This window comes from Catellatospora sichuanensis (assembly GCF_007483665.1).
GTDB classification, from domain to species: Bacteria; Actinomycetota; Actinomycetes; order Mycobacteriales; family Micromonosporaceae; genus Catellatospora; species Catellatospora sichuanensis.
This window is the reverse complement of record NZ_ML660189.1, coordinates 1-114,753: the sequence shown is the minus strand read 5'-3', so window position 1 is coordinate 114,753 and position 114,753 is coordinate 1. Positions and strand designations below refer to the sequence as shown.

96 protein-coding genes, 1 tRNA gene and 1 pseudogene (1 of these 98 only partly in view) are annotated in these 114,753 nt (G+C 71.3%); 44 read left to right on the top strand and 54 right to left on the bottom strand.

Translation table 11 applies throughout. From position 1 onward, the window contains the following. The 5 genes from FLL47_RS10860 to argS all read right to left on the bottom strand — a co-directional run. Positions 1-340 carry the 5' end (the start) of an MFS transporter gene (locus tag FLL47_RS10860; RefSeq protein ID WP_144120348.1) on the bottom strand. 878 nt of this gene lie to the left of the window's left edge, so 340 of the gene's 1,218 nt are visible here — the first part of the coding sequence; its start codon is at positions 338-340; the stop codon falls past the left edge of the window. A gap of 158 nt (positions 341-498) precedes the next feature. Next, positions 499-1,548 carry a threonine synthase gene (thrC, locus tag FLL47_RS10855; RefSeq protein WP_144120347.1) on the bottom strand — a complete coding sequence of 350 codons (1,050 nt, stop codon included), beginning with the start codon at positions 1,546-1,548 and terminating at the stop codon, positions 499-501. Positions 1,549-1,779: 231 nt separating this feature from the next. Then, complete coding sequence (locus FLL47_RS10850) at positions 1,780-3,066, bottom strand: homoserine dehydrogenase (RefSeq protein ID WP_144120346.1); 1,287 nt, start codon at positions 3,064-3,066, stop codon at positions 1,780-1,782. Positions 3,067-3,111: 45 nt separating this feature from the next. Next, positions 3,112-4,497: a diaminopimelate decarboxylase gene (gene lysA / locus FLL47_RS10845; RefSeq protein ID WP_144120345.1), complete on the bottom strand. Its 1,386-nt coding sequence runs from the start codon at positions 4,495-4,497 to the stop codon at positions 3,112-3,114. A 9-nt stretch (positions 4,498-4,506) separates the two neighbouring features. Then, entirely contained in the window at positions 4,507-6,156 is a 1,650-nt protein-coding gene (gene argS / locus FLL47_RS10840) for an arginine--tRNA ligase (protein WP_144120344.1), read from the bottom strand. Between the two features lie 86 nt (positions 6,157-6,242). On the opposite strand from argS, the gene FLL47_RS10835 reads away from it, so the two are divergent. Next, on the top strand, positions 6,243-7,052 hold the full coding sequence (locus FLL47_RS10835; protein ID WP_144120343.1) for a thioredoxin-like domain-containing protein: 810 nt from the start codon (positions 6,243-6,245) through the stop codon (positions 7,050-7,052). Positions 7,053-7,062: 10 nt separating this feature from the next. Continuing rightward, positions 7,063-7,692 (top strand): DUF305 domain-containing protein, encoded by a 630-nt coding sequence (locus tag FLL47_RS10830; protein WP_144120342.1) that lies wholly within the window; start codon positions 7,063-7,065, stop codon positions 7,690-7,692. 81 nt (positions 7,693-7,773) lie between these two features. Here FLL47_RS10830 and FLL47_RS10825 read toward each other — a convergent pair whose 3' ends face one another. Next, positions 7,774-8,463, bottom strand: a complete 690-nt coding sequence (locus FLL47_RS10825; protein ID WP_144120341.1) for an LPXTG cell wall anchor domain-containing protein — start codon at positions 8,461-8,463, stop codon at positions 7,774-7,776. A 186-nt stretch (positions 8,464-8,649) separates the two neighbouring features. On the opposite strand from FLL47_RS10825, the gene FLL47_RS10820 reads away from it, so the two are divergent. The 6 genes from FLL47_RS10820 (at position 8,650) to FLL47_RS10795 (ending at position 11,153) form a co-directional block, all read left to right on the top strand. Beyond that, positions 8,650-8,721 (top strand) — tRNA-Arg (locus FLL47_RS10820). 22 nt (positions 8,722-8,743) lie between these two features. After that, positions 8,744-9,151: a hypothetical protein gene (locus tag FLL47_RS10815; RefSeq protein ID WP_144120340.1), complete on the top strand. Its 408-nt coding sequence runs from the start codon at positions 8,744-8,746 to the stop codon at positions 9,149-9,151. Next, complete coding sequence (gene vapB / locus FLL47_RS10810; RefSeq protein ID WP_144120339.1) at positions 9,144-9,362, top strand: type II toxin-antitoxin system VapB family antitoxin; 219 nt, start codon at positions 9,144-9,146, stop codon at positions 9,360-9,362. Before FLL47_RS10815 ends, vapB begins: the two co-directional genes overlap by 8 nt. Then, positions 9,359-9,763, top strand: a complete 405-nt coding sequence (locus FLL47_RS10805; protein ID WP_144120338.1) for a PIN domain nuclease — start codon at positions 9,359-9,361, stop codon at positions 9,761-9,763. Before vapB ends, FLL47_RS10805 begins: the two co-directional genes overlap by 4 nt. A 308-nt stretch (positions 9,764-10,071) precedes the next feature. Beyond that, positions 10,072-10,281, top strand: a complete 210-nt coding sequence (locus FLL47_RS10800) for a hypothetical protein (protein ID WP_144120337.1) — start codon at positions 10,072-10,074, stop codon at positions 10,279-10,281. A gap of 104 nt (positions 10,282-10,385) precedes the next feature. Next, positions 10,386-11,153, top strand: coding sequence for a hypothetical protein (locus tag FLL47_RS10795; protein WP_144120336.1), 768 nt, complete (start codon positions 10,386-10,388; stop codon positions 11,151-11,153). A gap of 57 nt (positions 11,154-11,210) precedes the next feature. On the opposite strand, the gene FLL47_RS10790 is transcribed toward FLL47_RS10795, so the two are convergent. Beyond that, a complete protein-coding gene (locus FLL47_RS10790; protein WP_144120335.1) occupies positions 11,211-11,726 on the bottom strand; it encodes a hypothetical protein in 516 nt (171 codons plus the stop codon). Between the two features lie 147 nt (positions 11,727-11,873). Between FLL47_RS10790 and FLL47_RS10785 the strand changes: the two genes are divergently transcribed. Further along, positions 11,874-12,371, top strand: coding sequence for a hypothetical protein (locus FLL47_RS10785; protein WP_144120334.1), 498 nt, complete (start codon positions 11,874-11,876; stop codon positions 12,369-12,371). Here the strand turns inward: FLL47_RS10785 and FLL47_RS10780 are convergent. The 9 genes from FLL47_RS10780 to FLL47_RS42800 all read right to left on the bottom strand — a co-directional run bounded on the left by FLL47_RS10780 (position 12,368) and on the right by FLL47_RS42800 (position 22,191). After that, on the bottom strand, positions 12,368-13,219 hold the full coding sequence (locus FLL47_RS10780; protein WP_186315656.1) for a phosphatase PAP2 family protein: 852 nt from the start codon (positions 13,217-13,219) through the stop codon (positions 12,368-12,370). The genes FLL47_RS10785 and FLL47_RS10780 overlap by 4 nt on opposite strands. Before the next feature lie 469 nt (positions 13,220-13,688). Further along, the gene (gene nadE / locus FLL47_RS10775) at positions 13,689-14,684 is read right to left on the bottom strand and encodes an NAD(+) synthase (protein ID WP_144120332.1); all 996 of its coding nucleotides are present in this window, start codon (positions 14,682-14,684) and stop codon (positions 13,689-13,691) included. Next, the gene (gene asnB / locus FLL47_RS10770; RefSeq protein ID WP_144120331.1) at positions 14,681-16,702 is read right to left on the bottom strand and encodes an asparagine synthase (glutamine-hydrolyzing); all 2,022 of its coding nucleotides are present in this window, start codon (positions 16,700-16,702) and stop codon (positions 14,681-14,683) included. Before asnB ends, nadE begins: the two co-directional genes overlap by 4 nt. Positions 16,703-16,706: 4 nt before the next feature. Then, a complete protein-coding gene (gene acpS, locus FLL47_RS42810) occupies positions 16,707-17,381 on the bottom strand; it encodes a holo-ACP synthase (RefSeq protein ID WP_186315655.1) in 675 nt (224 codons plus the stop codon). Between the two features lie 8 nt (positions 17,382-17,389). Then, positions 17,390-18,313 carry a hypothetical protein gene (locus FLL47_RS42805; protein ID WP_186315654.1) on the bottom strand — a complete coding sequence of 308 codons (924 nt, stop codon included), beginning with the start codon at positions 18,311-18,313 and terminating at the stop codon, positions 17,390-17,392. A 24-nt stretch (positions 18,314-18,337) separates the two neighbouring features. Then, a complete protein-coding gene (locus FLL47_RS10760; RefSeq protein ID WP_222106034.1) occupies positions 18,338-19,846 on the bottom strand; it encodes a class I adenylate-forming enzyme family protein in 1,509 nt (502 codons plus the stop codon). Beyond that, on the bottom strand, positions 19,830-20,093 hold the full coding sequence (locus tag FLL47_RS10755; RefSeq protein ID WP_144120330.1) for an acyl carrier protein: 264 nt from the start codon (positions 20,091-20,093) through the stop codon (positions 19,830-19,832). The genes FLL47_RS10760 and FLL47_RS10755 overlap by 17 nt, the downstream gene beginning before the upstream one ends. A 278-nt stretch (positions 20,094-20,371) precedes the next feature. After that, positions 20,372-22,015, bottom strand: coding sequence for a lipopolysaccharide biosynthesis protein (locus FLL47_RS10750; RefSeq protein WP_186315653.1), 1,644 nt, complete (start codon positions 22,013-22,015; stop codon positions 20,372-20,374). Further along, positions 22,015-22,191: a hypothetical protein gene (locus FLL47_RS42800; protein WP_186315652.1), complete on the bottom strand. Its 177-nt coding sequence runs from the start codon at positions 22,189-22,191 to the stop codon at positions 22,015-22,017. Before FLL47_RS42800 ends, FLL47_RS10750 begins: the two co-directional genes overlap by 1 nt. A gap of 273 nt (positions 22,192-22,464) precedes the next feature. On the opposite strand from FLL47_RS42800, the gene FLL47_RS10745 reads away from it, so the two are divergent. Further along, on the top strand, positions 22,465-23,226 hold the full coding sequence (locus FLL47_RS10745; protein WP_186315651.1) for a PIG-L deacetylase family protein: 762 nt from the start codon (positions 22,465-22,467) through the stop codon (positions 23,224-23,226). A 618-nt stretch (positions 23,227-23,844) separates the two neighbouring features. After that, positions 23,845-24,051: pseudogene (locus FLL47_RS44990) on the top strand (LbetaH domain-containing protein); the annotation flags it as partial. 86 nt (positions 24,052-24,137) lie between these two features. Here FLL47_RS44990 and FLL47_RS10735 read toward each other — a convergent pair. From FLL47_RS10735 to rfbB, 10 genes are all read right to left on the bottom strand, one after another. Beyond that, the gene (locus FLL47_RS10735) at positions 24,138-25,238 is read right to left on the bottom strand and encodes a hypothetical protein (RefSeq protein ID WP_222106033.1); all 1,101 of its coding nucleotides are present in this window, start codon (positions 25,236-25,238) and stop codon (positions 24,138-24,140) included. Between the two features lie 485 nt (positions 25,239-25,723). Beyond that, positions 25,724-26,629 carry a Wzz/FepE/Etk N-terminal domain-containing protein gene (locus FLL47_RS10730; RefSeq protein WP_144120325.1) on the bottom strand — a complete coding sequence of 302 codons (906 nt, stop codon included), beginning with the start codon at positions 26,627-26,629 and terminating at the stop codon, positions 25,724-25,726. A gap of 13 nt (positions 26,630-26,642) precedes the next feature. Then, the gene (locus FLL47_RS10725; protein ID WP_186315650.1) at positions 26,643-28,106 is read right to left on the bottom strand and encodes an O-antigen ligase family protein; all 1,464 of its coding nucleotides are present in this window, start codon (positions 28,104-28,106) and stop codon (positions 26,643-26,645) included. A 361-nt stretch (positions 28,107-28,467) separates the two neighbouring features. Continuing rightward, positions 28,468-29,340, bottom strand: coding sequence for a DUF6492 family protein (locus FLL47_RS42795; RefSeq protein ID WP_186315649.1), 873 nt, complete (start codon positions 29,338-29,340; stop codon positions 28,468-28,470). A gap of 4 nt (positions 29,341-29,344) precedes the next feature. Then, positions 29,345-30,337 carry a glycosyltransferase family 2 protein gene (locus FLL47_RS10715; protein ID WP_186315648.1) on the bottom strand — a complete coding sequence of 331 codons (993 nt, stop codon included), beginning with the start codon at positions 30,335-30,337 and terminating at the stop codon, positions 29,345-29,347. Then, entirely contained in the window at positions 30,334-31,203 is an 870-nt protein-coding gene (locus FLL47_RS10710) for a glycosyltransferase family 2 protein (RefSeq protein WP_186315647.1), read from the bottom strand. The genes FLL47_RS10715 and FLL47_RS10710 overlap by 4 nt, the downstream gene beginning before the upstream one ends. A 61-nt stretch (positions 31,204-31,264) precedes the next feature. Further along, positions 31,265-32,083 (bottom strand): WecB/TagA/CpsF family glycosyltransferase, encoded by an 819-nt coding sequence (locus tag FLL47_RS10705; protein ID WP_144120321.1) that lies wholly within the window; start codon positions 32,081-32,083, stop codon positions 31,265-31,267. A 128-nt stretch (positions 32,084-32,211) separates the two neighbouring features. Continuing rightward, positions 32,212-33,744: a sugar transferase gene (locus tag FLL47_RS10700; protein ID WP_246157787.1), complete on the bottom strand. Its 1,533-nt coding sequence runs from the start codon at positions 33,742-33,744 to the stop codon at positions 32,212-32,214. 299 nt (positions 33,745-34,043) lie between these two features. Further along, complete coding sequence (rfbD, locus tag FLL47_RS10695) at positions 34,044-34,940, bottom strand: dTDP-4-dehydrorhamnose reductase (protein ID WP_144120320.1); 897 nt, start codon at positions 34,938-34,940, stop codon at positions 34,044-34,046. Beyond that, on the bottom strand, positions 34,937-35,920 hold the full coding sequence (gene rfbB / locus FLL47_RS10690) for a dTDP-glucose 4,6-dehydratase (RefSeq protein WP_144120319.1): 984 nt from the start codon (positions 35,918-35,920) through the stop codon (positions 34,937-34,939). The genes rfbD and rfbB overlap by 4 nt, the downstream gene beginning before the upstream one ends. A 41-nt stretch (positions 35,921-35,961) precedes the next feature. Between rfbB and rfbA the strand changes: the two genes are divergently transcribed. Beyond that, positions 35,962-36,843, top strand: coding sequence for a glucose-1-phosphate thymidylyltransferase RfbA (gene rfbA / locus FLL47_RS10685; protein ID WP_144120318.1), 882 nt, complete (start codon positions 35,962-35,964; stop codon positions 36,841-36,843). Next, a complete protein-coding gene (gene rfbC / locus FLL47_RS10680) occupies positions 36,840-37,439 on the top strand; it encodes a dTDP-4-dehydrorhamnose 3,5-epimerase (protein WP_144120317.1) in 600 nt (199 codons plus the stop codon). The genes rfbA and rfbC overlap by 4 nt, the downstream gene beginning before the upstream one ends. 34 nt (positions 37,440-37,473) lie before the next feature. Here rfbC and FLL47_RS10675 read toward each other — a convergent pair whose 3' ends face one another. Further along, positions 37,474-37,914, bottom strand: coding sequence for a hypothetical protein (locus tag FLL47_RS10675; protein WP_144120316.1), 441 nt, complete (start codon positions 37,912-37,914; stop codon positions 37,474-37,476). Between the two features lie 96 nt (positions 37,915-38,010). Here FLL47_RS10675 and FLL47_RS10670 point away from each other — a divergent pair, with 96 nt between their 5' ends. The 3 genes from FLL47_RS10670 to FLL47_RS10660 are packed head-to-tail and all read left to right on the top strand — an operon-like array spanning position 38,011 to position 40,298. Beyond that, positions 38,011-38,538 (top strand): SigE family RNA polymerase sigma factor, encoded by a 528-nt coding sequence (locus tag FLL47_RS10670; RefSeq protein WP_144120315.1) that lies wholly within the window; start codon positions 38,011-38,013, stop codon positions 38,536-38,538. Further along, positions 38,535-39,845 carry a WD40 repeat domain-containing protein gene (locus FLL47_RS10665; RefSeq protein ID WP_144120314.1) on the top strand — a complete coding sequence of 437 codons (1,311 nt, stop codon included), beginning with the start codon at positions 38,535-38,537 and terminating at the stop codon, positions 39,843-39,845. The genes FLL47_RS10670 and FLL47_RS10665 overlap by 4 nt, the downstream gene beginning before the upstream one ends. 36 nt (positions 39,846-39,881) lie before the next feature. After that, positions 39,882-40,298, top strand: coding sequence for a VOC family protein (locus FLL47_RS10660; RefSeq protein WP_144120313.1), 417 nt, complete (start codon positions 39,882-39,884; stop codon positions 40,296-40,298). A gap of 12 nt (positions 40,299-40,310) precedes the next feature. Here the strand turns inward: FLL47_RS10660 and FLL47_RS10655 are convergent, their stop codons facing one another. Next, a complete protein-coding gene (locus FLL47_RS10655) occupies positions 40,311-40,688 on the bottom strand; it encodes a hypothetical protein (RefSeq protein WP_144120312.1) in 378 nt (125 codons plus the stop codon). Positions 40,689-40,802: 114 nt separating this feature from the next. On the opposite strand from FLL47_RS10655, the gene FLL47_RS10650 reads away from it, so the two are divergent. After that, positions 40,803-41,816 (top strand): UDP-N-acetylmuramate dehydrogenase, encoded by a 1,014-nt coding sequence (locus tag FLL47_RS10650; protein ID WP_144120311.1) that lies wholly within the window; start codon positions 40,803-40,805, stop codon positions 41,814-41,816. A gap of 48 nt (positions 41,817-41,864) precedes the next feature. Here the strand turns inward: FLL47_RS10650 and FLL47_RS10645 are convergent, their stop codons facing one another. Next, entirely contained in the window at positions 41,865-42,845 is a 981-nt protein-coding gene (locus tag FLL47_RS10645; RefSeq protein ID WP_144120310.1) for a serine hydrolase domain-containing protein, read from the bottom strand. A gap of 7 nt (positions 42,846-42,852) precedes the next feature. Beyond that, the gene (locus tag FLL47_RS10640) at positions 42,853-43,743 is read right to left on the bottom strand and encodes a fumarylacetoacetate hydrolase family protein (RefSeq protein ID WP_144120309.1); all 891 of its coding nucleotides are present in this window, start codon (positions 43,741-43,743) and stop codon (positions 42,853-42,855) included. Between the two features lie 129 nt (positions 43,744-43,872). Here FLL47_RS10640 and FLL47_RS10635 point away from each other — a divergent pair, with 129 nt between their 5' ends. Continuing rightward, positions 43,873-45,612, top strand: coding sequence for an IlvD/Edd family dehydratase (locus tag FLL47_RS10635; protein WP_144120308.1), 1,740 nt, complete (start codon positions 43,873-43,875; stop codon positions 45,610-45,612). A 171-nt stretch (positions 45,613-45,783) separates the two neighbouring features. Here FLL47_RS10635 and FLL47_RS10630 read toward each other — a convergent pair whose 3' ends face one another. Continuing rightward, positions 45,784-49,968: a S8 family serine peptidase gene (locus FLL47_RS10630; protein ID WP_186315646.1), complete on the bottom strand. Its 4,185-nt coding sequence runs from the start codon at positions 49,966-49,968 to the stop codon at positions 45,784-45,786. A gap of 91 nt (positions 49,969-50,059) precedes the next feature. Here FLL47_RS10630 and FLL47_RS10625 point away from each other — a divergent pair, with 91 nt between their 5' ends. After that, on the top strand, positions 50,060-51,007 hold the full coding sequence (locus FLL47_RS10625) for a helix-turn-helix domain-containing protein (RefSeq protein ID WP_246157780.1): 948 nt from the start codon (positions 50,060-50,062) through the stop codon (positions 51,005-51,007). Positions 51,008-51,087: 80 nt separating this feature from the next. On the opposite strand, the gene FLL47_RS10620 is transcribed toward FLL47_RS10625, so the two are convergent. Further along, the gene (locus FLL47_RS10620; RefSeq protein WP_144120305.1) at positions 51,088-51,981 is read right to left on the bottom strand and encodes an NAD-dependent epimerase/dehydratase family protein; all 894 of its coding nucleotides are present in this window, start codon (positions 51,979-51,981) and stop codon (positions 51,088-51,090) included. Between the two features lie 218 nt (positions 51,982-52,199). Between FLL47_RS10620 and FLL47_RS10615 the strand changes: the two genes are divergently transcribed. Further along, positions 52,200-53,402, top strand: a complete 1,203-nt coding sequence (locus tag FLL47_RS10615) for an MFS transporter (RefSeq protein ID WP_144120304.1) — start codon at positions 52,200-52,202, stop codon at positions 53,400-53,402. A 147-nt stretch (positions 53,403-53,549) separates the two neighbouring features. Here FLL47_RS10615 and FLL47_RS10610 read toward each other — a convergent pair whose 3' ends face one another. Next, complete coding sequence (locus FLL47_RS10610) at positions 53,550-54,683, bottom strand: hypothetical protein (RefSeq protein ID WP_144120303.1); 1,134 nt, start codon at positions 54,681-54,683, stop codon at positions 53,550-53,552. Between the two features lie 376 nt (positions 54,684-55,059). Between FLL47_RS10610 and FLL47_RS10605 the strand changes: the two genes are divergently transcribed. Next, positions 55,060-55,518: a hypothetical protein gene (locus FLL47_RS10605; protein ID WP_144120302.1), complete on the top strand. Its 459-nt coding sequence runs from the start codon at positions 55,060-55,062 to the stop codon at positions 55,516-55,518. A gap of 74 nt (positions 55,519-55,592) precedes the next feature. Here the strand turns inward: FLL47_RS10605 and FLL47_RS10600 are convergent, their stop codons facing one another. Genes FLL47_RS10600 through FLL47_RS10590 form a run of 3 tightly spaced genes read right to left on the bottom strand, consistent with a single transcriptional unit; the run spans position 55,593 to position 59,560 of the window. Next, a complete protein-coding gene (locus tag FLL47_RS10600) occupies positions 55,593-56,846 on the bottom strand; it encodes an amidohydrolase/deacetylase family metallohydrolase (protein WP_144120301.1) in 1,254 nt (417 codons plus the stop codon). 51 nt (positions 56,847-56,897) lie between these two features. Further along, positions 56,898-57,800 (bottom strand): HAD family hydrolase, encoded by a 903-nt coding sequence (locus FLL47_RS10595; RefSeq protein WP_144120300.1) that lies wholly within the window; start codon positions 57,798-57,800, stop codon positions 56,898-56,900. Continuing rightward, positions 57,800-59,560 (bottom strand): arylsulfatase, encoded by a 1,761-nt coding sequence (locus FLL47_RS10590; RefSeq protein ID WP_246157776.1) that lies wholly within the window; start codon positions 59,558-59,560, stop codon positions 57,800-57,802. Before FLL47_RS10590 ends, FLL47_RS10595 begins: the two co-directional genes overlap by 1 nt. A gap of 296 nt (positions 59,561-59,856) precedes the next feature. Between FLL47_RS10590 and FLL47_RS10585 the strand changes: the two genes are divergently transcribed. The 5 genes from FLL47_RS10585 (at position 59,857) to FLL47_RS10565 (ending at position 65,378) form a co-directional block, all read left to right on the top strand. Beyond that, entirely contained in the window at positions 59,857-60,564 is a 708-nt protein-coding gene (locus FLL47_RS10585) for a ZIP family metal transporter (protein WP_144120299.1), read from the top strand. A gap of 162 nt (positions 60,565-60,726) precedes the next feature. After that, entirely contained in the window at positions 60,727-61,515 is a 789-nt protein-coding gene (locus FLL47_RS10580) for an HdeD family acid-resistance protein (protein WP_144120298.1), read from the top strand. A gap of 68 nt (positions 61,516-61,583) precedes the next feature. Continuing rightward, on the top strand, positions 61,584-62,495 hold the full coding sequence (locus tag FLL47_RS10575; RefSeq protein WP_144120528.1) for a formylglycine-generating enzyme family protein: 912 nt from the start codon (positions 61,584-61,586) through the stop codon (positions 62,493-62,495). 196 nt (positions 62,496-62,691) lie between these two features. Continuing rightward, positions 62,692-63,945 (top strand): hypothetical protein, encoded by a 1,254-nt coding sequence (locus FLL47_RS10570; protein ID WP_144120297.1) that lies wholly within the window; start codon positions 62,692-62,694, stop codon positions 63,943-63,945. Between the two features lie 104 nt (positions 63,946-64,049). Continuing rightward, positions 64,050-65,378, top strand: coding sequence for an ATP-dependent 6-phosphofructokinase (locus tag FLL47_RS10565; protein ID WP_144120296.1), 1,329 nt, complete (start codon positions 64,050-64,052; stop codon positions 65,376-65,378). A gap of 110 nt (positions 65,379-65,488) precedes the next feature. Here the strand turns inward: FLL47_RS10565 and FLL47_RS10560 are convergent, their stop codons facing one another. Further along, entirely contained in the window at positions 65,489-68,080 is a 2,592-nt protein-coding gene (locus FLL47_RS10560) for an MGH1-like glycoside hydrolase domain-containing protein (protein WP_144120527.1), read from the bottom strand. Positions 68,081-68,400: 320 nt separating this feature from the next. Between FLL47_RS10560 and FLL47_RS10555 the strand changes: the two genes are divergently transcribed. The 10 genes from FLL47_RS10555 (at position 68,401) to FLL47_RS10510 (ending at position 82,047) form a co-directional block, all read left to right on the top strand. Beyond that, positions 68,401-70,368 carry an amylo-alpha-1,6-glucosidase gene (locus FLL47_RS10555; RefSeq protein ID WP_144120295.1) on the top strand — a complete coding sequence of 656 codons (1,968 nt, stop codon included), beginning with the start codon at positions 68,401-68,403 and terminating at the stop codon, positions 70,366-70,368. Positions 70,369-70,509: 141 nt separating this feature from the next. Further along, complete coding sequence (locus FLL47_RS10550) at positions 70,510-71,850, top strand: glycosyltransferase family 4 protein (RefSeq protein WP_144120294.1); 1,341 nt, start codon at positions 70,510-70,512, stop codon at positions 71,848-71,850. A 332-nt stretch (positions 71,851-72,182) separates the two neighbouring features. After that, a complete protein-coding gene (gene glgB / locus FLL47_RS10545; RefSeq protein ID WP_246157774.1) occupies positions 72,183-74,024 on the top strand; it encodes a 1,4-alpha-glucan branching protein GlgB in 1,842 nt (613 codons plus the stop codon). Between the two features lie 171 nt (positions 74,025-74,195). Next, positions 74,196-76,502: a sensor histidine kinase gene (locus FLL47_RS10540; protein WP_144120292.1), complete on the top strand. Its 2,307-nt coding sequence runs from the start codon at positions 74,196-74,198 to the stop codon at positions 76,500-76,502. Continuing rightward, positions 76,499-76,903, top strand: a complete 405-nt coding sequence (locus tag FLL47_RS10535; RefSeq protein ID WP_144120291.1) for a roadblock/LC7 domain-containing protein — start codon at positions 76,499-76,501, stop codon at positions 76,901-76,903. Before FLL47_RS10540 ends, FLL47_RS10535 begins: the two co-directional genes overlap by 4 nt. Beyond that, complete coding sequence (locus FLL47_RS10530) at positions 76,893-77,279, top strand: DUF742 domain-containing protein (RefSeq protein ID WP_144120290.1); 387 nt, start codon at positions 76,893-76,895, stop codon at positions 77,277-77,279. Before FLL47_RS10535 ends, FLL47_RS10530 begins: the two co-directional genes overlap by 11 nt. Then, positions 77,272-77,871, top strand: a complete 600-nt coding sequence (locus FLL47_RS10525) for a GTP-binding protein (RefSeq protein ID WP_144120289.1) — start codon at positions 77,272-77,274, stop codon at positions 77,869-77,871. Before FLL47_RS10530 ends, FLL47_RS10525 begins: the two co-directional genes overlap by 8 nt. 77 nt (positions 77,872-77,948) lie before the next feature. Further along, positions 77,949-80,339, top strand: a complete 2,391-nt coding sequence (locus FLL47_RS10520) for a hypothetical protein (RefSeq protein WP_144120288.1) — start codon at positions 77,949-77,951, stop codon at positions 80,337-80,339. A gap of 9 nt (positions 80,340-80,348) precedes the next feature. Continuing rightward, positions 80,349-81,548: a YibE/F family protein gene (locus FLL47_RS10515; RefSeq protein WP_144120287.1), complete on the top strand. Its 1,200-nt coding sequence runs from the start codon at positions 80,349-80,351 to the stop codon at positions 81,546-81,548. A gap of 85 nt (positions 81,549-81,633) precedes the next feature. Further along, on the top strand, positions 81,634-82,047 hold the full coding sequence (locus tag FLL47_RS10510; protein ID WP_144120286.1) for a DUF7144 family membrane protein: 414 nt from the start codon (positions 81,634-81,636) through the stop codon (positions 82,045-82,047). 52 nt (positions 82,048-82,099) lie between these two features. On the opposite strand, the gene FLL47_RS10505 is transcribed toward FLL47_RS10510, so the two are convergent. Both FLL47_RS10505 and FLL47_RS10500 read right to left on the bottom strand, forming a co-directional pair. Then, positions 82,100-83,665 carry a CocE/NonD family hydrolase gene (locus FLL47_RS10505; RefSeq protein ID WP_144120285.1) on the bottom strand — a complete coding sequence of 522 codons (1,566 nt, stop codon included), beginning with the start codon at positions 83,663-83,665 and terminating at the stop codon, positions 82,100-82,102. A gap of 171 nt (positions 83,666-83,836) precedes the next feature. Next, on the bottom strand, positions 83,837-84,595 hold the full coding sequence (locus tag FLL47_RS10500) for an SDR family oxidoreductase (protein ID WP_144120284.1): 759 nt from the start codon (positions 84,593-84,595) through the stop codon (positions 83,837-83,839). Positions 84,596-84,854: 259 nt separating this feature from the next. On the opposite strand from FLL47_RS10500, the gene FLL47_RS10495 reads away from it, so the two are divergent. The 4 genes from FLL47_RS10495 (at position 84,855) to rocD (ending at position 88,408) form a co-directional block, all read left to right on the top strand. Next, positions 84,855-85,412, top strand: coding sequence for an RNA polymerase sigma factor (locus FLL47_RS10495; RefSeq protein ID WP_144120283.1), 558 nt, complete (start codon positions 84,855-84,857; stop codon positions 85,410-85,412). Next, on the top strand, positions 85,405-86,184 hold the full coding sequence (locus FLL47_RS42790; RefSeq protein ID WP_186315644.1) for a hypothetical protein: 780 nt from the start codon (positions 85,405-85,407) through the stop codon (positions 86,182-86,184). The genes FLL47_RS10495 and FLL47_RS42790 overlap by 8 nt, the downstream gene beginning before the upstream one ends. 197 nt (positions 86,185-86,381) lie before the next feature. Then, positions 86,382-87,191, top strand: coding sequence for a dimethylargininase (gene ddaH, locus FLL47_RS10485; RefSeq protein WP_186315643.1), 810 nt, complete (start codon positions 86,382-86,384; stop codon positions 87,189-87,191). Beyond that, complete coding sequence (gene rocD, locus FLL47_RS10480; protein WP_144120282.1) at positions 87,188-88,408, top strand: ornithine--oxo-acid transaminase; 1,221 nt, start codon at positions 87,188-87,190, stop codon at positions 88,406-88,408. The genes ddaH and rocD overlap by 4 nt, the downstream gene beginning before the upstream one ends. 226 nt (positions 88,409-88,634) lie before the next feature. Here rocD and FLL47_RS10475 read toward each other — a convergent pair whose 3' ends face one another. The 6 genes from FLL47_RS10475 to FLL47_RS10450 all read right to left on the bottom strand — a co-directional run bounded on the left by FLL47_RS10475 (position 88,635) and on the right by FLL47_RS10450 (position 96,796). Beyond that, a complete protein-coding gene (locus FLL47_RS10475) occupies positions 88,635-89,687 on the bottom strand; it encodes an FHA domain-containing protein (RefSeq protein WP_144120281.1) in 1,053 nt (350 codons plus the stop codon). A gap of 68 nt (positions 89,688-89,755) precedes the next feature. Continuing rightward, positions 89,756-90,391 (bottom strand): SHOCT domain-containing protein, encoded by a 636-nt coding sequence (locus FLL47_RS10470; RefSeq protein ID WP_144120280.1) that lies wholly within the window; start codon positions 90,389-90,391, stop codon positions 89,756-89,758. 62 nt (positions 90,392-90,453) lie between these two features. Next, positions 90,454-94,203 carry an SCO7613 C-terminal domain-containing membrane protein gene (locus tag FLL47_RS10465; protein ID WP_144120279.1) on the bottom strand — a complete coding sequence of 1,250 codons (3,750 nt, stop codon included), beginning with the start codon at positions 94,201-94,203 and terminating at the stop codon, positions 90,454-90,456. Positions 94,204-94,231: 28 nt separating this feature from the next. After that, positions 94,232-95,917, bottom strand: coding sequence for a hypothetical protein (locus FLL47_RS10460; protein WP_144120278.1), 1,686 nt, complete (start codon positions 95,915-95,917; stop codon positions 94,232-94,234). Beyond that, positions 95,914-96,354, bottom strand: a complete 441-nt coding sequence (locus FLL47_RS10455) for an SHOCT domain-containing protein (protein WP_186315642.1) — start codon at positions 96,352-96,354, stop codon at positions 95,914-95,916. The genes FLL47_RS10460 and FLL47_RS10455 overlap by 4 nt, the downstream gene beginning before the upstream one ends. 1 nt (position 96,355) lies before the next feature. Next, positions 96,356-96,796: a DUF6325 family protein gene (locus tag FLL47_RS10450; protein ID WP_144120277.1), complete on the bottom strand. Its 441-nt coding sequence runs from the start codon at positions 96,794-96,796 to the stop codon at positions 96,356-96,358. Between the two features lie 79 nt (positions 96,797-96,875). Here FLL47_RS10450 and FLL47_RS10445 point away from each other — a divergent pair, with 79 nt between their 5' ends. Next, positions 96,876-97,478, top strand: coding sequence for an HdeD family acid-resistance protein (locus tag FLL47_RS10445; RefSeq protein ID WP_144120276.1), 603 nt, complete (start codon positions 96,876-96,878; stop codon positions 97,476-97,478). Positions 97,479-97,680: 202 nt separating this feature from the next. Here FLL47_RS10445 and FLL47_RS10440 read toward each other — a convergent pair whose 3' ends face one another. The 4 genes from FLL47_RS10440 to FLL47_RS10425 form a co-directional block, all read right to left on the bottom strand. Continuing rightward, a complete protein-coding gene (locus tag FLL47_RS10440; RefSeq protein ID WP_281286681.1) occupies positions 97,681-98,496 on the bottom strand; it encodes a patatin-like phospholipase family protein in 816 nt (271 codons plus the stop codon). A gap of 133 nt (positions 98,497-98,629) precedes the next feature. Beyond that, positions 98,630-101,248: a chitinase C-terminal domain-containing protein gene (locus FLL47_RS10435; protein ID WP_144120275.1), complete on the bottom strand. Its 2,619-nt coding sequence runs from the start codon at positions 101,246-101,248 to the stop codon at positions 98,630-98,632. 128 nt (positions 101,249-101,376) lie between these two features. Next, positions 101,377-102,855, bottom strand: a complete 1,479-nt coding sequence (locus FLL47_RS10430; RefSeq protein WP_144120274.1) for a sensor histidine kinase — start codon at positions 102,853-102,855, stop codon at positions 101,377-101,379. A gap of 8 nt (positions 102,856-102,863) precedes the next feature. Next, on the bottom strand, positions 102,864-103,577 hold the full coding sequence (locus FLL47_RS10425; protein ID WP_144120273.1) for a response regulator transcription factor: 714 nt from the start codon (positions 103,575-103,577) through the stop codon (positions 102,864-102,866). Between the two features lie 321 nt (positions 103,578-103,898). On the opposite strand from FLL47_RS10425, the gene FLL47_RS10420 reads away from it, so the two are divergent. Next, positions 103,899-107,105 carry an efflux RND transporter permease subunit gene (locus tag FLL47_RS10420; protein ID WP_144120272.1) on the top strand — a complete coding sequence of 1,069 codons (3,207 nt, stop codon included), beginning with the start codon at positions 103,899-103,901 and terminating at the stop codon, positions 107,103-107,105. Positions 107,106-107,853: 748 nt separating this feature from the next. Here the strand turns inward: FLL47_RS10420 and FLL47_RS10415 are convergent. The 5 genes from FLL47_RS10415 to FLL47_RS10395 all read right to left on the bottom strand — a co-directional run bounded on the left by FLL47_RS10415 (position 107,854) and on the right by FLL47_RS10395 (position 113,482). Further along, positions 107,854-109,353 carry a S1C family serine protease gene (locus tag FLL47_RS10415; RefSeq protein WP_144120271.1) on the bottom strand — a complete coding sequence of 500 codons (1,500 nt, stop codon included), beginning with the start codon at positions 109,351-109,353 and terminating at the stop codon, positions 107,854-107,856. 107 nt (positions 109,354-109,460) lie between these two features. Then, positions 109,461-111,020 (bottom strand): sensor histidine kinase, encoded by a 1,560-nt coding sequence (locus FLL47_RS10410; protein ID WP_144120523.1) that lies wholly within the window; start codon positions 111,018-111,020, stop codon positions 109,461-109,463. Between the two features lie 56 nt (positions 111,021-111,076). After that, positions 111,077-111,763: a response regulator transcription factor gene (locus FLL47_RS10405; protein WP_425457675.1), complete on the bottom strand. Its 687-nt coding sequence runs from the start codon at positions 111,761-111,763 to the stop codon at positions 111,077-111,079. Between the two features lie 101 nt (positions 111,764-111,864). Beyond that, complete coding sequence (locus FLL47_RS10400) at positions 111,865-112,704, bottom strand: lysophospholipid acyltransferase family protein (RefSeq protein ID WP_144120269.1); 840 nt, start codon at positions 112,702-112,704, stop codon at positions 111,865-111,867. A 34-nt stretch (positions 112,705-112,738) separates the two neighbouring features. Beyond that, a complete protein-coding gene (locus FLL47_RS10395; protein ID WP_144120268.1) occupies positions 112,739-113,482 on the bottom strand; it encodes a GNAT family N-acetyltransferase in 744 nt (247 codons plus the stop codon). 79 nt (positions 113,483-113,561) lie between these two features. Here FLL47_RS10395 and FLL47_RS10390 point away from each other — a divergent pair, with 79 nt between their 5' ends. Together FLL47_RS10390 and FLL47_RS10385 are read left to right on the top strand one after the other, a co-directional pair. Beyond that, a complete protein-coding gene (locus FLL47_RS10390; RefSeq protein ID WP_342780317.1) occupies positions 113,562-114,239 on the top strand; it encodes a hypothetical protein in 678 nt (225 codons plus the stop codon). A gap of 220 nt (positions 114,240-114,459) precedes the next feature. After that, on the top strand, positions 114,460-114,753 hold a 294-nt coding region (locus tag FLL47_RS10385; RefSeq protein WP_186315641.1), incomplete at its 3' end, for a 2-oxoglutarate dehydrogenase E1 subunit family protein.

Here is a 114,753-nt window from a genome sequence, read left to right as displayed (position 1 = left end):
TCGCCGCGGCGAGCGCGCCCAGCGCCACCAGCGCGATCGGGCCCGCGCCGGGGCCGCGCACCAGGAACAGGCCGCCGACGGCGACCAGCGCCGAGAGGTTGGAGGCGATCAGGATGTGCTTGCGGTTGAACCGGTCGGCGATGGTGCCCGCGTACGGCAGCAGCAGCGCGACCGTGCCGGTCTCCACGGCCAGCGCCAGCCCGCCCCAGAGCCCCTGACCCGTCTCCCTGTTGAGCAGCACCAGCAGCGGAACCATGACGAACCAGTCCGCCCCGAAGACGATGACCTCGGCGAGGAACAGGCGGCGGAAGTCGGCGCTACGCGTAAGGACCCTGAGCACGTACGCACCGTACACCTGAGAGCGATCTCACGAACCCCGGGCACGCTGTGACGTGCGCCCCGTCGGGGTTTGCAGTTTCGGGGAAACTGCATCGTCGTCGCGAACGGAAGGTGCACTTTCCCCGAAGCTGCAGCTGCGCCGGGGGCGGTCGGCGTCGGTCAGGCGAGGCCGAGTTCGCGGGCCGCGGCGAGCGGGTCGTTGCCGATCGTGGTCGGGGCGGGCGCGGTGGAGATGGCCCACTCCGGGTCCTTGAGGCCGTGGCCGGTCACCGTGCAGACGATGCGCGAGCCGTGCGGCACCTTGCCGGCCGCGCACGCCTGCAGCAGGCCCGCCACGCTGGCCGCCGAACCCAGCTCGACGAAGACGCCGACCTCGCGGGCGAGCAGCCGGTACGCCGAGAGGATCTCGCGGTCGGTGACGGCGTCGATGAGACCGCCCGAGGCGTCACGCGCGTCCAGGGCCTTGGTCCACGAGGCGGGGTTGCCGATCCGGATCGCGGTGGCGATCGTGGACGGGTTGGCCACCACCGCCCCGTTGACGATCGGGGCGGAACCGGCGGCCTGGAAGCCGTACATCTTCGGGGCCTTCGTGGCGTTGCCCGCCGCGACGTCCTCCTGGTAGCCCATCCAGTACGCGCTGATGTTGCCCGCGTTGCCGACCGGCAGGCAGTGGATGTCCGGCGCGTCGCCCAGCGCGTCGACGATCTCGAACGCGGCGGTCTTCTGCCCGTGCAGCCGGTCGATGTTCACCGAGTTGACCAGCGCCACCGGATAGTCCTGGGAGAGCTTGCCCGCCATCGCCAGGCAGTCGTCGAAGTTGCCGCTGACCTGCAGCAGCTTCGCACCGTGCACGAGCGCCTGGGCCAGCTTGCCCAGCGCGATCTTGCCCTGTGGCACGAGCACCGCGCAGGTGATGCCGGCGCGGGCGGCGTACGCCGCGGCGCTGGCGGAGGTGTTGCCGGTCGAGGCGCAGATGATCGCCTTCGCGCCGTGCTCGACGGCGGTGGAGACGGCCACCGTCATGCCCCGGTCCTTGAAGGAGCCGGTCGGGTTGGCGCCCTCGACCTTCAGGTAGACGTCACACCCGGTGCGGTCGGACAGCACCGGCGCGGGCACCAGCGGCGTGTTGCCCTCGTGCAGCGTGATCACGGGCGTCTTGTCCGTCACCGGCAGCCGGTCCCGGTACTGCTCGATCAACCCACGCCACATGCTGGCCTCCTTACCGAGTGTCATCGAGTACCTTGCCCGCTCGACGCCGCCATCACCACTCAGGTTCCACCCTCCGGGACGTCGATCCCAAGGGCATCCACCCCTTCACGCGCCGCCACCGCCGGGCCCGCGCCAACCTAGAGGTTGATCACGGTCCCAGGGTGGTGACACGCCGTCGGACACGTCCACAAGTTCATGATCGACGCGCGCGGCCTGCCTGCGGCAGCCGCGTCAGAACTCCACGCGGAGGACGGAGGCCACGGCGCGGACGAAGTCGAGGGTGCGGAGTTCGGCGACGGTGGCGGCGAGGGCGCTGTCGGGGGCGGAGTGGGTGACGATGACAAGGCTGGCGTCGTTGCCGCGGCCCGACTGGTTGACGGTGGCGATGGAGACGTCGTGGCGGGCAAAGACACCGGCCACCGCGGCCAGCACGCCGGCGCGGTCGGCCACGTCCAGCGAGACGTGGTAGCGGGTGCGGACGTCGCCCATCGGGTGGACGGCGAGGTCGGCGTAGGAGGACTCGCTGGCGGCGCGTACCCCGGCCAGGCGGTTGCGGCCCACGGCGACCAGGTCGCCGAGCACGGCGCTCGCGGTGGGCGCGCCGCCCGCACCACGGCCGTAGAACATCAGCTGCCCGGCGGCCTCGGCCTCGACGAACACCGCGTTGAACGCCTCGCCGACGCCCGCCAGCGGGTGGGTGCGCGGGATCATCGCGGGGTGCACCCGGACGCTGACGCCGCCGTCGGCGGTGCGGCCCGCGATGCACAGCAGCTTGATCGTGCAGCCCATGGCCTTCGCACTGGCCACGTCGGCCGCGCTGACCTCGGTGATGCCCTCGCGGTATACGTCCTCGGCCTTCACCCGGGTATGGAAGGCCAGGCTGGCCAGGATCGCGGCCTTCGCGGCGGCGTCGAAGCCCTCGACGTCGGCGGTCGGGTCCGCCTCGGCGTAGCCCAGCGCGGTCGCCTCTTCGAGGGCCTCGGAGAAGCCCGCGCCGGTGGCGTCCATCGCGGAGAGGATGAAGTTCGTGGTGCCGTTCACGATGCCGGTGACCTGGGTGATGCGGTCCCCGTGCAGGGACTCGCGCAGCGGGCGCAGCAGCGGGATCGCGCCCGCCACCGACGCCTCGTAGTACAGGTCCGCGCCGCCCTCGGCGGCGGCGTCGTGCAGGCTGCCGCCGTCCTCGGCCAGCAGCGCCTTGTTGCCGGTGATCACGCTCTTGCCCGCGCGCAGCGCCTCGACGAGCCAGGTGCGGGCGGGCTCGATGCCGCCCACCACCTCGATGACCACGTCCACGTCGTCCCGCTTGACCAGGCCGAGAGCGTCCGTGGTGAACAGGTCCGTGCTGACCGGCAGGTCGCTGCGGTCACGGCCCGCCCGGCGGACGGCGATGCCGACCAGTTCGACGGGTGCGCCGATACGCGCCGTCAGGTCGTCGGCCTGCTCGTGCAGCAGGCGTACGACCTCCGAGCCGACGGCGCCGCATCCCAGCAACGCCACCTTGACCGAGTCAGCCACTTCGTCTCCCGTAACGCTCAACATGGCAGGGGCGGAGATCGCGCCCTACCCCACGTCCAACGCCAGGAGATCGTCCTCGGTCTCCCTGCGCACGATCACCCGTGCCTGCCCGTCCCGCACCGCCACGACGGGCGGCCGCGGCACGTGGTTGTAATTACTGGCCATGCTCCGGCAGTAGGCGCCGGTTCCCGGCACCGCAATAAGATCTCCGGGCCGGACGTCAGCGGGCAGGAATTCATCCTTCACCACCACGTCCCCCGCCTCACAATGTTTTCCCACCACGCGGGCAAGAATCGGCTCGGCCTGTGACGCACGCGACGCCAGCGTCGCCGAGTACGACGCGTCGTACAGCGCGGTACGGATGTTGTCGCTCATGCCGCCGTCCACGCTCACGTAGGTGCGCAGCCCGTCGAGCGGCTTCACCGTGCCGACCTCGTACAGCGTGAAGGTGGACGGGCCGACGATGGCCCGCCCCGGCTCCACGGACAGGTGGGGCTCGGCGATGCCCAGGCCCCGGCACTCGTCCGCCACGATCTTGAACATCCGCTCGGCGAGTTCACCGGCGGGCGAGGGCGTGTCCTGGCTGGTGTACGCGATGCCGAAGCCGCCGCCGAGGTCCAGCTCGGGCAGCTCGGCGCCCAGCTCGGTGCGGATGCGCTCCTGCAGGGTGAGCACCCGGCGCGCGCTGACCTCGAAGCCCGACGTGTCGAAGATCTGCGAGCCGATGTGCGAGTGCAGGCCGCGCAGCTCCAGCGTGTCCTCGGTCAGGATGCGCTTTGCCGCCTCGAACGCCTTGCCGCCCGCCAGCGAGAACCCGAACTTCTGGTCCTCGTGCGCGGTCGCGATGAACTCGTGGGTGTGCGCCTCCACGCCCACGGTCACCCGGATCATGACCCGCGGGCGTACCCCGTGCTCCCGGGCGATCGCGGACAGGCGCTCGATCTCGTCGAACGAGTCGACCACGATGCGGCCCACGCCCGCCTGGACGGCGCGGGTCAGCTCGCGTACCGACTTGTTGTTGCCGTGCAGCGCGAGCCGGGTCGGGTCCATGCCCGCCGCCAGCGCGGTGGCCAGCTCGCCGCCGCTGCACACGTCGAGGTTCATCTCCTCCTCGACCAGGATGCGCACGATCGCCCGGCACAGGAACGCCTTGCCCGCGTAGTACACGTCCGCCCCCGCGAAGCCCTGCTTGAAGTCGCGGCAGCGGGCCCGGAAGTCCTCCTCGTCGAGCAGGTACGCCGGGGTGCCGAACTCCTGCGCCAGCGAGGTCACGTCCAGGCCGCCGACGCGCAGCACACCCGCCTCGTCCTTGCGCACCGTGCGGGGCCACAGCGGCGTCATCAGCTCGTTCACGTCAGCGGGCGTACGCAGCCAGGAAGGTCCCTGGTGCCCGAAGTCGCCGTGCAGGGCACCTGCCTCATGGGCTCTCATGCGGGAAGGTCACATCCGTTCAGGGGCGGTCACGCCGAGCAGGCCGAGGCCGTTGGCGATGACGGTGCGGGTCGCGTCGTTGAGCCAGAGCCGGGCGACGTTGCCGGGCTCGATCGGGTTGTCGCCGTGCGGCAGCACGCGGCACGCCGGCTCGTCGTAGAAGCGGTGGTAGTCGCCCGCCAGGTCCTCCAGGTAGCGGGCCACCCGGTGCGGCTCGCGCAGCTCCGCCGCGCTCTTGACCACGGTCGGGTAGTCGCCCAGCGCCTTGAGCAGCTCCAGCTCCTTGGGGTGCCCCAGCAGCGCCGGGTCGAACTCCGCGGTGTCGCGGGTCAGCCCGAGGTCGGCGGCGTTGCGGGACACGCTCGCGGTGCGAGCGGCGACGTACTGCACGTAGTAGACCGGGTTGTCGCGGGTCGCGCGCGTCCACAGGTCCACGTCGATGTCGATCGGGGAGTCGCTGCTGTAGCGGGCCAGCGCGTAGCGGGAGGCGTCCACGCCGATCGCCTCGACCAGGTCCTCCATGGTCACCACGGTGCCCGCGCGCTTGCTCATGCGCACCGGCTGGCCGTCGCGGACCAGGCTGACCAGCTGGCCGATGAGGATCTCCAGGTTGACGTCCGGGTCGTCGCCGAAGCAGGCCGACATGGCGCGCATCCGGCCCACGTAACCGTGGTGGTCGGCGCCCAGCATGATGACGATCTTGTCCGCGCCCCGGTCCCGCTTGTCGAGGTAGTAGGCGCAGTCGGCGGCGAAGTAGGTCCAGTCGCCGTCGCTCTTGCGCAGCACCCGGTCCTTGTCGTCGCCGAAGTCGGTGGTGCGCAGCCAGGTCGCGCCGTCGGCCTCGTACAGGTGGCCCTGCGCCCGCAGCCGTTCCAGGGCCAGGTCCAGCTCGCCCTTGGCGTGCAGGTCCTTCTCGTTGAAGTACACGTCGAAGTGCGTGCCGAACTCGTTCAGCGAGGACTTGATCTGCGCGAACATCAGCTCGACGCCCTCGACCCGGAACGTCTCCAGGTCGTCGGCCCCCGGGTGCTTCGCCCGGACCGCCTCGGCGATCTCCGCGATGTACGCGCCGCCGTAGCCGTCCTCCGGCGTCGCCTCGCCCCGGGCCGCGGCCTGCAGCGACTTGGCGAACCGGTCGATCTGCGCACCGGCGTCGTTGAAGTAGTACTCAGTGGTGACCTCCGCGCCCGCCGCCTTGAGCAGCCGCGCCAGCGCGTCGCCGACCGCGGCCCAGCGCACCCCGCCCAGGTGGATCGGGCCGGTCGGGTTCGCCGAGACGAACTCCAGGTTCAGCCGCAGCCCGGCCAGCGCAGTGCCGTGCCCGTACGCCGGCCCCTGGGTGACGACCAGGCGGGCCAGCTCCCCGGCGGCCGCCGTGTCCACCCGGATGTTGAGGAAGCCCGGCCCGGCGATCTCCACCGCAGCGATCCCTGTGAATTTGCTGAGTTCTTCGGCCAGGCCCGCGGCCAGCTCACGCGGGTTGGCGCCGACCTTCTTGGCGACCTGAAGAGCCAGGTTGGTGGCGTAATCCCCGTGCTCCGGGTTGCGCGGGCGCTCCACCGTCGCCGCCGCCGGCAGGGCCGCCAGATCGAGGCCGCGGGCCGTGAAGACGGCTTTTGCGGCGGTCAGGACGGCATCGGCGATATTCGCGGGAGTCACCCGGCCATGCTAACCGGGTAGACTTCGGCCCTCTGCGTCCCACCGCACGGCGGGCGCGCCCACCCCTCGATGTGACGGACACCACGATGAGCATCAGCACGCAAGGCGGGGAGCAGCACCGCCCCAATGTTGTGAAGGTCGGCGGCAAGCCCGCGGCCGGCGCCAAGCCCGGCACGAAATCCACCACCGGCGGCAAGACCCCGCCCGCCAAGGGTGGCAAGGGCGGCGGCCCCCGCAAGCCGATCACGCCAATCAAGGTCAACCAGGGCCGCAACTGGGGACCCATCGCCATGTTCGCCGCCGTCGGTCTGATCGCGGTCGGCATCATCGGCTGGGGCGCCTGGGCGGCGTTCAAGCCGGGCGGCGCAGGCTACGACTGGGAGACGCGCGCCGGCGCCATCGACGGCATCACCCACGTGACGACGGAACTCAAGAGCAACCACACGTACAACCAGGAGAAGTACGAGCTGACCCCACCGGTCGGCGGCACCCACAGCTACGTGTGGCAGCAGTGCATCGGCAACGTGTACGACGCACCCATCCCGAACGAGCACGCGGTGCACAGCCTCGAGCACGGCGCGGTCTGGATCACGTACCGCAAGGACCTGCCCGCCGACCAGGTGGCCGAACTCGCCGCCAAGGTCCAGGGCAAGGAAATGATGATGATGAGCCCGGTCGAGAACCTGGACAAGCCGATCTCGCTGCAGGCGTGGTCGTACCAGCTCAAGGTGGACACCGCGAGCGACTCCCGGATCGACGACTTCATCGGTGCGCTGCGCGTCAACGCCACCCAGGAACCGGGTGCGACGTGCCAGGGCGGCAACACCGCCACCGGCGACAAGCCGCTGACCGAGGAGCAGGCAGCCGCGCTCCAGCAACAGCAGCAGCAGGGCTGACAGGAGCGACATGACGGACGTGGGGAACAGCCCTCGGTTCAGCACGCGAGGGCTGGCCCTCTCCGTGGCGCTCGCGCTGCTGGTCGGGCTCGCCATCGGTTTCGGCGTGACCCGCCTGGCCGCGCCCGGCACCCCGGCCGACGACTCGGCCGCTGCCGGCTTCGCGCGCGACATGACGACCCACCACGCCCAGGCCGTCGCCATGGGCATGATCGCCACGAAGAAGGGCAACGCACACGAGGTGCGTACCCTCGGCGAGGACATCGCGCTGACCCAGCAGGCCCAGATCGGCATCATGGGCCAGTGGCTGCGGGACTGGGGTCTCAACATCAACTCGGACGCCAGGCCGATGGCCTGGATGCCCGACGGCGACAAGGCCCTGACCAACGGCAACCTGATGCCCGGCATGGCCACGCCGCAGGAGATGACCGCGCTGGAGAACGCCACCGGCAAGGACGTCGACCGCCTGTTCCTGGAGATGATGATCAAGCATCACCTGGGTGGCGTGCACATGGTCGACGCCGTGCTGACCCAGACCGACGACCCCGACGTGCTCTGGCTCGCCAAGGGCATGAAGGCCCGTCAGTCGCTGGAGATCTCCGAGATGCAGCAGCTGCAGGCGACCCTCGCCAAACGTTGAGGTGTACACGCGAGAAGGCCCCGCCGGAGTTCCGGCGGGGCCTTCTCGTACCTGCGCGTCGGCGTCAGGCCGAGCCGGCGATCAGACCTCGGTCGGCAGATCGCGGCGTCGGCGCACCAGGAACAGCGTCCCTGCCCCGCCGACGACCAGCGCCAGGCCCACGATGGCGGTGACCGTCACGGCAGCGCCGGTCACCGGGAGACCCGGCCCATCCGACGGCGAGGGCGTCAGGCCAGGGGTGCCCGTGGACGTGCCCGGCGTCGGCGTCCCGCCACCCGGCGTAGGCGTCCCGCCGGGAGTCGGCGTGCTGGTGTCGGGCGTGCCACCGCAGGTGTGGCTCAGGGTGAAGAAGTCCGGGCTGTTGGTCACGACCGCCGAACCCGCGGTCAGCGTCCAGCCGGCCGGTGTGAACAGGTACGCGTGCTTGCCGTCGTCACCCGCCTGGTAGAAGTCGTTCTTGTAAGGGTTGTCGTCCGCGTCCGGAATCTCGACGACGACGGTGTTGCCGCCCAGGTCCTTGAACGTCAATGTGATCTTGACGAACTCGCCCCCGGTGCCCGGCAGGATGAAGTGCCAGCCGTCCTCGTCCGCGGCGCGGGGAGCGAACCGCTCGTCGTCGCACAGCTGCGGGGTGAACGAATCGGCCAGGACCGTCTTGCCGGCCTTGGTCTGGTTCAGCGGCACGGTCGTGTCCGCGTGCGCCGGACCGGCGAAGGCAACGCTGGCCAGCGCAGCGATCGCCGCGGTGAGAAGAGGCCGCACGAGGCGCATGGATGTTCCTCCGAGGGGATGGACAGGTGGGTCAACTGCCACATCCTCGCCTGGACCTGTGTCGGCAGGCATCGGATTGAACGCCCGCAAACCGATGATCGACACGACACGCCATCGGCCGAACAGCCGACCCGGATACCGATTCGATGCCGTGAGGGGGACCTGCTACTCTTTGTCGGTCGCTGAGCCCCCGTAGCTCAGGGGATAGAGCACCGCCCTCCGGAGGCGGGGGCGCAGGTTCGAATCCTGCCGGGGGCACCTTTTACACGATTTTCGGCTGATGTCGGAATTTATCGATGAGCACTCGAAGGCCATTGAGCTGCGGAACTCTCGTCCTACTCCGCCACAGCTCGCAGCCGGCCGCGAAGCGGCTTCCCGCCCACTGGCTGATCCGCTAAGACAGATTATCGACTTTCGTACATATCGCTACGACAAGAAGCACTACTCGTACCCGACGCGCCACGACGCCATCGCGGTCAGCTCCGGCGGACTTCCGTCGCCGGGCCTGAGCCGGGCCGGGCGATGCGTGCGAGCTGGAGTTCGACTACGAAGCGTCGGCGGCGGCGACGAGCGCGGACGGCAGTCGGCAGCAGCCCAAGCAGGTTCCATCAGCGAGGTCGATCCGCCGACGTCGGCGGTGATATCATTAGATATCACCGCCGTGCAAGCTGGGAGTGATCATGACTGACCTTCTCATCCGTGATGTCCCCGATGAGATTGTCGCTGCCCTCGACAGCAACGCCGGACGGCTCGGCCTGTCACGAAGCGAATACCTGCGGCGGACGCTCACCCAGGCCGCCCACAAGCCTGGCGCCGTCTCGATCGAAGATTTGACCAGGTTCGAGAACAGCTTCGCCGATCTGGCTGACGAGGAGATCATGCAGCAGGCGTGGCAATGACCTGGTTGATCGACAAATCCGCGCTTGTTCGGCTATCGGCCAGCCCCGACGCTGCCGAGTGGGCCGATCGCATCGGCCGAGGATCGGTCCACATCACCACTGTCACACTCCTGGAGGTAGGGTTCTCCGCCCGCTCCGCTCGTGACCTTCGCACAGCCTCCGGCCGACCACCGCTGTCGCTGATGCCCGTCGAGTACCTGACCCCGGCCATGGAGCAGCGGGCAGTAGATGTTCAGCTACAGCTCGCCGATCGTGGCCTGCACCGCGCACCAGGCATTCCGGACCTGCTCATCGCCGCCGCGGCGGAACGCGCCGGCCATGTCCTGCTTCACCTGGACAAGGATTTCGAGCTCATCGCGGACTTGACAGGCCAGGCCAACGAGCGCCTACGGATCCTCTGACCCCGGCAGACCCGGCAGGTCCGCCCTGACGTTGCCTCTACGGGAGTCCCGTTCGCCACCCTAGGTCACGGGTCGAAGGCGCGGCAGCGAGCACCTCGTGCAGGTAGCTCGCCGCTGGCCGCTCGTATCGGCGCTTGGGCGCGTTTGGGCTGGGCAGAGGGCCGAAGTCGACCGAGCCGTCGCCGCGAAGCAACCTTTCGCGCTGAAGTTGAAAGCGGGGATCGGCAGCCCGGATACAGGCTTATGTCGAGCACAGGAAAAGTCGGCAACACCTGTCAGACCTTGGCTATTGCGGGTAAGGGAAGTCTGTGAGCGCAGAATTCACCTATGAATTGCCCGCCGACCACCCGGACCCTCGGGCCGGTGATGTGCTGGAGGTACCGCACGACCTGGGCGGGCGGGAACCCGTGCAGGTCATGCTGTCCCACATTGACGTGCTGACCACGACGCCGCCGGAGTGGTGGGTGTACGGCCAGGACCGTGCAGGCTACGGCGTGCGCGTCTACGTCCACCGATAGCACTCCGCGCCGCTGCTACCAGGCGGGTGGGCTCGTCAGCCACGAGCAGGCTCCAGCCGGACGCTCCGCCTATCTGGCGGCCACCGCGGCGGGCCGAGGTCGTCGTGCTCACCGCCGCGCGGCCCGACACCACCGGACGGATGCCCCTGACCGCCCATATTCCAGGCATCAACCAGCTCCGGCCGCCGACCGATACAGTGCCGCGCGTGATCCCACCCGGCACCCCACCCCAGCCACCGTTCAGCCCATGGTCCGGCCATGGCCGTACGGCGAACGTCGCCGCCCTGCCCACCGCCGTCGGTGTAGGACGCCGACGGCGGTGGCCGTGGGTGCTCGCCGTCCTCACCGTGCTGAGCCTGGGCTGCTGTGGGGTGCTCACCGTCGTCACCGAACCGATCCGCGACCAGTACCCGGTGCGTGCCGTGCTCGGCGCGGAAGTCGCGGGCTTGCGCAAGGACACCAGCCCGCAGTTGCAGGCGTTGGAGCAGGAATTGATCGACGACATCCACGCCGAGAGGGGGGAGTACGCGGACGCGATCGGGGTCAAGTTGGACGACCCGAAGGCCGAGAAGAAGGTGGTCTTCCTCGTGGTCGTCACCGCGCTCGTCCTCGACCCGGAAAGCGAACTGGACAAGGTCATGGCCATGGTGGGCGACGGGGTGCTCAGGAACGCGCAGGCGTACGACGCGCGCCCGCGCGGTGGCGTGCTCAAGTGCGCCGACATTTACGACAAGGGTGGCCGTGACGCCGTGGCCTGCGGATGGATGGACTATGGCAGCTTCGGCATCGCCGTCTTTTACGGCGGTCGGCCCAAGGACGACAGTGCGCAGCTGTTGTACACGATCAGAACGGAGATCCTGGTCAAGGCCTGACCGGGGCAGGTGAGCGTTGCCTCTGCCGAATACCTGCCGAAGTTGTCCCGCGGCGGATCACCATCGGGCTGTGCTCCCGCCTTCCGAACCTGCCTGCGAGAAGGCGGCGATCTGCCGGGCAGCCGCCGAGATGAAGTCATCGTGAACCTGCCGGGACCGGTCCGCCCTCAGCTGGAGATCCTCGCGACTATCGGCGTCATGGATGAACGAGGCATGATCGACTAGCTCGGCAGCCAGCCTCGCCACTTCTTCATCGAGAGCAACCATCCTCACTTTGAACATCGCACCCCGCGCTGCCACCCGGACGCGAAACGCCTCGGCCTTGGCGCTCGCGTACTGATCGCTGTCCTTGCCATGCCTCTCGCCGGCCAGCCACCGCTGAATCTGCGCACCTCGGAACGCTGTTGCGGCCTCTGCAAGCGAGCTGTACGTATTCAAGTGCAAGTCTCGCAACCGCCCAGTTGCCTCGACGGCATCGCGCCAGTTCATCTGCCTGCGTTGAAGAAGATGGGCCACTACCGACCCCAAAAGCGTTCCCGCTACCGCGATGAGAGCTACCAGCGCTGCCTCCACGCCCACATCTTCGGGTAGTGGCGCAACAATGCGCCTACCTTGCGCATAGCGTGCACGGATGTCTGGGCTGGGAGCTTCCACGTGAGCTGGTCGCGCAGGCGTTCCGGGTCTTCTCCGGAAGTGGTCTGTCCGCTAGCCTCTCCGCTCGTGCAGAAAAAGACCCTCGGGTGGCTCATCATCGCCGGTGTCCTGGCGGTGTTCGGCGCGGTCGGCTGGCTGGCATACGTGCAAGGCTCGACCGGCGGTCTGTTTGCGGTGATCGCGTCATTGGTCCTCGGCGCGGGTGCTGCCGTCGCGGTCAAGCTGCGCGAGCGCCGATTCGTCCGCAACGCGGTGTCCGGACATGCGCGTGTCCACGACAGCGTGGTGTTCGAGTCCGACCCTCAGCACGGCCTGGTCCAGGTCGCGATGCTGCTGGAATTCGAGGGCGTCGGTGTCGCCGCGGGCCACCGGATCTACCGGATCTTCCGGCTGCCGGCCCGACAGTTGGAGCGGTACGCGGCCGGGGCACGGCTTCCGGTCCGGGTCCTTCCGCAGGACCTTTCCGTGGTGCAGATCCTCGCCGAGGACGAGCCCACCGCCGGCGGCAGACGCGCCTACGTCGAGGCGCGTGAATCGCAGACTCCGCTCGACAGCTACGCCTAGCCGCGTCGGTTCAGCCACCACAGGGCGAGCAGGGTCCAGGTGCCCCAGACCAGAACCGCCGCCAGGCCCAGAGACAGCGCGGACGGGCCGTCGTCGACCAGGACCAGTGACGCCGCGGCGACCGGGAGCACGCCGCCCGCAACGAGAGCCACGCGGCGACCCGCGTCCGGCATAGGGCCGTCCGTAACCGGGTTGAGCTCGGCCGCCAGCGCGCACGCCGGTGCGGCCACCGCGACGACGATCAGCGCTGCGGCGAGCACGTCACTCGGGCGGTGCCAGTCCGCCGCCACGACCGCGAGGCAGACGCCGAGGGCCCACAGCCCGACCAGCGCGCCCGCGGTCCGGCGATGCCGGGCGGGTATCGCCAGCAGCGTCGCGGCGTACACCGACAGCGCCAGGGCGGTGTGGCCACTGGGAAAGCTCTGGTCCGCGCGGCGTACGCCGACGTCGAGCAGCACCGGCCTGGTCAGCGTGAGCTTCAGCAGCTGGACGATGCCGGCGCTCACCACGACGATGCCGATCGCGAGGACCACCGTGGCCCATCCGCGCCGACGCCGTCCGACCACCACCGCTCCCAGCAGTGCGCCGAATGCCACCAGCGGTGTCAGTTTCAGCAGTGCGCGCGCCAGCGTGTCCGCGAGCCCACCAGCCGCCTGGGCGGCACCTTCCAGGACCGCGTCCTCGTACGCCTGTCCGGCCTCGGTGTTGACGGCGCCCCAGTACAGCGCGGCCACTGCCGAGACGCATGCGACCACGAGCCAGTAGACCTGCGGCGCTCCACGCCACGGCACGCGGTGCCGGGGTGGCGATGCGCCGGGCGGTCGGGCGTGCGTGTCGGTGGTCGGCACCGGCTCTGCTCCTTCGTGGGCGACGCGCCGTGGCCACGCCGGCCGTCCGCAACGGCACGGCGGCGGCGGCCGTCGATCACGGAGCGTAGGAATCTTCCGCACGACGTGCATGTCACGCTACCCGCTGCCACCGACGGGAAGCGGCAATGCCACGGGAGATGTCGAGTTCCCGATAGGGCTGACAGGTGCCTGCCCTACCTGCCGACGGCTGGGCGACACTCCGATCATCGACACGGAGCGTGAGCACGCTGCGGTGGACCTGCGGGACGTTACCGCCGACGTCCGCTCCGGCGTGGACGCGGTGATCCACCTACCGCGTACTGCTCGTCGCCCGTGGCGCAGGTATGCGCGCCGCCGGGAATCAGGTCATGGGCGCGGGCACCCTGCCTCCGCGACTGGTCCAGTCTCAGGCCTCACCCTGTCGTATCAGGTGGGAAGCTTGCGGAGGGAGGGTGCCCGTCAGCCGAACTCAGTGCTTGATCTCCGGCACGTCCACGGCGAGCCGCGGCGCCAGGTGCAGGTAGTTCGAGGTGCGCCGCTTCTGCTCGATGTCCCGGTACACCCGCAGCACCTGCTCGGCCGTCAGGTCGGTCGCCTCGGCCACCTCGTCGACGGCGATGCCGTTGTTGAGGCCGTACAGGCACAGGTCCATCCGCTGGTACGGCAGCGAGAAGTAGAACTCCTCCTGCGACTGCGGCAGCGAGTAGGTGTCCGTGGTGGACGGCCGGGCGGAGATGTCGGCCGGCACACCGAGGTGGTCGGCGAGCTGGTAGACCTGCGTCTTGTACAGGTGCGCGATCGGCTTGACGTCGGCCGAGCCGTCGCCGAGCTTCACGAAGAAGCCCTGGTCGTACTCGAGCCGGTTCGGGGTGCCCGACACCGCGTAGTTCAGCCGGTCCCCGTGGTAGTACTCCATCATCTTGCGGACCCGCTGCTTGAAGTTCGTCGCGGCGACGATGCCGAGGTACGCCTCCGTGGTGAGGCGGTGCTTGCTCTGCGTTCCGTCGGGTGCCTGCACCACCACCGAGTAGAGCCGGAAGCTGTCGGAGTCGATCACGCTGGGCAGCACGATCTTCGACTTGTACCCCGGGCCGTACTCGGGGCAGACGAGCCGGATCGCGTCGTCGCGCCGCCGGTAGCAGCCGGCCGCGTCGAGCAGCGGGGTGATGTCCTCGTGCACCGACTCGATGCCGAGGCTGTCGGCTACCAGGCGGCTGAGTCCCAGCGTGTCGTCCGAGGAGTCGCGCTCCGGCATGTGCAGGCCGAACACGCGCTCCTTGCCGACGGCGGCGACGCAGGCGGCCGCGACGACGCTGGAGTCGATGCCACCGGACAGGGCGACGATGATGCCCCGGCGCTTGGTGTTCGCCAGGTACTGGGTCAGCGTTGCCGAGATCCGGGCCATCTCCAGATCGGCGTCGATCCGCAGGCTGTCCGGCCCGAACGCCGTGGCCGAGCTGGTCATGCGTTGCCTCCATGGTGGTTGTCGTACGCGTTGTCACTGCGGGTCATATCCACTGCCACCTGCAGTTCAGGCAGCGGCGAGGCCGCAGCCCCGCCGTCGCCTGCGATGAACTGCCGGTGGGTGAGTTGAGTCGAGATCACGGCCATGAGCCGCATGCTGTCGGTGTTGCTCATCTGCTCGCCGCCGGTGCGGCGGCACTTGGCGACCAGCCCCGCGACCTGCGCGGGCTGGAACACGCCCGCGTCGGCCACCGCACGCGCGGATGTGACCTCGTCGAACCAGTCCGGGGTGCCGGCGGCGAAGAAGCTCGCCGCGTCCGGTGCCCGGTAGGGCTGCTTCGGGCGGCGGCGGATCTCCTCCGGCACCAGATCGGCGAAGGCCCGCTTCAGCAGGTGCTTCTCGTCCAGCCCGAAGAGCTTGTACCGGGCCGGGAGCGTGGCGGCGAACTCCAGCACGTTGGCGTCCAGGAACGGGAACCGGCCTTCGACCGAGTTCGCCATGAGCATCCGGTCGCCCTGCGACGCGAGGATGTAACCGGACAGCAGCGTGGTCATCTCCAGCCACTGCGCGCGGCCCAGCGGATCCCAGCGCTCGCTGCCGTCGGGCAGCGCGCCTGCCAGCCCTGCCGGGTCGGCTGGGTCCGCGTCGCCGATCGCCGCCTGCAGCTGCGGCGACAGCATCCGCTTGAGCACGGCGGTCGCGTCCCAGCGGGGCCGGTGCGACAGCGCCGGGTCGGTGGCGTCCAGGTTGCGGCCGAAGAAGCTGCGCGCGAACGCGGGAGCCTGCCCGGGCGAGCGCACCATCCACGGGTACAGCAGCTCGGCGGCGCGGTGCCGCTTGGCCGAGCCGGGGTCGGCGGCCCAGAAGCGCCGCACCCGGGCCTCCCGGAAGATGTCGTAGCCGGCGAACACCTCGTCGGCGCCCTCGCCGGTGACGACGACCTTGTACCCGTTGTCGCGTACCAGCTTCGACAGCAGGTAGAGCGGCGCCGGGGCGGCGCGCAGCAACGGGGTCTCGGCGTGCCGCACCACGTCCGGGAACACGTCGGCGATGTCACGCGGGCCCACCACGATGTCGTGGTGCTGCGTGCCCAGCGCCGCGGCCATGATCTTCTGGTAGCCGCCCTCGTCGAACTCGTCGCTGGAGAACCGCAGCGAGAACGTGTGCAGTGGGGCCCTGGTGTACCGGGCGACGACCGCCGTCGTGATCGAGGAGTCGAGGCCGCCCGACAGGTAGGCGCCCACCGGCACGTCGCTGCGCAGGAAACGCAGCCGCGCGGCCTCCACGAGCTTGTCGCGCAGCAACTCGGTGGTCTCGTGCAGGTCCGGCAGCGGCTGCTGCCGGTCCGGGAACTCGATGCGCCAGTACGGCACGGTGCGGAACCCGGATTCGTCGTACACCGCGTAGTGTCCCGGCGGCAGCTGCTCGATGCCCTGGAACACGGTGCGCGGGGCGACGGTGGACCAGTAGGTCAGCGTCTCGTCGAGACCTGCCGGATCGAAGGCCCGCGGCAGGCGCGGATCGGCGAACAGCGCTTTCACCTCGGAGGCGAACAGCAGGCCGGACGGGGTGCGGGCGTAGTAGAGCGGCCGGACGCCGACCCGGTCCCGGGACAGCACCAGCCGCCGCGCCCGCCGGTCCCAGAGGGCCACCGCCCACTGCCCGTTGAAACGGCGGAAGCAGTCCTCGCCCCACTCCTCCCACGCGTGCACGATCACTTCGGTGTCGCTCGAGGTCCGGAACGTGTGGCCCAGCCCGCGCAGTTCCTCGGCGAGCTCGACGTAGTTGAAGATCTCGCCGTTGAAGGACACCCACCGGCTGCCGTCGGCGTTGCTCATCGGCTGTGCCCCGCCGGCCGTGTCCACGATGGCGAGCCGGGTGTGCCCCAGCGCCACGCGGTCGTCCTGGAAGTACCCGCAGCCGTCCGGACCGCGGTGCACCAGCCGCCGCATCATGTCCAGCAGCAGCTCGCGGTCAGGAGTCTGGTCGAACGAGGCGACGCCGCACATCCCGCACATCAGCTCACGCTCCGCTACGGGCGCGGCCGAGGACCCGCACCATGGCGTCGGGGTCACTCAGCACGGCCAGGTCGATGTCGTCGTCGGTCAGCGTCACGTCGAACACGTCCTCGAACAGGATCGTCAGCCGCAGCGCCGCGAGCTCGGGGTCGGCGTCCGCCTCCCCCATGCCCGACCACTCGGCCAGGACCTGTTCGACCTGTCCGCGATCCACCACGGCACCACCTGTCGCTTCGAGCGGGCGCACCTGGGCGCCCGACTGGCTGGCTTCGGCCCGCGCCGCCGGCTGCGGCGTGGGCCGTCGTGCGGACGAGGTCACCATGGCCACGGCCGTGGCGTACTCGTCGCAATGTGACATCGAGATGCGGATCTCGACGACACCGGCCTGCTCCGCTTCGGCCAGCACGGCGCCGGACAGCTGAATGCCCGGCGCTCCGTGCCCGCCGTTCACGACCTCGACCATCCGCCACGGCACCGGGCCGGACCACGCGAACGGCAGCGCCTTGAGCACTGCCTCCTTCGCGGCCAGCCGTGCCGCGACGTGCCGGCTCGGCACCGCTTTGCCCACGCAGTACGCGACCTCGCCCGGCGTGAACCAGCGTTGCAGGAACGCCGCTCCGCTGCGGTCCATGAGGGCCGCGACCCGCGCGACCGAGACGATGTCGGTACCGACGTTCACAGTCGCGGTTACTTCGACGACGCCTGCGCTACGGCGGCGAGCCAGGCCGTCGCCGCCCGCTGCGCGCCGTCGCCGTTGAGGTGGCCCTCGTCCGAGGCGAACGCGTCCGCGAGCGTGAAGTACGGCTGCCCGCCGTGGGTGCCGCCGACCCGGTCGCCGCCCGGCGCGGTGGACTCCACCGCGGCGACGTCGAAGAGATGGGCGTCGCCGTACTCCTTGCGGATCAGCTGGTTCAGCCGCTCCCGGGTCGCGTTCGCGGCCGGGCCCAGCAGGTCGCTGTCCGCAGTGCCCTTGACCCACTGCTTGAGCTGCGACAGCCGGCCCGTCTGCGTGGTCAGCGGCACGGTGGTCTTGACGAAGGTGACCTTCGGGAAGTCGCGCTCCAGCGCCGCGATGGTGTCGCGGTACGCCGCGAAGATCGCGTCGACGTCGGTGCCGGGCGCGATGTCGATGTAGCAGAGCTTCATCATCGCCACGTCGACCTGGGCGCCGACGCCGCCGCGGATCAGCGCGTCGAAGTCTTTGATCTTGTCGAGCGGTTTGCCGTTCTCGCCGATGGTCGCGTGCACCACGACACCGCTCGTCGCGGTGGGCGCATCCCGGCGCTCCTCGACCGGCGGGGCGGTGAGGCTGTGCGCACCGTATACCGCGGCCACGCCGTCGAGCACGTTGTACCCGACCGACTGGTGCCCGAAGAAGACCCTGGTCTGGCTCACCTTCGTCAGATCGGCCGCGGTCACTTCCTTGGCGGCGACGCCACCGGTCACTTCGTCCGTGGCCACAGCCTCGTCCTTTCCGTTCAGAATCAGGAATCCGGATCCGGCGAGGACCACGGCGGCTGCTGCCACCGCGATCAGCCGGCCGGGCCTGCGCCAACCTCCACGCGAACGCGCTGTCTGCGGCGCGGCGGTCTCGACTTCGGTGTTCGTCATCGCGTTCCCTCGCTCATCGGCTCGTCATGCCGTGGGTGTGCCGTCGGTGGCTGCCGTCACCAGGCGCGCCTTGGCCACCTTGCCGCTGGCGGTCAGCGGCAGGGCGTCCACCACGAGCACGCTGGCCGGCACCATGTGCTTGGCGAGGTGTTCGCGGCAGACGGCGAGCACCTCTTCCGGGGTGACCTCGGCACCGGGCCGGGCCACGACGAAAAGGGTGACCGCCTCGCCGGCCGCCAGGTCCGGCACGCCGACGGCGGCCGCCGAGGTGAGCCGGTCGATGCGCAGCGCGCAGTCCTCGACCTCCTGGCTGGAGATCCGGTAGCCCCACGACTTGATGAAGTCGTCCCGGCGATCGAGGATGAAGACGTCGCCGTCCTCGTCGACGGTCGCGAGGTCTCCGGTGCGCAGTCCCGACGCGGTGAACTTGGCCGCCGACTCTTCCGGTGCCCCCAGGTAACCCGGGGAGATGTTCTCGCCCCGGGCATAGATCTCGCCCTGCTCGCCCGGCCGGACCGGGTGGCCTGCCTCGTCGAGCACGCGCAGCTCCACGCCCGGGATGCCCCGGCCGATCGAGTCGGGCTTGCTGCGCAGCAGCTCCGATGGCAGGTAGGACAGGCGCGCCGTCGCCTCGGTCTGGCCGTACATGACGTACAGCTGCGCCGTGTGCTTGGCCTCCAGCAGCTCGTTCACGAGCACCGGCGCCAGTTTCCCGCCGGCTTGCTGGATCACGCGAAGTGACGGCAGCTCACGGCTGGCGAAGCTGGCCGCACGCAGCAGCAGCTGGAAGGTCGACGGGACGCCGGCGAAGACGGTGCACTCCTCCCGCTCCAGCAGATCCAGTGCGGTCTCGGGAAAGGCGAACGAGTGCTGCAGCACGATCCGGCCGCCGACGCGCAGGTGCGTGTGCAGCAGCGAGGCGCCGTAGCAGTAGTAGAAGGGCAGCACCGCCAGCACGCGGTCGTCAGCCCGAAGGCCGAGGTAGCCGACGATGGAGTCGGTGTTGGCCAGGATGTTGCGGTGGGTCACCCGCACCGCTTTGGGCCGCGACGTGGTGCCGGAGGTGAACATCAGCGCGGCGTCGGCATCCAGGTCGCACTCGGCCGGAGCGGGCAGGTCCGCCGGCTCCGTCGAGGTCAGCGCCTCGTCGGTGATCAGCGCGACGCCCTCGAGCACAGGACCGAACCGGCGCAGCGCGCGGCGATCCACGAACGCCGCCGCCGCGTCGACCAGGCCCAGGTTGCGGCGCGCCTCCTCCGGGGTGGCCTTGTCGGCCACCGGCACCGCGACGCAGCCGGACTTCATGGCGGCGAGGTAGCCCGCGATCCAGAAGAACGAGTTGGGTCCGAGCACGGCGACCCGCGAGCCGGCCGGCAGGCCGAGCGCGTCCAGGGCACCGATCAGTCGGGCCACCGCCGCGCGCAGGTCGCGATAGGTGTACCGGTGGGGGCCGTCCACGACGGCGACATCGTCCGGGCGCCCCTGGCCGAGCAGCTGGTCGCCGGCGGTCAAGCGCTCATCGCGCCAGGCCACTGCCAACCTTCTTGCCCTCGACGTACTTCGTCAGGTTGGCGATCGAACCCAGGTTGTCCGGGACCGTCTCGGTCTCCAGCACCTCGATGCCGAACTGCTCCTCGAGGAACTCCACGAGCTCCAGGACGCCGGTCGAGTCGACGATGCCCTGGTCCACGAGCGACTCGTGGTCGCTCGGCATCCGGGCCGAGTCGCCGAACAGGTAATTGTTGACCACAAAGTCAACGAGCTTCTCGCGGATCTGCATGTCCCCACCCACTACATTCCTGGCCGGACGTTCCTGGCCGGCTGCCCTTGCACCCGCGGAGCGTACCCGACCGCCTGGCCCGGGCGCGACACGCCATCGATATCTCTCGATCAGCCGAACGGGTCAGTGCCGGTCGGTCGAACAGCGCCCACACGGCGGCGAGATGCGGGTCCGGACCGGAGGAAGTCACGCGCTTGAATGGCCGAGCGCGCACAACTGCCCTGGTCGTCGCATATCTGACAACCTCCAGGCCCGGTTCGCGTGCCGGACGTCGACGCTCAGCGACGGCCGCGCACGATCCGGGCGACGCGCGTCGACACCTCGCGCTCGGTTGCCGTCAGCACCGCCAGACCCGCCGCGGCGGCGACGACACCGGTGACGATCAGGCCGACAGTCGCGTTCGTGCCGTGCAGCAGCGGCCGGACCGCGGGACCCGCAGCGCCGGCCGCGACCGCAGCGACGGCCGCGGGCAGCGACGGCCGCAGGCCGGCGGCCATCGAACGAATCATGACCTGCGAGAACATCAGCGCGAGCGCGACGATGGTGGTGACCCACTGGAGGATCGCGAACGTCGTGGCGATGGCCAGGACCTGCGTGCCGGGATCGGCATCGTGGAACAGCGCTCCCGCTACCAGCATGCCGGCGACGGTCGCCGCGGCCGACGCCCAGTTGATCGCTGCCAGCGTGTCCGGACGGCCGGCCGCCTGGTAGATCGCACCCATCAGCGGACCCAGTGCGACCGCCGCCATGGCGACGCAAAGAACCTGGAACGCCGATCCGGCCGGGGTCCACTGGGGACCGATCCACTGCAGGAACAGCGGACCGACCGCGAAGAGGACACCCAGCGCCGGGTAGGCGATCAGCGTGCCGGTGTGGATGTATCGGGCGGCGTAACGGTCGAACTCCTCGCGGGACGGCGCCGCACGCGACAGGTGGGGCATCGCGACCTGGGCGAGGCCGCCGGTGGCGACGTCGTTGAGCATCTCGGGGATACGGGTGATGAACCGGTAGAGGCCGATGGCGGTGGGGCCGAAGAGCGGGCCGAGCAGGAGCGCGTCGGTGCGCATCGCGACGAAGTAGGCGAAGAAGCCCGACAGCGAGTGCAGTGAGTACTGCCGCAGTTCTCGCAGCGCGGGACCGATGCGACGGAACCGCGGCCGCCACTGCACCGCGATCCAGACGGCGACGGCCGAGAACGTGGTCATGACGAGCTGCTGTGCCACGAGCGCCCAGACACCCCAGCCGATGATCGCACCGACGATGCCGACGACACCGCTGACCAGCCCGGCCAGCAGCCAGCGCACCGACAGCGAGCGGAACTTCAGCTGGCGGCGCAGGATCGCGTCGGGCACCACGACCGTCGCGTTGAGCACCATCACCGGCGCCAGCGCCAGGCAGATCGGGATCAGGTCCGGAGTCTGGTTCAGCCCCGCCCACAGCGGCACCGCGATCGCGAACACGGCCGCCAGCGCCACGCCCGTGCCCGCCGTGGTCCAGAAGGCCGCGTCGAAGTGGCTGTCGTCGACCTCCTCGCGCTGCACGATGGCCTGCACCGTCCCGTGGAGGGACAGCGACTGCGCGAAGGTGACCCATACCATGGCCAGCGCCACCAGGCCGTAATCCGCGGGTTCGAGGAACTTGGCCATGACGATGGTGACCCCGGCCGTGGTCCCGAAGCGGCCGATCGTCAGGACGTACGACCACAGCACGGCCCCGCGCGGCAACCGGCCCGCCGGCGGTTCGACCGCGGGCGACGACGGTTCCGCCGTCTCCGTGGCCTGACCGTCCCTGACCGTCGGCACGCGCATCGTCACCGGCAGCTCGGCCGTCTCGTCCATGGCGGAGTCGCGGTGCGCCGATCCGGATGGCGCGCCGGTGGCGGTGAAGCCGGGCGCGGCGGTTTCCGTGCGATCAGCAGTCATCACGTGTCCTTCGAGGTCATCGCGGCCCATGCCCCGCGCCGGCGCGACACGCCGAACCGGATGCACGCCCTCGCCGGCCACACCATACCGAACGCAGCGTTCGCTTCCGCTTCGCTGTCGTGCGACAGGTAGCCGACTGTCGTCGTATCGGCGGTGGCTTCCACACCGACCGGCACGCGCGAGAACCCTGACCCCCTGTTCACCCGCAGTGTTGACACTTGCGCTTGGCGTAGAGGCCACGTTCAGGGATGATGACCGGCAGGCACGACTCCCCGGCAGCGCAAGGCGCGGCGGCCGCGGATCTCCAATTGTCGCGCCCTGTCCGTCAAGCAATCGCAAACGCACGGCGCGCGCCACCGTAAACTGCTCCACTCGGAATGGATGTCAACCCTGCCTGGCTCCTCTTCTCCGATGTCCGCCCGTCCTCATCGTGGTCTGGTGTAAACAACGTGGAATTCGTGTCGTTATTGAATACCCCGCCCATCCGCCGTATACGCGAGTTCGGCGCGCTACGCCTGCTGCGCAGGCTGCACCGGGTGACCCATCGCCTGCCGGTTCAGCTGCGGCCGGTGGAGCGCAAGCGCATCCTGGTCGTGGCGCCGCATATGGACGACGACGTGATCGGCCCTGGCGGCACGCTGGCCCTGCACCGGCGACTGGGCAGTGAGATCAGCGTCGTCTTCTGCGCCGGCGGCGCCTCGCCGGAGGATGATCGAACGCGCAAGGAGGAGTCGCGTCAGGCGGCCGCGTACATGGGCTTCGAGCGTGTGGAGTGGCTGGACTTCCCGACGGGTGCCATGGCGCTGCACGAGCCGGGCATCGGCGCAAGGCTGGCGGAGCTGTTGCGCGATATCGCGCCGGACCAGGTCTTCTGCCCGTTCGTGTCGGACCACCATCGCGACCACACCGCGGCCGCCATGGGCGTGGCAGAGGCGTTGACGCTGACCGGCTGGAGTGGCGACGTCTGGTGCTACGAGATCTGGTCCCCGCTGTGGCCGAACGTGGCGGTGGACATCACCGATGTCGTCGACGTGAAACGGCACGCCATCGATCTCTACGCCTCCCAGGTCAAAGGCCTGCACTACACCGACGGTGCGCTCGGGCTGAACCGTTACCGCGCACTGCGCGTGTATGTGCCCTATGCGGAGGCGTTCTACGTCGCGAACGCGGCACAGTTCGTCAAAATCTCACGCCAGATGAACACGGTGTGAGCAACACCTGGCCGATGGCGGAAGGCGCTCGCACCGCCCTCCGCCATCGCCGCCGCATCTCCGGCGCAATGGCCGCGCGCAGCCGGTGAGCTGACTGCGCGCGAACATTGGACGGTCGGTCGTCTTCCCGATCGACCGTCTGCACGCCCGATCGCACCTGGTAATCTCCCAGCCGATTCGCTGAGAACGCCTTGACGCGCCGATCACGGTGGGGTGTGCCGCGCCAAGCCGTTGTCATCGAGCCGTGACCGTCATCTGGCAGGAGGCCGAATGATCCGGCGATTGTTGGTCAACGCCTACAGGATCCCCCGACCGCGCGTACGAAGCCTGGTGCTGTGGCTCCTACGCCGGCTGGAGGCCGACGAGTTCACGTCGCCGACCCTGCGGGAGATCTTCAGGAAGTACTGGGGCGTGGAGATCGGCATGTACAGCCACGGCTGCTTCGTGCCGTGGATGATCGATCGGGACACGACCATCGGCCGGTACTGCTCCATCGCCGCCAATGTCCGGATCGTCAACCACAACCACCCGCTGACCTTCAAGAGCACCAGCGGCCTGTTCTTCAACCCGGAGCTCGGCCTGACCGACAAGTGGCTGGTCGAGCACCGGCCGCTGGATATCGGCAGCGACGTGTGGATCGGCGCCAACGCGGTCATCCTGCCCGAGGTCAATCGGATCGGGCACGGTGCGGTGATCGGCGCGGGCGCCGTGGTGAACCGGGACGTGCCGCCCTACGCCGTGGTGCTCGGCAATCCGGGCCGGGTGGTGAAGTACCGGTTCTCCGAGCAGACGATCGCGAAGCTGCTCGCCGAGCGGTGGTGGGAACGGGACATCGATCAGCTCGGCGATCTCACCCCGTTCCAGACCCCACTGACCGAGGTCGCGGACGTCGCGACCCCGGTCGGCGCCGGTCAACCGGCTGAATAACCGCATCCCGGCACGTTGATCTCGTATAGGTGCACGGCGTTTCCGTCCTTGAACGCGTCCGTGAAACGGCCGTTCTTGATCGGGAGCGTCCTGCCCTCGTCGATCACCGTGGCAGTGCCGTCACCGGTGCAGGCAAGCTGGAAATCCGCAGTCTGCGACGTGTGCTGCTTCGACCCGGCCAGCACGTGGTACTGGTTGTCGTGCCACTTGGTCGCGACGTCGACACCGGGTGAGGCGGTCACCGCGTTGATGGCGAACGGCGCGTTCAATACCGGTGCCAGCCGCTTGATCTGCGCGTTCAGCTTGATCACCGTGTCGCGGGTCTTCGCATAGCAGCGCTCTCGAAGAACATTGTGCGACGGGCACGGGCCGCCGAAGCTGTGATTGAAGTAGATGATGCCGCGCGCGCCGTGAATCAGGCTGCTCCACACCGCGGCCACGATCTCATCCGGCTTGATCGTCGGCCAGGCGTCCTGGTCAGACCCCGACGGATGGCCGACTTCGACGAAGGCCCACACCGGCTTGCTGCCGGCCGGCGACACCAGCTCGCGGACCCGGTCCATGGTCAGGCCGTAGTTCGCCGCGCGGTGGCACAGATGCTCCGGTAGGCGGCCGTCGACCAGGTCGGTCTCCATGAAGAAGGTCCCGCCCTCCGACGGGATGCAGACGTTGCGGTCGGTGAACCAGTAGTTGTCGGCCGACACGACGTCCTGGTACTCGTTCACGAAGCGCGCTGCCTGCGCGTCGGTCTCCCAGAACGTCACACCCTTGCCGTAGTTCGCATACCGCATCCGGCCGTCCTTCGGGAACGACGCGCGGGCCTTTTCCATTTGGGTGTAACCACAGGGCGTATCCGGCGACTCGCAGGCATCCCCCTTGACAGCCCCGTCACCGGGACCCCCGGTCATGTCGAACTCGTCGGCGAGCATCCAGGCGACGCTCTCGGCACCGTTGCCCATCCGGGTGTTCGTCATGGCGTAGGAACCCGCGTCCCTGATCATGTTGAGCCGGGAGTCCTCCGTCAGCGCCACGTACAGGTTGATGCCGGCCTCGGTGTCCATGGCAATGTCCGACGGGTCGACCACGCTCGCGAACCACACCCCGATGGGGAAGAACGACGCAGCGGTAGGCAGCGGATGGGTGAACCGGCCGTAGTAGTCGGTGCCCCCGTCGACCGGCTGCAGCCGGACCGACACGTCGCACGCGCCACCGGCTGATCCTTCGGACGGCCGCGCCGTCACCGTGCCGGCGTCCGTCGGTGCCGCCGAGAGGCACGTCTCCGGCGACTTGGGCAGCGCCTTGCCGGCCTCGTCGCGATCCGTGCCGAACACGGCGGACGAGGTGACGACCAGGCCGACGGCCACCAGGCCGATGACGAGATGGAAGGGCCGTGGCCTGAGCAGTCCTGCGCGTCGCATCCGACTCCAATGTTCGTCGCGGTTCTATTCCGTCACCCGAACGCGGTGCATGCCTCGATCACGACATCCACCGCCCCCGGATTGCCGATTCTTCGAGACCGACATTCAGCCGAGAAGCTCGACCGGCGTCGACCCTCGGAATCGGTCACGTGTCACGCGGGGCGATCGGGATCCTTCTCCACCATGGCCTCATCGGGCTTTTCCGCATCGACCGGACCGGGACCCGCCCCGTCCGCACCGTCACTCATCGCACTATATCCGTTCGAAGAGGACATCAGTGCCGCGGCCGGGACCGTCGCACTGTCGGCAATCTTCGGTATCACCGTCGTCGCCTCAGTGGCGTCGGCCGGCTGCCACTCGGCGAGGTCCGTCAACCAGATCTGCGGGGCGTCGGCCACACCCGTCGCCTTGGCCGTGGTCGTCTGCTTGGGCTTCGACTTGCGGGCCTCCGCGATCGAGATGACGGCGAACAGCAGAACCAGACCCGCGACGAACACCACGATCACCGATCGCAGTGTCCCGGTCAGCTTCTGTTCCGTCTCACTCTTGCTGACGAGCTGCGCCTGGATGAGGAAGCGGGCGTCGGCCTGGTTGACGAGCTGCATCGCGTTGAACTCGCTGAGCATCCGGCTTGTCACGAGGTCCAGCGTCTTCACGGACGCCTCGGCCGACGTGCCCGTGCCGGTGATCAGCAGGATGGAACCACCGCCGATCTGGTTGCTCGGCTCGACCTTGTAGTCCTCGTCCGCGCCCTGGGCGACGAGCGCCTTGCCGATCAAATCGCTGCTCATGCGCTGTGAGACGACTTCTACGAGGGAGTACGGATCGACCCGCAGGAGCGGATTGTCCGAATTCAACTTGCCCAGCGCGGGGTTGGCCAGAATCTGCGCTTCGGTGGGGGCGGGCGGTGGCTGGACCAGCACATAAACCGCGCTCGTCTCATAGCGCGTCGGCACCATGAAGACGACGAACACCTCGCCGACGATCACGACGAGCATGACCACGAGTGTGGCCCAACGATGCCGCCGAAGGGTGGCGAACAGTGTCAGCAAGTCCATGTTGTCTAGCTCCTTAACCTGGGAACGCTGCCGGCTTGGCAGTCTCGCCGACGAGCGCCACCGCGCCGTCGTCGGCGGGTTGGTCAGCTGTCGAATACAGCCAGCACGATCCGCACAGCCCGACGAAGACCGCGTGCACGCATGCGAACTGGGCGAAGGAAAGCGAATCGAATGTCAGGCCGCAGACCGCAGCCGCGAGCGTACCGCCTGCCAGCGCGGCGCACAGTGAACGCATCGTCCAGTCCTCCATCCGCCGAGCGTTCAGAGCGGTCAGGACCGGCACGAGGAAGTAGAGGACCATGCAGACGAGACCGATGAGGCCCAGTTCGATCGCCGCCATGAGGTACTCGTTGTCGAGCACCTTCGTCAGATCACGCTGGATGTACGTGCCGCCGCCGCGTCCCAGCCACGGCGCTTCGGTCACCAGCCGCTCGACGATCGGATAGTTGTTTGTTCGGTTCATGACGGACGGGTCGGTGGACCCCGCGATGATGAAACTGCTGATCGTACGCAGGTAACCCGGCGTCGAGATGAACACCGCCACGGCGGCGAGCGGGGCGAAGCCCAGGATCCACATCCGGTGCCGGGCCGGCAGCAGCACCACGAGGACGCCCAGCCCGATCGCCGTCGCCAGCACGGCGCTGCGCGTGACCGACACCGGAATCGCGAGGCCCACCCCGGCGATCGCCAGCAGCCGCGACAGCCGCGAACGCTCCTCGTCGTAGATCAGAAGCCAGAACGCCAGCGGCAGGATCATGCCCGCGATCACGCCGAGTTCGATGGGGTGCCCGGCGGTTCCGATGGCGCGGGTGAGCGTTCCTCTCGTGTCGAGCACGATCTCCGCATTGAGCGAGAACCCGAGCATCACCGACCGCAGCAGCCCGGCCGGGTCCCAGCCGGTGGCGAACTGGACCGCGGCGACGACCCCCGACACGGCAGCACCCCAGACGAGGACGCGCACCACGCGGATCAGGTCGCGCTTCGCACGGATGAACTCCGCCGTGACCACCACGATGCCCGCGATGCACAGCCACTGCAGCATCCACCGCAGGGCGCTGAGGCTCTGCACCTCGGTCGGGTTGTAGAAGGGCATCGCCGCATACGACAACAGGGACGAAACGATCATCAGCCCGACGACGGCGCGCGTCGGATGTCGCGTGTGCAGCGGATCGTGAAATCCCAGGAGACTGGAGACGACCCAGAACGCAAGCAGCGTCAACCCGAACAGGCCTGCGGCGTGCCCGCTCGCGCCGACCACTTTGATGACCATGTCGGCCGGGCACAGGAAGGCCAGCAGGACGAACGTGGCGATGAGCCGGGATCCCATGCTGGACTTGGCGTCCGGAGAGAGGCCGCCTGCGTCGAGGCGCCACTGCGGCGGCCGTGTCCAGTTCCTGAACGGCCCGCGGCCGACGTAGGGCAACGATGATCCGGAGTGCGCCTTTCCGACGTACGTCGTGCCCCGTATCTTGCGCATCCGTGAGTCCTTTCGATCTCGCCGAACGGAGTCGCCGACGCGAACGGCATCGGACGCCGTCGTCGCCACCGCCGATGATAAGCGCGGCGGCGGCGACCCATCCCGGGCCGTCGAGGTGGTGTGTGGATGAGAATGGCAGGTCCGCCTCGCCCGCGCCCAGTCCATACGACGGTTGTGACCGGATCGCCGCTGCCGAGGGACGGATTCCGAACGATCGCCTTCCATGCTGGCAAACGACGCGGCCGTCAGCCGGTCGGATTACCGCGCCTGTCGGTTAACCGACATCCGCACAGCGGCGGCCGGCTCGCCCTGCCCGCTCTGCGCCGGGCCTGCACGCACCGCGGAGGGCGGGCAGCGGGCCTTAATCGCTGCGCTGGGCCAGTGTGTCCAACACGGACCGGCGCACGGACCGCGGTGTGCCGGACTTCGCGGAAACCATCACCGCGATGTCGCCGTCGGCCAGGTCGTCGCTGAAACTTCTCAGCTCGTTCTCGGTGAGCGGAACCTCGTCGTAGTGGTTGCGGCACATCATGTCCGAGCGGGTGAACCCGCGGGCCGACTCGTCGGCCAGGTGGTCGACGAACACGCCGTACAGCATCATCTCGGACACGTGCAGCTGGCCGCCGACCGCCGACTGCCAGGGCCGGCCGGTGACCTCACCGATACGTCGCTGCATCGCGCGCACCAGCGCGGGGCTCCATGCGCAGGGCATGTTGACGTAGTCGTGGAAGGGCGGCTCTGCCGGCGGCAGTCCCAGCAGCCTGCGCGCAGCGTGGTGCCAGAGCACGTGTCTCGGCAGCTGGTTGTCGACCGCGTGCGGCAGGCGGTAGAAGCGGACGACCCCGTCCTGCAGGTAGGTCTCCGGACCGAAGGGCCGGACGAACTCCGTGTCCGAGTCCACCAGCAGGACGACGTCGGCATCGAAGTGGGACGCCGCCGCGAGCTTGGTGATCTGCTGCAGGACCCAGCCCCGGATCGGCGGCCACGGCCGGCGCAGGTTGACGTTCAGGTTCGTCCCCGGCACGGGCAGCACCGAGCCCGGCAGGAAGTCACTGGTCGGATGAATCTGCACCCGGCTGTCCCGCAGATGCGCGAACAGCTTCAGGTCCCGCGGCGGGACGATGATGTGGTGCTGGACCGATGCCGAGCCGTGGACCAGGACCGAGCGCACCAGATCGGCGCACAGCTCGGCGTCCGGCGCGTAGCTGGGTGTGACGATGGCCAAGCGTGGCATGAACTCATTCCTCGTGGTGGGTCGTGGCGGGCGCGATGCCGCGGATGCCGCCGGGCAGGCTTCCCCATGTCCCGGGACGCACCAGGGCGCGGAGCGCACTGCGGTTCGCCGAGCGCCGCACCCGCATCACCTCGCCGAGCATCACCGCCGCCCGGAACGCGGCCGTGGCGATCCGGCCGTGGTATTTGCGGTAGTAGCGGATCCGGTTGACCGCGTTCAGCGCGACGAGGGCGTCGCCGGTGCCCGATCCACCGCCCCGATGAGCCACCTCCGCCCGAGGTTCGTACCAGACGACGTAGCCGGCAGCACGCAGCCGCCGCGCGATGTCGGTCTCCTCGCAGTACAGGAAGAAGCGCGCGTCGTCCCAGGCGCCGACCGCACGATCCGCGGTGCCGGCGATCGCCAGGACCGCGCCTGTCGCCCAGGCGGCCGGTCCCGGCCTGCGGTACACCTCGGGATCCCAGACGATCTCCGAGAGCGGAGCGGGTCGGCCTGGCCAGTGCGCGCCGAGGAGACCGTCGAAGAGCGCGCGGCCCACCGACGGCTCGCGTCGCAGTGACGGGAACGCATGCCCGTCGGGCTCGGCGTATCGCGGCACCGCGGCACCGACACCCGGTCGCTCGAGGGCCTCGAGCAATGCCTGGATCGACCCCGGTGCCGGAACGACGTCCGGATTGAGGATGACGGTCGCCCTGGACCCGCTGTCGATCAGGCGGCGGCCGACGTTGATCGCGCCCGAGTATCCGGCGTTCCAGCCGACCTTGACGAACTCCACCTCCGGGAACGTGGCGACGACGCTCTCGGTGTGATCGACGGAGGCGTTGTCGAGCACGATCACCCGCAACCGGCGGCTGCCCGCCGCCGCGGGCAGCATTTCGAGCAGCGTGCCGACGTCGGCGGCGCTGTTGTAGGTGACGATCAACGCCGTCGCGTCCACGCCTGGCGTGTGCGCGGGCTGCCGGCCCTGTTCGCGAACTCCGTCCGGTGCCACGGTCACCTCACGTCCGTACGGGAGCTGGCATCGCGTTCCCAGCCGTTTCGCTGCCGGGGCGCCAGGCGTGACGCGAGCCGCGCCGTCACCACGAGCCCGGAATAGGTGGCGGCGTCGACGAGGCCGGTGGTGGACCCGAACGCGAGCTTGCGGATGTCCCGGGCGGTGTCCCCGGCGGTCTCGCGCGCCGTCGGCGCGGCGGCGTGGAACTCCGACTTGCCACGGTAGGTCCGCCGGAGGATGCGCAGCAGACTGGACACGTCGCCGGGCGTCGTCACCGTCACCGGCTCGCACTCGACGATCTCGATCTCCTCAGGCGCGAACAGCTGATCGATCCAGAGGTCGTCGGCGACCAGGTCGGGAAACTCCGTGAAGCGCCGGCGGCCCTCGGCCGACACCGCGTACACACCGGCACCCCACAGTGATCGCTGCAGCGCCGGAATCTGCGCCCGGGCCCGGTAGTAGCGGCGCACCAGGCCGTCCGAGGTCTGCTGCCGATAGCGGACGGGCGGCCGCGCGGCGAGCGCCACGTCACCGCCGAGCCCCGGCGTGAGGCGGTCGACGAGGGTGCGGGCGGACGAGAGGGGCAGCACCACGTCGGCGTCGAGGTAGATGCGGGGAAGGGCCGACACGGTCCGCTCGCCGGCGCGCAGCGCGGCGGGCTTCGAACCCTCGGCCAGCTCGACCACGTGCACACCTGGATAGGACCGCGCGAGGTCAGCCGTCGCGTCGGTGCACCCGTTCGCGACCACCACACCCTCCAGCTCGCCGTCGGCGAAGGCTCCGGCCAGCGAATCAAGGCAGGCCGCAAGCACGGCTTCCTCGTTGTGCGCCGGAATGACGACAGATCCTCGGGCGGCGGAGCGGTTCACATCATCTCCTCGGGGGCGGACAGCTCGACCGGGCACAGGCGACGTCGTCGAACTTCATTGATCAAGGTAGATATGACCTGGTTCGCAGCTTCCACCACGCCGGCGGACCCTGGACGAGATAGCGTCGGGCGAGCCGACGAGGCTCACGCACCAGACGGAACGCCCACTCCGCCCCCATGGCGACCACCCAGTCGGGCGCGCGATCGACGGTCCCGGCCAGGAAGTCGGCAGCGGCGCCGAAGGCGAGCACGACGCGGGCCCCGGTCGCGGCGCCATGACGTGCGATCCACCGCTCCTGACGCGGCTTGCCGAGCCCCACGACCAGAATCTCCGGCCCCGCCTGGCGGATCTCGCCGGCGAGTGCGGAGCTGCCGACCGGGTCGTTGACCACCTCACGGCTCGGCGTCCACTGCCCGACCACCTTCAGCGTCGGGTGGCGCTCGGCCAACGCGAGGCCGAGCCTGCCGTGCATCGCCGGCGTGCCGCCGAGGAATCCCAGCGTGGCACCGGCCTGTTCGGCGAGCTCGACCATGCGCGGAAGAAGATCCGATCCCGACAGCTTCGCCTCGTCGCGACCGGTGAGCCGGCTGGCCTTCCGGACCAGCGGCACCCCGTCGAGCAGGACCAGCCAGTCGACGTCCGGCGTCGACCCGTGCAGGTCGCCGGAGCCGGCGAAGTGGTGGATGTGGTCGATGTTGGCGGACGCGATCGCCAGCGTCCGCCCGCGATCGCCGCTTTCGAGGGCGTCGCGCACGGCCGTCATGAGCCCGTCGTCACTGAGCAGGTCAACAGTGATCCCACCGAGCACGACACGCTCTCGGTGCACGGAATCGTTCATCGTCATCCTCAGGAAATCGGCCTCGCCGAACCACGTGTTCACGCGAGGCACACTCGGCGATCGCCGGTGACTACAACCTAGTCACGGCGGCGGCGAGCGCTCACCTAATGTCGACCTTGCGACAGGCCTCCGGATGTGCGTCACCGCCGCCGTGGAGCGGCTCATCGGCGCTAGTAGGCGCCCGTGCCCTTGAGCACCGCCCGGGCGGTGCGGGCCAGGATCAGCAGGTCCATCCACAACGACCAGTTCTCGACGTAGTGGACGTCCAGCCGCACCGCCTCGGCCCAGGGCAGATCCGAGCGGCCGGAGACCTGCCACAGGCCGGTCAGGCCCGGCTTGACCAGCAGCCGCCGGCGCATCTCGAAGCCGTACTGGGCCACCTCGGTCGGCAGCGGCGGTCGCGGGCCGACCAGCGACATGTCGCCCTTGAGCACGTTGAGCAGCTGCGGCAGCTCGTCGAGCGAGTACTTGCGCAGCCAGCGCCCGATCGGGGTGATCCGCGGGTCCGCGCGCATCTTGAACAGCGAGCCGTCGTGCTCGTTCAGCGCCCGCAACTTGTGCAGCTGACTCTCCGCGTCGACGTACATGGTGCGGAACTTGTAGATCTGGAACGGAGCGCCGTTGCGGCCCACCCGCACCTGCCGGAAGATCACCGCACCGCGTCCGCCCGGGGTGATCTTGATCAGCATCGCGATCACGGCGAGGAACGGCAGCAGCAGCAACGTGCCGGCCAGCCCGCCGACGAAGTCGACCGCCTCCTTGAGGTAGCGCCCGCCGCCCTTGAGCCGGGCGTGCTCCACGTGCAGCAGCGGCAGTCCCACCACGGGCCGGATGGTCGTCCGGTCGCCGGTGACGTCGATCAGGGCGCTGGCCAGGATCAGGTCGATCTCGTCACGCTCCAGCTTCCAGGCGAGCCGCCGGACCGCGTTGCTGCCGAACTCAGGACACGGCAGCACGATGACCGTGTCGCTGCCGGAAGCCGCGACGGCGTGGGCCACCTGGTTGACGTCGAGCGTGCCGTACACCCGCGGATGGCGCTGCCCGCGGCCCAGCATCGCGGCCGCCAGCTTCGGCTCGGAGGGCAGGCAGACGCCCGCGACCTCCATACCGTGGTAACGCTCGCGGCGCAGCTGCGCGGTCAACTCCCACACCGCCTGCTCGTGCCCGGCCACGATGACGCGGCGCAGCAGGCGCCCGCCGGCCCAGCGTCGGTGCAGCCCGCGACGCAGCAGATACCGGCAGACCAGGGCCAGCGCCACCACCATCGGAATGGCGATCAACGGATACGCCCGGGAGATGTTGAGGTTCAACATGTACGACGCGAACGCGATGATCGTGGTGAGCCACATCGCGGAGCGCAGCACGCGCAGGTATTCCTCGTTGCCCAGGAACATGTACCGCGAGTCGTACGCACGCGACACGAGCAGCGCCGTCAGCCACCCCAGCGGAAACAGCACCGCGATGGCGACGTGGATGCGGTTCCAGGGATCGTTCCAGGTCTGACCAAACCGGACGTAGACGGCGAAAACCGCGGCGAAGGCGGCGACCATGAAGTCGCACAGCAATGCGAGCCGGACATATCCGGTCTCCCAGTTCACCCGCGCGAACCCGGCCTGGTTGCCCGAGGGCACCCGGGGCAGCACGACGGTGATGCCTTCCTCGGCCTCCTCGTGTGATCCAGCATTGATTGGCGTTTTGGTCAAGGTCTGGGTGATGCTCACACTCGATCCCCCCCAGCACCGGCCCAGTTGCGCATTGGCCGGGCGTGTCCTCTCCGTGGCTGCACGACCCGCCGAGTCTATGGTCGCCGCCGCATCACAGGGGTCAGCAAACTGACATTCCGCAATGGACCGACTACAAAGCAATCAAGATTGGCGTTACGGCTGAGCCCCCGTCGTGCAAGCGGGCATTCCCCCCACAGTCGTTCCCGGACAATACATCGTCTGGACGACTGTGCACCTGATCGGCGGGACGGCGGCATACCGTCCCGCCGTCGGCGCCGTCAGACGCGGGTCGGCTCGCCCACCGGCCGGCCGACCCCGGCGGCGAGCGCCTGCCGCAGCTGGTGCTGCCAGTCCGGCTGCACCGGCACGCCGGTGCCGGCCCACATTTCGTGTGCAAGCACGCTGTACGCCGGCCGCATCGCGGGTCGCGGGAACTGCGCCGAGGTGACGGGAGTGATGCGATCCGGGTCCAGGCCGGTGGCGGCGAAGATGGCGCGGGCGAACCCGTGCCAGGTCGTCTCGCCCGCGGCGGTGCCGTGGTAGATGCCGGCGGGCGCACGCCCGGCCACGGCCGCCGCCGCGAGGCCGATCAGCTGCCGGGCCAGCTCGACGGTCCACGTCGGCTGGCCGTGCTGGTCGTCGACGACGGACAGGGTGGGCCGGGTCTGCGCCAGCGCCAGCATGGTGGACAGGAAGTTGCGCCCGTGCGCACCGTAGAGCCACGCGGTGCGCACGACGTAGCCGGTGTCCGGCAACAGCTCCCGAGTGGCCAGCTCCCCCACGAGCTTGCTGCGGCCATACGCGTTGAGCGGCCCGGTGGGCGCGTCCGCCGGCCACGGGCCGGTCTGCCCCGACCCGGGCAGCACGTAGTCCGTCGAGATCTGGATCAGCCGGGCGCCGCGGTCCGCGCAGGCTCCCGCGAGCACCGCCACGGCCGTGCCGTTGACGGCGGTGGCGGCGGCCTCGTCGGCCTCGGCACCGTCCACGTCTGTCCATGCGGCGGTGTTGACGACCACGTCCGCCCCGGCCACCGCGGCGCGCACCGCGGCTGCCTCACGCAGGTCGAGCTCGTCCCGGCGCAAGCCGACGACGCTGAAGCCGGGCTCGCCCCGCAGCGCGGCGACGAGGTCACCGCCCAGCATGCCGCCGGCGCCGGTGACGAGCACCCGGATCAACCGATCACCGCGCGTGCCTTGAGCGGCTCCCACCACGTCCGGTTGTCGCGGTACCAGGCGACCGTGCTGGCCAGGCCGTCCTCCAGCGAGACCGCCGGCTCGTAGCCCAGCTCGGCGCGGATCTTCTCGATGCTCAGCGAGTAGCGCCGGTCGTGCCCCTGGCGGTCGGCCACGTAGGTCACCGCAGACCAGTCCCGCCCGGTCGCGGTCAGCAGCCGCTCGGTCAGCTCGCGGTTGTTGAGCTCGGTGCCGCCGCCGATGTGGTAGATCTCCCCGGCCCGACCCTTCGCCAGCACCAGGTTGATGCCCTGGCAGTGGTCGGAGACGTGCAGCCAGTCGCGGATGTTGAGCCCGTCGCCGTACAGCGGCACGGTGCCGCCGTCGAGCAGGTTGGTCACGAACAGCGGGATGACCTTCTCCGGGAACTGGTGGTGCCCGTAGTTGTTGGAGCAGCGGGTGACCACCACGTCCAGGCCGTAGGTGGTGTGGTACGCCAGCGCGAGCAGGTCGGAGCCCGCCTTCGCGGCGGAGTACGCCGAGCGCGGGGCCAGCGGCCAGTCCTCGGTCCACGAGCCCTGCTCGATCGAGCCGTAAACCTCGTCGGTGGAGACGTGCACGAAGCGCCCGACGCCATGCCGGTGCGCGGCCTCCAGCAGCACCTGGGTACCGACCACATTGGTCTGCACGAACGCGGCCGGCTCATGCACCGCGCGGTCGACGTGGGTCTCCGCCGCGAAGTGGACCACCGCGTCGTGACCGGGCATCACGTCGTGCACGAGCGCGCGATCGCAGATGTCGCCCTGCACGAACGTGAGGCGCGGGTCCGCGCGGATGACGTCGAGGTTCGCGATGTTGCCGGAATAGGTCAGCTTGTCCAAAACGGTCACCGTCGTATCGACATCGCCGTAGACGTCACCGAGGACATTGCGCACGTATTCGGAACCGATGAAACCGGCTCCTCCCGTGACCAGGATTTTCATGGCTTTGGATTCTAGAGTAGGACTCCGGTACGTTGCACATCATGCGTGGCATCATCCTTGCCGGTGGTACCGGTTCCCGCCTCTGGCCGGTCACCCAGGCAGTGTCCAAGCAGCTGATGCCGGTGTACGACAAGCCGATGGTCTATTACCCGCTCAGCACGCTGATGATGGCCGGTGTGCGGGAGATCCTGGTCATCACGACACCGGACGACAGGCCGCAATTCGAGCGACTGCTCGGCGACGGCCGCAGATGGGGAATCTCGATCGGATATGCGACACAAGCGGTTCCGGCCGGTATTGCCCAGGCATTCGTCATCGGCGCTGAATTCATTGGCGACGAATCGGTCGCGCTGATTCTCGGCGACAACATCTTCTATGGCGGCGGCCTCGGGCGCCAGCTCGCCGGCAGCGTCGGCGACCACGGTGCGCGCATCTTCGCCCACCACGTGGCCAACCCGTCGGAATACGGCGTGGTCGAATTCGTCGACGGCCGCGCGGTGTCCATCGAGGAGAAACCCGTCGCGCCGAAATCCCGGTACGCCATTCCGGGCCTGTACTTCTACGACAACCAGGTGGTCGACATCGCCCGGGACCTCAAGCCGAGCGACCGCGGCGAGCTGGAGATCACCGACGTGAACCTGGTCTACCTGCGCCGGAACGAGCTCACCGTGACGGTTCTGGACCGTGGCACGGCATGGCTGGACACGGGCACGTTCCAGTCCATGATGCAGGCGGCCGAGTTCGTCCGGGTGATCGAGGAGCGGCAGGGCCTGAAGGTCGGCTGTGTCGAGGAGGTGGCCTGGCGTGCCGGCTACATCAGCGACGACGAGCTGCGCATACTGGCCGAGCCGCTGGTCAAGAGCGGCTACGGCAGCTACCTGATCGACCTGGTGCAGTACCGGATTGCGGAGGCGGGCCGATGAAGCTGACACCGCTGTCGATCGAGGGCGCGTGGCGGATGGATCCCCGCCAGCACTCCGACGATCGGGGCATGTTCCTGGAGTGGTACCGCTCGGACCTGTTCGCCGACGCGGCCGGCCATCCGCTGCGGCTGGCGCAGGCCAACCTCGCCCGCTCGGCCCGGAACGTGCTGCGTGGGGTGCACTTCGCCCAGGTGCCTCCCGGCCAGGCGAAGTACGTGATCTGCGTCAGCGGCGAGATCGTCGACGTGGTGGTCGACGTGCGCGTCGGCTCGCCCACGTTCGGCCAGTGGGAGGCCGTCCGGCTGGACGACACCTCCTTCAACGCGCTGTACCTGGGCGAGGGCCTCGGGCACGCCTACTGCGTGCTGTCCGAGTCGGCGGTCGTGGCCTACCTGTGCTCCGAGGGCTACCAGCCTGGGCGCGAGTTCACCGTGTCGCCGCTGGACCCGCAGCTGGCCATCGACTGGCCGACCGGCTCGCCGATCCTGTCGCCCCGCGACGCCGAAGCACCCACGCTCGCCGAAGCGGCCGCGGCGGGCATCCTGCCGGTGTACGCCGACTGCATGGCGTACACGACGTCGCTGCGGAGCCGCTAGGCCGGAACTTCTGCCTGGTCGTGCGGCGTGGACCTCAGGCGGGCGCGTGCCCGTAGTGGTGCTGGTGCACGAGCGGGTCGTGCAGCACGATGAGGTCGACGACCTCCCAGAACTCTTTGACGCGAGGGTGTGACAGCGCTTCTGCACGGCTGAGCTTCTGGCCGAACAGCGGGTCGTCCGGAGCGACCCGGGCGGCGTCGACCGCCGTCGCCGCGGGAGCCTCGCTGCCTGCCACACGGCCGAACCGGCAGCCGAAGGTCACGTGGTCGTGGTGGTCGGCGCCCTGGCCCCAGGTGCCGAAGGTGACGTCGATCCAGGTCTCGCGCTCGTGTCCGTGGTCGTAGCAGGCCGCGAAGAACACCGCGTACGGCCGAGCATCGCGGTCGACCATCGTCCACGTGCGTCGGCTGGCGTTTCCGCAGCAGTCGCATTCCTGGGTGGTGCTCTTGCGCCACGCCTCGTCAAACGTCAGCATGGCGCTCATTGTGAGGCGGAGAAGATCGTCTGCCAACCGGCTGAAGCGGTTCCCTCCACGGCCTGCACGCCAGGCGTCAGTTGAGAGGGAGGTGTCGTGGACACAGCACAGGCGCGGGCGGCGTTCGAGGAGTTCGTGGCCGGCCGTTCGGCCGCGCTCGGACGGACGGCATACCTGCTCACGGGCCATCGTCAGGACGCCGAGGACCTGCTGCAGTCGGCGCTGGCGCGGGCCGCGGTGCGGTGGAGCCGGCTCGACGACCCGGAGGCGTACGTCCGGCGCGTCCTTTACACCCAGTCCGTGTCCCGGTGGCGGGCGCTGCGACGACGACCCCCGGAGCTGCTGACCGACCAGCCGCCGCAGACGGCCGCCACCGAACCGTGCCACGACACCCGGGTCGTGCTCGACCTCGCGCTGCGCCGCCTCACGCCGAAGCAGCGGGCGGTGCTGGTGCTGCGCTACTACGAGGACCGCAGCGAGTCCGACACGGCGGAGGTGCTCGGCTGCTCGGTCGGCACGGTGAAGAGCCAGACCCGGCATGCGCTGATGCGGCTGCGTGCCCTCAACCCGCAACTGGCGCAGCTGGTCGACGGCCGGCTGCCACAGGAGGTGCCGGCCCGATGACGAACGCGCTACGCGACGCCCTGCACCAGGTCGCCGACGGCTCTCCGTCGGTACCGGTGCCATCGGGCCTGTTCGACCGGGCGCGCCGCGACCGGCTCCGCCACCGCCTGACCGGGCTGGCCGCCGCCGCCTTGGCGCTCAGCAGTATCGGCCTGGCCGCGCAGATCGCCCTGCCACCGACGCCGGCGGCCACCGACACCACCGTGGACCCCCTGCCCGCCCACATCGTGCACGCACCGGCATGGACGGCCGACATCCGGCATGCGCCGCTGCGGCGGGCACTGGTCGCCTTCGACAACGATGGCTTCGACATCGGTTACACGGTCGACATGGAGCGCGGGGAGAGTGTGCCGCACCCCATCGGGCCGCTGACGCTGGTCGGCCCTGATGACGCCTATCGCGCCTACGACCTGTCCGACGCCGGTGACCACTGGGACGGAACGGTCGAGCTGTCCCCCGACGGGCGATACGTCATGACCGGCCACGGTCAGCACACTCGGCTCCTCGACGTGGCGACGGGTGACGCGCGGACGCTGGAGGCCGGCACGCCGCTGGCGTTCTCGCCGGACAGCCGCCAGGCCGTGCTCGTCAGCTGGGACAACCCGTCGTACCTGCATCCGGTGCGCGGTGCGATCAACGTGGTCGACCTGCCGTCCGGCGCCGTGGCGTGGTCGGCGCCGCTGGCCGACGGACCGCTGCCCCGCGAGGTGCAGGCCGCACTGTCGCCGGACGGCTCGACGTTGATCGTGCAGCGCCGCGGTGACCTCTACACCTACGGGCGCGAGCACGGGGTGGGCTGGACCCGGTCGTTGTCCATGACAGGCGGCATCGCCGGGCAGCTCGCCTGGACGCCGGACGGCCGGAGCATCGCGGTCGACATGATGGACCTGTGCCTGCTGGACGCGGACACCGGCGTGACCGGGCGGTGCCTGCAGTGGCAGGCCATGCTGACCCGGATGCCCGAACGGGAGCAGACCTTCGCCAAACCGATCATCCTGGACTGGGCCGACGGGGCACCGATCGTCACGATGGGCCGCGACGTGGTGCGGCTGACCGAGGTGGCGGAGATTCTGATGCGCACGCCGAGGACCGACACGGTCGGCGCACTCACCGTGGCCTCCAGCCGGGTGCAGTGGACCCCGCGGCAGCCCGGCCCGCCGGACCCCGGCCCGCTGGTCCACCGCTACCGGCCGCTGCTCGTCGGAGCCGGGTGGGCGATCGCGGTGCTGGCCCTCGGGTACATCTTGATACGGCTGCGCCGTCGCCGTGCCCCGTCGGATCGGCGCGACACCGCTCAGCAAGGGTGAAGCCCGGGCCGGGCTCCCGTCTGTAACGTGAGCTGCATGGACATCAAGGTTTCCCACTGCTTCCTCATCGTCGACGACCACGACAGGGCCCTGGGGTTCTACCGCGACGTGCTCGGCTTCGAGGTGCGCACCGACGTCAGCTACCAGGGCATGCGCTGGGTGTCCGTCTCGCCGCCGGGCCAGCCCGACCTGGAGATCACCATCGAGACCCCCGACTCCCACCCGGACGCCTCCGCCGAGGACAAGCAGAAGGAGTACGACCTGCTGGCCAAGGGTCTGCTGCGCGGGCTCATCCTCACCACCGACGACGTCGACGCCGCCTTCGAGCACATCCGCGCCTCGGGCGCCGAGGTGCTCCAGGAGCCCGCCGACCAGGCGTACGGCGTTCGGGACTGCGCGTTCCGCGACCCGGCCGGGAACATGATCCGCCTCAACCAGCCCAGCGGGAAATAGCCGGACGGGGCGCTACCCCTGGCGGCCCTTGTCCTCGCCGGCCTCGGGGGCGTCGGAGTAGCGGAACGCGTCGACGTCGCGGTACTGGGGCCTGACCTGGGCGGAGCGGTCGGCCTTCGCCTGGCCGTTCGCGCGGCTGAAGCTCTCGGCCGGGCCGCCCGCGTGCCGCCACACCTCGTGCTCCCGCATGATCCACCCGAAGAGTCCGGCCGCGCACACCACGACGAACAGCGCGAACGAGAGGATGACCAACCAGTTGAGCGCAGGCGCCAGATGTGCGTCGCGGCGGTCGAGGTTGCCGAGCCAGATGAGGCCGACAATGCCTGTGAGCAGGGCGACCCCGCCGAGCACGGTGAGCCGCCCGGTCTGCGTCGGGTGAAGGTACGTCATGGAATCCAGATGATGCCACGCATGCCGAGTTGGCGAGGGCCGGTGCTTCGCGAGCGTCGCGCACGCGGGCGACCGCCGACCGGCGTGAGCTGATCCCTCGGTAGGCTCGGGCCTGTGACCATCACGTTTGCTGATCTGACCACGATGCGGGTCGGTGGCCCGATAGGACGGCTGGAAGTCGCCCGCAGCACGCCGCACGCGATCGAGCTGCTCCGGGACGCGGACCGGACCGCCGAGCCGCTGCTGGTGATGGGTGGCGGTTCGAACCTGGTCGTCGGCGACGTCGGCTGGGACGGCACAGTCGTCCGGATGGCGTCGGCGGAGTTCGACATCGACGGCGAGCTGGTCACCGCCGCCGCCGGGGTCGAGTGGGATCACCTCGTGCGCACCGTGCTGGCCGAGGGCCTGGCGGGGGTCGAGGCGCTGTCGGGCATCCCCGGCTCGGTGGGGGGCACGCCCGTGCAGAACGTCGGCGCGTACGGCACCCTGACCTCGGACGTGCTGGAGTCGCTGTCCGTGTTCGACCGTACGACGGGCGAGGTCGAGCGCTGGACACCGGAACGGTGCGGGTTCGGCAGCCACCGGCAGTCGGTCTTCAAGCACAGCGACCGCTGGGTCGTGCTGGACGTCACGTTCCGGCTGCGCCGCGGCGGGCAGTCCGCCCCGATCACGTTCCCCGCGGTCGCCGAGCGGCTGTCGATCGAGGTCGGGGGCACCGCGGACCCGGCCGACGTACGCGAGGCGATCCTGGAGCAGCGCCGCGCCCGCAAGATGGTCCTGGACGCCGCCGACCACGACACCTGGAGTGTCGGGTCGTTCTTCCTCAACCCGGTGCTCGCCGAGGTGCCGGCCCGCGCGCGCGCCTGCCCCAGCCAGCCGGACGCCGACGGCACCAAGCTCCACGCCGCGTGGCTCATCCAGCACGCCGGGTTCGGCCCGGGTTACGGGACCGAGTGGGGCGACGGCACCGTCGCGCTCTCCACCAAGCACACCCTCGCCCTGACCAACCGGGGCGGCGCGACCACCGCGGACGTGCTGAAGTTCGCCGCGCACATCCGCGACGGGGTCGAGGCGATGTTCGACGTCCCGCTGACCCCCGAGTGCCACCTGGTCAACTGCTCGTTCTGACCGGTGGCCGCCGCAGCGCCCGGCCGGTCCGCGCCAGCTGGCGGCAGGTCACCTGTGCTGGGCCGCCACGGCTTCGAGCAGGCCGATGCACCACTCCCGGAACGGCTCCGGGTGCTCGCGCGAGGGGTGGACACGGTTGCTGAGGACGACCACGCCGTAGCCGCGCGCGGGTTCCAGCCAGATCCTGTTGCCGACGAAACCCGAGCAGCCGAAGGAGCCCGCGCCCGCGGAAGGCCCGCCGATGCCCCGGGTCGGCGGCAGCCACCAGCCGAGCCCGAAGCGCTCGTCCGAGCTGTTCGCCGCCCAGCAGCGGGTCGCGGCGCGGTGCAGGTGCGGCGGCAGCACCGCCTCGGCCAACCAGGCCTGTGCCGCCGCGGTGACCTGCGCCAGGGTGCCGAACGCACCGGCGTGGCCGGCGACACCGCCCATGGCGTACGCGTTCTCGTCGTGCACCTCGCCGACGACCAGCCGACCGCGCCAGGCGCAGATCTCGGTGGCGACGGCGGCGCCGGGCACCGGCCCGTACCGCAGGTCGCTGCGCCGCCGGGTGAGTTCGTCCAGGCTCAGCCCGGTGTGGTCCTGGACCGCCTCGCCGAGCAGCAGGAACCCGAGGTCGCTGTATTCCGCCCCGCTCCCGGGTTCGCGCACGAGCGGGGTCGCCACGGCCTGCGCGACGATCTCCTGCCTGGTGGCCGCCGTGCGGAAGAACTGCCGGACCGCGGGTAGGCCCGCCTGGTGCGAGAGCAGTTGTGCGACCGTCGCCCGGCCGACGGGGTGGCCGCTCGCGGCAGGCCACACCGCGGCGAGCGGGCTGTCGAGGTCGAGGTGTGCCAGCACCTCAGGCAGCGTCACCAGCGTCTTGGTCACGCTGGCGAGGTCCCACCAGTCGTGCCTGCCGGCCGGTCTGCCGGTGGTGACGTCGGCCGTGCCGGTGACCTCGCTGAACCGGGTCGTGGTGCGGTCGAAGACGCTGACGGCCACCGCCGGCATGGGCGCGGCCGCCAACAGCCGGTTGATCTCGTCGTGCATCGTTTCCTCAGATTTCCGCGGGCTGTGCGCCGTCGGGCGCGGGCAGGCCGCGCCGGACGGAGTTGGTCAAGGTGCCGATCGAGCCGATGGTGATGCGCACGGTGTCGCCGTCGCGCAGGCTGAACGGGGTGGGCGGGACCAGGCAGGTGCCGGTGGACAGCACCACGCCGTCGGGGTGCTCGTCGCCGCGCATCAGGTAGCCGACCAGGTCGTCGAGCCGGCGGTGCAGACGCGAGGTGCCAGCGGCGCCCTGCCAGGCGGTGTCCCCGTCGCGCGTGATCGCCAGTGCGATGTCCAGATCGTACGGATCGGCCACCTGCCAGGCGGGCGTGATCCACGGGCCGAGGGCACAGGCCCCGTAGTAGATCTTCGCCTGGGGCAGGTACAGCGGGTTCTCGCCCTCGATGGTGCGCGAGGACACGTCGTCGCAGATCGTGTAGCCGACGATCTCGCCGAACCGGTTGACGATCAGGGCGAGCTCCGGCTCGGGGACGTCCACCTCGGAGTCCGCGCGTACGCCGATCGCCTCGCCGGGGCCGCGGACCCGCCAGGCCGCCGACTTGAAGAACAGTTCGGGGCGGGCCGCGTCGTAGACGAGCTGGTACACGTCGGCGGCTCGTTCGCTCTCCTCGATCCGGGCCTCGCGGGAGACACGGTAGGTGACGCCGCTCGCCCATACCTCGGTGGTTCCGTCGACCGGCGCGAGCAGCCGCACCCGCGCCAGCGGCAGCGCCGGGCCCGACTCCTGCTGCGACAGCCGGTCGCGCAGTTGCGCCAGCGGCAGCCGCCACAGCTCCGCCAGCGACGCGACGCCGCGCAGCTCGGTGACCTCGCCCTCGGCGTGCAGGCCGACACGGACGTCCGGCGCACCGGCCACCCGGTATCTGACGATGTTCACGACCGAGCCTCGGCGGGCTGTGGTGCCGACATGTCAGCAGACCCTAGTGTGTCCGATACACGTAATCCCAGCGCGGTCGTCGCGGCACCGGACAGGTCACCGCACGTCGGCGCACGGCCGGAGGTGGACATGGACGCGGGGGCCCAGCCGACGCGGCGCAGTCGGCACTGGTTCGGCGCCGAGGGGCGTTCTGGCATGGTCTACCGGTCCTGGATGCGCAATCAGGGCCACGGACCCGAGGTCTTCGACGGCCGGCCGGTGATCGGCATCGCGTCCACCTGGTCGGAGCTGGCACCGTGCAACGCCCATCTGGACCGGGTCGCCGACTCCGTCAAGCAGGGCGTATGGCAGGCCGGCGGCTTCCCGCTGGTCTTCCCGGTGATGGCGACCGGCGAGACGCTGATGCGCCCCACCGCGATGCTGTACCGCAACCTGGTGGCGATGGTGGGCGAGGAGCTGATCCGGGCCAACCCGCTCGACGGGGTGGTGCTGCTGTCCGGATGCGACAAGACCACACCCGGCCTGCTGATGGCTGCCGCCAGCGTGGACCTGCCCGCGATCATGGTCACCGGCGGGCCGATGCTCAACGGCAAGTTCCAGGGCGCGGACGTCGGGTCGGGCACGCACGTCTGGAAGTTCGAGGCCGAGGTGAAGGCCGGCCGGATGACCGTCGCCGAGTGCGCGGTGGCCGAGGGCTGCATGGCGCGCTCCAACGGTCACTGCATGACGATGGGCACCGCCTCGACCATGGCGTGCCTGGCCGAGGCCCTGGGCATGCAGCTGCCCGGCTCGGCGAGCTGGCCCGCGGTCGACTCGCGCCGATACGAGACGGCCCAGGCCGCCGGGCGGCGCATCGTCGCGATGGTCGAGGAGGACCTGCGGCCCAGCGCCGTGCTGACCCGGGCGGCCTTCGAGAACGCGGTACGGGCCAACGCCGCGATCGGGGGCTCGACCAACGCGGTGCTGCACCTGCTCGCGCTGGCCGGACGGGTCGGGGTCGAGCTGGGCCTCGACGACTTCGACCGGCTGATCCGGCAGGTGCCGACCCTGGTCGACCTGATGCCGACGGGCCGCTTCCTGATGGAGGACTTCTGCTACGCAGGCGGGCTGCCGGTGGTGCTGCGGCGGCTGGCCGAGGCGGGACTGCTGCACGGCGACGCGGTCACCGTCACCGGCCGCGGCGTCGGGACGGAGGTCGCCGACGCCGGGTGCTGGAACGACGAGGTGATCCGCCCCTGGGACAAGCCACTGCAGGCGGCCGGCAGCGGCACCGCCGTGCTGACCGGCAACCTGTGCCCGCGCGGTGCGGTGCTCAAGCAGTCGGCGGCCTCGCCCCACCTGCTGGTGCACGAGGGCCGCGCCGTCGTCTTCGACTCGCCGGAGGACTACCACGCCGTCTGCGACGACGAGGACCTGGACGTGGCGGCCGACGACGTGATCGTGGTCCGGGGCGCGGGCCCGAGGGGATATCCCGGCATGCCGGAGGTGGCCAACGTGCCGATCCCGACCCGGCTGCTCCGGCAGGGCGTGACCGACATGGTGCGGATCAGCGACGGGCGGATGAGCGGCACCGGCTTCGGCACGGTCGTCCTGCACGTGTCCCCGGAGGCGGCCGTCGGCGGACCGCTCGCCCTGGTCCGCACCGGCGACCGGATCCGGCTCGACGTGCCGGCGCGCACCCTCGACCTGCTCGTGCCCGACGAGGAACTGGCGGAACGTGCCGCGAGCTGGACCGAACGCACCGGCGCTGCGGACCGGTCGGGTTACCGCTGGCTCTACCGCGCCCACGTGCAGCAGGCCGACCAGGGGGCAGACTTCGACTTCCTCACCGGCTGCCGCGGCTCCGAGGTCCCGCGCGACTCCCACTGAAGGCGGGCTCGCTGCCCGAGCGGCTGAGGCGCGCTGCGGCTGCTCGTTTCCGGACGCATGAGCGTCCCGAAACGAGCAGCCGCGGGCGAGATGTGGTGCCGACACGGCAACGGTGTCAGGAAGGGCATCTTCTGCATCGCTGAGCGATGCAGAAGATGCCCTTCCTTTCTCCTAGCGGAGGGGGATGCGGTGGACGCCGCCGCGGAGGGTGCCGGCGAACAGCCAGCGGCCGTCGGGGCTCACCGCGAGGGTGGTCACGTCCAGGTTCTGCAGGCCGGACGAGATGTTGTGCCAGGTCCGGCCGCCGTCGACGCTGCGGAGCACACCGCGGCCGCCCTTGGCCAGGCCGTACGCCGACCAGGTGGTGGTGGCCGCGTAGAGGGTGTCGCCGTTGGCGGCGAAGTCGGACACCATCAGGCCCAGCGGGCCGGTGTCGGCGGTGCGGAAGGTCCGGCCGCCGTCGGTGCTGGTCCGGATGGTCTCGCCGCCGACCACCAGCCGCTTGCCGTCGACCCGCAGGGCGGTGACCTGGCCGTCGGCGACCTTGGTGAGGTTGACGCCGCCGTCGTCGGAGCGGTAGAGGCCGCTGTTCATGCCCAGCCACAGCCGCTTCGCGTTCGCCGGGTCGCCGGCCAGCGCGTTGACCCGCTCGTCCAGGTAGAGGTTCTTCCAGGTGCGGCCGCCGTCGAGGGTGACGGTCAGGCCCTGGCCGGTGAGCCGTTCGAAGCCGGCGTACACGTGGCCGTCGTCCGCGGGGTGGATCAGCAGCGCGGTCGGCTTCTCGGTGCCCGTGAAGACCTCGGTCCAGCTCTGCCCGCCGTCGTCGCTGCGGCCGAACATGAACTGGTCGCCCCAGGCGGCCCGGCGGATCTTCCAGGCCGTCTTCGGGTCGGTCGGGGACACGGCGAGGAACTCCGCGCCCTCACCGATCCAGCCCTCGCCGATCGCCGCGCCCCATTCCGGGCCCGCCGCGGGCGACGCCGTGCGGTAGAGGCCGTTCTCGGTGCCCGCCAGCAGGTCGCCGCCGACCATCGCGAGGTCGTACACCGTGGTGCCCTGCACGCCGAGACGGCGGTAACCGCCCTGCTCGGACGTGTAGAGACCGGCCGAGGTGGCCGTGGTGGCCGTGCCGTCGGCCCAGCGGTCGTAGTCGGTGACGAGCGCGTCGCGCGCCGGTAGCGGCACCGACTCCCAGGTGCGGCCGTGGTCGCGGCCGACCAGGCCCTCGCCGGACAGGGTCGCCACGTACAGGTCGCCGCCCGAGGTGCGCATCGTGTGCAGGCCGGACTCGCGGCTGTACAGCGTGGACCAGTTCTTGCCGCCGTCGTGCGAGCCGACCACACCCTCGCCCCACACCGACGCCGCGACGACGCCCTCGTCGGCGACCAGGCCCGCGAGGTACTTCGACGCGCTGTCGTACACCTGCACGGCGGTGCCGGGCGTGCCGGACGTGACGCCGGGCAGCTGCCACACCCCGTCGTGGGTGCTCAGGTAGAGGTCCTCGCCGCCGATCGCCGCGTACGCGATCTCACCCGGCAGGCCGGTCTGCTGCGGCGTCCAGGTGTCGCCGCCGTCGAGGCTGGTCAGCAGCGTGCCGCTGACGACCGCCACCAGCACCCGGGTCTGCGCGTCGGCGAGCAGCGCGTCGACCCAGCCGCTCGGGACGGGCAGCGTCTGCCAGGTGCGGCCCCGGTCGACGGTGCGCAGGATCCTCCCGCCGGTCTGCGGGTCGTTGACGGCGTACCACCAGCGCGACGCGTTCTTCGCGTCGAGCACGGGCGTGGCGATCCCGGCGGACCCGGCGACCGGGAGCCGGTTGAGCTGGCTCCAGCTCGTGCCGTGGTCCGTGGTGAGCCAGGGCCCCGCCTTGTAGTCGGTGGTCATGACGCCCAGCGCTCCGTCGGCCGGGGTGACGGCGAGCTGGCCGCCCGTGCCGTTCGGCCCGACCGGCTCCCATCTGTTGCGGCGCACGTCCTCGGGGATGACCTCGAAGCTGCTCGACCCGATCAGGCGCTGCCCGGTGACGGCCGTGCCGCGCACGCTCACCCCGTACGCACCGGGGTGCTCGCCGGTGAGGTCGGCGGTGTACACGTTGTCGTACTGGTGCGTCGCGGTGACCGTGTAGGACCGGCCGTGCGGCGGGTCGACGGTGACGACCGGCGCGGCGGCCAGCCCGGTCGGCGCACCGATCCACACGGTGCTGTGCCCGTCACTGGGGTCGGGCGTGGCGGCCACGACCAGCGGGCGTACGACCAGCAGGTACGGCACCCGGGCGACCTGGCCCGCGCCGCCGTCGGCGGTGATCACACCGGAGATCTCGGTGTCCCCGGCGGGACGCTCGGCCCGCAGCGTGACGGTCACCTTCGCGGTCCGTCCGGCCGGGACGGTGACCCGGTCCGGCTGCACGCTGACCGCCTTGCCGTCGGCGCGCAGGCGGACGGTGCTCGCGCGGGTGCCGGAGTTGTGCAGGGTCACGGTCGCGCTGCCGCCCACGGTCGGGCCGCCCAGGTCGGCGAGGCCGAACGAGACGGACGCCGGGTTCGCGGTGAGCGTGGTGCGGGCCGCGGCGGCCACGTCGAGCCGGCCGGAGCCGTACGCGGTCGGCGTGCCGCCCACCGGCTTGGCCGAACCGACCAGCGTCGCCAGCACGTCCGCGGGGGCCTGGCCCGGGTGCAGCTGGCGCAGCAGCGCCGCCGCGCCGGCCACGTGCGGGGCCGCCATCGAGGTGCCGGACATCAGGTACTGCCCTGGCCCGAACAACGCGGTCGGCACCGTCGAGCGGATGAGCACACCAGGCGCGACCAGGTCAGGCTTGAGCCCGAAGCGCAGCGAGGGCCCGCGCGAGGAGAACGCGGCGATCCGGTCGGTGACGTCCTCGCCCTTCAGCGTGACGTCGACCGGCCCGGCGGCCAGCCGGGTGCTGAGCTCCGCGAACTGCGTGCCGTCCATGCCGAGCACGACCAGCTTGTCCATCCGGTACAGATCGCCGGAGGCCTGCGTGCTCACGAGGCCCTTGGGCAGGCCATGCACGCTGTTGGACGGCACGACCGGGACGGTGCCGTCGGCGGCGGCCACCACGGGACCGGAGTCGGCCTGGCCGGAGATCACCGCGAGCGCGCCGCGGCGTTCCAGCTCCTTGGCCAGGTCCAGCTCCCACTGCGACAGGTGGTCGAGCACCGGCGCGGCGTAGCCGCTGATGCGCACGACCTTGCCGCGCAGGTCGCCTGCCGCGTCCAGCTCCTCCGTGCTGCCGTAGCCCGCGTCGACCAGCCGCCCCGTGACCGGCTTGGCGGCCGGGTTCGCCGACAGCACGCCGCGGTACGTCTGCAGACGCAGCCCGCCGACATACGCGGTGGGCAGCACCATGTTGCTGGTGGACGCGCCCACGGCGATGACGCCGTCCGCGACGGCCGGGGTGCCGACCGTGTCGCGGCCAGGCCCGCTGTTGCCTGCCGCGGCCACCACCACGACCCCGGCCCGGGTCGCCGCGGTCGCGGCCATGCCCAGCGGGTCGAGGCCGTCGCCGTAACCGCCGAGGCTCATGTTGATGACGTCGGCCCGGTGCGGGTTGGCCGGGTCGGCGGCCGCTTCGATGCTCGCGACGATGTCCGAGGTGTAGCCCTCGCCCCACTCGTTCATCGCCTTGTACGCCAGCAGATTCGCCTCCGGCGCGACTCCGGTGACGCCGCCCGCCGCGGCCGCCTTGCCCGCGATGATGCCCGCGACGTGGGTGCCGTGGCCGTTGTCGTCCATCGGGTCGGCGTCGCCGTTGACGAAGTCGTACCCGCCGACGACCTTGAACCCGTCGCCCATCCCGCCGCCGAGGTCGGGGTGGCTGTAGTCGACGCCGCTGTCGATGACGGCGACGGTCACGCCCTTGCCCTTGGCCGGGGTCCCCGTGGCGTCCTCGCGCTGCCAGACCTCGGTCGCGCCGACGAGCGGCACGCTCACGTCGGTGAACGCCCGCACCGGCTGGTCCGGCACGACGGCGAGCACGCCGGGCAGCGCGGACAGCCGCGCCACGTCGTCGGCGGGAACGGTGGCGGCGATCGCGTTGACGAGCAGGCCCAGCGGCCGCTCGCGGGTCAGCCGCAGGCCCTTGCCGCGTGCGCCGTCGAGGAAGGCGCGCTGGCGGTCCTGGACCGCCTTGCGCGCGCCGGTGATCTGAGCCGCGCCCGCGGCGTCACGCAGCGCGCCGGCCGGCGCGGACGCCACCGCCGCGTCCCCGGCCAGCAGCACGATGACCCGCCGCTGCGGCGCTGGAGTGGCGGCGTCGGCCGGGGACCATACCGAGAGTGTCCCGGCGACGACCACGGCCGACAGTCCGGCCGCGAGGAAACGAGGGGGGAGCTTCATAGGTAAGCGGTCTAACGGTCTTTGCCTGGCCGGCGCAATGATCTCTGCTGGCCCGTTGCTGCCGGTGGCACAGTTAGGCCAAGATCTGCCCATGCCCTCCGACCTGACTCCCGCCGGTGTCGACCCCTTCGACGAGGCCGTCTACCGCGCCATCCTGGTCCGCCGCACCGCCTCCCCGGCCGACCTGACCGAGGAGCTCGGCTGCTCGTCCGAGCGGGTCGCCCGCGCGCTGGACCGGCTGCGCGACCACGGGCTGGTCGGGCGGCTGGCCGGCAACCGCCGCCGGTATGCCGCGATCGAGCCGCAGGCGGCCGTCGCCGCGCTGATCCGTGCCCGGTCCGCGGAACTGGACCACGTGCAGGCCGCCGCCGCGCAGCTGGCGATGCTGTTCGCCGCGGCGCACTCCGGCAGCGGCGAGGAGATCGAGATCGTCACCGGCAGCGAGGCGCTGGGCCGGTGGTTCGTGCAGATCCAGCAGGAGGCCCGCGAGGAGGTCATCACGCTCGACCGACCGCCGTACGCGCTGACCACCTCGAACCCGATCGAGCAGACCGGTATCGCCCGCGGCGTGCAGTACCGGGCGGTGTACGCGCCCGAGGCCCTGGAGTGGCCCGGCGTCTTCGACGACATCCGCGAGCTGATCAGCCATGGTGAGCAGGCGCGGGTTCTGCCCGGCCTGCGCATCAAGCTGGCGATCGCCGACCGGCGCATCGCGCTGATGCCGCTGTCGCTGGACCTGTCCGAGGTGCGGGCGGCCGTGATCCGGCCGTCCACGCTGCTCGACGGCCTGATCGACTACTGGGAACTGTGCTGGCGGGCGGCCGTGCCGCTGCTCGCCCCGGCCGAGGACCCGGTGTCCGAGGAGGACCGGGCACTGCTGACGCTGCTGGTCAGCGGGCTGAAGGACGAGGCCGTGGCACGGCAGCTGGACTGGTCGGTGCGCACCATGCGGCGGCGCATCAGCCGACTGTACGAGCTGCTCGGCGCGGCGAACCGCTTCCAGGCCGGCGCCATCGCGGCCCGCCGCGGCTGGGTCTGAGCCCCGCGCCCGCCGCCCCGCTGCCGAAACGAGACTGCGGGCCGCGTCCGCTTGGTGGACACGGCCCGCAGTTCACCGGATCAGGGGCGCGGGTTGTCGCGCACGAAGTCGGCGATGTAGCGGTCCAGCGACACCTTCGGCTCCCAGCCCAGGTCCCGCACCTTCGAGTTGTCGGCGCGGCCGTGGGTGCGCTCGCCGCGCTTGGCCGGGATCATCACGTACTCGGTGCCGAACATCTTCGCGACCTCGGTCAGCTCCCACTCCCGGCCGCAGCCGAGCAGGTAGCCGTCGCCCTTGCCGCCCTCGGCGGCGGCGAGGATGCCGGAGATGATGTCGGAGATGTGGGTGAAGTCGCGGGTCTGGGTGCCGGGGGCGACCACGGTCAGCGGCTCACCGGCCAGGTACTGGCGCTCGAAGATGCCGAGTACGGTCGCGTAGGTGCCGGCGCTGATCTGCCCCGGGCCGTAGGCGTTGTAGAAGTACGTGATCACGTAGTCGAGGCCGTACCACTCGCCGTAGTTCTTGATCAGCTCGACGTTCTTGGCCTTGGTCCAGGCGTACGGGTTGAGGTGCTCGTCCTTGCCCTCGTTGCCGAACTTCGAGCTGGACGCCGAGTAGACCAGCCGCGCGCCCTGCTGGGCGGCGAAGCGGATGACCTCCTTGGTGCCGTGGGCGTTGTACTCCCAGGTGCGGTCGAACTCGTCGAACGACTGCACGATCCGGGCGTACTCCCCCAGGTGGAACACCATCTTCGGGGACTCGAAGCCGTGCTCCGCCCAGATCTTGAAGATGTCCACCGTCGAGCCGTCGAGGTAGCTGACCCGCTCGTCGACGATCTCGTTCTCGTGCAGGCCCGTGAAGTAGTTGTCGACGGACACGATCCGCGCGGTCGGGCGGGTGTCCAGCAGCGCCCGGATGAGGTGTGTGCCCACGAAACCGGCACCACCGGTGACCAGCAGCGTCTCGTTCGACATGATTTTCGGCTCCCGCAGTTCTCGACCGGCACTCGTCAGCTCCCGGCCGGCCACGAGCGGGCACGCCGCTCGAACCCAGGGCCTGGCCAGGGCACTGCGCAGCATACAGCCTCCGGCGCCGGGACGACCGGGCTGCGGGCGGCGCAGGAAGCACATACATTCATGACGTTCGCGCCCAAAGCGGCTTCCCCGGCCCGCGCCCCTCGGAGACGGACCCCATGACCTCGCTACTGCACGACCACGTCCCGCCGCACCGGGCCCGGCTGGCCGTCTGCCTGCTCTTCGGACTCTACGGCGTGATCCTCGGCACCTGGACCGCGCGCATCCCGGCGATCAAGCAGGGCTTGGCGCTCAGCGACGGCGCGCTCAGCCTGGGCCTGCTGGCCTTCGCCGCGGGGGCGATCATCGGCATGCAGGCCGCTGGGCGACTGGTCGACCGGTACGGCACGGGCCGGCTGCTGCTGCCCGTCGTGCTCGCCGACGGTCTGCTGCTGGTCTCCCCCGCGTTCGCGCCGAACCTGACGGTCCTGGCCGGCTGCCTGCTGGCGTTCGGCACCGCGCACGGACTGCTCAACATCGCCATGAACGCTGCCGCCGTCGAGGTGCAGCGGGCCTGGCAGGCGCCGATCATGTCCTCGTTCCACGCCGTGTACAGCATCGGCGGCTTCCTCGGCGCGGCGATGGGCGGGCTGTTCGCGTACGCCGAGCTCGGTGCGACCACCACCTTCCTCGCCGTCGCCGCGGTCGTGGCGGTGACGGCTCCGGTGGCGGCGCGATGGCGGCTCGCCCCGTCGGCCGTCCCGGCGGCGGCGGCGGCGACCGGGCCGGGCGGGGGCGGGCTGCCGGGCGTGACGTTCCTCGGCGTGCTGGTGTTCTGCTGCCTGGTCGGCGAGGGCGCGGCAGCCGACTGGAGCAGCGTCTACCTACGCGACAGCCTGGGCAGCACGCCGGGCTTCGCGGCGGCCGCGTACGCCGCCTTCTCGATCATGATGATGGCCGGGCGGCTGGTCGGCGACCGGCTCACCGCCGCGCTGGGACCGGTGCGGCTGGTGCGCTGCAGCGGAGTGCTCGCCGCGGTTGGCCTCGGGACGGCGCTGCTGGTCGGGCACCCGGTCGCCGGGGTGGCCGGGTTCGGCCTGCTCGGCGCGGGGCTGGCCTGCATCGCGCCGCAGGTGTTCTCCGCCGCCGGCAGCCAGGATCCGGCGCGGGCGGGTCAGGCCATCGCCCGGGTCGCCAGCATGGGCTTCCTCGGGTTCGTCGTCGGTCCGCTGGTGATCGGCGCGCTCGCGGAAGTGGTCGAGCTGCCCGCGGCGCTGGCGGTGCCCGCCGTGCTGGCGCTGTTCGTCGCGGGTGCGGCGACGGCGCTGCGCCCGCGTCCCGTGTCCACGGCCGCGCCCGAGCCCGAGCCCGCGACGACCTGACCCCTTCCGGGCCGAAACCGCGGCTGCCGGAACCTCGGGCGGCACGGGCTGTACCACCCGCTCCGGGCCGCTCCCGCGCAGGCAGCGGGGCCGAAGCGTTAACAAGGTGCCCTTCCTCTACGCAGAGCGATGGGAAGGTGCCCTTCCTTACTTGCGGAGGGTGGAGGACTTGACGGTGGGGTTGCGGGCGCCGAGGAAGAAGATGCCGGGAAAGCCCTGGGTCTCGAAGCCGTCGCTCGGGTTGCGCTGGAGGGTGGAGCTCTCGATGGCCATGGTGCCGGTGCGGTCGTTGCTGACGAAGAAGACCGCGCCACCGCCTTCCTCGGCATGGTTGTCCGTGACGATCGAACCGGCGATGCGCAGCGTGAACAGGTTGCCGTCGAGGTAGATCGCCCCGCCGCTGCCACCGCCGGGTTTGCCGGCGCGGGCCGGGTTGGCGCCGCTGCCGATGGCGCTGTTGTGGGTGAGCACGCTGTTGAGCACCACCCAGGAGACGCCGATGCTGCTCAGCGCACCGCCGTTGGAGCAGCGGCCGCCCAGGCCCTTGCCGCCGCCGAAGGTGCTGCTGACGACGTACACCGGCAGGCCCTTGGACTGGCTGAGCACCCGGATCGCCGCCCCGCCGAGGTCCGGGCCGGTGCTGTCGCAGCGGTTGCGGATGAAACGCGAGTTGACCACCTTGAACCGCCCACCGCGTACGAAGATCGCCCCGCCCCCGCCGCCCTCGGCGGTCTCACCGGTCGAGTTGCCGTCGGCGAACGTCAGGTTCTGCACCGTGAGCTGCGGGTGGTCCTGGTCCTGGCAGTGCGAGGTGGTCCAGCCCTGCGCCCTGTCACACGTGTTCATGTAGAGGATGCGCCGCTTGCCGCCGCCGCTGAGGGTGATCTTCCCGCCGCCGTCGAGCACGATCTTCGGACCGTTGGCGTTCCTCACCTTCGCGGTGGTCGCCATGGTGATGGTCAGCGGGTCCGGCCCGCAGTCGAACGTGATCACCCCGCCCGCCGCGACCGCCGCGACGACCGCCTTGGAGGTGCAGCTCGCGGGGGTGCCGTTACCGATCTTGCGGGTCGGCCGCGCCGTGTCGACGGCCTTGGCCTCGGCAGGCACGGACGCCCGGCCCTTCGGGTTGCCGACCACCACGGCCGGCGGCGCGGACGGCGAGGGGGCCGCGCTCGGGGCCGCCGACGACGACGGCGCAGCGCTCGTCCCGGCCGCAACCCAGTCACCCTGCGGCCCCTCCGGGACCGCCTCCGAACCGCACCCCGCCGGCAGCACCGCCATCACGGCACCGGCAACAACCGCCACACAGGAACGCCAACGCACCGCAGGAGCCTAAGCCCCCGGCCCACTTTCCGCCTCCCGACGCTTCCTGGCCCCGAGCGCCGGCAAGATCCTCAGACGTGCCTGGCAGGTGGGAGAATCTCGGACCGTCTTTCGCCCGGTTGCCGGGCAAGTCGAATGATCATGGCCAGGCGGTCGGTCCTGGTGAGCGGGGGCGCTCAGAAATAGCACCGCGTGATCGGCACGGATGCTACGCGGCCGGGCGGTCCCGCGGGCAGGCTTGGCCGAGTTCGCCCGTACGCGGCCCGCGCGGCAGAAGATGAACGTCTTGGGCCGGCTCTCCCAGCCGGGCCCGCGGCCCCGATTGGAGGACGTCATGCGACGCCTCTCACGCGCAGCCTGCATCCTCTCCACCACCGTCCTCGCCGCACTCGGCTTCAGCGCGGTGCCGGCCGCGGCCGAACCCACGCCGCAGGTCTGCACCAAGACCGCCAAGACGGTCGAAACCGGCCTCAGCGAGTTCGCGAAAGAGCTGTCCAAGGTCACCGCGGCCGCCGACTCGGGCAACATGGCCGCCGCGGACCAGTCCGTCAAGGCCGCGGGCGGCGAGCTGGTCGACCTCGCCGCGAACCTGCGCACCGACGCGGCGACCGCGGACGCCGCGGACGTCAAGGCCACGCTGGGCCAGCTCGCCGACGAGTTCGAGTCCCAGGGCAAGAGCCTCACCGACATGAGCTCGCTGCAGAAGCTCGACGTCACCAAGATCGACGCGCTGTCCGACAAGATGATCGCCATCTGCGGTGCCGCCTCCGGCACCCCGGCCACGCCGCGCTGACCGCAGCACTTGCACGCGAACCCGGTCCGGGCCGCCCGCTCGATCATGAGCCGCGGTCCGGTCCGGGCTGTCGGTCAGGGGCGCGGAAACTGCTCGGCGAGGCCGTCGGGGGTGACCAGGGGTGTCGTGAGCAGGTCGCGGATCAGACGGTCGCGGCGGGTCAGCGCGTCGCGCTGGGCGGGTGTGAGCGGGACCCACGGCGGGGGCGGCGCGGGCAGGCTCGGCGGCAGCAGCCGCCCGGCCAGGTAGGTCGCCTCGTTGCGCAGTCGCAGCGGCGCGCTGCGGAGCTGCCCGTGCACATCGGCCAGCGGGAAGTCGCCCCGTTCCGCGGCGAACACGGCCAGGTCGGCCGGCGCGCCGACGGCGAGGGTGCCGGTGCCGGCGGGCAGTCCCAGGGCACGCGCCGGGGCGCTGGTGGCCGCGGCGACGACCTGCCCGAGCGGCAGGCCGACGGCGAGCAGCTTGGCCATGGTGGTCGGCAGGTCGAAGGCGGGGCCGTACAGCGAGCGCGCGTGCAGGTCGGTGGAGACGACGTGCGGCGGCATGCCCGCGGCCAGCTGCGCCTCCAGCACGTCGTACGCGAAGCCGCCGGAACCGTGGCCGAGGTCGAAGAGCACCCCCGCGTCGTACGCACGGCGCAGCGCCGGGTCCAGACCGCCCCGGCCCATGGCGATGCCGCTGGCGCAGTGCGTGACGATGTCACCCGCCCCGAGCAACGGAAGCAGTTCGGCGATGGTGGGCGGCGCGACTCCCACGTGCACCATGAGCGGCAGCTCGCAGGCCCGGGCGACCGCGACCGCGCGGCGCAGCGGCGCCAGCCCGTGCGTCCCGACGGTGTTGGCGTCGATCCGGGCCTTGACCCCGTGCACCAGGTCCCGGTTCGCGGCGATCGTGTGGATCGCGAGGTCGACGTCGCATGCGGCGAGGTCACGGGACTCGCCGGTGAGCCCGGTCAGGCCGACGGCGGAGATGTTGAGCAGCACGGGCACCCGCACCCGGTAGCCGCGCACCGCGCCGCGCAGGGCGTCCAGCCCGTACGCCCCGGCGGAGCCCGCGTCGACCCAGGTGGTGACGCCGGAGCACCAGGCGACCGGGTCGGGGTGGATGCCCCAGTAGGTCCCGCCGGGGAACACGTGCGTGTGCAGGTCGACCAGGCCGGGCGTGACCAGGCGGCCGCTCGCGTCGACGACCTCGCGGGCGTCCTCGCGGGGCAGGTCCGTGCCGACCGCGGCGATCCGTCCGCCGGTCACCGCCACATCGGCCACGCCGTCGCGCCCGCCGTCCGGATCGATCACACGACCACCGGTCAGCAGCAGGTCGTACGCCATGCCAGGGCTCCTCAGGGTCGGCGCTCCCCGACGACCCTAACCACGGGCCGGTCACGTGGGGAAGATCCCCGACCAGTCGTCGCGCATGGAGACCACCGTCCAACCCAGGCGGCGCCCCGTGTCGGTGATCGGCTCGGTGTCCTTCATGGTCACCGCGACCGAGGCGTACGCGTATTCGCGGTCCGCGTCGTCGTGGTCGATCAGCACGGCCAGGCTGGGCGTGCCGGCGGCGCGGGCGTACTCCAGCATCTCCCTGTCGCCCGCGGAGTTGCCGGCCGCGAAGATCGGTCGGCGGCCCAGCTGGGTCTGGATGTGCTCGACCTTCGCCGGGCCCTCGTTGATCTCGCCCTGCGCCTGCGCGGTGCGCACCAGCGCCGGACCGTCGCCGTGCTCCTCGTAGTGGTATTCGACCAGCGTGCCGACCACGTCGTCGGGGCGCACGCCGTAGAGGTCGCGGCTGATCGCGCGCACGAACTCGGTGCCGCCGCCGGTGACGATGAAGATGTCGAAGCCGTGCCCGCGCAGCGCCTCCAGCAGCTCCAGCATCGGCTGGTAGACCATCTTCGGGTACGGCGCGCCCCGGCCGGGGTGCTTCTCCTGTGCCATGAAGTCACGCACCCGCGCGGCGAACTCGTCGGGCGTCCAGCCCGCGCACAGTTCCAGCAGGGCCAGCGCGATCCGCTGCAGGCCCAGCTCGCCGAGTGCGGCTCGGTCGCCGTCGAGCAGGGCCCGGTACTCGGCCCGCTCGCCGAGGGCGGCGTCGTGCTCGACGGCGGCGTGCAGGGTTCGCACGAGGAAGTCGTACTGGACGTAGCTCGGCTTCTCGCACCACAGCGTGCCGTCGTTGTCGAGCACGGCCACCCGCTGCTCGGCGGGCAGCGCCAGCGACTCGTCGAGGAACGACGTGATCGCGTCGCGCGCGGGGCCCGGCCGCCAGGAGGGCAGGAACGCCATCAGTGACTCCCGATCCCTTCTTTTATCCGCGCCATGACCTGGTCGACCGTGAAGCTGGCCGCGTGCTGGCGGGGCGGGAACCTCTGGAACGTGGCCATGAACTCGCCGACCAGCCGCTGCGCGGCCAGGATCATGTACGCGCGGTCCAGGAACCAGGAGTAGTAGGTGTTGGACGTGACGTCGGCCCGCTCGAACGGGTCGGTGCGCAGGTTGAAGAGCTTGGGTATGCGCAGCGCCGTGAACGGCTCGGACCACACGCGCATCGTGCCCGGGACCCGCTGCTCCATGAAGACCACCTTCCAGTTGTCGAAGCGCAGCGCGGTCAGGTCACCGTCGTCGGAGAAGTAGAAGAACCCCTCGCGCGGGCCATGCGGCTCCTCACCGGTGAGGTAGGGCAGCATGTCGAAACCGTCCAGGTGCACCTGGAAGCGCTTGCCCGCGGCCTCGTGCCCCGCCTCGAGCTTTTCGACGATGTCCGGGTCGCCCGCCGCGGCCAGCAGCGTCGGCAGCAGGTCCAGATGGCTGACGATCTCGTTGGAGACCCGCCCCGGCCGGATGCGTCCGGGCCAGCGCAGCATGGCCGGCACCCGGTAGGCGCCCTCCCAGTTGGAGTTCTTCTCGTTGCGGAAGGGGCTCATGCCCGCGTCCGGCCACGAGTTCATGTGCGGGCCGTTGTCCGTGCTGTACATGACGATCGTGTCGTCGGCGATGCCGAGCTCGTCCAGCAGGTTCAGCAGCTCGCCGACCAGCCGGTCGTGGTCGACCATCACGTCGTGGTAGTCGGACTGCCACGGGCCCGCCCACCCCTTGATCTCCGGCCGCGGGTGCGTCTTGAAGTGCATGTGCGTGGTGTTGAACCAGACGAAGAACGGCGTGTCGGCGGTCGCCTGGCGCTCGATGAAGTCGGCCGCGTGCTCGAACACCTCGTCGTCGATGGTCTCCATGCGCTTGCGGGTCAGCGGGCCGGTGTCCTCGATCTTCTGGCCACCGTCGGGCAGGGCCCAGCAGTGCAGCACCCCGCGCGGCCCGAAGTTGCCCTTGAAGTCCGGGAAGCGCCGCGGATCGGGGTAGTCCTCGTGCTCGGGCTCCTCCTCGGCGTTGAGGTGGTAGAGGTTGCCGAAGAACTCGTCGAACCCGTGCATGGTGGGCAGGAACCGGTCCTTGTCGCCGAAGTGGTTCTTGCCGAACTGGCCGGTCGCATACCCGTGCGGTTTCAGCAGCTCGGCGATGGTGGGGTCCTCGGCGTGCAGGCCGAGGTCGGCACCGGGCAGGCCGACCTTGGACAGGCCGGTGCGGAACACGGACTGCCCGGTCAGGAACGCGGAGCGGCCGGCGGTGCAGCTCTGCTCGCCGTAGTAGTCGGTGAAACGGATGCCCTCGTCGGCGACCCGGTCGATGTTGGGCGTGCGGTAGCCCATCAGCCCGTCGCTGTAGCAGCTCAGGTTGGTGATGCCGATGTCGTCACCCCAGATGACCAGGATGTTGGGCTTGCGGCCCGCGCTCGCGCCGCCTGCCGCGGACCGCGGCGACGACTTGCGCGCCGGGCCGCGGTCGGCCGCGGTACGCGCGGTTGCGCGGGAGGGCGGAGCCTTCTTCGCGGGTACGGGCGCCGCCGCCTTCTTGCCCGGCCCGACCTTGCGTGCGGTCTGCCCACCGGCCGGAGCGGCCTTCGCCGTGGCGCGCGCGGGCGCGCCCTTCGCGGCGGGCGCCTTCGCGGCGGCCTTCGACGCGACGGTCTTCGTCACGGCGGTCTTCGTCACGCTCGCCTTGGTCGGGACGGGCTTGCGGGCCGCCGCCGGTGATGCGGGCGCCTTCTTCCCCGGGGCCTTCTTCGCAGTGGCCTTCTTCGCAGTGGCCTTTGTCGCAGTGGCCTTTGTCGCAGTGGCCTTTGTCGCAGTGGCCTTTGTCGCGGCGGCCTTCTTCACCGTGGACTGCGTTCGGGGCATGTCGCCTCCCAAGGAACGGATACCACGCTCCAGTATTCCGAAGATACGAGTCTTATTTCCGTTATCTCTGGAATGCGTTGATACCGTCGTACGCAGACGATGGAGGTCGCATGGGCGTGTTGGCGGCAGCCGGGTGGGGCGCCCTTGCGGCGTTCTCCCTGGTCGTCGGCGCATGGCTGGCCTACCGACCGCGCCCGGTGCCCACGACGCGGGTCGGCATGGTGATGGGGTTCGGCTCCGGCGCGCTGCTCGCGGCGATCGCGTACGAGCTGGTGCCCACCGGGTTCCAACAGGACGTGCTGCTGTTCACCGCGTTCGGCCTGGGCGCGGTGGTCTTCTTCGGCACGGACGCGGTCGTCGCCGGGCGGCGCACCATGGGCGCTGCTTCGGCGGAACGGTCCCTGGTGATCGGCGCGCTGCTGGACAGCGTGCCGGAATCGCTGGTGCTGGGCATCGGGGTGGCCATGAGCGGCGAGGTGGCGGTGGCCTTTCTGGTCGCGGTGTTCGTGTCCAATCTGCCCGAGGCGCTGGGTGCGACTGCGACCATGCGCGCCCATGGGCACACGAAGGCCCAGGCCTACGGCGTGTGGTGGATCGTCGTGGCGGTGTCGGCGCTGGCCGCGGCTGCGGGCTACCTGCTGTACGAGCTGGTCCCTCGCGCCGACGGTGGTTACGTCGAGGCGTTCGCCGCGGGCGCGGTGCTCACCATGCTCGCCGACTCGATGATCCCGGAGGCCTACCGGCAGGGCGGCAAGGCCACCGGCCTGCTGGCGGTGCTCGGCTTCGCGGTGGCCGGCGCGCTCTCCGCGCTGGAGTAGCCGAATATTCCGACAGATTACGGAAACGCCGCATACCTGCATGAGGCGGTGCATAGTCTGCAACCGGATGGCTCTCACTTCCGGCGGGACGCATGAGCAGGCACGACGAGCGAACAAGCCGCAGTCCTTTCATTCCGCCGACGAGCGCAGCGAGGAGAAGGCATGAGCACCGCATCGCCCAGCCCCAGCACCGGTAAGCCCGGCAAGGCCGCCGGCGCCGCCGCCGCGACCGGCGCCCACGCGGCGAAGGAGACCGAGGGCGTGGCGACCGGCACCGCACGGGCGGCCACCAAGTCCGCGCCCGGCCCGGTCCCACCGGGCACGACGTCGACCGGCGACGTGTTCCGCAGCGCCGGAACGCCGCTGCCCGCGTCCCGCGTGCCGTGGTGGCTGTTCCTCATCACCGGCGTCTGCTGGATCATCGTCTCCTGGTTCGTGCTGGCCCTCAACCAGTCGCCGGTACGCAGCATCGCCACCGTCGCCACACTGGCCGGCATCGTCGTACTGGTCGCCGGCGTGTTCGAGCTGTTCCAGGCGTTCACCGCGCCCGGCTGGCGCTGGCTGCACGCCATCCTCGGCGTGCTGTTCCTGATCACCGGCTTCATCTGCTGGATCAACCCCGGCGGCACGGTGTTCTGGCTGGCCGCGTTCATCGGCTGGTACCTGCTGTTCAAGGGCGCCGCCGACATCGTGCTGGCCTTCCTCACCAAGAAGGAGCACGACGGCTGGTGGCTCGGCCTGGTCGTCGGCATCATCGAGATGCTGCTCGGTTTCTGGGCCGCGGGCCGCTTCACCCGCTCGTTCTTCCTGCTCATCGTGTTCGTCGGCGCGATCTGCCTGGCACGCGGCATCACCGACTTCATCATGGCGTTCCGGATGCGCGACCTGAAGCACAAGGCCGAGCAGGGGCTGGTCGGCCCCGGCAACACCGGCCCGGCGGTCCCCGCGTGAGTGGACCGGTCACCCTGACCCGGCCCGGCCGGGACGGCGAGGCACCAGGCACGCCGCCCCGGCCGGGCATGGTCTGGCTGCCCGGCGGCACGTTCCGGATGGGCTCCGACGCGCACTACCCCGAGGAGGCCCCGGCGCACGCGGCCCGGGTCGGCGGCTTCTGGATCGACCGGCAGCAGGTCACCAACCGGCAGTTCGCCCGGTTCGTCCGGCAGACCGGCCACGTGACCGTCGCCGAGACCGCCCCGGACCCGGCCGACTACCCCGGGGCCGACCCGTCACTGCTGGTCCCGGCGTCGGTGGTGTTCGTCAGACCGCACCGCCGAGTGGACATGCGCGACGTGCGCAACTGGTGGCAACTGCTGCCCGGCGCGGACTGGCGGCACCCGTACGGACCCGGCTCCGACCTGCGCGGCCTCGACGACCATCCGGTCGTCCACGTGGCCTGGGCCGACGTCGCCGCGTACGCGGCCTGGGCAGGCGGCGACCTGCCGACCGAGGCCGAATGGGAGTACGCCGCGTCCGGCGGCGCGACCGACCCCGCCGAGTACGCCTGGGGCGATGAGCTGACCCCGGGCGGCGAACACCTGGCCAACGTGTGGCAGGGCGAGTTCCCGGTGCTCAACCTGGCCGCCGACGGCTACGAGACGACCGCGCCCGTCGGCTCGTTCCCACCGAACGCGTTCGGGCTCCTCGACATGATCGGCAACGTGTGGGAGTGGACGTCCGACTGGTACGGCCCCCACGACACCGCCGGACAGCATGCCTGCTGCGCCCCGGCGAGCCCGCGCGGCGACGCCGAACAGGCCAGCTACGACCCGGCCACGCCCGCCGTGCGCATCCCGCGCCGGGTGATGAAGGGCGGTTCCTACCTCTGCGCGCCCAACTACTGCCGCCGCTACCGCCCCGCCGCCCGGATGCCCCAGGCCGTGGACACCTCGACCTGCCACCTCGGCTTCCGCCTGGTGATCCGCCCCTGACCCGACGCCCTTGACCGCCCGGTTGGCCCGGCCCGGCCGGCCCCGCCTTTGATCGTCCGACTTGCCCGGCACATGTGGGTATGCGCACTCAAGATACGCACATCTGCCGGGCAAGTCGGACGACCTTGGGTGACGGCCGCCGCCGGGCGGGGACCCGGGCTGCGGGCGGACAGGTGTTCCGGGGAGGATTCTCTCCATGTCCGCAGCGCCCTCCGCCGTCCTCGCCCCCGGGGTCCCGGCGACCGCTCCCGGGGATCCCGCGTCGCCGTCGCGCTGGCGCCGCCGGGCCTCGGCGCTGCTCCCGCCGGTGCTGGCATACCTGGTCAGCCACCTGGTCTACACGGTCGCCGGGTTGCTGGTGTCCGAGCCGTTCCTGCCGGTGTCCGGCCGGGTCCGGGCCGACTCGGGGCTCTACGCGCTGGTCGCCTCACGCGGCTACGAGCTGTTCCTGTGCGACGCCGACCCCGACCTGGGCCCGATGTTCGCGCCGGGAGCGTGGTGCGGCACCGCGGGCTGGTTCCCGCTCTACCCCGGTCTGATCCGCGTACTCACCTGGCCCACCGGAATCGGCGAGTACGAAGCCGGCCTGATCATCACCGAGGTCTGCCTGCTGCTGTCGTTCGTGCTGCTGTGGCGCCTGCTGCGGGGCGCGACCCGGCCCGTCGCCACGGCGGTCCTGGCACTGGCGACCCTGCTGCCCGCAGGCGTCTACCTGCACGCCGTGTTCCCGATGGCGCTGGCCGGTGCACTGCTGCTCGGCTGCGTGACCGCCGTCGCGGCCCGCCGATGGGCGCTCGCGGGGCTGGCCGGCGCGCTGGTCGCGGCGGCATACCCGATGGGGGTCGCGGTCGCCGCGATCGGCTTCGGCGCGGTGCTGACCCTGCTCGGCCGCCGTGAACTACGGCCGTGGGCGGCAGTGCGGGCCGCGCTCGCCGTGTGCGGGCTGCCGCTGGCCGGGCTGGGCGCGGTGTTCGGCGTGCACCGGCTGACCGTCGGGCACTGGAACGCGTACCTGATGATCCAGGAGCACTACGGTAACGGCCTGCACAACCCGCTGCACTCGCTGGCCGAGCTGGCGACCGAGCCGTCCGTGATCCCCATCGCCGAGCCGCGGCAGGACCTGCTCTGGGTGCTGCACGTGTTCACCGACGCCGAGCTGTGGTGGTCGCTGGCCCTGGCGCTGCTGGCCGTCGCCGCCGCGGTGATCGCCTCGGGGCGTGGGCGGCTGCGGCCGTTCGACGCCGGGCTCGCGATCTACGCGGTGGCGCTGTTCGTCGGTCCGCTGATCGCCGGGCCGGGCGTGTCCCAGTACCGCTCGCACACCCTGCTGCTGCCCGTGCTGTTGGTGCTGCGGCACCTGCCGGCGCGCCTGCTGTGGCCGTTCGCCGCCGTCGCGGGTGTCATCGCGCTGCCGATGGGCATGCTCTTCTCGACCTGGCTGCTGTTCTGAGCGATGATCCATCTGCCGGACCCGGCGGCGCAGCCGAGTCCTGGTGAAACATTGTCCCGATAGGCTGCTCGCCCCGCCGCGACAGCGACATGTGGAGGACGGCCATGGCTCCGGAGTCCGTTGACCTGACGGTGCGCACGCTCGGCGACTGCCGCATCGAATCGCCGCTGGCGCCGCTGCTGGCCGAGACCGAGAGCACCGAGCACTACGTCGACGAGAACGACCGGGTGCTGTTCGACGACACCGTGAACATGGTCGCCGCACGCAAGGCCAAGCTGGACGCGCTGCCCGGTTTCGAGCCCGGCGGCCCGCGCCGCAAGATATTCTTCCAGCCGTCGAAGACCCGCGTCGGCATCGTCACCTGCGGCGGCCTGTGCCCCGGTCTCAACGACGTCATCCGGGGCCTGGTGCTGGAGCTGACCTCGCACTACGGCGTCACGAAGATCTACGGCTTCCGCAACGGATACCAGGGCTTCATCGCCAAGTACGGCCACCCGCCGATCGACCTGGACGCCGAGGCCGTCAGCGGCGTCAACGAGTACGGCGGCACCATCCTGGGCACCTCGCGGGGCAGCCAGGACCCGTACGAGATCGTCGACTGCCTGGAGTCGATGAGCATCAACGTGCTCTTCGTCATTGGCGGCGACGGCTCCATGCGCGGCGCGCTGACCATCGCCGACGTGGTCAAGGAGCGCGGCCTGAAGATCGCTGTGATCGGCGTGCCGAAGACCATCGACAACGACATCCCGTACATCGACCAGAGCTTCGGCTTCCAGACCGCCTTCTCCAAGGCGACCGAGTCACTGCGCAGCGCCCACGTCGAGGCCCGCGCGGTGCCCAACGGGGTCGGCCTGGTGCAGGTCATGGGCCGCCACTCCGGCTTCATCGCCTGCTACGCGGCACTGGCCAACAACGACGCCGACTACGTGCTCATCCCCGAGGTGCCGTTCGAACTCGACGGCCCCGACGGCTTCCTCGCCCACCTGCGGCGGCGCGTCGCCGAACGCGGGCACGCCGTGGTCGTCGCCGCCGAGGGCGCGGGCCAGGAGTACCTGGAGTCCGACGAGCCCGGCCAGGTCGACAAGTCGGGCAACCGCAAGCTCAAGGACATTGGTATCTACCTGCGCAAACGCATCGCGGAGGACTTCGCGGAGCACGGCATGGAGACCAGCCTCAAGTACATCGACCCGAGCTACGCGATCCGCAGCGTGCCCGCCAACCCGTACGACAGCGTCTACTGCATCCGGCTCGCCCACGCCGCGGTGCACGCGGCGATGGCCGGGCGCACGGCGATGGTGGTCGGCCGCTGGCGCGGCCGTTTCGTGCACGTCCCGATAGCCCTCGCGATCAGCAAGCGCAACCAGGTCGACCCCGCCGGCGACCTCTGGATGTCCGTCCTCGAAACCACCGGCCAACCCCGCCGCTTCGCCTGACCCTGCCCGCGCACCGTCCGCGCACCCCTGCAGTTTCGGGGGAACTGCACGATTCGACAGCTCGGTGGCTGCAGATTCCCCGAAACCGCCGCCACCGGCGCGGGCGGGGGTCAGCGGTGGGTGGGGCGGTTGCGAGTGAGGATGAGGTCGAGGACCAGGGCGGTCCAGCCGCACTGGTGGGTCGCGCCCATGCCCATGCCGTTGTCGCCGTGGAAGAACTCGGGGAACGTGAGGTGGGCGGTCCAGTCCGGATGGTCGCTGAGCAGCGGATGTTTCGGCAGGTAGGGCCGGTTGCCGTTCTTGTCGGGCAGGAACAGGGCGATGAGCCGGTCGGAGAGGTCGTCGGCGATCTGGTCCAGGGTCAGCTTCTGGCCGGACCGGGTCGGATACTCCACCAGCAGGTCGTCGTGGAAGAACCGGGCGTAGTGCCGGATGCCCTCGATGAGCAGGTAGTTCGTCGGGAACCAGATCGGCCCGCGCCAGTTGGAGTTCCCGCCGAACAGCCCGTTCGCCGACTCCGCCGGCTCGTACCCCACGGTGTAGTCGTGCCCGCCGAGCCGGATCGTGTACGGCTTGGCCAGGTGCGCACGCGACAGCGTGCGCAGCCCGTAGTCGGACAGGAACTCCTCGGTGTCCAGCATCCGGCTCAGGATGCGCCGCAGCTGCTCCGGCCCGACCACCGCGAGCAGGCGCTGCTGCTGCCCGCCGTCGGAGATCCGTCGTGACCCGACGACCTCGGTGAACTCGGGCCGGTTGGTCAGGAACCAGCGCAGCCGCGCCGCGATCTCCGGCAGCCGGACCAGCGTCACCGAGCTGAGCGTGGTCGTCGCGCACAGCGGCAGCAGGCCGACGACCGAGCGCACCTTCAGCGGCACCTCCCGCCCGTCGGTGCGCCGCAGCAGGTCGTAGAAGAAGCCGTCCTCGTCGTCCCACAATCCCTGGTGGGAGGCGGCGTTGGCGATGTACGCGAAGTGCTCCAGGAACTTGGTCGCTATGTCGGTCCACACCCGGTCGTGGGTGGCCAGCACCAGCGAGATCTCCAGCAGGTTGAGGGCGTACATCGCCATCCAGGCGGTGCCGTCGGACTGCTCCAGCACACCGGGCACGGGCAGCGACGCCGAGCGGTCGAACGGGCCGACGTTGTCCAGGCCGAGGAAGCCGCCCTCGAACAGGTTGTTGCCGCCGGTGTCCTTGCGGTTGACCCACCAGGTGAAGTTGAGCAGCAGCTTGTGCATGACGCGGGCCAGGAACGCGTAGTCGCGGCCGCCGTCGATCTCGAACACGCGCAGCGCGGCCCAGGCGTGCACGGGCGGGTTGACGTCGCCGAACGCCCACTCGTACGCCGGGATCTGCCCGTTGGGGTGCAGGTACCAGTCCCGCAGCAGGAGCAGGATCTGCTCCTTGGCGAAGTGCGGGTCCACCCGGGCCAGCGCGACGCAGTGGAAGGCCAGGTCCCAGGCGGCGTACCAGGGGTACTCCCACGGGTCCGGCATGGAGATGACGTCGAAGCTGGTCATGTGCCGCCAGGCGCTGTTGCGCCCGAACCGGCGGCCGTCCGGCGGTGCCGGCGAGGCCGGGTCGCCGTCCAGCCAGCGGGCCACGTCGTAGTGGTAGAACTGCTTGCCCCACATCAGCCCGGCGACGGCCTCGCGCACGACCTGCGCCTGCGCGGGCGGGGTGCCCGGCGGGACCAGCCAGCCGAAGTACTGGTCGGCCTCGGTCTTGCGCGCGGCCATGACCTGGTCGTACTCCACACCCAGCGAGGGCACCGGACGCTCCTTGCCGCCCGGCGCGGCGATCTGCGTCAACCGCAGCCGGATCTGCGCCGTCTCGCCCGGCTGCACGGTCAGCACGTAGTGCAGCGCGGCCTTGGTGCCGGTGCGCTCCGGGTTGACCGTCGGCAGCCCGTGCACCACGTGGTCGGCGATGGCGTCCTTCGGGTAGTCGGGTGTCTCCTCGTAGCCCCACAGCCGCGCCGCGTTGGTCTCGTTGTCGCAGGCCAGCGGCTCGGGCACACCGTCGCCCTGGAGCATCAGCCGACCCAGGATGCGGTGCCGAGCCTGCAGCTCGCCGCCGCCGCCGACCCGGTCCGCGACGATCTCCGGCTTGTCGTCACGGCCCGGCAGGCCCCACGACCAGGTGTTGCGGAACCACAGCGTGGGCAGCACGTGCAGGGTCGCCGGGTCCGCGCCCCGGTTGGTCACCGAGACGAGCATGCACATGTCGGTCGGCGAGGCCTTGGCGTAGTCGACGGTGACCACCCAGTAGCGGTCGTCGGCGAAGACGCCGGTGTCGGCCAGCTCGTACTCCGGCTCGGAGCGGTCCAGCTGCCGGTTGACCGCGACCAGCTCGGAGTACGGGAACTCGCGCTGCGGGTAGTGGTAGCGCCACGACATCCACGAGTGCGTCGGCGTGGAGTCGGTGTACCACCAGTACTCCTTGGCGTCCTCGCCGTGGTTGCCCTCGTTGCCGGTCAGCCCGAAGATGCGCTCCTTGAGGATCGGGTCGGCGCCGTTCCACAGGCCGAGGCCGAAGCAGAAGGTCTGCCGCTCGTCGCAGATGCCGGCCAGCCCGTCCTCGTTCCAGCGGAACGCGCGGGAGCGGGCGTGGTCGTGCGGGAAGTACTCCCAGGCCGTGCCGTGCTCGCTGTAGTCCTCGCGCACGGTGCCCCAGGCCCGCTCGGAGAGGTAGGGCCCCCACATCCGCCAGGGCTCCGCCCCGGCGTCCGCATCGGCCAAGCGCCTGCGCTCCGCGTCAGTCACGCGTGCTCCTCGCTACGCTCGTCACCCGCGGGCCCGAGCCCATGGGTCCGCTCGCTGCGCTCGCGCACGTGCTCCTCGCTACGCTCGTCACCCGCGTTGAACCCGTGCCATCCGGTTCGCTCGCTGCGCTCGCTCACACGATCCCCGCTCTGCTCGCCCACCCCGTGATTGTCTCCTGCCTCTGTTACACGTCTGCGTAACTTTGGCGGAGTCGCGCGATCACCATCCCGATTGCCCCGGTTTTTTGGCAGAGTTGCTGCATGCGATTCGGGACGCAGGTAACCGGCGATCTGGCACTCGGCGCGGCGCGGGAGTGGCTGGTGGCCGATGGGCGCGGCGGCTACGCGATGGGCACGGTGAGCGGGCTGCGGACCCGGCGCTACCACGCGCTGCTGGTCGTCGCCGGCGACTCGCCGGCGGCCCGGCACGTGGGCCTGGCCGCGCTCGATCCGGTGGTACGCCTGCCCGGCGGCCGGATCGTGCGGCTGGGCAGCCACGAGTGGGCCGACGGCACGATCGCCCCGCAGGGACACCTCCTGCTGGAGGAGTTCGCCCTGGTCGACGGGCTGCCCCGGTGGCGCTGGCGGATCGGCGCGACGGTGCTGGAGCGCACGCTCGCGATGCGCCACGGCTCCCCGTGCGTGGCGGTCGTGGACCGGCTGGTGAGCGGCGGCCCGGTGGAGCTGTCCCTGGAGGCCCTGTGCACGTGGCGCGACCAGCACGGCGAGCGTCAGGCCGGTGACCTGCCGGTGCACGAGGTCGCCGGGGGCGCGGTCGTCGCCGGCGCGTACCGGCTGCGCGGTCGCCTCTCGCCTGGCGGCCGTCCCGCGTCGGCGCCCGCCGGACCGCCCGACACCCGGCCGTGGGCCGATCGGGCCGCCGACGCCGTCTGGGCTCCCGACGGGACCTGGCTGCTCGGCGTGCACCACCGGATGGAGGCCGCACGCGGCTACGTGCCGAACGAGGATCTGCTGCTGGCGGGCCGGTTCACCGCGACGCTGACCGAGCCGGGCGACGCCTTGGAGGTGACCGCCTGGGCCGGTGACCTGGGCGTCGAGCCGCCACCGGGCGCGACGATCGTGGACGCGGAGCGCGCCCGACGCCGGGCACTGACCGCCGGTGCGGCCGACGCCGACGCCGCGGAGCTGATCCTGGCCGCGGACGCGTTCGTGGTCACCACCGCCACCGGGCCGGACGTGGTGGCGGGTTACCCGTGGTTCGGCGCGTGGTCACGCGACACGATGACCTCGTACGAGGGGCTGTTCCTGGCCACCGGGCGGGCGGAGCAGGGGCGGGCGCTGCTGCGGGCGTACGCGGCGACACTGTCGGAAGGCATGCTGGCCAACACCGCCGACGGCGGCGCGGTCGGCTACAACACCGCGGACGCGACCCTGTGGTTCCTGCACGCGATCGACCGGCACGTGCGCGCGAGCGACGACGACGACCTCGCCGCGGAGCTGGTGCCCGCGCTGGACGAGGTGCTGGCGGCGCACCTGCGCGGCACCCGCTACGGGATCAAGGTGGACGAGAGCGACGGGCTGCTCGTGCAGGGCGCCGACGGTGAGGCGCTGACCTGGATGGACGCCCGCGTCGACGGGATGGGGGTGACCCAGCGCGCGGGCAAGGCCGTCGACATCAACGCACTGTGGTGCAACGGGCTGGCGGCGCTGGCCGCGCTGCGTGACCGGGCCGGGCGGCACAGCGACGACGTGCGGCGGCGGCACGCGGTGACGGAGGCGGCGTTCCGGCGGCGCTTCCCCGCACCGGGCGGGCACCTCTACGACGTGATCGATCCCGACGACGCCGCCCTGCGGCCGAACCAGCTGCTGGCTTACTCGCTGCCGTACGCCCCGATGGAGCCGGACCCGGTGGTGCTGCACCGGATCACCGACGCCCTGCTCACCCCGCTCGGGCCGCGCAGCCTCGACCCGGCCGACCCGGCATACCGGGCGGTGCACGGCGGCCCGCTGCGCGACCGCGACCTCGCCTACCACCAGGGCACGGTGTGGCCGTGGCTGATCGGCCCGCTGGGCGACGCCCGGCGCCGGGCCGGGCTGCCGACCCGCGAGGTGCTGACCGGGCTGCTCGCACATCTGGGTGACTTCGGTCTCGGCTCGGTCAGCGAGACCGCCGACGGCGACGCCCCGCACCGGGCCACCGGCTGCCCGTTCCAGGCGTGGAGCGTGGCCGAGACATGGAGAATTCACGTCACGTCTACCGACCAGTAGCAGAGCGTAACAGACACGAAACACAAGGTCCCCAGCTCGAAATTGGTTTCAGTCAGACTTTGTACAACCCCAAAGGCGTACGCGGCATCGAGTGTCCGGTGCCTGGTTCCGTATGCCCGGGAGTCGCTGCGAGGGGGCCGCATGACCATGAACCTTCCCGTCCCATCGGGTCTGCCGACGGCATCGAAGCCGCTGCGGATCATGATGCTTTCCTGGGAATACCCGCCGGTTGTGGTCGGCGGCCTCGGCCGGCACGTGCATGCGCTGGCCAATTCGCTGGTGATGGCCGGTCACCACGTCACCGTCGTCACCCGGCACGCACCCGGCGCCCCGCTGGAGGAGTACGCTCCCCCGCCGATGCCAGGGCTGCAAGGAGTGCGCATCGTCCGCGCGCCCGAGGACCCGCCGCTGTTCCCGCTCGCCACCCCGACGCTGCTGGCGTGGACGATGGCGTTCAACCACACCCTCACCCGGGCCGCGCTGCGGGCCGCCGAGGCCGACGACTACGACGTGATCCACGGCCACGACTGGCTGGTCACGCACACCGCGGTGACGCTGGCCGAGCACCTGGGCCGCCCCCTGGTCGCCACCATCCACGCCACCGAGGCCGGTCGGCACCAGGGCTGGCTGCCGGAGGACCTGAACAAGAGCATCCACTCCGTCGAGTGGTGGCTCGGCCACCGCGCCTGCCGGGTGCTGGTCTGCTCGGAGTACATGCGCTGGGAGGTCACCCGGCTGCTCAACCTGCCCATCGGCAAGGTCGACGTCATTCCCAACGGCGTCGACGGCCGGGTCTGGAAGGCTCCCGTGCAGGCGGTCCGCGAGGCGCGCTCCCGGTTCGCCGGCGACGGCCCGCTGGTCGGCTTCGCCGGGCGGCTGGTGTACGAGAAGGGCGTGCAGCACCTGGTCGACGCGGTGCCGCAGCTGGCCGACGAGCACCCGGGCTTGCGGGTGGTCATCGCCGGCGACGGCCCCTACCGCGAGCAGCTGGTCGAGGCGACACACGCCCTGAAGATCGAGAAGCAGGTCAGCTTCATCGGCTTCCTGTCCGAGCGCGAGCTGCCCGCCGTGCTCGCGGCGACCGATGCCACCGTGGTGCCCTCGCTGTACGAGCCGTTCGGCATGGTCGCACTGGAGGCCGCCGCGGCCGGCGCGCCGCTGGCCGTCGCCGACACCGGCGGCCTGGCCGAGATCGTCGAACCCGGCGTGACCGGCATGACCTTCCCGCACAGCAACCCCGAGGCCCTCGCCGGCGCCGTGGGCACGCTGCTCGCCGAGCCGGTCAAGGCCAAGCAGATCGCCAAGCGCGCGCTGACCATGGTGTCCAAGCGGTACGGCTGGCAGACCATCGCGGCCAGCACCGTGCAGACCTACCGCAGCGCCATCGCGCAGGAACCCGCCTTCCAGGCCGAACGCCTGGCCGAGCAGACCGGTGGTGAACGCCCTCAGATCATCGTCCCTGACGGAAACCTGCTCCGATGAGCGAGCGGAGCGAGCGAATCATGGGCGCCGTTTGGCTCATCACGACGCCGGAGGCGGCGCGATGAGCGAGCGGAGCGAGCGAATCATGGGCGCCGTTTGGCTCATCGCGACGCCGGAGGCGGCGCGATGAGCGAGCGGAGCGAGCGAATCATGGGCGCCGTTTGGCTCATCGCGACGCCGGAGGCGGCGCGATGAGCGCGCGCGCAGCGAGCCCGGCCGACGGCCCGGCCCGCCCCACCCCGACCGCAGGCGGAGCGATGAGCAGCGAAGACGGTGCGGATGCGGCTTCGGCTCGTTGGTCAACGGGGCATCCGGAACGGCGAGGAGAAGCCATGAACCTGATCGGCGATCTTGATCTTTACCTCATCGGCGAGGGCAGGCACGAGCGGCTCTGGAAGGTGCTCGGGGCCAATCCGGAGCCCGAGGGCCAGGGCTGGCGCTTCGCGGTGTGGGCGCCGAACGCGCGGGAAGTGCAGGTCATCGGCGACTTCTCGGGCTGGTGGCCGGACGACGGCATCCCGATGCGGCCGCAGGGCGGCAGCGGGGTATGGGCGGCGACGGTGCCGCACGCCGCGGCCGGCCAGCGCTACCGCTACCGGGTCCACGGCGCCGACGGCCGCTGGACCTACCGCGCCGACCCGCTGGCCGTCGCGGCGCAGTGCCCCCCGGAGAACGCCTCGGTGCTCTTCTCCTCCGACTACACCTGGAACGACGAGTCCTGGATGGCCGGGCGCGGCAAGCGCGCCGACCACCACGCCCGGCCGATGGCCACCTACGAGGTGCACCTGGGCTCGTGGCGGCCGGGGCTGTCCTACAAGGAGCTGGCCGACGAGCTGGTCGCCTACGTCACCGACCTGGGCTTCACCCACGTGGAGTTCCTGCCGGTGATGGAGCACCCGTACGGCGGCTCGTGGGGCTACCAGATCACCGGCTTCTACGCGCCGACCGCGCGTTTCGGCGACCCGGACCAGTTCCGCCACCTCGTCGACCGGCTGCACCAGGCCGGCATAGGGGTGCTGCTGGACTGGGTGCCCGCCCACTTCCCCCGGGACGAGTGGGCGCTGGCTCGCTTCGACGGCACCCCGCTCTACGAGCACGAGGACCCGCAGCGCGGCGAGCACCCCGACTGGGGCACGCTGGTGTTCAACTACGGCCGGCGCGAGGTGCGCAACTTCCTCATCGCCAACGCCCGCTACTGGTGCGAGGAGTTCCACGTCGACGGCCTGCGCGTGGACGCGGTCGCGTCCATGCTCTACCTCGACTACTCCCGCGACGCCGGGCAGTGGACGCCCAACGTCCACGGCGGCAACACGTACCTGGAGGCGGTGGACTTCCTCAAGGAGCTCAACACCGCCGTGTACGCCGACCGCCCCGGCGTGCTCAGCATCGCGGAGGAGTCGACGGCGTGGCCGGGCGTCTCCCGTCCGGTGGAGTTCGGCGGCCTGGGCTTCGGCATGAAGTGGAACATGGGCTGGATGCACGACACGCTGGAGTACCTCAAGAAGGATCCCTCGCACCGCAGCTACCACCACGCGCAGCTGACCTGGCCCAGCGTGTACGCCTTCGACGAGCAGTGGGTGCTGCCGCTCAGCCACGACGAGGTGGTGCACGGCAAGGGCTCGCTGATGGGCAAGCTGCCCGGGGACCGCTGGCAGCGGCTGGCCGGGCTGCGCGGGCTGCTGGGCTACATGTACGCCTTCCCTGGCAAGAAGCTGCTGTTCATGGGCGCGGAACTGGCCCAGGAATCGGAGTGGAGCGAGCAGTTCGGGCTCGACTGGGCGCATGCGGACTACCACGGTGACGTACGGGGGCTGGTGCGCGACCTGAACCGGATCTACCGCGACAGCGCCGCGCTGTGGGCCCGCGACACCGAGCCGGGCGGGTTCAGCTGGATCGACCCGCACGACTCGGGCAGCAACACCGTCTCCTTCGTACGCCACGGCAAGACCTCGAAGAAGTTGCTGGCCTGCGTGGCCAACTTCTCCGGCATCCCGCTGCACAGCCATCAGATCAGGTTGCCGCGGCCGGGGGCGTGGCTGGAGGTGCTCAACACCGACGCGGAGGTGTACGGCGGATCCGGGGTCGGCAACATGGGCCGAATCCGTACCGACGCCGAGGGCAACGCGGTAGTCCAGGTCGGACCCTACGGCGCGGTCTGGTTCGCACCCGCGTAACGACGTCCTTGAACACGACGGCCGGCACCGGTATCGGTGCCGGTCATCGTGTTTTCGGCGTCCTACCTGGTGAACTGGGGACACCCGAAAGGTGTGCCGGGGCCGTGAGATCAGTAGTATTTCCACGTTTCCCTCGCGTGGTCCCGCCCCCGGTGCGCTTATGAGGTCGTCATGCCCAGCCGCTTCTTCCCCCAGCAGAGCTGGTCGATCAGGTCACGGGTGATGCTGCTCCTGCTGGCGCCGCTGGTGCCGCTGGTCGGCATGTGGCTGTTCAGCACCACCGTGACGGTCGGTCCGGCGGCGAACCTGCTGGACGTCAAGTCCGGCGTGGACATGTTCGGCACGCCCGCCTACGAGCTCGTCAGCGAATTGCAGGCCGAGCGGGCGCTGTCCATGCGCTTCGTCAGCGGCGGCGCGGGCGCGGCCACCGAACTGGGCGTGCAGCGGGCGGAGACCGACGGGGCGCTGGCCGAGTTCCGCAGGCTCACCGGCGGCGACGACGCCGAGTCGGCGGCGAGCGCGCTCACCCGCCAGCACCTGGCCGCGGTCGGCAAGGCCCTGGAGGAGCTGCCGCTGGGCCGCGCGGTGGTGGACACCCGGCAGTACGACCGGGTGCAGATCATGCGGCTGTACAGCGGGATCATCGACAAGACCTTCGGGCTTTACGGGTCGGTGTCCGGCCTCGACGACCACGAGCTGAACCGCCAGGCGGGCACGGTCATCGCGCTCACCGAGGCGCGGGAGCTCTACGCCCGGGAGAACGCGCTGGTCAGCGCCACCATCGCGGGCGGCGGCATGTCGGCGGCGGAGCGGGCCGAAGTGGTCTCGCTGATCGGCCTGCAGCGGCGGGCGCACGACACCGCGACCCGATACCTGCACCCCGATGACGCCGACCGCTACCGGGCCATCCTGGACAGCGCGGCCTACCTGCGCATGCGGGCCGTCGAGGACCGGCTCGCCGACCTGGGCCGCGCGGCGCCCGCCATCGACGCGACGCAGTGGTCCGCCGACTACGCCGCCGTCGACGGGCGGCTCTACGACCTGGAGTCCGCCGCCGCCGCCCGCACCATCGACGCCACCATGCCCGCGGCCACCGCGATCCTGCTCCGGCTGGGCCTGTCCGGCGGGGCCGGCCTGGTCGTCATCGTGCTGCTGGCGCTGGTCTCGTTCCGGGTGGCGCGCTCGGTCATCCGCCGCATCAACAAACTGCGGGCGCAGGCCCTGCACGTCGCCGAACACAGCCTGCCCGACGTGGTGGCACGGCTGCGCGCGGGCGCCGACGTGGACGTGGACGCCGAGGTGCCGCCGCCGGGCCCGGTCGAGGACGAGCTCAACGAGCTGGAGAACGCCTTCGCACTGGTGCAGCGGACCGCGGTGGTCTCGGCCGTACAGGAGGCGACCCTGCGCGCCGGGCTCAACCAGGTCTTCCTCAACATCGGGCGGCGCAGCCAGGTGCTGCTGCACCGCCAGCTCGCGCTGCTGGACGCGATGGAGCGGCGGGTCACCGACCCGCAGGACCTCGAGGACCTGTACCGCGTCGACCACCTCGGCGCGCGGATGCGCCGTCACGCCGAAGACCTGGTGATCCTGGCCGGGGCCAAGCCGGGCCGGGGCTGGCGGCATCCGGTGCCGCTGCACGACGTGATGCGCTCGGCGGTGTCCGAGGTCGAGGAGTTCACCCGGATCACCGTGGTGCCGACGCAGGAGCTGGCGCTGCGCGGCCGCGCCGTCAGCGACGTCATCCACCTGCTGGCCGAGCTGCTGGAGAACGCCACCGCGTACTCGCCCCGCGACACCCACGTCACGGTCGCCGGGCAGCTGCTGCCCAACGGCTACGCGGTGGAGATCGAGGACCGCGGCGTCGGCATGCCGGCGTCCGTCGTCGAGGAGGCCAACCGGCGGCTGGCCGACCCGCCCGACTTCGATCCCGCGCACAGCTCCCGGCTGGGCCTGTTCGTGGTGGCCCGGCTGGCCGCCCGGCACGGCATCCGGGTCACCCTGCGCCCCTCGCCGTACGGCGGGCTCACCGCGGTGGTCCTGCTGCCGCGCGACCTGGTCGTCGACGGCAACGCCACCAGCCCGCCGTCGGGTCCGGCCGTGCCACCGGCCACGGCAGTCCCGGTAGCGGCCCTGACCGCAGGTCCGCTGAGTGCCGTGGCGGCACCGGACGCGAACACGTCCTCCGCCGGGCCCGAGGCGGCCGAGGACGGCCCCCGGACCGAGGCCGAGCTGCCGGTCCGCGCGCCGCAGACCCACCTCGCCGCCCCGTTGCGCGAGGAGCCGCTGATCGTGCTCGGCTCTCCGGCGGACAGCGGATCGACGCCACCGGCGCGGCCCGCCGAGCGCACCCGCAACCTCCTGTCGTCACTGCTCGCAGGTGCGCACCGGGGCCGGGCCGCCGCCACGGTGCGCACCTCACCCACCCCTCCCGCTGACACCCCCGCAGCGGCCGAACCGCCTGAGGAGTCGACATCATGAGCAATCCCGCGGGCCTGGACTGGCTGCTCGACGACTTCGTGGACCGCATACCCGCGGCACTGCGGGCCGTCGTGTTCTCGGTGGACGGGCTGCTGCTCGGCGCGTCGCGCGACCTGTCCCAGGCCGACGCCGACCACATGGCCGCGATCGCGGCCGGCTTCGCCAGCCTGTCGCGCAGTGCCGGACGGCACTTCAAGGCCGGGCCGGTACGCCAGGCCGTGATCGAGATGGAGGAGGCCGTCCTCCTGGTCACCGACGCCGGCGAGGGCAGCTGCTTCGCCGTGCTGAGCAACGCCGACTCGGACATCGGCATGGTCGCGTACGAGATGGCGATGGTCGTCGAGCGCATCGGCCACAGCCTCGGCACGCAGCCGCGGCCGACCTCCACCCATGCGCGCTGACGACGATGCGCACGAGTGGCTCGATGCCGAGGCCGGGCCGCTGGTGCGGTCGTACGCGGTCACCGGCGGCCGGGCACGCCCCGGTGCCAGCACGTTCGACCTGCTCACCTATGTCGTGGCAACACCGGCGGGGCAGCGCCGCCACGCCGTCCACCTGCAACCCGAGCACCGGGCGGTCCTCGCTCTCGCTCAGGAACCCATCTCGGTCGCCGAGCTGTCCTCCCGTGCCGGGTTTGCCCTCGGCGTGGTCCGGGTACTCCTCGCAGACCTGCTCGACGAGGGCGCCGTCAAGCATTTGGCGCCTGCAGTGGCCCCCGGCCACATTCCGGACGACCACATCCTCCAGGCGGTGATCCTTGGCCTCCGTCATGCGTGACGAGCGTGCCCGGTCCGTACCCACGGCGATCAAAATACTGGTCGCCGGGGGCTTCGGCGCAGGCAAGACGACAATGGTGGGCACGGTGAGCGAGATCATGCCCCTGCACACCGAGGAGGTGCTCACCTCGGCCGGCACCGACTCCGACGACCTGTCCGGAGTGGAGGCCAAACGGACCACCACGGTCACCATGGACTTCGGCCGGATCACCATCGGCGACAGCGCGGTGCTCTACCTGTTCGGCACTCCGGGCCAGGACCGCTTCTGGTTCCTGTGGGACGAGCTGGCGATCGGGGCGCTCGGCGCGGTGGTGCTGGCCGACACCCGGCGGCTGGCGGACAGCTTCCCGTCCATCGACTACTTCGAGCGCCGGGGCATCCCGTTCGTCGTCGCGGTGAACTGCTTCCACGGCCACCAGCCTTTCGGCGTCGACGCGGTGCGCGGGGCGCTGTCGCTGGACCCGGACGTGCCCGTGGTGATGTGCGACGTACGCGACCGCCGCTCCGGCCGCGAGGTGCTGGTCACCCTGATCGAGCACGTGCGGGCGATCACGCTGGGTCCCGCGCACAGCGCCGTGGCCGGCGCCGGCTGACCCGTGACATAGTGCCGACTTTTCGGAGGACGTCTCAGCCATAGGCGTGACACGGCTGTCGCCGGTACGCTGCGCCGGTGCCGAACCCCGACCGCCTCGCCAACCGGAGCCTGCCGGCCATCCTGCGCGACGCCGCCGCACTCGCCCTGACGCAGTGGCGCGGCCTGTTGGTGGTGGCCGCCGCCGCACTCGTACCGGCCCTGCTGGCGCGCCAGGTCATCGGCTTGTTCGCGCTCAACGGCAGCGCCACGGTCGTGGACGGCTCGTTCACCCCGGCGCCCGCGGCGGCAGCCGGCGGGGCAGGACTGGTTGCGCTCGCGCTCGGCTGGGTGGTGGCGCTGGTCGCGGGCCTCGCGGTGGCGGCCGGCGGCCTGCGGGGCATCCCGGTCGATCCCCGGGCCGCCCTGCTGCTGGCCCTGCGCCGGCTGCCCGCCCTGGTGCCGGCCCTGCTGCTGCTCGCCATCGCCGCGGTGGGGCTGCAGATCGTGACCATGCTCGGGGTCGCCTTCTTCGACATCGCGTTGCCGCAGGATGTGGCCACCGCGGCGGTCTTCGGCCTCTTCGTGCTGACCCTGGTCGTGCTGGCCAGCAGGCTGCTGACGGTGCCCGCGATCGTGCTGGGCGACGGTGCGGCCTCCTGGCTGTCGCACGCGCACGCGCTCGCCGCGGGCCGCCTGCTGACGGCCGGCGGTGCGCTGGCGATCGGCGTGGTGGTGATCCCGGCGCTGACCGGCATGGGCGCCGCCGCGCTGACTCAGGCGCAGCCCGCGCTCGCCCTGGTGGTCGCCGCCGTGGCCGCGATCATCGTGCCGGCCGTCCAGGCCGCCGTGCTCGCCACCGTTTACCTGCAACGACGCCCGGCGGACGCCCGTGGCGCGGAAGCCGACCTCGACCGGGTCGACCGGACGCTGTCGGCGCTGTCCCCTGCGGTGACGCCCGTTCCCGCCCCGGCGGACCCGACCACCGACGAGCAGCCGACGTCCGCCACCGTCCCATCAGGCCTCCCCACGGCCGAACGGGCCACCGGACCCCGGCACGGCGCGGTGCCGCGGACGGGGCCCTTCGCGGCATTCACCCGGCCGTTCGCCAAGACCGCCTGGCCCGTCGCGCGGTTCGGCCGACCCGTCGCGCGGCTCGCCTGGCGCGTCGCGAGGTTCGTCCGGCCCGTCGCGCGATTCGCCCGACCCGTCGTCAGTTTCACCGGACCCGCCGCCAGGCTCGCCCGGCCCTGGACCGGCCGCGCCGCGCTCGCCGCGGCGCTCGCCTCGCTGTCGCTGCCAGCCCTGCTCGGGCTGGGTTTGGCGGCCGCGGACCCGTGGGACGGCCCGCACGTGAGCCGGCACGTCGTCTCGTGGAGCGGCGAGGTGCTGGCCACGGCGTGGCCGACCGGACACCATCCGGTCGTGGTCACCGACTACGGCCCGCACTGGTGCCTCGACGACGAATGCCGCGACGTCCGCTCCCGCAGCTCCGAACCGCTGATGCTGGGCGCGCCGATGCCCGCCACCGCGATCACCGCCACCGGCGACGTGGTCTCGGCGGGCATCCGCGGCCGGGAGAACCGGGCGGTCAGGACCAACGGCGACGACGCCGTGCAGATGCAGCGCTGCACCGCGCCGTGGGCCCCGGCCGCCTCCCGCCCCAAGCCGGGCACCTGCGAGGACGGCATCACCCATTGGCACAGCGGCGGCCGGGAGGGCCAGTCGCACCTGGCCGTCGCCGCCGGACCGGACGGCTCGGTCGTGGTGGCCACGGCTCGCCCGCTCCTGCCGAAGACCGATGCCCGGCCGCGGGTGCAACTGGCGGTCACCCGCTGCAACACAGTGCACTGCAACCGGCGGTCGCTGGACGTGCTCGGCACGGTCGAGGTCGAGCTGAGCGCGTGGCTGCCCGAGGGCACGGTCACCGCACCCGTGTACGCCCCGCTGGTCCAGCTCACCCTCGACACCTCGGACCGGCCGACGGTGCTGCTGCGCGATCCGGCCGGGCGCCGGGCCTGGCTCGCCACATGCCCGACGGCCGCGTGCGACAGCCCCCGCATCACCGAGATCGGCGCCCCGGAACGCGCCACCGACCAGGCCGTGCTGCTGCCCGGCGGCGGTACGCCGCGGCTGGTCGCCGGTGGTGACGCCATCACCTTCCACGCGCCGGTGGCGATCGCCGCGGGCGGCCCCGGCCTGTACGTACTGGGCACGGAGTCCGATCTGGCCGCCCCGGTGCCGCTGGCCCCGGCCGAGTACGGCAGCGGCAGGCTGGTGCTCTGGCACTGCCCGCCCGGCTCGGCGGACCGGGCCCGACGGGCGGCGCTACCGCTGCTGACGGGCGACCTGTTCCAGGCCGCGCTGGTGACCAGCGGCGACGGCAGGGTGCTGGTGACCTACTCCGACACCGGCCGACGGTACGCCGTGCTGGTGACCGGACCCCCCAACCCGGGCAAAGGCCCCTACTGCGCGGGGTTCGGCGGCTAGGTTCGGCTCATGGGGGCCGGACACAGTCACGAGCCTGGCGAATCGCTGCCACCTGCCCCGGCAGACCTGCGGCGGATCGTCACCGCGATCATCGTGCCGCTGGTCGTGGCCACCCTGATCGGGCTGGTCGTGCTGTGGCCGCGCGGGCAGTCCCCGCAGCAGGCCTCCGACACCATGCAGCGGCTGCACGGCGAGATCGTGTCGGCGGCACCCGCCTGTCCGCGCGAGGTCCCGGCCCAGCCGGGCGGCGACTGCGGCACCGCGCAGGTGCGCATCGGCGACGAGGTGGTCGATGCGGTGGTGCCGACCGGGCCGAGCGCGCCGGTCGTCGGCATCGGCGACGACGTGGTGCTGATCGGATCGGTGGACGCCGAGGGCGGGCAGCGCTATGCGGTCGTCGACCATGACCGGTGGGGCTGGCTGCTGGCGCTGGTCGCGCTGTTCGTCGCCGCGGTGATCGCGTTCGCCCGCTGGCGCGGCGTGGCGAGCCTGGTCGGCCTCATCGTGAGCTTCGGGGTGCTGCTGGCCTTCATCCTGCCCGCGATCGTGCGCGGGGAGCCGCCGCTGGCGGTGGCGATCGTGGGGTCCGCTGCGATCATGTTCGCGGTGATCTACCTGACGCACGGCGTCAGCGTGGGCACCTCCATGGCCCTGCTGGGCACGCTGGCCGCGCTGGTGCTGACCGGGCTGCTCGGCCTGCTCACCACGAACCTGCTGCACCTGACCGGTTCCGGCAGCGACGAGGCCGCGATCCTCGCCAACGTGCTGGCCGGGGTGGACCTGCGCGGCCTGCTGCTGGCCGGCATCATCATCGGCACGCTGGGCGTGCTCGACGACGTCGCCATCACCCAGCTGGCCATCGTCGGGGAACTGTCCCTGGCCGACCCCACGTTGAGCGCGCGGCAGCTCTACCGGTCCGCGATCAAGGTGGGCCGGTCCCACGTCGCGTCGGTCGTCAACACCATCATCCTGGCGTACGCGGGCGCCTCGCTCCCGCTGATGCTCCTGCTCGTCACGGCGGGCACCCGTACCCGTGACGTGCTGTCCACGCAGGTGATGGCCGCCGAGATCGTGCGCGGCGTGGTGGGCACCATCGGCCTGATCGCCGCGGTTCCGATCACGACCGCGCTGGCCGCCTGGGCGGTCGCCCGCTCGCACCGCCAGGCCGCCCACTCCCACGCGCAGCCGGTAGAGCCGGACGCAGCGTGAGCTGTTTCCGGCGTTCGCCCTGATCAGGGGAGCATTCGGCGATAACGTGAAGGGGCTTCGTCCGTTTCGCACGAAGGTGGGTGCTATGTCGACCGTGGCGAAAGCGACCGAGCGCATCGGCTCGGGCTGGCTGTCCTTCGCCGGCCTGCTCATTCTGCTACTGGGGGTGTTCAACGTGGTGGAGGGCATCTTCGCGATCGCCAACGACCGGTATGCCGCGTACGCCACGTCCACCCAGGGCGAGCTGTACGTGTTCAACCTGAACACCTGGGGCTGGCTGCACGTCCTGCTGGGCGCGGTGCTGATCGCCGTCGGCGCGGGCATCTGGTCCGGCAAGGAGTGGGCCCGCGGCGCGGGCATCGGCCTGGCCGGTGCGACCGCCCTGCTCCAGATGCTCTACCTGCCGGTATACCCGTTCTGGTCGCTGATCAACATCGCCCTCTGCATCCTGGTCATCTACGCCCTGGTGGTGCCACCTCGCGGCAGCACCGCCGACTGACCGCACCCGGAGGCCGCCCCTGTCTGGCGACGGGCGGCCTCCGGGGGCGCCGTCAGCGGACCGGGACGTCCACCCAGGACTGGCCGGAGAACAGCACCGAGCCCAGCCAGCCGTTCTCGTCCAGGTAGAGGCCGTCGTGGCCGTCGACCACCAGCGCGAGCCGGTGCCCGGCGGGCAGGTCCCAGCTGGTCGCCGGCAGCCGGATGTCGACTGTGCGGGCGGTGCCGGCCGCGGTGTTCAGCCACGACACGGGGGCGTGCGTGATCAGCCGGCCGGTGCCGCCCCAGTCGACGTCGTAGAGGTACGCCACGACGGTGCCGCTGCGCTCGGTCGGGGTGAACCGGGCGTGCACGGTCGCGCTGCCGCGGATGCGCACCACGCTCGACGCCTCGTCACCCAGCCAGACCGCGGCGTTGTCCCGGTCCACCGCGGGCAGCCAGGCCGTCGGCGGGATGCCGGTGAGCGCCTGCAGGCCGTTGGACAGCAGCACCACGCCGCCCGCGGCGACCGTGTCGTCGTTGAACCAGGTCCGCCGCGACCAGCCGGTGGTCGCCGTGCCGCCGAGCTTGCCGGTGCCGGTCAGCCAGTTGACCTCGCCGAGGCCGTAGCGCCTGGTCGAGGTGCTGGCCGCGGCCCAGTTCGGGTACGACTCCACCGGCCCGCCGGTCAGCGAGCGGAGCACCACCGGCGGCTCGGTGTCGATGCCGTTGGCGATGCCCGACAGGTGGCGGTCGAACCAGCGCCGCACCGAGGTCCACACGTGGTTGTCCAGCCCGATCAGGCCGGTCAGCTCCGGGATGGCGTGGTCGCCGGGCGCGAACTCCAGCCGCTTCGGCCCGGCCAGCGCGCCGTAGAAGTCGACCAGCTGGTTCGGCGGGAAGATGGTGTCGCCGTACCCGTTGGCCAGCAGCACCGCCGGGCGGTTGGTGTTGATGCCGGACAGGTACGTGCCCGCCGACCGGATCCGGGCGAACTCCTTGACCCCCGCGATGTTCCGGTTGGCGTAGAAGTCGTCGATGATCGCGTCGAACTCGTCGCTGGTGTCGCCGAGCAGCGCCGCCGAGCCGACCAGCAGCGCCGAGGACTGCAGCCGCCGGGTGTCCCCGCCGTACAGCGAGGCGACCAGGTCGGTCCAGCCGGACAGCGCCGCCACGGCCCGCACCCGGCTGTCGTGGCCGGACGCGATCAGGCTGATGCCGGCCCCGTACGAGACGCCGGCCATGCCGATGCGGGACGGGTCGGCGGTGGTGTTCGCGACGAGCCAGTCGAGCACCCGGGACACGTCGGCGATGTCCTTGGGCCCGGCGGTGTCGATCTCGCCGCCCGAGGCCCACCACCCGCGCGGGGTGTACGACAGCACGGTGTACCCGCCCTGGGCCAGCGCGTTCGCCTGGGCGATGTACTCCAGGTCGTTGAGTGACCAGCTGGCCGGGAAGACGACGGCCGGGTGCCGTCCCGGGCTGGTCGGCTCGATGACGTTGGCCTTGAGCACCACCCCGTCCGGGGCGGTGATGTCGATGAAGCGGAAGCCGGTGGTCGGGGCGGCGGCCTGGGCGGGAGCGGCCCAGGTGACAAGCGCCAGCACGACCACCGTCAGGAGGGATCGGGATCTCCTCACGGCGGACCTCACGGGGGTGTCGGCCTTGCTTCGAAAAAGTTACCGAGAGGTAACCACGCCGTGAGCTAGATCACAATACCCGCGAGTAGCTTTTTATGGACGATGGCCTATCTCATCGAATTCGAGCTACCTGGATCCGATGAGATAGGCCATCGTCTATGAGGTACCGGACTAGCCGCGCGGGCCGCCGGCCACGTAGATGACCTGGCCGGTGACGAAGCCGGCGCCCTCGCTGACCAGGTACGAGATCGCGTGCGCGACGTCGGCGGGGGTGCCGACCCGGCGCACCGGGGTCTCCGCCGCCCGCGCCGCCTGGAACGCCTCGAAGTCGACGCCGACACGGGCCGCGGTGGCGGCGGTCATCTCGGTGACGATGAAGCCCGGCGCGACCGCGTTCGCGGTGATGCCGAACGGGCCCAGTTCGATGGCGAGGGTCTTGGTGAAGCCCTGCAGGCCGGCCTTGGCCGCGGCGTAGTTGGCCTGGCCCCGGTTGCCCAGCGCCGAGGTGCTGGACAGGGACACGATCCGGCCGTACTTCTGCTCGACCATGTGCTTCTGCACGGCCCGGCTGCACAGGAACGCGCCGCGCAGGTGCACCGACATGACGGTGTCCCAGTCGCTGTCGCTCATCTTGAACAGCAGGTTGTCGCGGAGCACGCCCGCGTTGTTGACCAGCGCGGACGGCGCGCCGAGGGTGGCCGCGACGTGCGCCACGGCGGTCTCCACGGCGGCGGAGTCGGAGACGTCCGCGCCGACCGCGATGGCCCGGCCGCCGGCCTTGGTGATCGCGGCGACGGTGTCGGCGCAGTTGTCCTCGGTGAGGTCGACGGCGGCGACGGCGAACCCGTCGGCGGCGAGCCGCCGGGCAGTGGCCGCGCCGATGCCCCGGGCGGCGCCGGTGACGATCGCTACTCTCTGGCTGTCAGTCATGCGCCGCACTTTAACGACAGTTCAGCGCCCCACGGAACCGCCCCACGGGGCAGGCGCGAATCGGTTCGCCAGGGACGGTGTACCGCCCGGCCGCTCGACCCGCCGCGCCTGCGCACAGCACGACCCCAGGCCGGAAGCCGAGCTGACTACAGTGACCGGACCTGAAAAATTCTCCGGTCGGGCTGCAACCTTGCGGACGCCTGCGTGGTGATAGCGCGACGGGCCGGGAGTCGGCTCACGGGGACGAACGGATTGGCAGATGACGGCGTTGTCGATCAGACAGGCTGACTCACCGCCGGAACAGGCGGGAGCGGGGCACAAGGGCGCCGCCCTCGTGGACTTCGAGGAGTGTTACGCCGCCCACTTTCACAAGATCACGATCCAGCTTGCGGCGTACCTCGGCAGCCTGGCCGAGGCGCAGGACGTCACCCAGGAGGCATTCGCCCGCGCGCTGCCCCGGTGGGGCCGGCTCACCGGATACGCCGATCCCGGCGCCTGGGTGCGGCACGTTGCGTGGAACCTGGCCAAGACCCGCCATCGCCGCCAGCAACGGCTGGCGTTGTTCCTGGGCCGGCAAAGGCAGGAGCAGGTGGCCGGGCCCGAGCCGGATCGCGTCGCGCTCATCCGCGCACTGTCGAAGTTGCCCGAGCGGCAGCGGCGCGCGTTCGTGCTGCACTATCTCGCCGACCTGTCCATAGCGCAGATCGCAGATCAGGAACGCACCCCCGAAGGAACCGTCAAGTCGTGGCTGCACCGCGCACGTACCGCCATGGCGGCGCACCTCACCGGTGCGGCAGAGGAGGGTCGCGATGTCTGAGCCGCAGCACGAAGAGCTCTTCGCCCGGGCGGTCGGCGACTTCCGGGCGGCCGCGATGCCGGAGATCACGCCCCCGGGCCCGGCAGGGGCACTGCGCCGCGCCCGCGCCCGCCGCCGCAATCGCGTGCTGGTGCTGTGCACCATGCTGGCGCTGCTGACGGCCCTGCCCGCGGCCGTGCTGGCACAGCAGCGCCCAGGACCGGCGCCGGTGGTGAACCCCTCGACCACGCCGTCCCCGTCGCCGAGCGGCACCGCGTCCCCGTCGGCCACGGCCTCGCCGAGCGGCAGCGCTTCGCCCTCACCGGCGCGGGTCACTCCGTCGGCCGCCCGCCCGACCACCAGCCGCACGTCCTCCGGCAGCGGCACCGGGAGCGGCAAGAACTGCAGGCCCGGCGGCTACATCTCGGTGGTGGACGACGGCCCGCCCGCCCTGGTCGAAGTGGACGCGCTGCCGAACCTGTGCACCGGGGAGAAGCTGTACTTCTTCTGGGTCGTCTACCGGGTGCAGGACGCGGACACTCTGGTGCTGACCGCGTCAGGACGCAGTTACGTCGACCACGCCCACGTCCGGCGCTCGATCGGGCTGCCCGGCTGGGGCGGCCCCGAGGACGTCGAGGGCTGCACCGCGGCCTTCGTCGTCCAGGGCCGCGGCGCCATCAAGAGCACGATCCCCTGGTCGAGCGGCCGGGAGGCGTTCAAGGGCGGTAGCCCGTACGCGGCGTTCACGCCGCTGCACTGGTACCCGTTCCACTCCTACTGCGATCCCGCTTAGCCGGGTCCGGGCCGCGTCACCCACGGGGGCGACGCGGCCCGGACCGCCGCCCGCGGTTCGGGGAGGCCTGCGGAAAGCGCATCCCGTGCGCCACGCAACGGATCGTTGGTCGACAGGGTGAACTACGCAAGAAACCAAGGTCATAAGCATGAGCGAATGATGGTTATGCTGCGATCTTCCCCTCTAGCGTTAGGGCCATGCAGAAGCGCTTTCTGATGTGCCGGCCCACCCACTTCGCCGTCACCTACAAGATCAACCCCTGGATGGACCCGGCCGCGCCGTACGACACCACCCTGGCCATCAGCCAGTGGGAGAGCCTCAAGGCCACGTACGAGAACCTCGGACATCAGATCGAGCTCATCGACCCCATCGCGGGCCTGCCCGACATGGTCTTCGCCGCCAACGGCGGCACGGTGATCGACGGCAAGATGTTCACGGCGCAGTTCCGCCATGCCGAGCGGGCCGACGAGGGTCCGGCCTACCGCGACTGGGCCGACCGCGCCGGTTACGAGGTGCACGACGCGAAGCACGTCAACGAGGGCGAGGGCGACATCCTCCTGGCCGGCGAGTACGTGCTGGCGGGCACCGGCTTCCGCACCGCGCACGCCTCGCACGCCGAGGTGCAGGAGATCTTCGGCCGCCCCGTGATCACACTGCAGCTCGTGGACCCGCGTTTCTACCACCTCGACACCGCGCTCGCGGTGCTGTCGACCGGTGCCGACGGCAAGCCGGCCAACATCGCGTACCTGCCCGAGGCGTTCTCGCCCGGCAGCCAGAATGTGCTGCGCCAGCTGTTCCCGAACGCCGTGATCGCTAACATCGAGGATGCGGAGGTGCTGGGACTCAACGCGGTCAGCGACGGCGAGAACGTCGTGGTGCCGGTCCAGGCCACCCACCTCGCGGAGGAGTTGCGCAAGGCCGGCTACGAGCCGATCGGAGTGGACGTCTCCGAGCTGCGACTGGCCGGTGGTGGACCCAAGTGCTGCACCCTGGAGCTGCGGTCATGAACTCGATCGTCGACAGCCGTACGCCGTCTGCGGTAGACGAGGCGGAGCGGTACACGGCGCACAACTACCATCCGCTGCCCGTCGTGATCACGGAAGCCGAAGGCTGCTGGGTCACCGACGTGGACGGACGGCGCTACCTGGACTTCCTGTCCGGGTACTCGGCGCTGAACTTCGGCCACCGGCACCCGGCGCTGATCGCCGCCGCGCACGCCCAGCTGGACCGGCTCACGCTGACCAGCCGTGCGTTCATCCACGACCAGTTCGCCGAGTTCTGCCACCGCCTGGCGGAGCTGACCGGCCAGGACCTGGTGCTGCCGATGAACACCGGCGCGGAGGCCGTGGAGACCGCGGTCAAGGTGGCCCGCAAGTGGGGCTACCAGGTCAAGGGCGTGCCCGACGGCCAGGCGAAAATCATCGTGGCGGCGGACAACTTCCACGGCCGTACCACCACGATCATCAGCTTCTCCACCGACGAGGACGCGCGGGCCGACTTCGGGCCGTACACCCCGGGCTTCGAGATCGTCGCGTACGGCGACCTGGAGGCGCTGGCCGAGGCGATCGACGACTACACCGTCGCGGTGCTGCTGGAGCCGATCCAGGGCGAGGCCGGCGTGCTGGTCCCGCCGGACGGTTACCTCTCCGGTGTACGGGCCCTGTGCAGCAGCCGCAACGTGCTGTTCCTGGCCGACGAGATCCAGAGCGGGCTCGCCCGCACCGGGCGCACGTTCGCCGTGGACCACGAGGACGTCAAGCCGGACATGCACATCATGGGCAAGGCGCTGGGCGGCGGCATCGTGCCCGTCTCCGCCGTCGCCGCCAGCCGTGAGGTGCTCGGCGTACTCAAGCCCGGACAGCACGGCTCGACCTTCGGCGGCAACCCGCTGTCCTGCGCGGTCGGCATCGAGGTCATCAAGCTGCTGGAGACCGGCGAGTACCAGCGGCGCTCGGCCGAGCTCGGCGCGCTGATGCACGAGCAGCTGCGGGCGCTGATGGGCCGGGGCGTCACCGCCGTGCGCGGCCGCGGCCTGTGGGCCGGCGTCGACATCGACCCGGGTGTGATGACCGGACGCCAGGCGTCCGAGAAGCTGATGGCCCGCGGCATGCTCGCCAAGGACACCCACGGCACCACGATCCGCCTGGCCCCGCCCCTGGTCATCTCCGAAGACGAGATCACCTGGGCCGTACGCCAGCTCGCCGAGGTCATCGGCGCAGCCTGAGTTCGCCCAACCGCCTCCTCTGCGGCGACTCTTAAAGACTTGCGGCCTCAGAAGCACTCTGAGGCCGCAAGTCTTTATGAGTTGTGCGGGCACTGCGCGCGGTGCGCGGGCGCGGTGTCCGCGCGGTTCGAAGCGCGAAGGCGCCCCCCGCCCGGCAGGGGGCGCCTTCGCGTTAAGAAGGTGCCCTTCCTCTACGCATAGCGTTGTGAAGGTGCCCTTCCTTTCGTCAGTAGCCGGGGCGGAAGGTCATGGTGGGGGCGTCGGACATGACGGAGGCGGAGTCGAGGGGGCGGCTGCTGGCGAGGGCGCCGATGCGACCGATCTCGACGCCGGGGAAGAGTTCGACGATGTCGGAGACGCCGAGCTGGCGGGTCGCGCCGCGGCTGAGCTGGAGTTCGCCGTCGGCGGCGCCGCCCAGGCGGACCAGGGTGCCGTTCATGCTCAGATCGGTGACGGAGACGCCCTGCGGGCTGAGCGCGACCGAGACGTGGGCGCGGCTGACCTTGGCCCGGGCGTCCTCGCTCAGCCACGGGCCGAGCTGGATGCCGACCTGGCCCTGGCCGCCGTCGGGGGCACGGCCCACCACCACCGGCCCGGCGGCGGTCACCACGAACCGGGTCCGGATCACGCCGTCCACCCGCACCGCGAGCACCTGCTGTGGCGGGCGCGGGCCGGAGTCGCCCAGCGGGGCGTCGTGCCGGGGGCAGATCGGCTGGCCGTTGCGCAGCCGCGGCACGGGCTGACCGCTGCCGCGGCGGGCCGGGCCGAAGTTGGCGCAGTCCGGGTCCGGGCAGTGCCACCAGCGTGCGGTGAGCTGGCGGCCGACCGGCGACGGGCCGGTCGGCACGGGCCCGCGCGGCTGCAGCACGGTGCCGCCCGCGCCGGGCAGCGGCGACCACACCGCGGGCAGCACCCGCGAGACGATCGGCAGGCCGGTGAGCTCGGAGACCTCCACGACCCGCGCGGCCGCACCGACCACGACCTCGACGACGCCGTCGTCGCCCCAGCGGCGCATGACCATGCGCTCGTTGGAGGTCAGGTCCTGGTTGGAGAGCAGGGACTTGTCGACGACGCAGTACGCCGAGACGTGCTCCTCGCCGACCTGGCGCGCGAGCCCGTCGACCACCATGCCGAGCCGGACCAGGTTGGCGGGGCGACCGCCATCCAGGTCGGCGCAATAGATCAATTCAGCCACGTCGAGCACCCCGGCGGCGAGAGCCGGGTCAGTGCCCAGCCGCCGCTCGATCGCATCCAGCACATGACTGACCTCGAACCTCATGGCACAGACCCTAGGTTCGGTGCGCGACCTGCCGCAACCCGCAAACGTCCAGCGTCACAGCCCGCCGTCTATGCGCCGTAGCCCCGCGGGCGGCGCGGCGGCTCGCTCCCGCCCGTGCTCGCGGGCGGCGTGGCGGGTCCAGGAGGCTCGCCGGGCCCCGCGGGTGGCGGGGCCGGGCCGGTCGAACCACCGGCCGGACCCGAGGTCGGGCCGCCCGGCGACATGCCTTGACCGTCGGGCGGGCGGGTCCATGAAGCTGTCGAACCCGTGTCCCTGGCGGCCTGACCAGCGGCCGGGGTCGTCGGCGAGCCGGACGGGCTGCCGGGCGGTGCGCTGCCCGCGCCGGCGGTGTCGAGCACGCGGGCCTTCTCCTCGGCGAACTCCGCGTCGGTGAGCTTGCCCCGATCGTGCAGGTCGGCCAGCAGTTTGAGCTGCTGCGCCGAGTCGTTCGGCGCGTACTTCTCCACGAACTCGCGGCTGGCCTGGTCCATCGCCCGGCGCTCCTGGGCCGTGGCCCCGGGCTGCCGGAAGATCAGATAGATCAGCGTGCCGAGGAACGGCAGCAGGACGACGATCACGATCCACAGCGCCTTGAGCCAGCCGGAGAGGTCGTCGCGGCGGAAGATGTCCACGATCGCGAAGCCCCAGATGAGCAGCAGCGGAATGAAGATCAGCAACAGCCAGAAGACGTCCCAGAAGTCCATCTTCCCCCCTTATATGGCACTCTCCCCCATTCTTGCGGGCAGAACGCCTCAGCGGGAGAGAGTTACCGCATCCGGCCGATGGCCCCCCGCAGCCGGGCCACGTCCCGGCGACTCCGCTCGTACGTGATGGCCAGCGCCAGCAGCACCGCCCCGCCGACCGCGATCGGCACCCACGTCGGCAGCAGCCGCGAGACCAGTAGCAGCTCGTGCAGCGCCAGCACCAGCAGTACGCCGCCGCCGAGCACCACCGGTGCCTGCAGCCGGCGCACCGAGCCGAACACGGTGACCGCGAGGGCGCCCAGCCCCAGCAGCAACCGCCGCAGCGGGGTGCCCGACTCCTCGGTCAGCGCACCCGCCAGGCTGGGCAGCAGAGCCGCGACCAGCGCCGGGCCGGCGTACAGCCAGCTGGACAGCTCCGGCCGGGCACGTGCCGCGTACCAGCCCACGGCCAGCGCGAGCAGCGCCACCGGCAGCGTGTACGCCTCCAGCAGCCCGACGCCCTGCACGGCGAGGATCGCGCACCACGCGAGCGCCTCCGCCAGCGCGGCCGCGGCGGCGCGCAGCACCCGCTCCCGGCGCGGAGCGGCCAGTACGGTCAGTCCGACCGCGACCCCCCACAGCGCCAGCACCAGGGCGATCGACCGGACGTACCCGTGGCACAGCGACAGCGCGACCAGGGCCGCGGAGTGCGCCGCCGCCTCCGCCGCGACCCGCTGCTCGCGGGCGAACGGCGCGTACGCCAGCCCCAGCACGATCGCGGCGACCCCGAGCACCAGGTACGCGACGACGTAGAAGTCCAGCTCGGCCGCCTCGCCGATCGCGACCGCCAGCAGCACCTTGGCGGCCGCCCCGGCCAGCCAGCCGGCGGTACGTACCGCCCGGACGCGCCCGCCCACCGCGATCGCGGCCAGCGTCATGGTCACCAGCGCCAGGCCGGCGATGGTCGACCACTTCTCGGCCAGCGCCCCGGCCAGCCCGGCCCCGGTGAGCAGCACCCCGAACAGCCCGCCCGCGAGCGTCAGCGCGCCGTACGGCCGCAGCGCGACCAGCACCAGCAGGCCCGCACCGAGCACCAGCTGCACCGCGCTGACCGTCGGCCACGGCGCCTGCGCGGCGGCCAGCGCCGCGAGTCCGGCGACCCCGGCGACCACCCCGCCGGACGCGACCACCAGGCGTGTGCCGCCCCGCCGGAACCACGCCGCCACCGCTGGGGCCAGCAGCAGCAGCGCGACCGCGTACGACCAGGGCAGCCGGTCGCTCGGGTAGGCGCTCAGGCCGGTGCCGACGGGGTCGCCCGCCCAGATCCGGCTCAGCCAGCTCAGCGGGGCGATGAAGATCAGGTGTAGCGCCTCCGCGCACATCAGCAGGGTCAGCGCCAGCACGGCCTGTGCCGGGATCTCCGCCCGCGCCCAGCGCGCCTGCAACGCGACCAGCGCGAGAGCCAGCGTGCACAGCGCGGCGTACACCGCCGCGCTGTCCTGCGGCGGGTGCCCGCCAGGCAGCGCCCACAACGCCCCCACCAGGCCGCCGACCACGGCAAAGTCACGCAGCCGAGCGGGTGACAGGTACACCCACAGCGGCGTCAGCACGGCGGCGACCAGCAGCGCGCGACGCGACCACGGGTCGTCGACCCCCGCCGCGGCCACCACGCTGTGCGCCATGGGCGGCAGCAGCGCCAGCGCCACCGCGCCGCTCACCCCGCCCAGCACCCGCACCGCGTGCAGCGCGCTCGCGCTGCTCACGGTGCCGGTCCCGGCGGCGGTCCTCGTCCCGCCGTCCGGCACCAGGGCACTGCGCCAGCCGATCGCGGCGGCGGCCAGCCCCAGCGCCACCACGCCGCCCAGCGCCCACGCCGACAGCACGCGGCTGCCCGCGCCGGCCAGCAGCGCGTGTCCGCCGAGCAGCCCGGCCACCACGCCCCAGAGCACGATGTTGCGGCGCAGCAGCAGCGCCACGGCCAGCGCGGCGGCGGCCGCGGCCAGATCGCAGGCGAGCGCCGCCCACGACGTCAGCGCCGGGTGGCCCGGCATCGTCAGCGGGAGCAGCAGCACGGCCGCGGCGGCGACGTACGCCCGCACCGCCGCCGGCACCGGCGGCCCGGCGAGCAGCCAGGCCGCGACGGCCACCAGGGCCAGGCTCACCGGCAGCAGCCAGCCGTACGAGCCGTCGAAGCGCGCCGGGGCGGCGGCCCACCACGGCATCGCGTCCTGCACGGACTGCCAGCCCGCGCCCAGCGCCCAACCGGTGGCGCACAGCCCGGGCACGCTCAGCGCCAGCGCCGCGCCGCCGGTCATCCCGGCGCGGACCCCGGGCCACCGGGCCGACAGCGGACCGCCCAGCAGCACCACCAGCACCGTCACCAGCGCCGCGGCGCCCGCCATCACCAGCAGCCAGTAGTGCGGCCATTGCACGAGCGCCGGTCGCACCAGCGCCGCGGCGAGCGCCACGGTCACCACGCCACCCGCCGTGGGCAGGGCGAACCCGGCGGAAGGCCCGGTGCCCACCTGCCAGAGCCCGGCCGCCAGCACCCCGGCCGCGGCAAGCAGCGCCAGCGAGCCGGTGACCGCGGTGTCCGGATCGGCCCCGAGCAGCCACGCGATCAGCGACAGCAGGCCGCCGACACCGAGCATCCCCAGGTACGCCAGCAGCGCCAGCACCCGGAGCCCGGCCCGCCCCGGCAGCTCCCCCGCAGGCCGCGCCGAGGCAGCGCCCGCTGGCAGGGCCGCGCCGGCCGTGACAGGTTCCTGCGCGGACTGCCTCGGCACGGACGCCGCTGCCGACGACGGTTCGTCCGGCGACGGCTCATCCCCGGGCGCCGCCCCCACGACCGGATCCCGCTGTGGGTCCTCCGCGGCGACGGGCCTGGCCGTGTCCGGTGCCGACGCGCCGTTGCCCGGCTGGACGGTCTCCGCCGCAGCGGTGGTGGGCGGTGTCAGCGCCCGGTAGAGCAAGAGGTCGCCGAGGGCGACGGCGGTGAAGATGACCGACCAGCCCGCCACGTCGGCCGAGGACTCCAAGAAGAACAGGGGCAGTGCGGGCTGTGCGGCCAGCAGCGCGCCGAACCGGGTCGCGCTCGTCCCGACGACCCGCGCGTAGCCGTAGCCGAGCAGCGCGGTTGCCGTGGCCACGGCGCCCGCGTAGAAGCCCTGGTCCCAGTGGTCGGCGACGCCGCCGAGGTTGACGTACCAGACGGCGTACCCGTCGAGCACCACCAGCAGCAGTCCGAGCGCGGCGAAGGTCTCCGCGGTCGCGGTCAGCACGCGGCGGCGCACCAGCGGCGGCACGGCCAGCACGCCGACGGTGAGCACGCCGAGGATGAGCGCCCGGCCGACCACGTCGAACGTCGCCCAGGCCACGGCGGTGAACACGATCGCGGCGATGCCGAGCAGCAGCCCACCCAGGATGAACAGCAGGTTCTGCACGGTGCGCGGCGAGGACTCCGGCTGCCGGCCGGCGGGGGGCAGGGCACCGGCGGCCGGCGGAACGGTGCCCGCGGGCTGCGGCAGGCTGCTGGTGGTGGGCGGCAGCGTGAGCAGGGTGGGCTGGTGCGCCGAGCGCTCCCGGGCCACCGCCACCCGAACCCGCGACGCGTACACCTCGCGGTCCTGGCGCAGTTGCGTCAGCTGTCCCGCCAGCGACTCGTACGCGCTGCGAGCCTGCTCCACCTGCGGCGCGAGCGCGGTGATCCGCGCGTCGTAGGCCAGCACCGCGGCGGCGTCCGGGTCCGGCGCGCGGCCGCAACCGGGGCAGGGACCGTCCAGGGAGGCGGTGGCTCTGCACAGCGGGCAGGGGTACGACACGTGCTCGGTCATGCGGGTCAGCATGCCGTAGCCGCGCCAGTTACGGATCGACCGCTCGGTCGGTGGGGTCGGTCGGTGATCCGTCCGAAGGCGAGGACGGACCGGCCGACCCTCGTTTGCGAGGCTTGCCTGGTTTGTCCGCGGCAGCGTCCGGCTCCCCGGCCTCGGCCCGGGCGGCCTCCTCCGTCGGCAACGGTTCCGACAGCTCCCACGGGGTCGCCTCATCCGTGAGGTCCTGCTCAGCGGCCTCGGCCACGGCGGCTGCCGAGCCGGTGGCCGTAGTCCCCGGCTCGCGGGCCCCGGTGGCGTCTCCGGATCCGGCGACGGCCGTCGTGACCGCAGGCTGCGTGAGCGCCGCAGTGTCCGCGTCCGCGGCGGCATCCGTCGCGGTCGCGACCTCGGTGCCGAGCGATGGACCGGCGGGCAGCGGTTCGAGGACCGTGGCGGGCATCCGGCGGCCCAGTGTCAGCAGCAGCGTGACGAGCGCGGCGCAGAGGAACGCCCACACCGCCGTCGCGATCGACGGCCGAGCCAGCAGCCACCAGCCGACCAGCACGCCGAGCACGATCGCGAACCAGCGGAAGTGGCGGCGTACGAACGCGCCCGTCCGCACCGCCCACGACTCCCGCGCCAGCGGCCGCGCGGCCCGGTCGAGCACGGCGTTCACGCCTCGGCGCAGCAGCACCGCAGGCCGCGAGGGGCCCGCCAGCAGCGCCCACAGCACCCCGAGCAGCGCCGCGACCAGCACCGTGACCAGCGCGGTGACCAGGAACCGGAGCACCGTGTCGTAGACGTCCAGCGTCACCGCCTGGTTCAGCCCTCGCTGGGTGGCCCGCTGCGCCGCCCGGTCGCGGACCATCTGGTTGGCGATCAGGCCGACGACCAGCATCAGCGCGCTGAGCGTCAGGCCGAGGACCAGCCCGCGCCGCCGGTTCGGGGCGGTCCACACGGCGAGCCCGAGCAGCAGCAGCGCCAGCAACGGCAGCCAGGTCGCGCTGATGTCGAGCAGGTGCACGTAACGCTGGATCTCCGGAAGCTGGTCCACCTGCGCGACGGTGTACGGGATGGACATGTCGGGGATCCGGGCCGCGAGGCCGAAGCCGCGATCGACCAGCTCCTGCCGCGCGGCAGCCAGCACCGGGCCCAGGTCCACCACGACGTCGGTGCCCGAGCTGTGCAGCATGGGCGTGCCCTGGCCGGTGAGCAGTCCCTCGATGTTCTGGTGGGCGATGCGGTTGACCTGGTTCCACACCGCGGGGAAGCGCGGTGAGGTGACCAGCTCGTTCACCACCTTGTGGATCTGGCTCTGCAGCCACGACGTGACCGCGGGAAGCACCAGGGTGATGACCGCCTCCACGCGCGGCAGGTTGACCGCGGCGGCCAGGTCACCGGCGAGCTTCTCCAGGGGCAGCCGCGCCATGATCTCGTCGGTGACGCGGTCGGTGACTGCCGCCTGCACCTGTGGATCGGTGGCGAGGGGGGCGACGGTCTCGACGTAGCGGTCGGTGTCGAGCAGCTCGGCGCGGGCGTACCGGGCCGTCACCGAGGCCAGCACCAGCACGGCCGCGAGCAGGGCGAGCAGGAACGCGCCGAGCCAGCGCAGCGTGCGGGCCGGGCCCCCGCCGGGCCGCCGCACGGCGGGCCTGGCCGGTTCGCGTACGTCGTGCGTGGTGCCGGCGAGCCGCCGCTCCCACGCCGACGGGGATGGCTCCTCGGGCTCCGTCATGGGGTGCCCAGCAGCTTCGCCTTGGCGGTGGTGAACTCCGCGTCCGTCAGCACGCCCGCGGCCTTGAGGTCCGCCAGCTGCTTGAGCTGCGACATGAGATCCACGCCCAGCGCCGCCGCGGCTGCGGGTGCCGCGGTAGCCGCTGCCGGTGCTGCGGCCGCGGGCTGCGGCTCAGGATTGCCCGCCTGGGGCGGTAAAGCCGCGGGCTGCGGCTGCTCCGCGTCGGCATGCGCCGGTGGCTGCGCCAGTTGTTGTTGCTGGTCGTGCACGGCCTGCTGGGCGGCCTGCTCCTGGGCCGCCTCCGCCTGCCTGCGCTCGGACCAGCGGCGCACCGTGCCCGCCGTCGCGGCCGCCGTGCCGGTGACCACCGCGGTGCGCGCCACCGAGCCGAGCAGGCCCGGACCGCGACGCGCCACAGCTGGACGTCTCAGCAGCATGTCAGCCTCCCACCGGTGCGGCGTGCACGGCCGCCTCGATCGCGTCCGCCACCGGGGCGGGGATACGTTCCGCGAGCACGATCTCGCCGCCGGCCTCCGCGACCACGGCACGGACGCTCGCCAGCCACAGGTGCTCGAAGAGCAGCACGAGCGCCTGCGCACCCGGCGTGATCGCCTCGGCCAGGTCGTGCACGTCCTGTTCGGAGATGAGCCCGTCGACCGCCTGGATCGCGGGATCGATCGCCTCGAAGTCCGCGTCTCCCTGGTACTCACGCAGCTCGTGCGAGGTGACCGTGCCGTCGGCGGCCTTGTCCACCACCACCATGTCGATGATGCGGACGATCTCCTGGTCGGTCAGCCGATGCAGCTCGGGCGCGAGGTGGCGCCCGGGTATGCGGCCGGCGAACTCGACGACCACGAACTCGAGCGGACCCCTCTTCATCGCTGCCCCCTTCGTCTCAGCCTGAGGCTACTCACGCGAAAAGGGAGAAATCACAGATATTGCGAGTTATCTTCGCACCATGATTGATCCGTATGGAGACGCGGCACTCGAAGCCGACGCGTTGCGCTCGTTCAAGCGCATGTCGATCATCGGTGGGTTGATCTCCATCGCCGCGGGTCTGGCGCTCACCTTCTGGCCGGAGAAGACGCTCGTGCTGATCGCGGCACTGATCGGCGTATGGCTCGTCATCGTCGGGATCTTCCGGATCGTCGAGGGCCTGACCGCCAAGGGCGTGAGTGGCGGGCACCGGGCCCTGATCGCCGTGATGGGCCTGCTCTACGTCGTCGTCGGCATCATCTGCCTGCGGCACCTGGTCGACTCGATCAAGGTGCTCGCCGTGGTGCTGGGCCTGGTCTGGATCGTCGGCGGGGTGGCCGAGGTGGTCACCGGCTTCGCGCGCACGCACGGCACCTGGCCGAAGGTCGGCACCGTGCTGCTGGGCCTGCTCAGCATCGCCGCCGGTCTGGTCCTGTTCTTCTGGCCGGGCATCACGCTCACCGTGCTGGTCTGGATCACCGGCTTCTGGCTCATCGCGCTCGGCATCATCCAACTGGTCCTGGGCTTCACCTCAGGCCGCGCCGCCAAACGCGCCGCCGCCAACTCCGCCCCCGGCGTCGCCTGACCACCCAGCCTGCCCCGCCCGGCGCGGCGCGGCGCGGCGCGGCGCGGCGCATGATCGTTCGAGTTGCCTGGCACATGGGCGAATGGGCGTTCAAGATACGCACGTTTGCCCGGCAAGTCGGATGACCTTGCGCCGGCCCGTGGCGCGGGGACCTGGCGCAGCTCCGTGGCGCGCGGACCCGGCGGGGGTGGGGCGCAGGGGGTCAGTGGCCGACGGCGGAGAGGTAGTCGCGGGAGGCGGCGTAGGCGGCGCTGACGCGGCGGCCCACGGCTGCGGTGTCCCGGTATGCCCAGGGGCTCTCGTCGGCGCCGGATCCGCCGGGCAGCACGTGCACGCGCACGCCCTCGGGAATGGCGGCCAGCTCACGGGTGAAGCGCACGCGGCGGGCGATCTCCATGGCGACGTTGGTCGCCTCCCACGGCCGCTGCGGCGGCTGCAACGGCCGCTCCAGCCGGCCGACCTGGAGCATGAAGACCTCGTCCGCGCCCATCTCGACGGCATGGTTGATCGGGTACGCCACCAGGTTGCCGTCGAGGTAGTGCTCGCCGTCGATCTCCACCGGGGGCAGCACCCCGGGCAGGGCGGCCGCGGCCAGCACCGCATCGACGACCCGGCCGGTGCTGAACCAGTGCGCCTCGGCGCGTTCGATGTTCGCCGCGCACACGTGCAGGGGCACGCGCATGTCGTCGAAGGTGATGCCGGCCCGCATCGACCGCTCCAGCACCCGCTGCAGCGGGGCGGGCGAGTGCAGGTGGGCACGGGTGGCCAGGCGGCGCAGTTGGCGCGGCACCGAGTCGCCGTACACCTCGCTGATCTCGGGGGTGGCCCACAGCCGGACCAGCTTGTCGGTGACCTCGGGTTCCGGGTCGGCGGCGACCAGCGCGGCGTTGATCGCGCCGATGGACAGGCCCACCACCAGGTCCGGCCGGATGCCCGCGCGGAACAGCGCGCGCAGCATGCCGACCTCGACGGCGCCGAGCACGCCGCCGCCGCCGAGCACGAACGCGGTAGTCCCCACGCCGCCATCATGCCGGATGCCGGCCCCATCCGAGCTGTCAGACCTGCTCAGACGATGACCGGCATCACATTTCACGGCATGGGGGCCGGCCCGGCGCACCGGTTGGAAGGGGCGGCGCGCCGGGACGGACCGGTTACACGGCCAGCCAGAGCGCGCCGACGTTCGGCGGCTCCCAGCCGGTGATGGAGGTGTGCGCCTGGCGGCACTGGTAGGACCGGCCGCCGTAGGTGACCCGCGCGCCGACCGCGTACGCGGTGTTCGGCGCCCACGCCGGGTAGGCCCCGGGCGAGGTCGACGGGCTGGCCGGCGGCGAGGTGCTGGGCGAGGCGCTCGGCGACCTGCTCGGCGAGGCCGACGGGGAGACCGACGGCGACGCGCTCGGCGAGGCCGGGGCCGACGGCGAGGCGCTGCCGCCCGAGCACGGGCCGAGGTCGACCCACACCGACGCGGTGCCGGGCGTCTCGTTCTGCGTCCACCACTGGGCGCGGTAGGCGCGGCCGTTGTACGACACCCGGTTGCCGCCGGTGTACACAGCCGTGGCGCTCCACACCGGGTCGGTGCAGGTGCCGGGCGGGGTGCTCGGCGACGCGGACGCCGACGCGCTCGGCGAAACCGGGGTGCTCGGCGACACCGTCGGGGCCACCCCGCCCCGGCTGCGGTTCACGGACAGGTTGTAGGTCTGGCCGCCGAACGTGAGCGTGTAGTTGGACGGCGACGCGATCGGCAGTACGTAGTTGAGCGTCAGTTCGATCGACGCGCCCGGGGCCACCGACTGCCAGCTCGGCAGGGTCAGCTTCACGTGGTGGAAGTCGCCCTTGAGGCCGCCGACGTTGTTGCCGGTGTGGCCGGGGGTGACCGTCATCGTCCAGCCGGACTGCTGGCTCATCGTGCCCGGCGCCGAGGTGCCGTAGTCGAAGTCCAGCACGGCCCCGCCGGGGATGGTGACGGCCGAGTTGTTGACGACCTTCAGCTTCGGGTTGATCGGGTAGTTCGAGTCGCCGAGGGCGAACCCGCCGAGCTGGACGTCCACGTTGAGGGTCTGCGTAGGCATCGCGCCGTTGGCGCGGCTCGCGCCGTACCCCGGGGCGGTGGCGAACTTCGCGGCGATGGTGTTGGTGAGCGTGTTGCCCATCCGGTACTCACCGGCCGCCGAGTCGTACGCGTAGTCGCCCGCCAGCTCCCAGATCATGATGCCGCCGATGCCCTTGTTCACCACGTAGTCGGCCTTGGCCCCGATGGACTGCTCGTCCTCGGTGGACAGGAAGACCTTCTTGGTGGCGTTCCACAACCACGGCGCGACCAGGGTCGACGAGTAGTGGCGGGTGTAGGTGCCGGTCAGGTTGTCGGCAGGGTCGGTCGCCGGAGTGAGCCCGTACGCCGTGCGGTAGGAGCCGGCGATGCCGTTCTCCAGGTTCTTCGCGTGCCACATCGGGTTGGACCCGGCCGGCTCCTCGTTACCCGCGGTGTCCTTGTCGTGCCACAGGTTGTCGATGCCGATGGCACCGTTGCCGCACGGGCTCTGCGTGCCGATCGGGCAGTTCGCGGTCTTCGCCGCGGTCCCCCAGAGGCCGTTGGTGCCGCCGGTGACGTCCTTGTGGCCGCGGGTGTAGTACGGCACGCCGATGTTGATGCGCCCGCTCTGCACCGCGCCGCGGTAGTAGTGGTAGGCCCAGTCGGTGTTCAGCGAGCCGATGCCCGAGTAGGCGTTGTACACGCCGCCCGCGGTCAGCTCGTTGTCCTGGCCGTCGTCGTACAGGGCCGCGTTCGGGCCGACGTACTGGTTCCACGCGCCGTGCAGGTCGTACGACATGATGTTGATGTAGTCGAGGTACTGCGTGGCCTGGTAGGACTCCATACCCCGCAGCAGCCAGCCGGAGGCCGGCGCCGCGACGGTCACCATGTAGTACTTGCCGTCGGACGCGGCGGCCGTGTCGAGCTTCTCCCGCAGCGCCTTCATCAGCACCTGGTACGACGCGTTCAGGCCGGCCCGGCGCGCGTTGGCCTGCACGAAGTCGAGCGGGTGGCCGGCGTCCTTGTTGGACGTCGGGTACTCGTAGTCGATGTCCACGCCGTCGAAGCCGTACGTACGCAGGAACGTCACCACGGAGTCGGCGAAGGCGTTGATGCCGGCCGTGTTGACCGAGCCGTCGGCGCTGGTGGTCATCCGGTAGAAGCCGCCGGAGTCGATCCGTGCGCCGTTGCCGTCGAAGTAGGCGCCGGTCTCGGCCCAGCCGCCGACGCTGACCAGCGTCTTGACGTCCGGATACTGCTTCTTGAACTTGTTGAGCAGGTTGAAGTGCCCGGTGTACGGGAACGCCGGGTCCATCTCGGCACCGGCCACGCCAGGCCAGGTCATGTTGGTGGAGGCGTTGTCGGCCCCGGTCGGGTTGCCGATCGAGATCTTGTTGGCTCCGTCGACGTGCGCGAACGCGTAGTTGATGTGCGTGATCTTCGACCACGGGATCTGGTTGGCCAGGTACGCCGGGGCGCCGTTCTTGCCGGTGCGCCAGTTGGTGAAGTAGCCGATGATGCGGCGCGGGTGGCCCGCTCCCATCGACTCCCGGCCGCTGGTGTCGTAGACGTCGCAGTAGGGCGCGGTCACGCCGGGCGTCTGATACAGACCGTCCGGTCGGCAGGCGCTGTGGTCGACGGCGGCACCACCGGCGGTGCCCGCGACCGCGACGGCCACGGCCGTCCCGACCAGCGCCGTCGCCGTGGCGACGAACAGGTTGAGGAGCGGTTTGCGTTGCATGATCACCCTCCTGGGGGCGAAGCAGCTATCAGGGAAACCGTTAGTTAAGTTTGCTAAAAGTTAATCCCGTGACCCCGGCCACACAAGAGGTGACTGCCGATCTTTAACCCCCGCTTAAGGTGGCGAGGTCAGGCGGGGCAGAGCGGGAGGGTGATGCGGAACGTCGCGCCGCCGCCGGGGGTGGGCCGGTGGCAGACCTCGCCGCCGTGCGCGGCGATCAGCGCGGCCACGATGGACAGTCCGAGCCCGGACCCGGCCGCGGGCGAGCGCTGGTGGTCGCGGGCCCGCGCCGGGTCGGCACGGTAGAAGCGCTCGAAGACCCGCTCGGCGTGCGCCGGCGACAGGCCGGGGCCGCTGTCGATGACCTGCAGCACGGCCCGGTCGCCTTCGACGCCGACCCGCACCGTCACCGGCGTGCCCGCCGGGGTGTGGGTGAGGGCGTTGCCGAGCAGGTTGGTGACCACCTGGCGCAGCCGGTCCTCGTCGCCGAGCACCACGGGCGGGTCGCCGTCGAGCAGTTCCAACCGCAGCGGCCGGTCCAGTTCGCGCAGCTGCGCGGACTCGATGGCGTCGGCGGCGATGGGCACCAGGTCGACCGGCTCGCTGCGCAACGGCCGCTGCTCGTCGAGCCGGGCCAGCATCAGCAGGTCCTCGACGAGCAGGCCCATCCGGGTCGCCTCGGTCTCGATCCGGGCCAGCAGCGCGGAGACCTCGGCCGGGTCGGTGACCACGCCCTGGCGGTGCAACTCGGCCAGGCCGCGGATGCCCGCCAGCGGGGTACGCAGCTCGTGCGAGGCGTCGGCGACGAAGCGGCGCAGCCGCGCCTCGGACTCGGTGCGTTCGGCGAACGAGCCCTCGATCTGCGCCAGCATCGTGTTCAGGGTGCGCGACAGCCGCCCCATCTCGGTGCGCGGCCCGACCTGCTCGGGCACCCGGCGGGACAGGTCGCCGCCGGCGATGATCTCCTCGGCGGTCTGCTCGACCTCGGTCAGCGGCCGCAGCCCCATCCGGATCACCCAGACGCCGAGCGCGGTGGCCAGCCCGAGCACGGCCAGCGTCACCGCGATCTCGATCGCCCCGAGCCGGGCCATCGTCTTGGCCACGCCGGTGAGGTCGTACGCGATGACGACGCTGCCCTGGCCGTCGACCCGCTCCCCGACCAGCACCTGGTAGCCGGGGTGCCGGTGGTAGGACACCTCGTTGGGCACGAAGAACGGCTTGTCGGCCAGCCGCCGCACCGAGGCGAGGTCCAGCGACGGCAGCGCCGGCGCGCCGCGCCGCTGCTCGCCGCCGTCAGCGTCGCCGGGGAACCGCTTCTGGACCCGGCCGTCGTTGTCGCGGAACTCCAGGATGTACGCGTCGAAGAACGTCTTGCCCTCGGTCTGGTCCTTCGAGAACTGCTCGACCTCGGCCGTGGTGAACTGGGCCGGGTCACGCTTGGTCAGGTCGTTCATGGCGACGTCGAGTTGCTCGTCGATCTGCTCGATCATGTACATCCGCAGCAGCGCGACGCTGGCCATGTCGGCGACCACGAACCCGGCGCAGACCAGTGCGAGCACGCCGGCCAGCAGCCGGGCTCGCAGCGACCAGCGCTTCGACCCGCGCATCAGCCGCCTCACGATCTCGGCAGCCGCAGGGAGTAGCCGAAGCCGCGCAGTGTGTGGATCAGCGGCGGGTCCACCGTGTCGACCTTGCGGCGCAGCAGCGAGATGTAGGACTCGACGATCCGGGCGTCGCCGCCGAAGTCGTACCGCCAGACGTGGTCGAGGATCTGCGCCTTGCTGACCACCCGGTCGGAGTTGATCAGCAGGTAGTGCAGCAGCTTGAACTCGGTCGGGCTGAGCCGCACCAGCTTGCCCGCCCGGCGTACGTCGTGGGTCTCCTCGTCCAGTTCCAGGTCGGCGAAGCGCAGTGTGGTGTCGTCGGTGGGGGCGGCGGCGCCGGTGTAGGTGCGGCGCAGCACGGCCCGGATCCGGGCGACGACCTCCTCCAGGCTGAACGGTTTGGTGACGTAGTCGTCGCCGCCCACCGTCAAACCGGTGATCTTGTCCTGGACGCCGTCCCGGGCGGTCAGGAACAGCACCGGCACGTGCGCGCCGCCGGCCCGCAGCCGGCGGACCACCTCGAAGCCGTCGCAGTCGGGCAGCATCACGTCGAGGACCAGCAGCTCGGGCTTGAACTCTGCGGCGACGGCCAGCGCCTCCGCGCCGGTGGCGGCGGTGCGCACCTCGAAGCCGACGAACCGCAGGCTGGCCGACAGCAGCGACACGATGGTGGGCTCGTCGTCCACCACGAGCAGGCGGCGCTGCTCGCCCTTCTCCGGTTTCATCGACAACTCCCACGGGTGCGCGCTTCATCGGGCGTGGCAAGTGTGCCCGAGCCTGCCCGCATGCCCCCTGCAGGGAACCTGGATAAATGCTGGAAGTCACCGAGCTCACGCCCGATTTCAGCTGATTCGACGAGCGGCGGCGCGTACCTTGGGGACTCGTTCCCCCTGTCTGTCCTGGCAACCCCGAGGCCGACTGTGACGAACTCGAAGCGGCTTTCGGCTGGCTTTCAGGTTCGGTTCACAGTTCCTACGCGTTGACCTGGTTGACTGCGGCGGTCGCAATCCCCCATAACGCTCGACCGTGTTGCACCTGGAGTCGTCATGTCATTCCTGGCCAGGCTGAGCCTCGCCAACCGTGGACTAGTCGCGCTGATCAGCGTGGCGATCCTCGGTGCGGGTGCTTTCGTGCTGCCGCAGCTGCGCCAGCAGATGTTCCCCGACCTGCAGTTCCCGATGGTCTCCGTGGTCGCCGCCTACCCGGGCGCCACGCCGGAGATCGTCGAGCAGCAGGTCGCCATCCCGATCGAGCAGGCGGTCGCCGGCGTCAGCGGGGTGACCGACGTGACCTCGACGTCGCGCAACGGCTCCGCGTCCGTCAGCGTGGCCTTCGACTTCGGTGCGGACATCGACCAGGTCGAGGGAGACATCCAGCAGGCGCTGGCCCGCATCGACGCCCGCCTGCCGCAGAACGTGGACCCGGCGGTCTTCGCGGGCACCACCGACGACATCCCGGTCATCCAGCTGGCCGCCAGCGGCGCCGGCGGCGATGACCAGGAGCTGGCCCGGCGCCTGCGGGCCACCGTGCTGCCGGCCCTCAACAACATCGACGGCGTACGCGAGACGACCCTGTCCGGCGACCGCACCCCGCAGGTCACCATCAACCTGGACCCGGCCAAGCTGGCCGCCAAGGGCGTCACCGCGCAGGCGGTGACCGGCGCGCTGACCGCCAACGGCATCAGCATGCCCGGCGGCGTGATCACCGACGGCGGCCTGGTCTACTCGGTCGCGGTCGGCAGCCGCTTCACCACCGTCGAGCAGATCGGCGACCTGTACCTCGGCTCGGCCGCCGCCGCGCGCCCGACCCCCGGCAAGCCCGCCGCCCCGGCCGCTCCCACGCAGCTCAAGGACGTCGCCACGGTCGTCTCGGCACCCGCCGACGCGACCACCCTGACCCGCACCAACGGCAAGCCGAGTCTCGGCGTCGGCGTCACGGCGCTGCCCGGCGCGAACGCCGTGGAGATCTCGCACCAGGTCAACGACAAGCTGCCCGAGCTCGCCGCACAGCTCGGCGCGGGCGGCGCGCTGCAGGTCATCTTCGACCAGGCACCCGAGGTCGAGCGCTCGGTCAGCAGCCTGACCACCGAGGGCGCGCTGGGCCTGGCCTTCGCCGTCCTCGTCATCCTGATCTTCCTGCTGTCGGTCCGCTCGACCCTGGTCACCGCCGTGTCGATCCCGGTCAGCGTGGTCATCGCGCTGATCGCGCTGTGGGCCGGCGACTACTCGCTCAACCTGCTCACCCTGGGCGGCCTCACCATCGCGATCGGCCGGGTGGTCGACGACTCGATCGTGGTGCTGGAGAACATCAAACGCCACCTGGAGTACGGCGAACCCAAGAAGGAGGCCATCCTCACCGCGGTGAAGGAGGTCTCCGGCGCGGTGACCGCCTCGACGCTGACCACCGTCGCGGTGTTCCTGCCCGTCGCGCTGGTCGGCGGCATGGTCGGCCAGCTGTTCGGCCCGTTCGGCCTGACCGTGACCGCGGCGCTGCTGGCCTCGCTGCTGGTGTCGCTGACCATCGTCCCGGTCATGGCGTACTGGTTCCTCAAGTCGCCGCAGGGCACCGCCGAGGAGATCGAGGCGATCCGGGTCAAGGCCGAGGCCAAGGAGCTGCGCAGCCCGCTGCAGCGGGCGTACGTGCCGGTCCTGCGCTGGTCGCTGGGCCACCGGTTCACCACCCTGCTGCTGGCCTTCGGCGTGATCGTCGGCACCGGCGTCCTCGCCACCCGCATCGAGACCAGCTTCATCGAGAGCTCCGGCAACTCGTTCTCGATCTCGCAGACCATGCCGATCGGCACCTCGCTGACCTCCACCGACGAGGCGGCCAAGCGGGTCGAGAAGATCCTCGACGAGACCGAAGGCGTGAAGTCGTACCAGGTCACCGTCGGCGGTGGCGGCGGCATCTTCGGCGGTGGCGGCGGCGCCAACACCACCCAGGCCCGTTTCCAGGTGACCTCGGAGACCGACACCGACCAGGCGGCGCTCACCGAGACGCTGCGCGGCAAGATCGACGCGCTGGACGACAGTGCCGTCGGCGAGGTCGTGGTCGGCGCGGTGCAGGGCGGCTTCGGCGGCAACGGCCTGGAGGTCGCCGTCGAGGCGGCCGACGACGCCACGCTGCGGGCCGCGGCCGAGCAGATCCGTGCGGCCGTCGCCGAGCTGCCCAACGTCACCGAGGTCGACAGCGACCTGGCCGCCAACACCCCGCAGGTCCAGGTCACCCTGGACCGGGTCGCGGCAGCGCGGGCCGGGCTGAGCGACGCCGCACTCGGCCAGCTGGTCGGGCAGGCGTTCCGGGGCACCACGCTGACCCGCGTCGTGATCAACGGCATCGAGCAGCCGGTGGTGCTGCGCAGCGGAGCGGCCCCGGCCGACATCGCCGCGCTGCGCGCCCTGCCGATCGGCCCCGGCGTGACCCTGGACGACGTCGCCGACGTCAACACGGTCGCCGGTCCCAGCCAGATCAACCGCGTGGACCAGGTCCGCACGGCCAAGGTGACCGGCACGCCGAGCGCCGAGGCCCTGGGCACGGTCAACGCCGAGCTGGACAAGAAGCTGAAGACCCTCGACCTGCCCGACGGCGCGACGTACTCCATCGGCGGTGTCACCGAGGCCCAGCAGGACGCCTTCGCCGACCTGGGGCTGGCCATGCTGGTCGCCATCGCGCTGGTGTTCATCATCATGATCGCCACGTTCCGCGGGCTGGTGCAGCCGCTGATCCTGCTGATCTCGGTGCCGTTCGCGGCCACCGGCGCGCTGGGTCTGCTGGCCATCACCGGGCAGCCGCTCGGCCTGGCCGCGATGATCGGTCTACTGATGCTGGTCGGCATCGTGGTCACCAACGCGATCGTGCTGCTCGACCTGATCAACCAGTACCGGGCCGACGGCTACACCACGCGCGACGCGATCATCGAGGGCGGCCGCCGCCGCCTGCGCCCGATCCTGATGACGGCGGTGGCGACCATCTTCGCGCTGCTGCCGATGTCGCTGGGCCTGACCGAGTCGAGCGCCTTCATCTCGCAGCCGCTGGCTGTCGTGGTGATCGGCGGCCTGGTCAGCTCCACGCTGCTCACGCTGGTCCTGGTGCCGGTCCTCTACTCCCTGGTGGAGGGCTTCAAGGCCCGGGTCAAGCGCAAGCGCAACGGTGCCGGCAAGCACGTCGCCCCGCGCCACGAGCAGCACACCGAGCAGACGGTCGCGCAGCCGCGTACCGACCTCACCGACGAGGACCTGGCCGAAGCCGTCCGCTGACGCCAGGGCACGTACCCTGCCCGTCCCGGGGCCGCCTCCCCGGGACGGGCAGCCATACCGAGATGAAGGGCGGGCATCCTGAGGATGCCCGCCCTTTCACGTCCCCACCCACGACGCCGACCCTCGCACCGCCCGATCCCGTTGCCCGCAACGGTTCACGCAGCGTTCGTTGATCCGTTTTTGTGGACGCTGGATGCCGCTATAGGGACGGTCAGCGTCCACAAAAACAGATCTTGCGCAGCGCCCGCCGCGCGCCACGGCGAACCGCCGGCGATCCACCGGAAATCGCTGCAACGCCGCCCGGCGTACCACGACGCCGAACAGATCCAGGCGACCTCTTGTCGCCAGGGGGCGACGGCGAATCGCCTGGATCCGGCCGCGCCACTACACCGCAGGAGCGGCGCGGAGCGATGTCGTCGCGAAGATGCGGGCACCGAGGGGCAGGGCGCAGCGCGACGCGGAGCGATGTCGTCGCGAAGATGCGGGCACCGAGGGGCAGGGCGCAGCGCGACGCGGAGCGATGTCGTCGCGGAAGACGGCGGCATCGCGTCATGGCAGCGGTCGGGGCGGGTTGCCCAAGGTCCGGCAAGAGGCTCTGGCGCGGGCGCTGCAAGGGAAGCGCTGGTGGCGTGCGTGGTGCGGGCCGGGTTCCGGGCACAAAGGTGGCGGCGGGCGGTGGTGACCAACCCCGATGGTCACCCCCGCCCGCCGCCGGGTGGGGAGGAGGCACAGATCCTGTGCGCTGCTGTTAGGACGCTTCGCCGAGCGTCACAGTTGCCGTCTTGGCCTCGCCGTTTCGGGTGAACTCGACGGTCACCTGCTGGCCGACGGTGCCCGATTGGACGGCAGACACCAGGTCATCGCTGTCGTTGATGATTTTCCCGTTGAACTTGCTGATGATGTCGCCCTTCTGCAGCCCCGCCTTGTTCGCCGGGCTGTTCTCGGTCACCGCGCTGACGGCCGCGCCGCCGGTGTCCGAGGCGGTCACCGAGACGCCGAGGTACGGGTGGCTGACCGGCTTGCCGTTCATGATCTGCTCGGCGATGCCCTTGGCCTTGTTGCTCGGGATGGCGAACCCGACGCCGATGTTGCCGTCGCTGCTGCCGTTGGTGGCGATGGCGGTGTTGATGCCGATCACCTCGCCCTTGGTGTTGACCAGCGCGCCGCCGGAGTTGCCCGGGTTGATCGGGGCGTCGGTCTGCAGCAGGCCGGACAGCGAGGTGGAGCGGCCCTCGCCGACCGAGATGGTGCGGTCGCGGGCGCTGATGATGCCGGCCGTCACCGAGCCGCGCAGCCCCAGCGGGCTGCCGATGGCCAGCGCGGTGTCGCCGACGGTGACCTGGTCGCTGTTGCCGAACGGGGCCGGCTTGAGACCGGTCGCGTTGGCCTTGACCACGCCGAGGTCGGTCCGCGGGTCGGTGCCCACGACCTTGGCCGTCACCTTCTTGCCGCTGGACAGGGTGACCGTGACGTCACGGCCCTCGGCGCCGGCGACCACGTGGTTGTTGGTCAGGATGTAGCCGTCCTCGGTGAGGATGATGCCCGAGCCCTCGCCGGTGCCGGTGCTGATGTTCACCACGCTGGGCTGGATCGCCGCGGCCACGCCGGCCAGCGAGGAGCGGTCCACCACGGGCGCGGCGGCGGTGCTGCCGGACGACACCGTGATCTTTCCGTCTTCGGCGTAGTTGGTCGCGATGACCGCGCCGGCCACGCCGGAGCCCAGCGCGAGCAGCACCGCGGCGACCGAGCCGAGGGCCACCTTCGCGATGGTCCCGCCGACGCTCTTGCCGGGCGTGCCGGGCGGGGTCCACGCGGGCTGGCCCGTGGTCGGGTAGGAGCCCGTGGGGTAGCCGGCGGCCGGGTAACCGGACGTCGGGTAGCCCGCCGGGGTGCCCGGGTACGCGGACCCCTGCTGCGGATATCCGGACTGCGGGTACCCCTGCTGCGGGTAGCCGGTCTGCGGATACACCGGCTGGGCGGTGCCCGGGTGACCGGCGGCGGGCGGCTGCGGGGCGGCCGGGGGCGGCGACTGCGGCTGCGGCTGCGGCCAGGTCGCCGGGGCGGGTTCGACCGGCAGGCCTGCCGGGGCCGCAGCCTGGGGCTGGGTGACGACCGTGTCGTCGGGTGCCGCGTGAGCAGGAGTGACCGGCACGGTACCGGCCGTGGCCTCCGGACGCGGGGGTACGGCGGCAGTGTCGACCGGTTCGGTCGGCTGCGCTGCGTTCTGGGGCTTGTCGTACTCGCTCATGTCCTCAGTCTTCCGTGCGACGCTGCGTCTGTTCTGGGTTGGCTCTGGAAAATATCTGTGAGTCGGACCCGGTCACGGGTCGAACGCGGGGTCGAATACTCGGTTCATCAGGCGTCCACCTGCTGCGACGGGTTGTCGGACTGATCATCGGCATCGTCGTCGATCTCAACGAGCGGCACCCGCACCCGGAACACGGCGCCCTTGCCGGACTCGCTGTCCACCTCGATCGTGCCCTGGTGCGCCTCGACCAGCGCGGCCACGATCGCCAGGCCCAGCCCGGTGCTGACGTGGCCGTTGGCCCGGCGGGTCCGCGCGGCGTCCGCACGGTAGAACCGCTCGAACACCCGGTCCCGCTGGGCCGGGTCGAGGCCGGGGCCCTCGTCGGCCACCTCCAGCACAGCCTGCCCCGACTCGGCGCGCAGCCGCAACTGCACGCGGGTGCCCGGCGGCGTGTGCGCCAGAGCGTTGCTCATGAGGTTGCCGATGATCTGCCGCAGCCGGGCGTCGTCCCCGGCGACCACCAGATGGCCGGCGTCGGGCGCCACGACGAGCTCGATCGACCGGGCCGGGTCCATCACCCGGGCGGCCTGGACCGCTTCCACGGCCAGCACCCGCAGCTCGACCGGGGCCGGACGCAGGGGACGTTCCTGGTCCATCCGGGCGAGCAGCAGCAGGTCGTCGACGAGCAGGCCCATCCGGCGGGACTCGTCCTCGATCCGCTTGACCAGGGAGGCGGTCTCCTCCGGCGCGCGGGCCGCACCCTGCCGGTACAGCTCGGCGAAGCCGCGGATGGTGGTCAGCGGCGTACGCAGCTCGTGCGAGGCGTCGGCGACGAACCGCCGCATCTTCTCCTCGGAGCGCCGGGCCCGTCCCTCGGAGACCTGTGCCGCCACGGCGGCGTCGCGGGCCGCGGACTCGGCCGCGCGGGCCGACGTCTCCGACGCGGCGCGGGCCGTGAACGCGGTCTCGATCTGCGCCAGCATCGCGTTGAGCGCCCGGGCCAGCGAGCCGACCTCGGTGCGGGGCGGGTCGCGCCCCTCCTCCGGGTCGGGCACGCGCTGGGTGAGGTCGCCCGCGGCGATCGCGACTGCGGTCTTCTCGATCTGCGCCAGGGGCCGCAGGCTGCGGCGGACCAGCTCGGTGCCGATCATCGCGGCCAGGATGAGCACCGCCGCCCCGCCGTAGATATTGATCCACAGCAGCCGGTGCAGCGCCGCGTCGATGGTGGTGGTCCGCTCGGCGACCACGAACGTCACGCTGTGGTCGGGGAAGTCGACCCGCCCCACCAGCGCCCGCCAACGGGGTTGGCCGTCCTTCGCCTCGATGGAGAAGAATTCGCCGACCCTGTTCTTCAGCTCTGCGGGGGGCGGCAGCCGGGGCAGATCGTGCTCGACGGTGCCGTAGGGCGCCTCGTAGTCCCACGGATCCGCGTCCGGGGCCAGCGGGTCCGCCTGCTCGCCCTGCTCGCCCTTCTCGCCGGCGATGATGAAGTCACTCGGCAGGAAGACCTTGGTGGTGCCGAAGCGTTTCACCGCCCGCGGCATCTCCTGTTCGATGACGCCCCGCGCCCCGGCGAGGTCGGCGTCGAGCTTGTCGGACAGGTAGCGGCGCATCGCCATGTGGCTGGCCACGCCGATCAGGACGATGGCCAGGATCAGCAGCAGCATGGTGTACCCGACGAGCTTCACCCGCAGCGGCTGCTCGCGGGTCAGCTTCGGCAGCTTCACGACACCGGCTTGCGCAGCACGTAACCCACGCCGCGCAGGGTCTGGATGAGCCGGGGCGAGACGTTGTCGACCTTTCGGCGCAGGTACGAGATGTACGACTCGACGATGTTGTCGTCGCCGCGGAAGTCGTAGTTCCACACGTGGTCGAGGATCTGCGCCTTGGACAGCACCCGGTTGGGGTTGAGCATCAGGTAGCGCAGCAGCTTGAACTCGGTCGGCGACAGCTGCACCAGGTTGCCCGCCCGGCGCACCTCGTGGGTCTCCTCGTCCAGCTCCAGGTCGGCGAAGGTGAGCCGGGGCGTGCCGGTCTCGCCGCTGGTGCGGCGCAGCACCGCGCGGATGCGGGCGGTCAGCTCCTCGAGGCTGAACGGCTTGGTGACGTAGTCGTCGCCGCCCAGCGTCAGCCCACGGATCTTGTCGTCGGTGGCGTCGCGCGCGGTCAGGAACACCACCGGCACCCGGCCGCGGTCCTGGCGCAGCTGCTTGATCACCTCGAAGCCGTCCAGGTCCGGCAGCATCACGTCGAGCACGACGAGGTCGGGCCGCACCTTCGCGGCGGCGTCGAGCGCGGTCGCGCCGTCGCCCACCGCCTTGACCTCGAAGCCCGCGAAACGCAGGCTGGCCGACAGCAGCTCCAGGATGTTCGGGTCATCCTCCACCACGAGCAGATTCGCCTCAGGCATGTCCTCCATCCTGCGCCGGGTCGCTCCCCCGGCGCTGTGGATACCCTGAACGATTCCTGTGAATTCAACGACAGAACCCGGCGAATACGCTGAATTCGGAACTATCGCCCCGCCTGCGGCCAGGCTCCGGGCAGGTCGGCAAACGAGAGCCGGGCGGCCAGTTCCCGCCGCGTCGAGTCGGCCGGACGCGGCACGCCCAGCAGCACGGCCGCGGCCATGCCCCGCGCCGCGAGCACCCGGCGCAGGGACGCCACCAGGGTGTCATCACCGACGAAGCCCGCCGCCGGGTGGGCGTAGCGCAGCGTGAAGGTCTGCACCGGCGCGCCCGCGTCGACCGCGGCCTGCAGGAACGCTGCCCGCCACGGCACCGGGTGCGGCCCGCAGGTGGTCGTCCCCTCCGGGAACACCTGCACCACCTGCCCCGCCCGCAACGCGGCCGCCACCTGGGCCACCGTGCCCGGCAGCGCCCTGGGACGGGCCCGGTCCACGAAGATCGTCCGCTGGCGGCGGGCGATCCGCCCGATCACCGGCCACGTGCCGACCTCGGTCTTGGCCACCATGCGCAGCCGTCCGGCGCGCCGGCTCAGTGCCGTCATCACCACGATGTCCAGCCAGGAGACGTGGTTGCCGACCAGCAGCGCGCCCCGCGTGACGCCTGGCCCGGTCACCCGCAGCCGGATGCCCAGCGCCCGCAGCAGCGCTCGGGCCATCAGGTCGGGCCGCCACGGCAGCAGCACACCGAGCAGCAACACCAGCCCGCCCGCCACCGCCCGCAGCACCTGGCGCAACCGGCCGACCCGCGGGCCACCGTCGCCTCCGCACTGGCGACCGCAGTCCGCGTACGGGCGCCAGAGCTGGTCCGCCGGTATCCGCGGCGGCCCGGCCGGACGGGCCGTGGCGCCTGTCGCCGGCGGGACCGTCGTCCGCGGTGCGGTTCTCATCGCTCGCACTGCACTCACCCCTGTCGCGAGCCGCTCACGCGGCCAGGAAGTGCTTGAGGTAGCGCGGGTCGATCCGGTCCACGCCGAGCAGCACGTAGAAGTCGGCCACGCCGAAGGACGGGTCGTGCGCGGGCGCACCGGCCACCCAGGCGCCCAGCCGCAGGTAACCGCGCAGCAGCGGCGGCGCGGCGGCGATGGTGGCGGGCTTCTCGACGGGCAGCGCCTGCCACGGGTTACGCGGGACCACCCGCAGCTGCGGCGGGGACAGGTGCTTGCGGGATGCCAGGTCCCACACCTGCGACGCCTGCGTGCCGCCGTCGGCCAGCGGCACCGAGGCGCAGCCGCTCAGCCAGCGGTGGCCCATCCGGTCCAGGTACCTCGCGATGCCGGCCCACATCAGGTTGATCACGGCGCCGGTGCGGTGGTCGGGGTGCACGCAGCTGCGTCCGGCCTCGACCAGCTGGTCACGCAGCACGGTCAGCGCGGTCAGGTCGAATTCGCTGTCGCCGTACCGGCGGCCCAGCCAGATGGCCCGCTGCGGCGGCAGCAGGCGGTACGTGCCGACGATCTCCCCGGTGCGGTCCTCCCGCACCACCAGGTGATCGCAGTACGCGTCGTACTCGTCGACGTCCAGGCCCCCCGTGTCGGGAAGCTGGGCGCCCATCTCCTCGGCGAAAACGCGGTAGCGCAGCCGCTGTGCCGCCTCGACCGTGGCCGCGTCCCCGGCGATCAGCGCGGAGTAGCCGGTGGGGGCGGCGGTAAGCAACATCGTCGTCATGTGCCCTGTGTAGAAGCCCTGCTTGACACCTGGGCCCGTGCTGGATGACCGGCACATGAAGAGTGAGAGGCTTGGAGGCATGACCTCCCTGGTGATCGACGCCCGGCACAACGGCCCACCCGGCTCCGGCAACGGCGGTTGGACGAGCGGCCTGGTCGCAGGGGCTGTCGGCGCGGTGGACGGACTGATCGAGATCACTCTGCGCAAGCCGCCGCCACTGGAGACCGCGCTGGCGGTGACCGCGACCGCGGACGGCTGGGCCGTGCACGATCCGCAGGATGCGCTGATCGCCTCGGCGGCGCGGCGGGCCGACGACATCCCGGCGGTGCCGCCGGTGAGCCGCACCGAGGCACTGGCCGCGGCCGGTCGGTACGCGGGGCACGCCGATCACCCGTTCCCCACCTGCTTCGTCTGCGGCCCGCAGCGGCCGGACGGGCTGCGGATCTTCCCGGGGCGGCTGCCCGACGGCCGGACCGCGGCCACCTTCGTCGTGCCGACCGACCTGTCGCCGACGGTGGTGTGGGCCGCCCTGGACTGCCCCGGCGGCTGGGCCGTCATCGACCGGGACCAGGCCTTCGTGCTGGGCCGGTACGCCGTGGCCGTGGACGGCCTGCCGGAGCCCGACGACGAGTGCGTGGTGGTCGGACAGCCGGTACAGCGGGCGGGCCGCAAGGCGCTGGTCCGCTCGTCGCTCTACGCGCCCGACGGGGCCCTGCTGGCGCGCGCCGCGGCGACCTGGATCGCGGTGGCGGGCTGAGCCGGTCCGGTCACCGCGCGTGAGCGCGCCGGGCGGCCGTCCTGTGCCGCAGGTCACTGCCGAGCTGCAGTTTCGCCACCGGCGTACTGTCGCGGATGGGACGGCGTGTGTCATGCGACACGGAGCCGTGCCGCGAGTGCCGCGCCACACCGCACCGCGTAGCCTGGGACCCGGTTTTCTGAGTACTCGTTAAAGACGTGCGGAAGAGGCGAAAGAACCCGTGTCGACCCAGCACACCTCGGGCGCCGGCCCGACTGGACGCTCAGTTCAGGACAACCCACTGGCGAGCTTCGGTCCGAACGAGTGGATCGTGGAGGAGATGTACCAGCGGTACCTCGCCGACCCGACCAGCGTCGATCCGGCGTGGCACGACTTCTTCGCCGACTACAAGCCGGCCGACAGTGCCCCTGCCGCGGCCAAGGCCGCCGCTCCCGCCAAGCCGGCCGCGCCCGCGCAGCCCGCCGCGGTCCCGGCGGCCACCACCGCGGCTCCGGCGGCCCCCGCCGCCACGCCC

Excerpts from the sequence above, each read along its gene's own strand:
- thrC (WP_144120347.1), bottom strand. The coding sequence starts at position 1,548 with ATGTGGCGTGGGTTGATCGAGCAGTACCGGGACCGGCTGCCGGTGACG.
- lysA (WP_144120345.1), bottom strand. The coding sequence starts at position 4,497 with ATGAGAGCCCATGAGGCAGGTGCCCTGCACGGCGACTTCGGGCACCAG.
- FLL47_RS10835 (WP_144120343.1), top strand. The coding sequence starts at position 6,243 with ATGAGCATCAGCACGCAAGGCGGGGAGCAGCACCGCCCCAATGTTGTG.
- FLL47_RS10830 (WP_144120342.1), top strand. The coding sequence starts at position 7,063 with ATGACGGACGTGGGGAACAGCCCTCGGTTCAGCACGCGAGGGCTGGCC.
- FLL47_RS10825 (WP_144120341.1), bottom strand. The coding sequence starts at position 8,463 with ATGCGCCTCGTGCGGCCTCTTCTCACCGCGGCGATCGCTGCGCTGGCC.
- FLL47_RS10815 (WP_144120340.1), top strand. The coding sequence starts at position 8,744 with ATGTCGGAATTTATCGATGAGCACTCGAAGGCCATTGAGCTGCGGAAC.
- vapB (WP_144120339.1), top strand. The coding sequence starts at position 9,144 with ATGACTGACCTTCTCATCCGTGATGTCCCCGATGAGATTGTCGCTGCC.
- FLL47_RS10805 (WP_144120338.1), top strand. The coding sequence starts at position 9,359 with ATGACCTGGTTGATCGACAAATCCGCGCTTGTTCGGCTATCGGCCAGC.
- nadE (WP_144120332.1), bottom strand. The coding sequence starts at position 14,684 with ATGACCAGCTCGGCCACGGCGTTCGGGCCGGACAGCCTGCGGATCGAC.
- asnB (WP_144120331.1), bottom strand. The coding sequence starts at position 16,702 with ATGTGCGGGATGTGCGGCGTCGCCTCGTTCGACCAGACTCCTGACCGC.
- FLL47_RS42805 (WP_186315654.1), bottom strand. The coding sequence starts at position 18,313 with ATGACGAACACCGAAGTCGAGACCGCCGCGCCGCAGACAGCGCGTTCG.
- FLL47_RS10755 (WP_144120330.1), bottom strand. The coding sequence starts at position 20,093 with ATGCAGATCCGCGAGAAGCTCGTTGACTTTGTGGTCAACAATTACCTG.
- FLL47_RS10750 (WP_186315653.1), bottom strand. The coding sequence starts at position 22,015 with ATGACTGCTGATCGCACGGAAACCGCCGCGCCCGGCTTCACCGCCACC.
- FLL47_RS10730 (WP_144120325.1), bottom strand. The coding sequence starts at position 26,629 with ATGGACTTGCTGACACTGTTCGCCACCCTTCGGCGGCATCGTTGGGCC.
- FLL47_RS10725 (WP_186315650.1), bottom strand. The coding sequence starts at position 28,106 with ATGCGCAAGATACGGGGCACGACGTACGTCGGAAAGGCGCACTCCGGA.
- FLL47_RS42795 (WP_186315649.1), bottom strand. The coding sequence starts at position 29,340 with ATGCCACGCTTGGCCATCGTCACACCCAGCTACGCGCCGGACGCCGAG.
- rfbB (WP_144120319.1), bottom strand. The coding sequence starts at position 35,920 with ATGAAAATCCTGGTCACGGGAGGAGCCGGTTTCATCGGTTCCGAATAC.
- rfbA (WP_144120318.1), top strand. The coding sequence starts at position 35,962 with ATGCGTGGCATCATCCTTGCCGGTGGTACCGGTTCCCGCCTCTGGCCG.
- rfbC (WP_144120317.1), top strand. The coding sequence starts at position 36,840 with ATGAAGCTGACACCGCTGTCGATCGAGGGCGCGTGGCGGATGGATCCC.
- FLL47_RS10675 (WP_144120316.1), bottom strand. The coding sequence starts at position 37,914 with ATGCTGACGTTTGACGAGGCGTGGCGCAAGAGCACCACCCAGGAATGC.
- FLL47_RS10665 (WP_144120314.1), top strand. The coding sequence starts at position 38,535 with ATGACGAACGCGCTACGCGACGCCCTGCACCAGGTCGCCGACGGCTCT.
- FLL47_RS10660 (WP_144120313.1), top strand. The coding sequence starts at position 39,882 with ATGGACATCAAGGTTTCCCACTGCTTCCTCATCGTCGACGACCACGAC.
- FLL47_RS10655 (WP_144120312.1), bottom strand. The coding sequence starts at position 40,688 with ATGACGTACCTTCACCCGACGCAGACCGGGCGGCTCACCGTGCTCGGC.
- FLL47_RS10645 (WP_144120310.1), bottom strand. The coding sequence starts at position 42,845 with ATGCACGACGAGATCAACCGGCTGTTGGCGGCCGCGCCCATGCCGGCG.
- FLL47_RS10635 (WP_144120308.1), top strand. The coding sequence starts at position 43,873 with ATGGACGCGGGGGCCCAGCCGACGCGGCGCAGTCGGCACTGGTTCGGC.
- FLL47_RS10630 (WP_186315646.1), bottom strand. The coding sequence starts at position 49,968 with ATGAAGCTCCCCCCTCGTTTCCTCGCGGCCGGACTGTCGGCCGTGGTC.
- FLL47_RS10625 (WP_246157780.1), top strand. The coding sequence starts at position 50,060 with ATGCCCTCCGACCTGACTCCCGCCGGTGTCGACCCCTTCGACGAGGCC.
- FLL47_RS10620 (WP_144120305.1), bottom strand. The coding sequence starts at position 51,981 with ATGTCGAACGAGACGCTGCTGGTCACCGGTGGTGCCGGTTTCGTGGGC.
- FLL47_RS10615 (WP_144120304.1), top strand. The coding sequence starts at position 52,200 with ATGACCTCGCTACTGCACGACCACGTCCCGCCGCACCGGGCCCGGCTG.
- FLL47_RS10610 (WP_144120303.1), bottom strand. The coding sequence starts at position 54,683 with ATGGCGGTGCTGCCGGCGGGGTGCGGTTCGGAGGCGGTCCCGGAGGGG.
- FLL47_RS10605 (WP_144120302.1), top strand. The coding sequence starts at position 55,060 with ATGCGACGCCTCTCACGCGCAGCCTGCATCCTCTCCACCACCGTCCTC.
- FLL47_RS10600 (WP_144120301.1), bottom strand. The coding sequence starts at position 56,846 with ATGGCGTACGACCTGCTGCTGACCGGTGGTCGTGTGATCGATCCGGAC.
- FLL47_RS10595 (WP_144120300.1), bottom strand. The coding sequence starts at position 57,800 with ATGGCGTTCCTGCCCTCCTGGCGGCCGGGCCCCGCGCGCGACGCGATC.
- FLL47_RS10585 (WP_144120299.1), top strand. The coding sequence starts at position 59,857 with ATGGGCGTGTTGGCGGCAGCCGGGTGGGGCGCCCTTGCGGCGTTCTCC.
- FLL47_RS10580 (WP_144120298.1), top strand. The coding sequence starts at position 60,727 with ATGAGCACCGCATCGCCCAGCCCCAGCACCGGTAAGCCCGGCAAGGCC.
- FLL47_RS10575 (WP_144120528.1), top strand. The coding sequence starts at position 61,584 with ATGGTCTGGCTGCCCGGCGGCACGTTCCGGATGGGCTCCGACGCGCAC.
- FLL47_RS10570 (WP_144120297.1), top strand. The coding sequence starts at position 62,692 with ATGTCCGCAGCGCCCTCCGCCGTCCTCGCCCCCGGGGTCCCGGCGACC.
- FLL47_RS10565 (WP_144120296.1), top strand. The coding sequence starts at position 64,050 with ATGGCTCCGGAGTCCGTTGACCTGACGGTGCGCACGCTCGGCGACTGC.
- FLL47_RS10560 (WP_144120527.1), bottom strand. The coding sequence starts at position 68,080 with ATGTGGGGGCCCTACCTCTCCGAGCGGGCCTGGGGCACCGTGCGCGAG.
- FLL47_RS10555 (WP_144120295.1), top strand. The coding sequence starts at position 68,401 with ATGCGATTCGGGACGCAGGTAACCGGCGATCTGGCACTCGGCGCGGCG.
- FLL47_RS10550 (WP_144120294.1), top strand. The coding sequence starts at position 70,510 with ATGACCATGAACCTTCCCGTCCCATCGGGTCTGCCGACGGCATCGAAG.
- glgB (WP_246157774.1), top strand. The coding sequence starts at position 72,183 with ATGAACCTGATCGGCGATCTTGATCTTTACCTCATCGGCGAGGGCAGG.
- FLL47_RS10540 (WP_144120292.1), top strand. The coding sequence starts at position 74,196 with ATGCCCAGCCGCTTCTTCCCCCAGCAGAGCTGGTCGATCAGGTCACGG.
- FLL47_RS10535 (WP_144120291.1), top strand. The coding sequence starts at position 76,499 with ATGAGCAATCCCGCGGGCCTGGACTGGCTGCTCGACGACTTCGTGGAC.
- FLL47_RS10530 (WP_144120290.1), top strand. The coding sequence starts at position 76,893 with ATGCGCGCTGACGACGATGCGCACGAGTGGCTCGATGCCGAGGCCGGG.
- FLL47_RS10525 (WP_144120289.1), top strand. The coding sequence starts at position 77,272 with ATGCGTGACGAGCGTGCCCGGTCCGTACCCACGGCGATCAAAATACTG.
- FLL47_RS10515 (WP_144120287.1), top strand. The coding sequence starts at position 80,349 with ATGGGGGCCGGACACAGTCACGAGCCTGGCGAATCGCTGCCACCTGCC.
- FLL47_RS10510 (WP_144120286.1), top strand. The coding sequence starts at position 81,634 with ATGTCGACCGTGGCGAAAGCGACCGAGCGCATCGGCTCGGGCTGGCTG.
- FLL47_RS10500 (WP_144120284.1), bottom strand. The coding sequence starts at position 84,595 with ATGACTGACAGCCAGAGAGTAGCGATCGTCACCGGCGCCGCCCGGGGC.
- FLL47_RS10495 (WP_144120283.1), top strand. The coding sequence starts at position 84,855 with ATGACGGCGTTGTCGATCAGACAGGCTGACTCACCGCCGGAACAGGCG.
- FLL47_RS42790 (WP_186315644.1), top strand. The coding sequence starts at position 85,405 with ATGTCTGAGCCGCAGCACGAAGAGCTCTTCGCCCGGGCGGTCGGCGAC.
- ddaH (WP_186315643.1), top strand. The coding sequence starts at position 86,382 with ATGCAGAAGCGCTTTCTGATGTGCCGGCCCACCCACTTCGCCGTCACC.
- rocD (WP_144120282.1), top strand. The coding sequence starts at position 87,188 with ATGAACTCGATCGTCGACAGCCGTACGCCGTCTGCGGTAGACGAGGCG.
- FLL47_RS10475 (WP_144120281.1), bottom strand. The coding sequence starts at position 89,687 with ATGAGGTTCGAGGTCAGTCATGTGCTGGATGCGATCGAGCGGCGGCTG.
- FLL47_RS10470 (WP_144120280.1), bottom strand. The coding sequence starts at position 90,391 with ATGGACTTCTGGGACGTCTTCTGGCTGTTGCTGATCTTCATTCCGCTG.
- FLL47_RS10465 (WP_144120279.1), bottom strand. The coding sequence starts at position 94,203 with ATGACCGAGCACGTGTCGTACCCCTGCCCGCTGTGCAGAGCCACCGCC.
- FLL47_RS10460 (WP_144120278.1), bottom strand. The coding sequence starts at position 95,917 with ATGACGGAGCCCGAGGAGCCATCCCCGTCGGCGTGGGAGCGGCGGCTC.
- FLL47_RS10455 (WP_186315642.1), bottom strand. The coding sequence starts at position 96,354 with ATGCTGCTGAGACGTCCAGCTGTGGCGCGTCGCGGTCCGGGCCTGCTC.
- FLL47_RS10450 (WP_144120277.1), bottom strand. The coding sequence starts at position 96,796 with ATGAAGAGGGGTCCGCTCGAGTTCGTGGTCGTCGAGTTCGCCGGCCGC.
- FLL47_RS10445 (WP_144120276.1), top strand. The coding sequence starts at position 96,876 with ATGATTGATCCGTATGGAGACGCGGCACTCGAAGCCGACGCGTTGCGC.
- FLL47_RS10435 (WP_144120275.1), bottom strand. The coding sequence starts at position 101,248 with ATGCAACGCAAACCGCTCCTCAACCTGTTCGTCGCCACGGCGACGGCG.
- FLL47_RS10430 (WP_144120274.1), bottom strand. The coding sequence starts at position 102,855 with ATGCGCGGGTCGAAGCGCTGGTCGCTGCGAGCCCGGCTGCTGGCCGGC.
- FLL47_RS10425 (WP_144120273.1), bottom strand. The coding sequence starts at position 103,577 with ATGAAACCGGAGAAGGGCGAGCAGCGCCGCCTGCTCGTGGTGGACGAC.
- FLL47_RS10420 (WP_144120272.1), top strand. The coding sequence starts at position 103,899 with ATGTCATTCCTGGCCAGGCTGAGCCTCGCCAACCGTGGACTAGTCGCG.
- FLL47_RS10415 (WP_144120271.1), bottom strand. The coding sequence starts at position 109,353 with ATGAGCGAGTACGACAAGCCCCAGAACGCAGCGCAGCCGACCGAACCG.
- FLL47_RS10410 (WP_144120523.1), bottom strand. The coding sequence starts at position 111,020 with ATGCTGCTGCTGATCCTGGCCATCGTCCTGATCGGCGTGGCCAGCCAC.
- FLL47_RS10405 (WP_425457675.1), bottom strand. The coding sequence starts at position 111,763 with ATGCCTGAGGCGAATCTGCTCGTGGTGGAGGATGACCCGAACATCCTG.
- FLL47_RS10400 (WP_144120269.1), bottom strand. The coding sequence starts at position 112,704 with ATGAGAACCGCACCGCGGACGACGGTCCCGCCGGCGACAGGCGCCACG.
- FLL47_RS10395 (WP_144120268.1), bottom strand. The coding sequence starts at position 113,482 with ATGACGACGATGTTGCTTACCGCCGCCCCCACCGGCTACTCCGCGCTG.
- FLL47_RS10390 (WP_342780317.1), top strand. The coding sequence starts at position 113,562 with ATGACCTCCCTGGTGATCGACGCCCGGCACAACGGCCCACCCGGCTCC.